General features: G+C 70.1%; 119 protein-coding genes (1 of these 119 only partly in view). 63 read left to right on the forward strand and 56 right to left on the reverse strand.

Annotation, left to right across the window (positions count from 1 at the left end; all coding sequences use genetic code 11):
- Positions 1-14 precede the first annotated feature (14 nt).
- The 5 genes from IFU11_RS13125 to IFU11_RS13145 form a co-directional block, all read right to left on the reverse strand.
- Complete coding sequence (locus tag IFU11_RS13125; RefSeq protein WP_191940312.1) at positions 15-1379, reverse strand: MFS transporter; 1365 nt, start codon at positions 1377-1379, stop codon at positions 15-17.
- 163 nt (positions 1380-1542) lie between these two features.
- Entirely contained in the window at positions 1543-2541 is a 999-nt protein-coding gene (locus IFU11_RS13130) for an ABC transporter substrate-binding protein (protein WP_138946154.1), read from the reverse strand.
- Between the two features lie 60 nt (positions 2542-2601).
- Complete coding sequence (locus IFU11_RS13135; RefSeq protein ID WP_085512078.1) at positions 2602-3453, reverse strand: ABC transporter ATP-binding protein; 852 nt, start codon at positions 3451-3453, stop codon at positions 2602-2604.
- Positions 3450-4505 carry a FecCD family ABC transporter permease gene (locus IFU11_RS13140; RefSeq protein ID WP_371742783.1) on the reverse strand — a complete coding sequence of 352 codons (1056 nt, stop codon included), beginning with the start codon at positions 4503-4505 and terminating at the stop codon, positions 3450-3452. Before IFU11_RS13140 ends, IFU11_RS13135 begins: the two co-directional genes overlap by 4 nt.
- A complete protein-coding gene (locus tag IFU11_RS13145; RefSeq protein WP_191940313.1) occupies positions 4502-5512 on the reverse strand; it encodes a FecCD family ABC transporter permease in 1011 nt (336 codons plus the stop codon). The genes IFU11_RS13140 and IFU11_RS13145 overlap by 4 nt, the downstream gene beginning before the upstream one ends.
- A gap of 169 nt (positions 5513-5681) precedes the next feature.
- On the opposite strand from IFU11_RS13145, the gene IFU11_RS13150 reads away from it, so the two are divergent.
- Both IFU11_RS13150 and IFU11_RS20555 read left to right on the forward strand, forming a co-directional pair.
- On the forward strand, positions 5682-6959 hold the full coding sequence (locus IFU11_RS13150) for a CaiB/BaiF CoA transferase family protein (RefSeq protein ID WP_192019218.1): 1278 nt from the start codon (positions 5682-5684) through the stop codon (positions 6957-6959).
- Between the two features lie 81 nt (positions 6960-7040).
- The gene (locus IFU11_RS20555) at positions 7041-7874 is read left to right on the forward strand and encodes an FAS1-like dehydratase domain-containing protein (RefSeq protein ID WP_198425029.1); all 834 of its coding nucleotides are present in this window, start codon (positions 7041-7043) and stop codon (positions 7872-7874) included.
- 529 nt (positions 7875-8403) lie between these two features.
- Here IFU11_RS20555 and IFU11_RS13160 read toward each other — a convergent pair.
- The 3 genes from IFU11_RS13160 to IFU11_RS13170 all read right to left on the reverse strand — a co-directional run bounded on the left by IFU11_RS13160 (position 8404) and on the right by IFU11_RS13170 (position 10657).
- Positions 8404-9348, reverse strand: a complete 945-nt coding sequence (locus IFU11_RS13160) for a PDR/VanB family oxidoreductase (protein ID WP_199862297.1) — start codon at positions 9346-9348, stop codon at positions 8404-8406.
- The gene (locus tag IFU11_RS13165; protein WP_192019219.1) at positions 9348-9974 is read right to left on the reverse strand and encodes an MSMEG_1061 family FMN-dependent PPOX-type flavoprotein; all 627 of its coding nucleotides are present in this window, start codon (positions 9972-9974) and stop codon (positions 9348-9350) included. The genes IFU11_RS13160 and IFU11_RS13165 overlap by 1 nt, the downstream gene beginning before the upstream one ends.
- A gap of 125 nt (positions 9975-10099) precedes the next feature.
- Positions 10100-10657 (reverse strand): TetR/AcrR family transcriptional regulator, encoded by a 558-nt coding sequence (locus IFU11_RS13170; protein WP_138946160.1) that lies wholly within the window; start codon positions 10655-10657, stop codon positions 10100-10102.
- Between the two features lie 172 nt (positions 10658-10829).
- On the opposite strand from IFU11_RS13170, the gene IFU11_RS13175 reads away from it, so the two are divergent.
- The gene (locus tag IFU11_RS13175; protein WP_192019220.1) at positions 10830-11834 is read left to right on the forward strand and encodes an SDR family NAD(P)-dependent oxidoreductase; all 1005 of its coding nucleotides are present in this window, start codon (positions 10830-10832) and stop codon (positions 11832-11834) included.
- A 261-nt stretch (positions 11835-12095) separates the two neighbouring features.
- Here IFU11_RS13175 and IFU11_RS13180 read toward each other — a convergent pair whose 3' ends face one another.
- On the reverse strand, positions 12096-13292 hold the full coding sequence (locus tag IFU11_RS13180) for an ROK family transcriptional regulator (protein WP_192019221.1): 1197 nt from the start codon (positions 13290-13292) through the stop codon (positions 12096-12098).
- A gap of 117 nt (positions 13293-13409) precedes the next feature.
- Here IFU11_RS13180 and IFU11_RS13185 point away from each other — a divergent pair, with 117 nt between their 5' ends.
- From IFU11_RS13185 to IFU11_RS13195, 3 genes are all read left to right on the forward strand, one after another.
- On the forward strand, positions 13410-14546 hold the full coding sequence (locus IFU11_RS13185) for a Gfo/Idh/MocA family protein (protein WP_192019222.1): 1137 nt from the start codon (positions 13410-13412) through the stop codon (positions 14544-14546).
- Positions 14543-15289 (forward strand): ThuA domain-containing protein, encoded by a 747-nt coding sequence (locus tag IFU11_RS13190; RefSeq protein ID WP_192019223.1) that lies wholly within the window; start codon positions 14543-14545, stop codon positions 15287-15289. The genes IFU11_RS13185 and IFU11_RS13190 overlap by 4 nt, the downstream gene beginning before the upstream one ends.
- Before the next feature lie 102 nt (positions 15290-15391).
- A complete protein-coding gene (locus tag IFU11_RS13195; protein ID WP_192019224.1) occupies positions 15392-15658 on the forward strand; it encodes a DUF7218 family protein in 267 nt (88 codons plus the stop codon).
- 22 nt (positions 15659-15680) lie between these two features.
- Here the strand turns inward: IFU11_RS13195 and IFU11_RS13200 are convergent, their stop codons facing one another.
- Positions 15681-15998, reverse strand: a complete 318-nt coding sequence (locus IFU11_RS13200; RefSeq protein ID WP_124768476.1) for a DUF7882 family protein — start codon at positions 15996-15998, stop codon at positions 15681-15683.
- 251 nt (positions 15999-16249) lie between these two features.
- On the opposite strand from IFU11_RS13200, the gene IFU11_RS13205 reads away from it, so the two are divergent.
- Both IFU11_RS13205 and IFU11_RS13215 read left to right on the forward strand, forming a co-directional pair.
- The gene (locus IFU11_RS13205; protein ID WP_064297054.1) at positions 16250-16531 is read left to right on the forward strand and encodes a DUF7882 family protein; all 282 of its coding nucleotides are present in this window, start codon (positions 16250-16252) and stop codon (positions 16529-16531) included.
- A gap of 509 nt (positions 16532-17040) precedes the next feature.
- Positions 17041-17382 carry a hypothetical protein gene (locus IFU11_RS13215; protein WP_192019226.1) on the forward strand — a complete coding sequence of 114 codons (342 nt, stop codon included), beginning with the start codon at positions 17041-17043 and terminating at the stop codon, positions 17380-17382.
- Positions 17383-17431: 49 nt separating this feature from the next.
- Here IFU11_RS13215 and IFU11_RS13220 read toward each other — a convergent pair whose 3' ends face one another.
- Together IFU11_RS13220 and IFU11_RS13225 are read right to left on the reverse strand one after the other, a co-directional pair.
- On the reverse strand, positions 17432-17737 hold the full coding sequence (locus IFU11_RS13220) for a DUF7882 family protein (protein ID WP_085512066.1): 306 nt from the start codon (positions 17735-17737) through the stop codon (positions 17432-17434).
- Positions 17738-17897: 160 nt separating this feature from the next.
- Positions 17898-18098, reverse strand: coding sequence for a DUF2795 domain-containing protein (locus IFU11_RS13225; RefSeq protein ID WP_161578564.1), 201 nt, complete (start codon positions 18096-18098; stop codon positions 17898-17900).
- A 183-nt stretch (positions 18099-18281) separates the two neighbouring features.
- Between IFU11_RS13225 and IFU11_RS13230 the strand changes: the two genes are divergently transcribed.
- Complete coding sequence (locus IFU11_RS13230; protein WP_124768480.1) at positions 18282-18944, forward strand: dihydrofolate reductase family protein; 663 nt, start codon at positions 18282-18284, stop codon at positions 18942-18944.
- 27 nt (positions 18945-18971) lie between these two features.
- Here IFU11_RS13230 and IFU11_RS13235 read toward each other — a convergent pair whose 3' ends face one another.
- Together IFU11_RS13235 and IFU11_RS13240 are read right to left on the reverse strand one after the other, a co-directional pair.
- Positions 18972-19712 carry a GAF and ANTAR domain-containing protein gene (locus IFU11_RS13235; protein ID WP_192019227.1) on the reverse strand — a complete coding sequence of 247 codons (741 nt, stop codon included), beginning with the start codon at positions 19710-19712 and terminating at the stop codon, positions 18972-18974.
- A complete protein-coding gene (locus tag IFU11_RS13240; RefSeq protein ID WP_124768482.1) occupies positions 19709-20413 on the reverse strand; it encodes a GAF and ANTAR domain-containing protein in 705 nt (234 codons plus the stop codon). The genes IFU11_RS13235 and IFU11_RS13240 overlap by 4 nt, the downstream gene beginning before the upstream one ends.
- Before the next feature lie 208 nt (positions 20414-20621).
- Here IFU11_RS13240 and IFU11_RS13245 point away from each other — a divergent pair, with 208 nt between their 5' ends.
- Genes IFU11_RS13245 through IFU11_RS13270 form a run of 6 tightly spaced genes read left to right on the forward strand, consistent with a single transcriptional unit; the run spans position 20622 to position 25300 of the window.
- The gene (locus tag IFU11_RS13245; RefSeq protein WP_137242492.1) at positions 20622-21620 is read left to right on the forward strand and encodes an SDR family oxidoreductase; all 999 of its coding nucleotides are present in this window, start codon (positions 20622-20624) and stop codon (positions 21618-21620) included.
- Positions 21621-21625: 5 nt separating this feature from the next.
- Positions 21626-23104 (forward strand): phytoene desaturase family protein, encoded by a 1479-nt coding sequence (locus IFU11_RS13250; protein WP_085512061.1) that lies wholly within the window; start codon positions 21626-21628, stop codon positions 23102-23104.
- A 33-nt stretch (positions 23105-23137) separates the two neighbouring features.
- Positions 23138-23719, forward strand: coding sequence for an SRPBCC family protein (locus tag IFU11_RS13255; RefSeq protein ID WP_124768485.1), 582 nt, complete (start codon positions 23138-23140; stop codon positions 23717-23719).
- 12 nt (positions 23720-23731) lie between these two features.
- Complete coding sequence (locus tag IFU11_RS13260) at positions 23732-24238, forward strand: DUF6328 family protein (protein ID WP_086472945.1); 507 nt, start codon at positions 23732-23734, stop codon at positions 24236-24238.
- Between the two features lie 40 nt (positions 24239-24278).
- Positions 24279-24701, forward strand: coding sequence for an HIT family protein (locus tag IFU11_RS13265; RefSeq protein WP_192019228.1), 423 nt, complete (start codon positions 24279-24281; stop codon positions 24699-24701).
- A gap of 59 nt (positions 24702-24760) precedes the next feature.
- On the forward strand, positions 24761-25300 hold the full coding sequence (locus IFU11_RS13270) for a flavin reductase family protein (protein ID WP_137242488.1): 540 nt from the start codon (positions 24761-24763) through the stop codon (positions 25298-25300).
- On the opposite strand, the gene IFU11_RS13275 is transcribed toward IFU11_RS13270, so the two are convergent.
- Positions 25301-26263 carry a proline dehydrogenase family protein gene (locus IFU11_RS13275; RefSeq protein ID WP_199862298.1) on the reverse strand — a complete coding sequence of 321 codons (963 nt, stop codon included), beginning with the start codon at positions 26261-26263 and terminating at the stop codon, positions 25301-25303. It abuts the gene before it with no gap.
- A gap of 102 nt (positions 26264-26365) precedes the next feature.
- Here IFU11_RS13275 and IFU11_RS13280 point away from each other — a divergent pair, with 102 nt between their 5' ends.
- Both IFU11_RS13280 and IFU11_RS13285 read left to right on the forward strand, forming a co-directional pair.
- Positions 26366-26938, forward strand: a complete 573-nt coding sequence (locus IFU11_RS13280) for a YdeI/OmpD-associated family protein (RefSeq protein WP_192019229.1) — start codon at positions 26366-26368, stop codon at positions 26936-26938.
- A 20-nt stretch (positions 26939-26958) separates the two neighbouring features.
- Positions 26959-27564: a maleylpyruvate isomerase family mycothiol-dependent enzyme gene (locus IFU11_RS13285; RefSeq protein WP_192019230.1), complete on the forward strand. Its 606-nt coding sequence runs from the start codon at positions 26959-26961 to the stop codon at positions 27562-27564.
- 440 nt (positions 27565-28004) lie between these two features.
- Here IFU11_RS13285 and IFU11_RS13290 read toward each other — a convergent pair whose 3' ends face one another.
- From IFU11_RS13290 to IFU11_RS13300, 3 genes are all read right to left on the reverse strand, one after another.
- On the reverse strand, positions 28005-29276 hold the full coding sequence (locus IFU11_RS13290; protein ID WP_192019231.1) for an HNH endonuclease signature motif containing protein: 1272 nt from the start codon (positions 29274-29276) through the stop codon (positions 28005-28007).
- 544 nt (positions 29277-29820) lie between these two features.
- On the reverse strand, positions 29821-30252 hold the full coding sequence (locus IFU11_RS13295; RefSeq protein ID WP_191940329.1) for a DUF1801 domain-containing protein: 432 nt from the start codon (positions 30250-30252) through the stop codon (positions 29821-29823).
- A gap of 142 nt (positions 30253-30394) precedes the next feature.
- Complete coding sequence (locus IFU11_RS13300; protein WP_192019232.1) at positions 30395-31042, reverse strand: TetR/AcrR family transcriptional regulator; 648 nt, start codon at positions 31040-31042, stop codon at positions 30395-30397.
- A 132-nt stretch (positions 31043-31174) separates the two neighbouring features.
- Here IFU11_RS13300 and IFU11_RS13305 point away from each other — a divergent pair, with 132 nt between their 5' ends.
- The 6 genes from IFU11_RS13305 (at position 31175) to IFU11_RS13330 (ending at position 38982) form a co-directional block, all read left to right on the forward strand.
- On the forward strand, positions 31175-32833 hold the full coding sequence (locus IFU11_RS13305) for an ABC transporter substrate-binding protein (RefSeq protein WP_192019233.1): 1659 nt from the start codon (positions 31175-31177) through the stop codon (positions 32831-32833).
- Positions 32834-32972: 139 nt separating this feature from the next.
- Positions 32973-33845: an ABC transporter ATP-binding protein gene (locus tag IFU11_RS13310; protein ID WP_371742784.1), complete on the forward strand. Its 873-nt coding sequence runs from the start codon at positions 32973-32975 to the stop codon at positions 33843-33845.
- Positions 33842-34639: an ABC transporter ATP-binding protein gene (locus IFU11_RS13315; protein ID WP_086472952.1), complete on the forward strand. Its 798-nt coding sequence runs from the start codon at positions 33842-33844 to the stop codon at positions 34637-34639. The genes IFU11_RS13310 and IFU11_RS13315 overlap by 4 nt, the downstream gene beginning before the upstream one ends.
- Positions 34636-35619, forward strand: a complete 984-nt coding sequence (locus tag IFU11_RS13320) for an ABC transporter permease (RefSeq protein WP_079704856.1) — start codon at positions 34636-34638, stop codon at positions 35617-35619. The genes IFU11_RS13315 and IFU11_RS13320 overlap by 4 nt, the downstream gene beginning before the upstream one ends.
- Before the next feature lies 1 nt (position 35620).
- Positions 35621-36673 (forward strand): ABC transporter permease, encoded by a 1053-nt coding sequence (locus tag IFU11_RS13325; protein ID WP_079704857.1) that lies wholly within the window; start codon positions 35621-35623, stop codon positions 36671-36673.
- Positions 36670-38982 (forward strand): exo-beta-d-1,3/1,6-glucosidase, encoded by a 2313-nt coding sequence (locus IFU11_RS13330; protein WP_192019235.1) that lies wholly within the window; start codon positions 36670-36672, stop codon positions 38980-38982. The genes IFU11_RS13325 and IFU11_RS13330 overlap by 4 nt, the downstream gene beginning before the upstream one ends.
- Before the next feature lie 79 nt (positions 38983-39061).
- Here IFU11_RS13330 and IFU11_RS13335 read toward each other — a convergent pair whose 3' ends face one another.
- The 3 genes from IFU11_RS13335 to IFU11_RS13345 all read right to left on the reverse strand — a co-directional run bounded on the left by IFU11_RS13335 (position 39062) and on the right by IFU11_RS13345 (position 40129).
- Positions 39062-39364 (reverse strand): DUF7882 family protein, encoded by a 303-nt coding sequence (locus tag IFU11_RS13335; protein WP_085512050.1) that lies wholly within the window; start codon positions 39362-39364, stop codon positions 39062-39064.
- Between the two features lie 181 nt (positions 39365-39545).
- Complete coding sequence (locus IFU11_RS13340) at positions 39546-39812, reverse strand: hypothetical protein (protein ID WP_192019236.1); 267 nt, start codon at positions 39810-39812, stop codon at positions 39546-39548.
- A complete protein-coding gene (locus IFU11_RS13345; protein WP_064297077.1) occupies positions 39809-40129 on the reverse strand; it encodes a DUF7882 family protein in 321 nt (106 codons plus the stop codon). Before IFU11_RS13345 ends, IFU11_RS13340 begins: the two co-directional genes overlap by 4 nt.
- A 188-nt stretch (positions 40130-40317) precedes the next feature.
- On the opposite strand from IFU11_RS13345, the gene IFU11_RS13350 reads away from it, so the two are divergent.
- Positions 40318-40881, forward strand: coding sequence for a Dps family protein (locus tag IFU11_RS13350; protein WP_192019237.1), 564 nt, complete (start codon positions 40318-40320; stop codon positions 40879-40881).
- Positions 40882-41154: 273 nt separating this feature from the next.
- Positions 41155-42333, forward strand: coding sequence for an FUSC family protein (locus IFU11_RS13355; protein ID WP_192019238.1), 1179 nt, complete (start codon positions 41155-41157; stop codon positions 42331-42333).
- 22 nt (positions 42334-42355) lie between these two features.
- Here the strand turns inward: IFU11_RS13355 and IFU11_RS13360 are convergent, their stop codons facing one another.
- A complete protein-coding gene (locus IFU11_RS13360; RefSeq protein ID WP_192019239.1) occupies positions 42356-43195 on the reverse strand; it encodes an SDR family oxidoreductase in 840 nt (279 codons plus the stop codon).
- Positions 43196-43381: 186 nt separating this feature from the next.
- On the opposite strand from IFU11_RS13360, the gene IFU11_RS13365 reads away from it, so the two are divergent.
- The 3 genes from IFU11_RS13365 to IFU11_RS13375 all read left to right on the forward strand — a co-directional run bounded on the left by IFU11_RS13365 (position 43382) and on the right by IFU11_RS13375 (position 47172).
- Entirely contained in the window at positions 43382-45166 is a 1785-nt protein-coding gene (locus IFU11_RS13365) for a glycoside hydrolase family 15 protein (RefSeq protein ID WP_192019240.1), read from the forward strand.
- A 130-nt stretch (positions 45167-45296) separates the two neighbouring features.
- Complete coding sequence (locus IFU11_RS13370) at positions 45297-46217, forward strand: SMP-30/gluconolactonase/LRE family protein (protein ID WP_192019241.1); 921 nt, start codon at positions 45297-45299, stop codon at positions 46215-46217.
- 58 nt (positions 46218-46275) lie between these two features.
- Complete coding sequence (locus IFU11_RS13375; protein ID WP_192019242.1) at positions 46276-47172, forward strand: SDR family oxidoreductase; 897 nt, start codon at positions 46276-46278, stop codon at positions 47170-47172.
- A 96-nt stretch (positions 47173-47268) separates the two neighbouring features.
- Here the strand turns inward: IFU11_RS13375 and IFU11_RS13380 are convergent, their stop codons facing one another.
- The 3 genes from IFU11_RS13380 to IFU11_RS13390 all read right to left on the reverse strand — a co-directional run bounded on the left by IFU11_RS13380 (position 47269) and on the right by IFU11_RS13390 (position 49026).
- Positions 47269-48255: a YihY/virulence factor BrkB family protein gene (locus tag IFU11_RS13380; RefSeq protein WP_192019327.1), complete on the reverse strand. Its 987-nt coding sequence runs from the start codon at positions 48253-48255 to the stop codon at positions 47269-47271.
- A 79-nt stretch (positions 48256-48334) separates the two neighbouring features.
- Positions 48335-48577, reverse strand: a complete 243-nt coding sequence (locus IFU11_RS13385) for a DUF3618 domain-containing protein (RefSeq protein WP_064297084.1) — start codon at positions 48575-48577, stop codon at positions 48335-48337.
- Entirely contained in the window at positions 48574-49026 is a 453-nt protein-coding gene (locus tag IFU11_RS13390; protein WP_192019243.1) for a phage holin family protein, read from the reverse strand. The genes IFU11_RS13385 and IFU11_RS13390 overlap by 4 nt, the downstream gene beginning before the upstream one ends.
- Before the next feature lie 168 nt (positions 49027-49194).
- Between IFU11_RS13390 and IFU11_RS13395 the strand changes: the two genes are divergently transcribed.
- Both IFU11_RS13395 and IFU11_RS13400 read left to right on the forward strand, forming a co-directional pair.
- Positions 49195-50109, forward strand: a complete 915-nt coding sequence (locus IFU11_RS13395; RefSeq protein ID WP_079704870.1) for a VOC family protein — start codon at positions 49195-49197, stop codon at positions 50107-50109.
- Positions 50106-50738 (forward strand): alpha/beta hydrolase, encoded by a 633-nt coding sequence (locus IFU11_RS13400; RefSeq protein WP_192019244.1) that lies wholly within the window; start codon positions 50106-50108, stop codon positions 50736-50738. Before IFU11_RS13395 ends, IFU11_RS13400 begins: the two co-directional genes overlap by 4 nt.
- A gap of 18 nt (positions 50739-50756) precedes the next feature.
- Here the strand turns inward: IFU11_RS13400 and IFU11_RS13405 are convergent, their stop codons facing one another.
- Entirely contained in the window at positions 50757-51221 is a 465-nt protein-coding gene (locus IFU11_RS13405; protein ID WP_192019245.1) for an Lrp/AsnC family transcriptional regulator, read from the reverse strand.
- A 109-nt stretch (positions 51222-51330) separates the two neighbouring features.
- Here IFU11_RS13405 and IFU11_RS13410 point away from each other — a divergent pair, with 109 nt between their 5' ends.
- Entirely contained in the window at positions 51331-51801 is a 471-nt protein-coding gene (locus IFU11_RS13410; RefSeq protein WP_192019246.1) for a DUF2000 domain-containing protein, read from the forward strand.
- Between the two features lie 59 nt (positions 51802-51860).
- The gene (locus tag IFU11_RS13415) at positions 51861-52559 is read left to right on the forward strand and encodes a Pr6Pr family membrane protein (protein WP_191940342.1); all 699 of its coding nucleotides are present in this window, start codon (positions 51861-51863) and stop codon (positions 52557-52559) included.
- A gap of 68 nt (positions 52560-52627) precedes the next feature.
- On the opposite strand, the gene IFU11_RS13420 is transcribed toward IFU11_RS13415, so the two are convergent.
- A complete protein-coding gene (locus IFU11_RS13420; RefSeq protein WP_192019247.1) occupies positions 52628-53668 on the reverse strand; it encodes a medium chain dehydrogenase/reductase family protein in 1041 nt (346 codons plus the stop codon).
- 93 nt (positions 53669-53761) lie between these two features.
- Positions 53762-54307: a TetR/AcrR family transcriptional regulator gene (locus IFU11_RS13425; RefSeq protein ID WP_192019248.1), complete on the reverse strand. Its 546-nt coding sequence runs from the start codon at positions 54305-54307 to the stop codon at positions 53762-53764.
- Positions 54308-54364: 57 nt separating this feature from the next.
- On the opposite strand from IFU11_RS13425, the gene IFU11_RS13430 reads away from it, so the two are divergent.
- On the forward strand, positions 54365-54844 hold the full coding sequence (locus IFU11_RS13430) for an SRPBCC family protein (protein WP_192019249.1): 480 nt from the start codon (positions 54365-54367) through the stop codon (positions 54842-54844).
- A gap of 25 nt (positions 54845-54869) precedes the next feature.
- On the opposite strand, the gene IFU11_RS20085 is transcribed toward IFU11_RS13430, so the two are convergent.
- The 4 genes from IFU11_RS20085 to IFU11_RS13445 all read right to left on the reverse strand — a co-directional run bounded on the left by IFU11_RS20085 (position 54870) and on the right by IFU11_RS13445 (position 57534).
- On the reverse strand, positions 54870-55055 hold the full coding sequence (locus IFU11_RS20085) for a hypothetical protein (protein WP_086472970.1): 186 nt from the start codon (positions 55053-55055) through the stop codon (positions 54870-54872).
- Between the two features lie 30 nt (positions 55056-55085).
- Positions 55086-55466: a hypothetical protein gene (locus tag IFU11_RS13435; RefSeq protein WP_192019250.1), complete on the reverse strand. Its 381-nt coding sequence runs from the start codon at positions 55464-55466 to the stop codon at positions 55086-55088.
- Between the two features lie 107 nt (positions 55467-55573).
- Positions 55574-56329: a YqjF family protein gene (locus tag IFU11_RS13440; RefSeq protein ID WP_192019251.1), complete on the reverse strand. Its 756-nt coding sequence runs from the start codon at positions 56327-56329 to the stop codon at positions 55574-55576.
- A complete protein-coding gene (locus tag IFU11_RS13445) occupies positions 56326-57534 on the reverse strand; it encodes an FAD-dependent monooxygenase (RefSeq protein WP_191940346.1) in 1209 nt (402 codons plus the stop codon). Before IFU11_RS13445 ends, IFU11_RS13440 begins: the two co-directional genes overlap by 4 nt.
- A 129-nt stretch (positions 57535-57663) precedes the next feature.
- On the opposite strand from IFU11_RS13445, the gene IFU11_RS13450 reads away from it, so the two are divergent.
- Complete coding sequence (locus tag IFU11_RS13450) at positions 57664-58647, forward strand: alpha/beta fold hydrolase (RefSeq protein ID WP_192019252.1); 984 nt, start codon at positions 57664-57666, stop codon at positions 58645-58647.
- 637 nt (positions 58648-59284) lie between these two features.
- Here the strand turns inward: IFU11_RS13450 and IFU11_RS13455 are convergent.
- The 5 genes from IFU11_RS13455 to IFU11_RS13475 all read right to left on the reverse strand — a co-directional run bounded on the left by IFU11_RS13455 (position 59285) and on the right by IFU11_RS13475 (position 65077).
- Positions 59285-60082 (reverse strand): hypothetical protein, encoded by a 798-nt coding sequence (locus IFU11_RS13455; RefSeq protein ID WP_192019253.1) that lies wholly within the window; start codon positions 60080-60082, stop codon positions 59285-59287.
- 147 nt (positions 60083-60229) lie between these two features.
- Positions 60230-61681, reverse strand: a complete 1452-nt coding sequence (locus IFU11_RS13460) for an FAD-dependent monooxygenase (RefSeq protein WP_192019254.1) — start codon at positions 61679-61681, stop codon at positions 60230-60232.
- A 159-nt stretch (positions 61682-61840) separates the two neighbouring features.
- Complete coding sequence (locus IFU11_RS13465) at positions 61841-62482, reverse strand: class I SAM-dependent methyltransferase (RefSeq protein WP_371742785.1); 642 nt, start codon at positions 62480-62482, stop codon at positions 61841-61843.
- On the reverse strand, positions 62479-63876 hold the full coding sequence (locus IFU11_RS13470) for an alpha/beta fold hydrolase (protein WP_192019255.1): 1398 nt from the start codon (positions 63874-63876) through the stop codon (positions 62479-62481). Before IFU11_RS13470 ends, IFU11_RS13465 begins: the two co-directional genes overlap by 4 nt.
- Positions 63877-63880: 4 nt before the next feature.
- The gene (locus IFU11_RS13475) at positions 63881-65077 is read right to left on the reverse strand and encodes a DUF418 domain-containing protein (protein ID WP_192019256.1); all 1197 of its coding nucleotides are present in this window, start codon (positions 65075-65077) and stop codon (positions 63881-63883) included.
- Positions 65078-65123: 46 nt separating this feature from the next.
- Here IFU11_RS13475 and IFU11_RS13480 point away from each other — a divergent pair, with 46 nt between their 5' ends.
- Positions 65124-65702, forward strand: coding sequence for a TetR/AcrR family transcriptional regulator (locus IFU11_RS13480; RefSeq protein ID WP_192019257.1), 579 nt, complete (start codon positions 65124-65126; stop codon positions 65700-65702).
- Positions 65703-65718: 16 nt separating this feature from the next.
- Here the strand turns inward: IFU11_RS13480 and IFU11_RS13485 are convergent, their stop codons facing one another.
- From IFU11_RS13485 to IFU11_RS13515, 7 genes are all read right to left on the reverse strand, one after another.
- A complete protein-coding gene (locus IFU11_RS13485) occupies positions 65719-66882 on the reverse strand; it encodes a GNAT family N-acetyltransferase (RefSeq protein WP_192019258.1) in 1164 nt (387 codons plus the stop codon).
- 100 nt (positions 66883-66982) lie between these two features.
- A complete protein-coding gene (gene hpaD / locus IFU11_RS13490; RefSeq protein ID WP_192019259.1) occupies positions 66983-68122 on the reverse strand; it encodes a 3,4-dihydroxyphenylacetate 2,3-dioxygenase in 1140 nt (379 codons plus the stop codon).
- A gap of 52 nt (positions 68123-68174) precedes the next feature.
- Positions 68175-69689, reverse strand: coding sequence for a 5-carboxymethyl-2-hydroxymuconate semialdehyde dehydrogenase (gene hpaE, locus IFU11_RS13495; RefSeq protein ID WP_192019260.1), 1515 nt, complete (start codon positions 69687-69689; stop codon positions 68175-68177).
- Positions 69686-70432 (reverse strand): GntR family transcriptional regulator, encoded by a 747-nt coding sequence (locus IFU11_RS13500; protein ID WP_192019261.1) that lies wholly within the window; start codon positions 70430-70432, stop codon positions 69686-69688. Before IFU11_RS13500 ends, hpaE begins: the two co-directional genes overlap by 4 nt.
- Positions 70429-71925, reverse strand: a complete 1497-nt coding sequence (locus tag IFU11_RS13505; RefSeq protein WP_192019262.1) for a fumarylacetoacetate hydrolase family protein — start codon at positions 71923-71925, stop codon at positions 70429-70431. The genes IFU11_RS13500 and IFU11_RS13505 overlap by 4 nt, the downstream gene beginning before the upstream one ends.
- Positions 71926-71984: 59 nt before the next feature.
- On the reverse strand, positions 71985-72797 hold the full coding sequence (locus IFU11_RS13510; protein WP_137242456.1) for an HpcH/HpaI aldolase family protein: 813 nt from the start codon (positions 72795-72797) through the stop codon (positions 71985-71987).
- The gene (locus IFU11_RS13515; protein WP_064297105.1) at positions 72782-73564 is read right to left on the reverse strand and encodes a 2-keto-4-pentenoate hydratase; all 783 of its coding nucleotides are present in this window, start codon (positions 73562-73564) and stop codon (positions 72782-72784) included. The genes IFU11_RS13510 and IFU11_RS13515 overlap by 16 nt, the downstream gene beginning before the upstream one ends.
- A gap of 157 nt (positions 73565-73721) precedes the next feature.
- Between IFU11_RS13515 and IFU11_RS13520 the strand changes: the two genes are divergently transcribed.
- Positions 73722-75095, forward strand: coding sequence for an MFS transporter (locus tag IFU11_RS13520; protein ID WP_137242454.1), 1374 nt, complete (start codon positions 73722-73724; stop codon positions 75093-75095).
- A 6-nt stretch (positions 75096-75101) separates the two neighbouring features.
- Here IFU11_RS13520 and IFU11_RS13525 read toward each other — a convergent pair whose 3' ends face one another.
- From IFU11_RS13525 to IFU11_RS13535, 3 genes are all read right to left on the reverse strand, one after another.
- A complete protein-coding gene (locus IFU11_RS13525) occupies positions 75102-75800 on the reverse strand; it encodes an IclR family transcriptional regulator (protein ID WP_192019263.1) in 699 nt (232 codons plus the stop codon).
- A 79-nt stretch (positions 75801-75879) separates the two neighbouring features.
- Entirely contained in the window at positions 75880-76764 is an 885-nt protein-coding gene (locus tag IFU11_RS13530) for a TolB family protein (protein ID WP_192019264.1), read from the reverse strand.
- Positions 76765-76830: 66 nt separating this feature from the next.
- Positions 76831-77403, reverse strand: coding sequence for an NADPH-dependent F420 reductase (locus tag IFU11_RS13535; protein WP_192019265.1), 573 nt, complete (start codon positions 77401-77403; stop codon positions 76831-76833).
- A gap of 105 nt (positions 77404-77508) precedes the next feature.
- Between IFU11_RS13535 and IFU11_RS13540 the strand changes: the two genes are divergently transcribed.
- On the forward strand, positions 77509-77991 hold the full coding sequence (locus IFU11_RS13540) for a MarR family winged helix-turn-helix transcriptional regulator (RefSeq protein ID WP_079704896.1): 483 nt from the start codon (positions 77509-77511) through the stop codon (positions 77989-77991).
- Positions 77992-78088: 97 nt separating this feature from the next.
- Positions 78089-78370, forward strand: coding sequence for a hypothetical protein (locus IFU11_RS13545; protein WP_192019266.1), 282 nt, complete (start codon positions 78089-78091; stop codon positions 78368-78370).
- A gap of 64 nt (positions 78371-78434) precedes the next feature.
- Here the strand turns inward: IFU11_RS13545 and IFU11_RS13550 are convergent, their stop codons facing one another.
- On the reverse strand, positions 78435-79643 hold the full coding sequence (locus IFU11_RS13550) for a cysteine desulfurase-like protein (RefSeq protein WP_192019267.1): 1209 nt from the start codon (positions 79641-79643) through the stop codon (positions 78435-78437).
- Between the two features lie 327 nt (positions 79644-79970).
- On the opposite strand from IFU11_RS13550, the gene IFU11_RS13555 reads away from it, so the two are divergent.
- Positions 79971-80465 (forward strand): FBP domain-containing protein, encoded by a 495-nt coding sequence (locus tag IFU11_RS13555; protein ID WP_192019268.1) that lies wholly within the window; start codon positions 79971-79973, stop codon positions 80463-80465.
- A gap of 59 nt (positions 80466-80524) precedes the next feature.
- On the opposite strand, the gene IFU11_RS20805 is transcribed toward IFU11_RS13555, so the two are convergent.
- Positions 80525-81130: a TetR/AcrR family transcriptional regulator gene (locus tag IFU11_RS20805; RefSeq protein ID WP_192019269.1), complete on the reverse strand. Its 606-nt coding sequence runs from the start codon at positions 81128-81130 to the stop codon at positions 80525-80527.
- A gap of 97 nt (positions 81131-81227) precedes the next feature.
- Between IFU11_RS20805 and IFU11_RS13565 the strand changes: the two genes are divergently transcribed.
- Entirely contained in the window at positions 81228-82028 is an 801-nt protein-coding gene (locus IFU11_RS13565) for an SDR family NAD(P)-dependent oxidoreductase (protein WP_192019270.1), read from the forward strand.
- A 51-nt stretch (positions 82029-82079) separates the two neighbouring features.
- Here the strand turns inward: IFU11_RS13565 and IFU11_RS13570 are convergent, their stop codons facing one another.
- The 3 genes from IFU11_RS13570 to IFU11_RS20810 all read right to left on the reverse strand — a co-directional run bounded on the left by IFU11_RS13570 (position 82080) and on the right by IFU11_RS20810 (position 86168).
- Entirely contained in the window at positions 82080-82955 is an 876-nt protein-coding gene (locus IFU11_RS13570; RefSeq protein ID WP_192019271.1) for an endonuclease domain-containing protein, read from the reverse strand.
- 109 nt (positions 82956-83064) lie between these two features.
- Entirely contained in the window at positions 83065-84213 is a 1149-nt protein-coding gene (locus IFU11_RS13575) for a substrate-binding domain-containing protein (RefSeq protein ID WP_192019272.1), read from the reverse strand.
- Entirely contained in the window at positions 84210-86168 is a 1959-nt protein-coding gene (locus IFU11_RS20810; RefSeq protein ID WP_192019273.1) for a heparinase II/III family protein, read from the reverse strand. Before IFU11_RS20810 ends, IFU11_RS13575 begins: the two co-directional genes overlap by 4 nt.
- Positions 86169-86296: 128 nt before the next feature.
- Here IFU11_RS20810 and IFU11_RS13585 point away from each other — a divergent pair, with 128 nt between their 5' ends.
- The 14 genes from IFU11_RS13585 (at position 86297) to IFU11_RS13650 (ending at position 98698) form a co-directional block, all read left to right on the forward strand.
- On the forward strand, positions 86297-87316 hold the full coding sequence (locus tag IFU11_RS13585) for a hydroxyacid dehydrogenase (RefSeq protein ID WP_199862299.1): 1020 nt from the start codon (positions 86297-86299) through the stop codon (positions 87314-87316).
- Positions 87316-89328: a DUF2264 domain-containing protein gene (locus IFU11_RS13590; RefSeq protein ID WP_192019274.1), complete on the forward strand. Its 2013-nt coding sequence runs from the start codon at positions 87316-87318 to the stop codon at positions 89326-89328. The genes IFU11_RS13585 and IFU11_RS13590 overlap by 1 nt, the downstream gene beginning before the upstream one ends.
- 104 nt (positions 89329-89432) lie before the next feature.
- Positions 89433-90701 carry an ABC transporter substrate-binding protein gene (locus IFU11_RS13595; RefSeq protein ID WP_192019275.1) on the forward strand — a complete coding sequence of 423 codons (1269 nt, stop codon included), beginning with the start codon at positions 89433-89435 and terminating at the stop codon, positions 90699-90701.
- Positions 90702-90797: 96 nt separating this feature from the next.
- Complete coding sequence (locus IFU11_RS13600) at positions 90798-91706, forward strand: carbohydrate ABC transporter permease (RefSeq protein WP_124768540.1); 909 nt, start codon at positions 90798-90800, stop codon at positions 91704-91706.
- Positions 91706-92668 carry a carbohydrate ABC transporter permease gene (locus IFU11_RS13605; protein WP_192019276.1) on the forward strand — a complete coding sequence of 321 codons (963 nt, stop codon included), beginning with the start codon at positions 91706-91708 and terminating at the stop codon, positions 92666-92668. Before IFU11_RS13600 ends, IFU11_RS13605 begins: the two co-directional genes overlap by 1 nt.
- Positions 92665-93366 carry a hypothetical protein gene (locus IFU11_RS13610; RefSeq protein ID WP_192019277.1) on the forward strand — a complete coding sequence of 234 codons (702 nt, stop codon included), beginning with the start codon at positions 92665-92667 and terminating at the stop codon, positions 93364-93366. The genes IFU11_RS13605 and IFU11_RS13610 overlap by 4 nt, the downstream gene beginning before the upstream one ends.
- 49 nt (positions 93367-93415) lie before the next feature.
- Positions 93416-94294 carry a CPBP family intramembrane glutamic endopeptidase gene (locus IFU11_RS13615; RefSeq protein ID WP_192019278.1) on the forward strand — a complete coding sequence of 293 codons (879 nt, stop codon included), beginning with the start codon at positions 93416-93418 and terminating at the stop codon, positions 94292-94294.
- 41 nt (positions 94295-94335) lie between these two features.
- Positions 94336-94995 (forward strand): IMPACT family protein, encoded by a 660-nt coding sequence (locus tag IFU11_RS13620; RefSeq protein ID WP_192019279.1) that lies wholly within the window; start codon positions 94336-94338, stop codon positions 94993-94995.
- Positions 94996-95080: 85 nt separating this feature from the next.
- Positions 95081-95692: a DUF1349 domain-containing protein gene (locus IFU11_RS13625; protein ID WP_192019280.1), complete on the forward strand. Its 612-nt coding sequence runs from the start codon at positions 95081-95083 to the stop codon at positions 95690-95692.
- A 69-nt stretch (positions 95693-95761) separates the two neighbouring features.
- Positions 95762-96139 (forward strand): PadR family transcriptional regulator, encoded by a 378-nt coding sequence (locus tag IFU11_RS13630; RefSeq protein ID WP_137242434.1) that lies wholly within the window; start codon positions 95762-95764, stop codon positions 96137-96139.
- The gene (locus tag IFU11_RS13635) at positions 96136-96897 is read left to right on the forward strand and encodes a hypothetical protein (protein WP_192019281.1); all 762 of its coding nucleotides are present in this window, start codon (positions 96136-96138) and stop codon (positions 96895-96897) included. Before IFU11_RS13630 ends, IFU11_RS13635 begins: the two co-directional genes overlap by 4 nt.
- Positions 96894-97547 (forward strand): hypothetical protein, encoded by a 654-nt coding sequence (locus IFU11_RS13640; protein WP_192019282.1) that lies wholly within the window; start codon positions 96894-96896, stop codon positions 97545-97547. Before IFU11_RS13635 ends, IFU11_RS13640 begins: the two co-directional genes overlap by 4 nt.
- A 38-nt stretch (positions 97548-97585) precedes the next feature.
- Positions 97586-98179: a short chain dehydrogenase gene (locus IFU11_RS13645; RefSeq protein WP_192019283.1), complete on the forward strand. Its 594-nt coding sequence runs from the start codon at positions 97586-97588 to the stop codon at positions 98177-98179.
- Between the two features lie 117 nt (positions 98180-98296).
- The gene (locus IFU11_RS13650; RefSeq protein ID WP_192019284.1) at positions 98297-98698 is read left to right on the forward strand and encodes a phage holin family protein; all 402 of its coding nucleotides are present in this window, start codon (positions 98297-98299) and stop codon (positions 98696-98698) included.
- Between the two features lie 23 nt (positions 98699-98721).
- Here IFU11_RS13650 and IFU11_RS13655 read toward each other — a convergent pair whose 3' ends face one another.
- Complete coding sequence (locus IFU11_RS13655) at positions 98722-100011, reverse strand: helix-turn-helix transcriptional regulator (RefSeq protein WP_192019285.1); 1290 nt, start codon at positions 100009-100011, stop codon at positions 98722-98724.
- Between the two features lie 101 nt (positions 100012-100112).
- Between IFU11_RS13655 and hxlB the strand changes: the two genes are divergently transcribed.
- The 5 genes from hxlB (at position 100113) to IFU11_RS13680 (ending at position 104029) form a co-directional block, all read left to right on the forward strand.
- Positions 100113-100730 (forward strand): 6-phospho-3-hexuloisomerase, encoded by a 618-nt coding sequence (hxlB, locus tag IFU11_RS13660; RefSeq protein ID WP_192019286.1) that lies wholly within the window; start codon positions 100113-100115, stop codon positions 100728-100730.
- 69 nt (positions 100731-100799) lie between these two features.
- A complete protein-coding gene (hxlA, locus tag IFU11_RS13665; protein ID WP_085511986.1) occupies positions 100800-101426 on the forward strand; it encodes a 3-hexulose-6-phosphate synthase in 627 nt (208 codons plus the stop codon).
- A 270-nt stretch (positions 101427-101696) separates the two neighbouring features.
- Positions 101697-103232: a carboxylesterase/lipase family protein gene (locus IFU11_RS13670; protein ID WP_192019287.1), complete on the forward strand. Its 1536-nt coding sequence runs from the start codon at positions 101697-101699 to the stop codon at positions 103230-103232.
- A gap of 104 nt (positions 103233-103336) precedes the next feature.
- Positions 103337-103513, forward strand: coding sequence for a hypothetical protein (locus tag IFU11_RS13675; protein WP_159453388.1), 177 nt, complete (start codon positions 103337-103339; stop codon positions 103511-103513).
- A 351-nt stretch (positions 103514-103864) separates the two neighbouring features.
- Entirely contained in the window at positions 103865-104029 is a 165-nt protein-coding gene (locus IFU11_RS13680) for a hypothetical protein (RefSeq protein WP_162852292.1), read from the forward strand.
- A 90-nt stretch (positions 104030-104119) separates the two neighbouring features.
- Here IFU11_RS13680 and IFU11_RS13685 read toward each other — a convergent pair whose 3' ends face one another.
- A complete protein-coding gene (locus IFU11_RS13685; RefSeq protein WP_192019288.1) occupies positions 104120-104869 on the reverse strand; it encodes a type 1 glutamine amidotransferase in 750 nt (249 codons plus the stop codon).
- Positions 104870-105006: 137 nt separating this feature from the next.
- Here IFU11_RS13685 and dcd point away from each other — a divergent pair, with 137 nt between their 5' ends.
- Both dcd and IFU11_RS13695 read left to right on the forward strand, forming a co-directional pair.
- On the forward strand, positions 105007-105597 hold the full coding sequence (gene dcd, locus IFU11_RS13690; RefSeq protein WP_056009122.1) for a dCTP deaminase: 591 nt from the start codon (positions 105007-105009) through the stop codon (positions 105595-105597).
- A gap of 63 nt (positions 105598-105660) precedes the next feature.
- A complete protein-coding gene (locus IFU11_RS13695; protein ID WP_137242427.1) occupies positions 105661-106188 on the forward strand; it encodes a hypothetical protein in 528 nt (175 codons plus the stop codon).
- 31 nt (positions 106189-106219) lie between these two features.
- On the opposite strand, the gene IFU11_RS13700 is transcribed toward IFU11_RS13695, so the two are convergent.
- Positions 106220-106705 carry a MarR family winged helix-turn-helix transcriptional regulator gene (locus IFU11_RS13700; protein WP_137242426.1) on the reverse strand — a complete coding sequence of 162 codons (486 nt, stop codon included), beginning with the start codon at positions 106703-106705 and terminating at the stop codon, positions 106220-106222.
- Between the two features lie 45 nt (positions 106706-106750).
- Here IFU11_RS13700 and IFU11_RS13705 point away from each other — a divergent pair, with 45 nt between their 5' ends.
- The gene (locus IFU11_RS13705) at positions 106751-107701 is read left to right on the forward strand and encodes an EamA family transporter (RefSeq protein ID WP_192019289.1); all 951 of its coding nucleotides are present in this window, start codon (positions 106751-106753) and stop codon (positions 107699-107701) included.
- On the forward strand, positions 107698-108153 hold the full coding sequence (locus IFU11_RS13710; protein ID WP_192019290.1) for a DUF1905 domain-containing protein: 456 nt from the start codon (positions 107698-107700) through the stop codon (positions 108151-108153). Before IFU11_RS13705 ends, IFU11_RS13710 begins: the two co-directional genes overlap by 4 nt.
- A gap of 42 nt (positions 108154-108195) precedes the next feature.
- Here IFU11_RS13710 and idi read toward each other — a convergent pair whose 3' ends face one another.
- Positions 108196-108627 carry the 3' portion of an isopentenyl-diphosphate Delta-isomerase gene (idi, locus tag IFU11_RS13715; RefSeq protein WP_079704925.1) on the reverse strand. The gene runs 114 nt beyond the window's last position, so the window shows 432 of its 546 coding nt (coding positions 115-546); the start codon falls outside the window, past its right edge; the stop codon is at positions 108196-108198.

Here is a 108627-nt window from a genome sequence, read left to right on the forward strand (position 1 = left end):
GGGGGGGGGACAGGTCAGCCGCGCTGCTTGCGCGGCAGGGTCTCCGGGAGGAACGCGATCCCGACGATGCCGATCGCGCTGAGCACCAGCAGGTACGCCGCCACCAACCACGGTGCGCCACCGCTCGCGGCGACGAGCGCGGTCGCGACCAGCGGGACCGTCCCGCCGACGAGGGCGGCCGGGATCTCCCGCGAGAGTGCGATGCCGCTCCAGCGCATCGAGGTCGGGAAGATCTCGGCGAGCAGTGCACCCGAGGTGCCGATGGTGGCCCCCTGGATGACGGCGAGGCCCAGGATGAGGCCCAGTGCGACGAGGGCCGACTGCTCCGTGTCGTAGAGCAGGAACATCGGGAACGCGTAGACCACGCCGAAGATCGCGGCGCCCATGAGGACGGGCTTCCGACCGATGCGGTCGGCGAGGCGACCGAACAGCAGCGCCGTCGGGATGGTCAGGACTTCGGCGACGATGAGGCCGATGAGCGCCTCCGTCGGGTTCACGCTCAGGGTGCCCGTGACGTAGGACAGCGAGAACACCTGCACGACGTAGACCCACGGCAGCGCGAACGCGAAGAGCCCCATGCCGCAGAGGATCACCCGCCAGTGCGAGCGGATGGCGCCGACCAGTGGTGCCGAGGTGACCGCGCCGCGCTCTTCGGCACTCTCGAACGCCTTCGTCTCCTTGACCCGCAGACGGAAGTACAGCGCGAACGCGACGATGACGACGCTCGCGAGGAACGGGATCCGCCAACCCCAGCTCTGGAACTGCTCGATCGGGAGCGTGCTGACCACGGCGAAGACGGTGGTCGCGAGCGCCATGCCCACGTAGACGGAGGCGCCGGGGAACGACGCGGCGAACGCGCGGTGCTTCACATCGGCGGACTCGCTCGCCATCGTGATCGCGCCGGCGAATTCGGCGCCCGAGCCCATGCCCTGGAAGATCCGCAGCACGATGAGCAGGATCGGCGCCCAGATGCCGATGGCGTCGGCGGTGGGGAGGAGGCCGATGAAGGTGGTCGCGACGCCCATGAAGAGGAGCGTGATGAGCAACGTCGGTTTGCGCCCGAGCTTGTCGCCGTAGTGGGCGAAGATCAGGCCGCCGATCGGGCGGGCACCGAAGCCGACCGCGAAGCCGGCGAACGCGCCGAGCAGGCCGGCGAGGTCACCGGCGCCGGGGAAGAACAGGGGCGCGAACACGAGCGCGGAGGCCAGCCCGTAGAGGGTGAAGTCGTACCACTCGATGACGGTGCCGACCGAGCTGGCGAGGATGGCGCGGCGACGCTGCACCCGGGAGTCGAGGCCGTCGCGATCGATGTCGCTCTGGCCGACGGCGGTGGTGTCTGCTCCGCGTGGGTCGCTCTCGCGCGCGCTCTGGATGGCCATGGCACTCCTTCGTGTTGGGCGCACCCGGACGGCCGGGACGCCTGACGAGGCTACCGGCCGTCTGGAGGCTCAGCCCATGTGCGGTCGGCACACTCCGAAGCCGATCCGGTGCGTCGGGAGCACACGGGGTGGGGCGCCCGAGGCTGGCCCCACCCCGTGCTCGCTACAGCGCCTTCGACTCGCGGAGGATCCCGGCGAGCGTCTCCATCTGCTTCGCCTGCGACGTGTAGTCGAGGGCGGCGGTGTTCCAGGAGTGGATCTGACCGGCGACGAGTGCCGGGTGCGAGGCGAAGGTCGCCTGCGCCTCGAGGTCGCTCTGCTGGAAGCCCTCGACGTTGACGAGCAGGACGTCACCGGTCATCGCCTGGCCCGCGTTCTCCCAGCTGTAGATGTCCCAGTAGTAGTAGCCGTCCGGGTTCGCGTTCGTGTACGTCACGCCGAGTTCGCTGTACAGCTCGGTCTCCGGCTCGTCCTGCGGCTTGACGACGTAGATGCCGCTCGCGTCCGCATACATCTGCGTGACCTCGAGGTCGGTCTCCTTCGCCGCGGCCGTCAGGTCTGCTGCAGCGGCGTCGTACTTCTCCTTCGCCGCAGCGATGGTGTCCTCGTCGGCTCCGAGCGCCTCGGACAGCTTGTTGAGCGAGGCGATGACGTCGGCACCCTTGCCGCCGACCTTGATGGCGACGACCGGAGCGATCTTCTCCAGCTGCTCCTGCTGCTCGACGTCGGCGACACCGTAGTACGGACCCTTGAGGTCGAGCGTGCCGTCGCGGTCGGTCGGGTAGATCCCGGTCACGATGAGGTCGGGTGCCGCCTCGGCGAGTGCCTCGAGGTCGATCTCGCCGTAGCTGTTGCCGACGATGGCCGTGTCGCCGAGGTCGTAGTCCGAGAACCGCTTGTCGGTGGCGACGTCGACGCGACCGAAGACCGCGACGGGGTCGATGCCGTTGCCGTGCAGGCCGAGCGCGTAGTCGGCGAAGCTCGCGACACGCTTCGGCTGCTCGTCGAGCTTGACCGTGGTGCCGGTGTCGTCGGTGTAGCTCCAGGCGCCGCTGCTGTCGGCGTCGGATGCGGCGGTGGGGGAGCAGCCGGCGAGGCCGACCAGGGCGAGCGCCGGCACGAGTACGAGTGCGGCGCGGCGGAGGCGTGAAGAGATCGTCATGATACTTAGGGTAGCCGAACCTAAGTCACGAAACGATATCGGAATGCCCGATCGCCCGGATCACTCGGCGTCGAGGGCGATCGCGTCGTCGGGGTCGACGGGCACGATGAGTGGCGAACCGCTGCTCGGGTCGGGGATGACGATCGCGTCGAGGTCGAACGCCTCGCGGAGCACGGCCGGCGTGAGGACCTCCCACGGCGTGCCGTCGGCGATGACCCGGCCGCCGCCCACGACGACGAGCCGGTCGGAGTACCGGCCGGCGAGCGTGAGGTCGTGCAACACCATGACGACCGTCGCACCGCGCTCGCGGTTGATCGACCGCACGAGTCGGAGGACGTCGAGCTGGTGGCTGAGGTCGAGGAAGGTCGTCGGCTCGTCGAGCAGGATCGTGGGGGCCCGCTGCGCGAGGACCAGGGCGATCCAGGCCCGCTGCAGCTGGCCGCCCGACAGGGAGGCCGTGTCGCGGTCGGCGAGGGTCTCGAGGCCGGTGGCGGCGAGGGCCTCGTCGACGGCGATCGTGTCGGCGGGCGTCCACGGCTTGAGGAGGCTCTGGTGCGGGTGCCGACCCCGCGAGACGAGGTCGCGGACGGTCGTCGCCGACGGCGTCAGCGGCTTCTGCGGCAGGATCGCCAGGCGGCGCGCGACCTCGCGGGTCGGGATCGACCGCACGCCGCGACCGTCGAGTTCGACCGTGCCGGCGGTCGGGGTGAGCAGGCGACCGAACGCCTTCAGCAGCGTCGACTTGCCGCAACCGTTGGCGCCGATGAGGGTCGTGACCTCGCCTGTCTCGATGCGGAGGTCGAGCCCCTCGAAGACCACCGTCTGGTCGTAGGCCAGGGAGACGCCCCGAGCCTCGAGGGCGGGCGTCGGGCGCTCCTTCACGAGCGAGGGGGTCGTGGCGGGGTCGGTCATGCGGAGGTCTCCCGTTCCTTGCGGCGCGTCAGCAACCAGATGAGATAGGGCGCGCCGACGATCGCGGTGATGATGCCCACCGGGATCTCGCCCGGCAGGACACCGCGGACGAGTGCGTCGCCGCCCGTCACGATGACGGCGCCGAGCAGCGCGGAGGCGAGCAGGGGCGGGCGACCGGTGCGGGCGAGGCGGCGGGCGATCTGCGGTGCGACGAAGGCGACGAACTCGATCGGCCCCGCGGCGGACACGGCTGCGGCGACGAGCAGGACCGCGCACGCGATGACGACGATCCGATGCCGCTGGACCGCGACGCCGAGGCCGGTCGACAACTCGTCGCCGAGCTGGCTGATGTCGAGGCTGCTCGTCTGCAGGACCGCGATCGGCGTCAGGATCACCAGCGCGACGAGCACCGGCCACACGCTCGACCAGGAGATGCCCGAGAGGCTGCCGACGAGCCACTGCGCTGCCGCTGCCGCCTCGGTGATCTGCGCCCGGGCGATGAGGTAGCTCGTGATGCCGCCGAGCGTCGCGGTGGCACCGATGCCGATGAGGATGAGTCGGAAGCTGTCGACCCCGCCGCGCCAGGACAGCGCGTAGACGGCGGCAGAGGTGACGAGCGCGCCGATCGCGGCCATGGCGGGCAGGCCGAGACTGAGCGCGCCGCCCCCGACGGAGTAGCTGCCGCCGACGAGGACGATCGCGGCCACGGCCCCGAGCGCGGCACCCGAGGTGACACCGAGGATGTCCGGGGTGGCGAGCGGGTTGCGTGCGAACGTCTGGGTGAGCGCCCCGGCGAGTCCGAGGGACGCACCGACGAGGAGACCGCCGACGACGCGGGGGAGGCGGAGCTCGAACACGATGAGTTCCTGACCACCGGTCCCGCCGCCGAGCAGGGTGGTGATCACGTCGGGGATCGTCAGGGACGACGAACCGGCGACGATCCCGAGCAGGGCGAACGCCAGCGCGACGACGAGGCAGGCGATCGTGACGCCGACGACCCGACCTCGCCACAGGCGGCCGAAGAAGCGGCTGCCCTCCTGCACGGCGCTCACAGCTCCGCCATCCGTCCGCGGCGCACGATGGCGATGAAGGCGACCCCACCCGCGACGGTGAGGACGACGCCCACGGGCACCTCGGCGGTGCCACCGATGAGTCGACCGATCACGTCGCACGCGAGCAGCACGCTCCCGCCGACGAGCCCCGAGGCGGGGAGCAGCCAGCCGTGATGCCCGCCCACGAGGGTGCGGGCGATGTGCGGCGCGGTGAGTCCGACGAAGGCGATGGGTCCGGTCAGGGCGACGGCGGCGGCCGTGAGCAGGGTGATCGCGGCGAGCCCCACGAGTCGCGCGCGGATGAGGTTCTCGCCGAGGCCGTTCGCGAGTTCGGTCCCGAGCGCCAGGGCGTTCAACGAGCGGATGTTGGCGACCGCGAACACGAGGCCGAGCCCGGCGAAGACGAGGGCCGCGTCGACGCCCGTGAGCGATCGACCGGACAGCGAACCGACCACCCAGATGCGATAGGCGGCGAGGGTCGTCTCGTCGGAGAGGACGAGGTACGAGGTCAGGGCGACGAGGAGGGCCGAGACGGCGGTGCCGGCGATCGCGAGCGGGACGGGACTCGACAGGCCGCGACCGAGTGCGGCGACGGAGAACACGACGACACTGGCGACGGTGGCGCCGAGCAGGGCGAGCCAGAGGGTCGTGACCACCGAGCTCGTGCCGAGCACGTAGACCCCGACGACGACCGCGAGACTCGCGCCGGCGGAGACACCGAACAGGCCGGGGTCGGCGAGCGGGTTGCGGGTCTGTCCTTGCATGACGGCACCGGCGATCCCGAGGCAGACGCCGACGAGGACGCCGAGCACCGTGCGCGGCACCCGCGACCCCCAGACGACGGCGCCGGTGTCCTGGGCGGGGTCGAACAGGGCGGTGAGGACGGCCACGGGACTGATGAGGTTGCTCCCGAGCATCAGACTCGCGAGGGCGACGACGAGGAGCGCGGCGGCCAGCGTGCCGACGGCGAGCGCACGTCTCGATCGGAGGAGGGTCGCGCTGCGCATGGAGTTAGCCTAGCCTCACCTATCCCCGTCATGATGCACACCCGTCGTCGTCGGTGACGGACGGGCGGTCCATGGATCGGCGCTGGAGGTGTGGGGTTCGCACATGGGTGAGGCCTCCACCGCCCGATACCGTTGACCGGTACGGAGTACGGCGATCAGGAGGACACGCATGACCGAGCACCAGCCGTCGACCGGAGCCGACACCGAAGCGGTCCTCGCGGCCACGGAACGACTCGCCGTCCCGCCCGGCTCGCTCGAGGGCGTGGTGGTCCTCGACCTCTCCCGCGTCCTCGCCGGCCCCTACGCGGCGTCGATGCTCGCCGACCTCGGCGCGACCGTCATCAAGATCGAGAACCCGAACGACCCCGACGTCTCCCGGGGCTTCCCGCCCTACCTGCGTGACGGCGACGAGGAGTTCAGCGGCTACTACGGGCAGTACAACCGCGGCAAGTTCGGCCTCGCGCTCGACCTCGCGAGCGAGGCCGGCAAGGAGGTGCTGCGCGACCTCGTCGCGAGCGCCGACATCCTCGTCGAGAACTTCCGACCAGGGACGATGGCGAAGCTCGGCCTGCCGTATGAGGCGCTCGCCGCCATCAACCCGAAGCTCGTGTACACCGCGATCTCCGGCTACGGACAGACGGGCTCCCGGAGCCGCCGTCCGGCGTTCGACAACACAGCACAGGCCGCCGGCGGGCTCTGGTCCATGAACGGTTACGCGGACCAGCCGCCCGTGCGCGTCGGCGTCACGATCGGCGACCTCTCCGCGACGATGTTCGGCGTCATCGGCACCCTCGCCGCCCTCCGGCACGCCGAGCGCACCGGTGTGGGGCAGCTCGTCGACGTCGCCCAGGTCGACAGCATCATCGCAATGACCGAGACCGCGGTCGTCGACTACACCGTCGACGGCACCGTCGCCTCGCCCTCCGGCAACGAACACGCCTGGGTCCGGCCCTACGAGCTGTTCCCCTGCGCCGACGGTCAGGTGTTCTTCGGCGCGTACACCGACAAGCTCTGGAAGGCGAGCTGCGAGCTGTTCGGCACGCCCGAGGCGATCGCCGACCCCGAGATCGACACCATGCGCAAGCGCTTCGACGAGGAGGTCTACGCCCGACGCGTCAAGCCGCTCGTCGTCTCCTGGTTCGCAGACCGCACCCGCGCCGAGCTCGAGGAACTGGCCGGCGACGTCGTCCCGCTCACCGCCGTGAAGACCATCGGCGAGGTCGTCGACGACCCCGGGACCACCGAACGCGACATGGTCGTCGAGACCGACTACGGTTCCTTCGGCACCCTCCGCTCCTTCGGCCAACCGATCAAACTGAGCGCGACCCCCGCGACCACCGACCGCCCCGCGAACCACATGGGCGAACACGCGGACGACGTGCTCACGGCGCTCGCCGGGTACGACGCCGACCGCATCGCCGCGCTGCGTTCCGACGGGGTGATCTGAGTGGGAGCCGTGGAGCGGACAGAGCAGCCTGCCGACCGCATCGCCGCGTTGCGTTCCGACGGGGTGATCTGAGTGGAAGCCGTGGACCGGACAGAGCAGCTCGATCTCCGTCCCGCCTCCTGGTACCGGAGCACCTTCGCGATCGCGGCACCGGAACCGGTCCTCGGCGAGGAGCTCCCCGCCGGTTGGGAAGGCGTCCACTTCCCGTTCGAGACGCCGTTCGCGCAGCTCCGCGAGGACGGCTCACCCGCGGAGGACGGCGTGCTGCCGGTCATCGACCTCCCGCGCCGCATGTACGCGGGGGAGGACACCGAGTTCCTGTCGCCTCTCCGCTACGGCGACATGGTGACGCAGCGCACGAGCCTCGGTTCGCTCGTCGAGAAGCAGGGGCGGGCCGGCCGCCTGGTCTTCGCCGACCTCGTGCGTGAGTACCTCGTCGACGGCGAGGTCGCCGTCCGTAGCACCTGGCACGACGTGTTCCTCGAGGCGCAGCCCGCGGTGCCCTCGCCGCGGACGGCGGCACCCGAGGTGGCCGCCGAGGATGCGCTCGATCTCGACGCCGGAGCCGACTGGACCGTGACCCGCTCGCTCGACTCCCGCCAGCTGTTCCGCTTCTCGGCCGTGACGGGCAACACGCACCGCATCCACTACGACCGCCAGTGGGCGCGTGAGGTCGAGGGGCTCGATGACCTCCTCGTGCACGGCCCGCTCACCCGCATCCTGGTGCTCGACGCCCTCACGGCGAACGCCGGTGGTCGTCGGCTCGCGTCGGTCCGCTTCCGGGCGAAGGCGCCGGTGCTCGTCGACACGGCGTTCCGCATCGCGGGGACGGACGGCCCGGAGGGCACCTCGGTCGTCGTGCGTGCCGCCGACGGCACGGTCCTGGCCTCGGCAGACGCCACCTGGCGTCCCTGACTACCGGGGTGCCGTCCTCCGGTCACTGAGCCCTATTCCATCGGTCACTGAGCTTGTCGAAGTGCTCACGGATGACGTCGCCCTTCGACAGGCTCAGGGACCGGGGTAGGTGTTCCGGTTTGGGGCTGGGACCTCCTGGTCCGGGGTTCCTTTCTCCGGTCACTGAGCTTGTCGAAGTGCCCACGGGGTACGTCGCCCTTCGACAGGCTCAGGGACCGGCTCCCCTCTTGTGGCCGCTGCGCCTTTACCCGGTCACTGAGCTTGTCGAAGTGCCCACGGGGTGCACTGCCCTTCGACGGGCTCAGGGACCAGGGTGGGGTGCTCAGGGATCGGGGTGGGTTGTCCGGTTTGGGACCGGATCCGCTGTTGGTCGTCGTGTCTTCCTCCGGTCACTGAGCTTGTCGAAGTGCTCACGGGGGTACGTCGCCCTTCGACAGGCTCAGGGACCGGGATGGGGTGCTCAGGGACCGGGATGGGGTGCTCAGGGACCAGGGTGGGGTGCTCGGGGGCCGGGGGCGCGCTGCGCCGCCTACGCGTCGATCACGAGCGTCGGCGTCAGTGACCGCGACACACACGGGTACATGATCATCGACGCGTCGTCGGTCGTCAGGGAGTCGCGATGCTCCGGCGTCCCGTCCACCACCTGCACGGCACAGGAGCCGCAGACGCCGCGCATGCACGACCCGGCGACACCGACCCGCGCGGCCTGCATCGCCTGCAGCATCGTCTGTCCGGCCGGAACCTCGACGGTCCGCTCCGACCTCGCGCACTCTACGGTGAACGCCGTGTTCGGCAGGTAGGAGCGGGGCTTCGGCTCGAACCGCTCGAGGTGCAACCGGCAGTCCTCGGGCAGCGTCTCGGCCAGGTTCGTGAGGGTGTCCGTGAACCCGCGCGGCCCGCAGGCCGACACGTCGGTGCCCGGCTCGAGTCCAGCGAGGAGGCCGGCCAGGTCGAGCCGGCCGCTCTCCGCGCTGACGTGGATCCGCACGTGGTCGCCCAGGGCTTCGAGTTCCGGCGCGAACGCGATGTCCTCCCGCGTGCGCACCGCGTAGACGAGCGTCCAGTCGGCGTCGCCCGCGGCCAACCGCCGAGCCATCGAGAGCAGCGGCGTGATCCCGATGCCGGCAGCGAGCAGCAGGTGCCGCTTCGCGTCCGAGAGCGGGAACAGGTTCCTGGGTGGCCGGACGAACACCTTCCGACCGACCTTGAGGAAGTTGTGGATGTAGTGCGAGGCACCCCGCGAGTGCTCCTCCCGCAGGACGGCGATCCGGTACCGGAACTCGTCCGCCGGATCACCGCAGAGCGAGTACTGCCGTTCGTGGCGGGTGATGAGCTGCAGGTCGATGTGCGCTCCGGGGTCCCACGGCGGGAGCCGGCGACCTTCCGGATCGGCGAGCACGATGCTGACGATCGTCGGTGTCTCGCGCACGATGTCCTGAACGATGAGCGGGGTCATGCCCGCGCGATTGCGCATCAGTACAGGCTCTGGTTCCCGACGGCGACCGCCTCGTCGATGGCGTCGCCGACCTCGGTGCTGAGGCCCGACATGCTCGCCCAGATCCGGCCCGCACTCGGCACCTCGGCCGCGAGCTCCTGCATCTCGGCGTCCCACAGCCCGCCGCGGAGGAGTGCCCGCCCGCAGTGCAGGTAGACCTCCTCGGTGCGCACGACGATCGCGAGCTGCGGCGTCACGTGGTCCTGCTCGAGCATCGCCATGAGCGCCGGGTCGTCGGTGACGGTGGCCCTGCCGTTGATCCGGAGGGTCTCGCTCATGCCGGGGACGAAGCACAGCATGCCGATGTGGCCGTTCTGGACGATGTTCTGCAGGGAGTCGGCCAGCCGGTTGCCGAGGCGCTCCGGGATCACGAGCGTGCGGGTGTCGAGCGCCCGGACGAACCCCGGGTAGTCCCCGCGCGGGGAGTTGTCGCACCGGCCGTCGGCGTCGGACGTCGCGATGGTGCAGAACGGCGAGTGAGCGAGGAAGGCGAGGCAGTTCTCGTCGAGCTCGTCCATGATCTTGGCCGTCGCCGCGGGATCCGGTTCGCCGAGGGACCGACGGATGGTGTCGACGTCGATCGACGCGAACGCGCTGACCTGCATGGCGGACCCCTTCTCTGTCCCTCCGACCCTACGGTCGTCCCACGCACGCCTCAATGGGCTGTCGGCACACGGTTCGCAGGTGTCCTGTGCCACCGACCCAGTCGCGTCGATCGTCCCGCCCCGGTTCATCGGCCGAACGAGCGGCGGAACATCGCCTTCGCGCGCGCCGCGGTGTCGGCTCGATGGGAATCGGGGATGCGGGTGAGGGTAGCCCCCACCATCGAGATCGCCATGAGGATGTCGTCGGGCTCGACGTGGTCGGCGATGCGGTGGGCAGCCAGTTCCTTCGCATGCAGGGCGTGCGCGAGGCGGTCGAGGCGGGTGCCGAGCTCGATGACGCGCGGGTCGTCGCCCTCGCCCAGGATCGCCTCGACGAAGGGCGAGGTGACGAGGGCCTGGTCGATCACGACGTCGAGCAGGGTGTCGAGGGTGGCATCGGGTCGCCCGGTGTGCTCCTCCAGCTCGCCGACGTTCTCGTCGAGCACTGCGAGCGCGAGGGAGAGTCGGTCGGGGAAGTGCCGGTACAGGCTGCCCTGCCCGACGCCCGCCCGCTTCGCGACCGCGCTGAGGGGAGCACTGAAGCCGTCCGCGGCGAACACCTGACGCGCTGCGGCGACGAGCGCTCGGCGGTTCTCGGGTCCCGCGCTCGGGCCTCGGTTCGGCTTCGGGGGCGTGGACGACATCCCGGTAGCGTAACGCCGCGCGACCGGTTCGGTGGACCCGGCTGGGAGCCGACCGTGAGGGCTGGCGGCCGTGCCATGGACGGCGTAACGTGTACCGGACAATGATGTCCGGTATGGATCGAGGCCCATGCGATCCCGCTGCTCATCGCCCTCCCGAGAACAAAGGAACCCTATGAGCGCCCTCACCGCCAACACCCCGATCGCCGCATGGCTCGCCGACCCCACCGGCGGTCCGCTCATCCGCGGCCTCCTCACCCAGCTGGGCACCGAGGAGTCGCAGCTCGCCCCGATCTCGGGCCTCCCACTCCAGCAGCTCGTCGCCCTGAGTCAGGGCAAGCTGCCCCAGTCGCTCATCGACGAGCTCGTGCTCGCCGCGAACGACGGCGTCGCACCCGTCGACGAAGCGCCTCAGGGGTGGCAGGAGCGCATCACCGTCGGTCGGTTCGCCGGCAAGACCGTGATCGTCACCGGGGCCGCTTCCGGCATCGGCCGTGCCACGGCATCCCGCGTCGCGCGCGAGGGCGGCCGGGTCGTGGCCGTGGACCTCTTCGAGGACAAGCTCGCCGACCTCGCCTCGAGCCTGCCGGACGCCGACCTCGTGACGGTCGCCGGCGACATCACGAAGCAGGACGACATCGCCGCGATCGTCGCCGCGGCGGGGGAACGGATCGACGCGCTGGCCAACGTCGCCGGCATCAACGACGACTTCTCCCCGCTCCACGAGACCTCCGACGCGACCTGGGAGCGGGTGATGGGCGTGAACGTCACCGGCGCCTTCAAGCTGACCCGGGCCGTGCTGCCGTCGATGGTCGCGGCCGGATCCGGTTCGGTCGTCAACATCGCGTCCGAGGCCGGGCTTCGTGGCAACGCCTCGGGGAACGCCTACACGACCTCGAAGCACGCGGTCGTCGGCATGACCAAGAGCGCCGCCTTCATGTACGGACCGCACGGCGTCCGGGTCAACGCGGTCGCTCCGGGCGGTGTCGCCACGGGGATCCCCTTCCCGCCGAACGTCTCCGAGGCCGGCTCGGCGCGGCTCGGACCGTTCCAGGCGGCGATCCCGACGATCGCGACCGCGGAGCAGCTCGCGGCGTCCATCACCTTCCTGCTGAGCGACGACGGCGTCAACGTCAACGGCGTCATCCTGCCGTCCGACGGCGGATGGTCGGTGCAGTAGCCGCGCTCGCGCAGAACTTCAGCAATCGATAAGAACAACCATTCTTAACAACTGTTTGGGGCTGGATGAACGCGTTTCTGCTGCGAATCTTGAAGCACACGGGCCCGCTCAGCGTCGCCCGTCCCCTGCGAACGCTCTGAACGAGTACGGCCGGAACGACCGTTCGCACTGCGGTGACACCGCTCACAGGGCCCCACCGATCTTGGCGGAAGGTGGGGCCCTGCGCTGTGCCCGGGCCGCCCTGCACCGTGTGTAGGCCGCTCAGCGCGGGATCGCGGTAGCGAAGCGCCACGGCTGGGAGCGGATCGTCGCGACGGCCCGGGTGATCGCACCGAGGGCGACGACGTCCGCGCCGAGTCGCGAGGCCCGCACGATCGGCGTCGGGGCGTAGGTCCCCTCGTCGAGCCAGGTCTGCGCCGCGGCGATGACGGGGGAGGCGACGCGGGCCACGCCACCGGCGACGACGACCTCGTCCACGTCGAGCAGGCTGCCGAGCAGGACGCACACCCGCCCGAGGCGCTCCCCGAGACGTTCGACGAGCTTGCCGGCATAGGCGTCGCCCGAGGCGGCGGCGTCGATGATGCGGCTGACGTCGAGGGTGCCGATCGGCATCCGGGCGAGCGGGGAGGCCGCCGGCACAGCGCCAGAGCGCTGATCCTCCTCCAGCCATGACCGTGCCGCGCCATCGAGGCCTTCCGGTGAACCGACGCCCTCGACCATGCCGAGCACGCGGAGTTCGCCCGCACCGCCGGCCCCGCCGTGCAGCAGCACGCCGTCCACGATGAGTCCCGCGCCGAAGCTCGCCTCGGCCAGGAGGACGGCGATGGACTCGCGCGCCACTTCTCCGAGGGCGCGCTCGGCCGTGGCTGCGAGGTTGGCGTCGTTCTCGAGCACGACGTCGCCCCAGGGGCCGAGGCGGCTCGCGAAGTCGGGGTTCATCCGGGCCCAGTAGTCGTGATCGCCGCGCGGGGAGCGGCCGTGCGCGTCGACAGGGGCCGGGACGCCGACGGCCGTCACGAGCACCTGCCCCGGGGTCGCGCCGGCCTGCGCGGTCGCCTCCTCGACGACGGTCCGTGCGGTCGCGAGGCGGAGGTCGGGGTCTTCGTCCCCGCCCACGATGGGGCGTTCGGCGCGGCCGACGACCTCGCCGCGGAGGGTCGCGACGAGCGCCGCGACCCGGTGCTGCCCCACGTCGAGTCCGACCACGAACGCGGTGTCCGCGGCGAGTTCGTAGCGCCTGGCGGGTCGTCCCCGCCGGTAGTCGCCGGCGGCCCGGGCGTCGTCGAGCTCCCGGATCCAGCCGCGGTCGGCGAGGGCGTCGCAGGCGTTCAGCACGGTCGCGCGGGTCAGGCCGGTCCCGTCCATGACGTCGCTCGCCGTGAACGCACCGTGGTCGAAGGCGTAGGCGGCGACGAGTTCGACGCTCGCCCTGCCCGTCTCGATCCCCGGTTCCGCCATGGGGTGACTGTAGCAGGGTTGCATTACTAGATATGGCCGCTATATTTAGTGGCGAAGGTCGACCACCGCCGGTCACGACAGTGCTCGGCTCCGCACCCCGAAAGGAACCGTCCGAGCATGAGCACCAGTACCGCCCCGACATCATCAGACGCTCCGGACCTCCGGGTCGGCGTCATCGGCCTCGGCTTCGCCGGGACCACGCACCTGGACGCCTTCACCGCGCTCCCCGGTGCCACCGTCGTCGCCCTGTCCGGCCAGGAACCGGCGCGCCTCGCCGAGCTTGCAGACAGCCGCGGGGTCCCCGAGACCTACGCCGACTGGGAGGACCTCGTCGCCCGCGACGACCTCGACATCGTCTCGATCGGTGTGCCGAACGCCCTGCACCACCCGATCGCCGTGGCCGCGCTCCGCAGCGGCAAGCACGTCTTCTGCGAGAAGCCGCTCGCCACGACCGCCGACCTCGCCGCCGAGATGGTTGAGGCCGCGACGGCCGCCGACCGCGTCCTCGAGGTCGCGTACAACCACCGCCGTCGTGCCGACGTCGCCTACCTCGCGCGCTACCTCGCCGAGGAGCCGATCGGTCGCGTCTACCACTCGCGCGCCTCCTGGCTCCGTCGCCAGGGTGTGCCCGGCATCGACTCCTGGTTCACGAACAAGGCCGCGGCCGGTGGCGGGCCGCTCATCGACCTCGGCTCCCACGTGCTCGACATCGCGCTGTCGCTCCTCGGCGAGCCGCGCGTGACGCACGTCTCGGCCGTCGCGTACAACGAGCTCGGCCGCGCCGGTCGCGGTGGCTCCTCCGGCGGCGGTCCGGTCTCGAGCCGGTCCACGCACGCCTTCGACGTCGAAGACTTCGCGTCCGCCCTCCTGCGGTTCGAGGACGGCGGCAGCCTGCACCTCGAGGCGTCGTGGGCGTCCTACTCGAAGGCCCACGAGGACATCTCGGTCGAGCTCCTCGGTTCGGAGGGCGGCGTCCGCCTCCACGTCGACAACTACAACACCGAGGGAACGGTCACGATCTACCGCGACGTCGCCGGTGCGCCGACGATCGAACGTCCCGCGGTCCAGGTCCCGGCCGGCCACCATCAGTCGGTCATCGCGGAGTTCCTCGACACCATCCGCGCGGGCGAGACCGCCGGCGGTGAACTCCGGTTCGCCGGTCACCACGGCGAGTACGCACTGCACCGCAGCCGCGTCATCGACGCCGCCTACGCCTCGGCCGCCGCCGGGCACGAACTGGAGGTCCCCGCATGAGCACCACGACACCGATCCGCATCCGCGTCTGGAACGAGTTCGTCCACGAGTCCCGCGGTGACGCCGTGGTGCTCGGCCACTACCCCGACGGCATCCACGCCGTGATCGCGGCGGGCCTCGAGGAGTCGCTCGGCGACGCCGTGTCCGTCTCGACCGCGACCCTCCAGGATCCCGAGCACGGTCTCACCGAGGAGGTCCTCGCGAACACCGACGTCCTCTTCTGGTGGGGGCACATCGCCCACGACCAGGTCTCCGACGAGGTCGTCGAGCGGGTCGTGCGCCACGTCCACGCCGGTATGGGCATCGTCGTGCTGCACTCCGGGCACTACTCGCGGGTCTTCCAGCGGCTGATGGGCACGAGCTGCGCCCTCAAGTGGCGGAACGACGGCGAGCGGGAGCTCGTCTGGACAGTGCTCCTGGACCACCCCATCGCGCAGGGTGTCCCGCACCCGATCGTCATCGACCGCCAGGAGATGTATGGCGAGCAGTTCGACATCCCGCGCCCCGACGAGGAGGTGTTCCTCTCCACCTTCGCCGGCGGCGAGGTCTTCCGGTCCGGTGTCGCGTACCACCGCGGTCGCGGGCGCGTGTTCTACTTCTCGCCGGGCGACCAGGAGTACCCGGTCTACCACCACCCCGACATCCGTCGAGTGCTGGCGAACGCGGCCGAGTGGGCGCGCCCGACGATCGAGCGCACGCCGCCGACCGCGGACCAGCACCCACGGGACTGGTTCCTGAACTAGCGCGTCCGTGTCCCTGACACCAGCCCCTCCACCGATCCGTCGGGCAGCGAGAGGCTGGTGGCAGGCCGATCGGCCGACCACCGGACGATGAGGGAGGACGACATGCCCGGGAAGCAGAACCCGTCACTGAAGGATCCCGAGCTCTACGAGAAGCTCCGTGACGACGGCGCGTCGAAGGGCAAGGCTGCTCGGATCTCGAACGCCGCCGCGAAGGAGGGGCGCTCGACGATCGGGGAGAAGGGCGGCGAGGCCGGGTCCTACGAGGACTGGACGGTCGCGCAGCTCCGTGAGCGCGCAAAGGAGATCGGCCTGACCGGCTACTCCGGCAAGCGGAAGAGCGAACTCATCGCGATGCTCCGCGACAGCTGAACAGGCGGCGCGATCGCCCGGGCTACTTCGCCTGGGCGGTCGCGTCGTCGCCGGTCGTCGCGTGCACGACGACCTCGCCAGTGTTCGCCTCGTGCATGAAGCCTTCGAGCAGTGCGCGGTCCATTTCGCCGACCTCGTCGGAGTCGAAGGAGAACTGCAGGGCGATCGCCGGGTGCAGCCAGAGCGTCGTGCGTCCGTCGCTGGTGGAGTCTTGTCGGATCGTGAGCGCGAACGACTCGTTCCGCCTGAGCTTCATGAGCGCGATCGTCTTGACATGGGCGAGCGTTCGATCGTCGAGCCGAACGCGTGCATCGCCGGTGCCGTAGACCAGTTGTCCCATGGGATCCCTCGACTTCCGACCCCTGCGATGGCCGACGACGCGAGCGGCCGACTGCTGTGCGCATCCCGACGGGGTCCGGGCCGGTGAAGCGCTCTCTCAGGATACGAGACATTCTTGGCGCGCGCCCGATTATCCACAAGGCGGTGACTGTTCGCCGACGCGCATTGTCCGCTGCTCGAGCCATCCGCGCAATGGCCCGGGCGCCCCCATCTCTGCGCGCTAGCGTGGCACACCTGAGAAAGGGGCTGACGATGGGATTCCTCCGCCTCGGCGCGCTCCGCTCACAGGTCGACGACCAGACGCTCGCCCAACTGGAACGCGTGATCCTCACCCGCATGCTCGGCGAGCGCTCGTTCCGACTGCAGCTCCACCGTGGGCGCTTCCAATCGTCCGAGCCGGTCACCGTGTCGCCCGAGCAGCCGATCGTCTTCGCGTTCGACGCGGAGTTCGAGCCACCGATCGACGAGCGCATGGCCGCCGAGATGCTCGAGGAGATCGAGATCACGGGCGGATTGCACGTCGTCGTCGCCTGACCAGCAGCAGACCGACACCAGTACCACATCGAAACCACCACCACAGGAAGCAGGAGCGACATGAGCGACTTCACCGGAGTAGACGCATTGGGTACCGACCCGGACATGGTGGTCGGCACGCCGCCCACCGAGATCCCGGACGAGTCGACGGATGAGGACACGGCGGACGAGCCGGACGTGCTCGAGCAGCCGGACACGGACGCTCGCTNGCCCTGCTCGGTCTCCTCGGGGTCCGCGCCCGGCCGCACGGCCGCGTCGTCGCGGATGTCGATCCGGGTCACGCCGTCGCCCTGGTCGGTGACGTCGATGCGGGGAGCCGCGTCGGCTTCGGTCGCGTTCGGGGCGGTCGTCAGCTGGTCGTGGCGGTTCTCGTCGTGCGTGGTGGGAGTCTGGTCGCTGTCGGTCATGCCCAGACGATAGCGCACGGGCGCGTGGTGCCTCCGGTATACCCTCCGGGTTGCGGATGCAAGGTCTGCCGGTCCGGCCGCTTCGGTTCCCAGAATGGTCGTATGAGGAAGTTGCACTACGCCGGCGGGTACCTGCTGATGGCCGACCAGACCTGCAAGGCGCTCCTCCGGTATGCGCGCGCCCTCGCCCAGACCGGCGAGTCCGACATCGCGGTGGTGCCGACCATCTCCGACGGCGGCAGCCTCGGGTACGCCCACCTCCTCGTCGGACCCGCGAGCCAGCTGTTCTCGACCCCCGTGGAGAACGCCTCGAAGGAGCCCTTGGACGACGAGATCATCGCCGAGCTCGAACGGCGGACCGCGGCGCTCCAGCCGGCACGACCGGAGTGGGCGACCGAACTCACCGACGTCGACGATTTGGAGTTCGACGAACGCTCGATGTGAGGGCAGTTCGGGCCGTGGTCACGCCGCGAGGTTCGCGAGACCGCGAGGTTCAGCTGCGCGGACCCGGCTCCGGCACGAGGACGAGGCCCTGGTTCGAATCGGCGCTGATCGCGAGCGCATCGAGCCAGGCGCGATTGAGTTCGACCGGGACGCTGCCCGCGTACTTGAACCGGAGGGACATCGCCGGGTGCAGCCAGATCGTCGTCCGGCCGTCGCCTGACCGAGGGTCGTCCTTCCACCCGAAGTAGAACGCTTCGCCGCGACGCAACTTCGCGCCGATGACCTGTTGCAGGTGGGCGAGGACCCGGTCGTCGAACGTCACCGACACGTCTGCGTCGTAGATCATCTTGCCCATGGGTTCTCCTGCTCCGCTCTCCGGTTTCCACCGTAGGCCCGGTCCTGTGGAAGCACCACGTTCCCCGAGGGGGTTGCGAACCGGCGCGAGTCACCGGACCTGACACGCAGAAGCGGCATCGGCGCGATGCCGGTGCCGCTCAGCGGTGGTGCGCGATCGCTCAGACGCTGATCGGCAGCGCCTCCGCGATCGAGGTGCGGTGCAGGACGTCCCAGCGGCTGGTGTAGCTGCGCTCGGGGAGTGAGCGGAGCGCCTCGACCAGGTGGGGCGGGAGCAGGTCGCGGCGGGCCTCACGCGTCAGGTCGCTGGGGCGGCAGGGGTACTCCATGCCGCGTAGGAATTCGTCGAGCTCGGTGAACACGAGCATCTCCTCTCTGGGCGCGTCGTGGCACCCGATGTCAGGCGGGCCGGCTGCGTCGACCGGTCGTCAGACCGCCGTGCCCTCCTTCGAGTGTCGTTCCCGTTCGGCCGTTCGGCGCGCTCTTGCCTTTCCGTCGTCGAGCTGCTACTCGACGGGCCCGGATGTTCGGACTAGCGTGTGCCCATGACGACGCTCCGGGTCCACAATCTCGCCGTCTCGCTCGACGGGTTCGCCACGGGCGAGGGCCAGTCCTTCGAGACCCCCTTCGGCCACGCCCAGCACCGGCTCATGCAGTGGTTCTTCCCGACCCGCACCTTCGTGTCGATGAGCGGGCACGAGGACGAAGCGGTCGGCGCGGGGACGCGCGGGGTCGACGACGCGTTCGCCGCGGCCACGGGTGATCGCATCGGCGTCGAGATCATGGGCCGGCGCAAGTTCGGTCCGCAGCTCGGACCATGGGAGGACGAGAGTTGGCGGGGATGGTGGGGCGAGGAGCCGCCGTTCCACACGCCGGTCGTCGTGCTGACCCACCATGAACGCCCGGACCTGGTGGTCGGTGAGACGACGTTCCTCTTCCGTGACCTGTCCGCCGTCGACGCGTTGTCGTTCGCGACGTCGCTCGCCGACGGACTCGACGTCCGTCTCGGCGGAGGACCGACGACGGTCCGCCAGTTCCTCGCGGCCGACCTCGTCGACCATCTCCATGTGGTCGTCGTCCCGATCCTGCTCGGTCGTGGGGTGCGGCTCTGGGACGGGCTCGAAGGCCTCGAGGAGCGGTTCACGGTCGAGGTGACCGCATCACCGAGTGGCGTCGTGCATTATGTGTTCGCGCGGAAGCCGCGCTGAAGGTCGACCGGGGCCGGTGACCGGGCCTCAGAGCTCGAGGCGTCGCTCCACGATGTCGCGGGCGACGTCGGCCAGGGCACGACGTCCGCCGCGAGCGTGCTTCCGGATGCGCTCGAAGGCCTCTTCGACCGAGATCGCGGCGGTGTAGGCGACGACGCCCTTCGCCTGCTCGATGACGACCCTGGACTGCAGCGCGGACTCCAGCTGCTCGCGGGTCGCGTCACTCTCGCGGAGGGTCCGCTCGTGCAGGATGCCGATGGTCGCGACGTCCGCCATCGCCTGTGCGGCTCGCGACTCGAACCGGTCGAGGGCTTCCGGTGTCGTGCGGAACAGGTTGAGGGTGCCGATGGTCGTCCGGCGGAGCCGCAGCGGGAAGGCATGAGCGGAACGGAACCCAGCGGTCGCCGCGACCTCGGCGAATCTCGGCCAGTCGGCTGCGACCGCGGCGATCTCGGGGATCGACACCGGCGTCGCATCACGGAAGCTGTCGATGCAGGGGCCTTCGTCCGCGCTCAGCTGGATAAGTTCGACGAGCTTCCCGGACTCGCTCGTCGACGCGATCAGTTCGAGATCACCGTTCGGGTCGGCCAGGAGGATGCCCGAGGCCTGGACGTCGAGGAGGTCCACGGTCGCGTCGACGAGGGTCTGGAGCAGGTCGACGACGTCGTACTCGTCCACCAGGGTGTCGGCGAGCGTCGCGAACACGTCGAGGAGGGCGGTCGAGTGACGGAGCTCGGAGCCGGTCCCGTCGTCGCCGCGCGCGCTCATCGCTCGTCTTCGATCGTGTCGTCGCGCAGCACGTAGCCGGTGCGACGTTCGAGGATGTCCTCGGCGACGTCCGACATCGAGCGGTTCTGGGCGAAGGCCTGAGCTTGGATCAGCAGGTGGGCGTCGTCGGGCGTGAGGCCGAGTTGCGCGATCACGAACCCGGTCGCCTGATGGATCCGTCGTCGGGCGTGGGGCTTCAGCTGCGTCGTGTCGGGAAGGCTCGCGAGTTCGAGGGTGCGTCGGAGCACGTACCGGCTGAGCGGGCGAGTGAGGGACATCATGTCCTCGACCGCCTGCGCGTCCAGCGTGCGCTCCTCGGTGTCGTACAGCTCGACCGCGCCCACCTGGAGCGGCCCGACGCGGAGGGGGAAGGCGAAGATGGAGCCGACCGCGTGGTCGCGGATCGCCTCGGTGAACGACGGCCAGGAGTCGTAGCCGTTCCGCTTGACGGCCTCCTCGAGCACCGGGCGGCCGCTTCCGACGGCGTCCCAGCAGGGGCCCTCGGAGAGGTCGAACTGCAGCTCGTCGATGAGCGCGATCTGCTCGTCGCTCGCGGCGATCGTCTCGGGGCTCAGGGTGTCGCCGAGCGTCGCGATCGAGACGCCGCTGAGGGGCATGAGCCGGAGGATCGGCTCCACCAGCTGGTCGTCCTCGTCGACCCGGTCGAGTGCGCTGTACACGATGGCGAAGGTGTCGCTCATGTCCGCATTCCTTCCGGGCTCAAGGGTGGTCTCCGCTCATCGTACGGCTATCCCGCTGCGATCGCCGGGTGGCGATCCGTCCTGCCTGGGAAAGCAAGGGGCCGCCTTGGCGGGGTGGATTCGCCTAACGTGGCGTCATGCCTCTGACGACGACAACCTCTCCGCGCCCCTCCGCCCACCGGTCCGCAGCAACCGATCGGTCGGCGCGATGAGCCGCGGGGTCGCCGTCGTCACCGGCGGAACCGCAGGGCTCGGTCGTGCGACCGTCCGTGAACTCGCGAAGCGCGGCTGGGACGTCGCGGTGCTGGCGCGTGGCGAGGACGGACTCGATGCGACCATCGCCGAGGTCGAGCAGGCCGGGCGTCGTGCTCTCGCGGTGCCGACGGACGTCGCCGACCGGGAGGCCGTCGAGCAGGCGGCGGACCGGGTCGAGGCGGAACTCGGACCGATCGAGCTGTGGGTGAACTGCGCCATGGTCGGCGTCTTCGGGGACTTCCTCACGACCGAACCGGCGGACTTCGAGCGTGCCGTGGCGGTCAACTTCTTCGGCTTCGTCAACGGCACCAGGGCCGCCCTCTCGCGAATGACGCCGCGCGATCGTGGACACGTGATCCAGGTCGGTTCCGCCCTCGCCCACCGCGGCATCCCGCTGCAGGCCGCGTACTGCGGGTCCAAGTTCGGCGCCCGAGGCTTCACGGAGTCGGTGACCGCCGAACTGCTCCACGACGGCAGCAACGTCAAGCTCTCGACCGTGGACATGCCGGCGCTCAACACCATCCAGTTCAGCTGGGTGAAGTCGCAGCTGCCCGAGCACCCGCAGCCGGTGCCGCCGATCTACCAGCCCGAGGTCGGTGCGACCGCCATCGCCGACGTCGCAGACCGACCGAGGCGACGCACCTGGGTGGGGGAGTCCACCGTCGGCACGATCCTCGGCGACCGCTTCGCCGGCGGATTCCTCGACTGGTTCCTCGCCAGGACCGGATACTCCGGCCAGCTCGCGCCGGACAAGCACGACCCGCGCATGCCCGACAACGTCTACACGCCCGCCCCCGGTGACCACGGCGCTCGTGGCGTGTTCAGCGACAAGGCCCACTCGTGGAGCCCGCAGACCTGGGCGATCCGCCACCGGCGGGCCGTGTACGCGACCGCCGCCGGCACCCTCGCAGCGGGTGTCGCCCTGGTGGCCGGCGCGGCGAAGCGGCGCTGAGCACGATGGCGCGGCGCGAGCAGTTCGACGCTGTGGTCGTCGGCGCGGGCCCCAACGGGCTCGCGGCCGCGGTGACCCTCGCCAGGGCCGGCCTGCACGTGCAGGTGGTCGAGCGGGGCGACACGATCGGTGGTGGTGCCAGGACCGCCGAGCTGACGTTGCCCGGCTTCCACCACGACATCTGCTCCGCGGTCCACCCGATGGCGCTCGCGTCCGGGTTCTTCCGATCCTTCGGCCTCGAGCGCCGCATCGACCTCGTCGTACCGGAGATCTCCTACGCCCACCCGCTCGACGGTGGACGGGCCGGGATCGCCTACCGAGACATCGACCGCACCGCCGACGCCCTCGGACGCGACGGCGACGCCTGGCGCTCGCTCATGGGACCGCTGGCCGCCGACGCCGACCGCGTCTCGCAGTTCACCGGCGGCAAGCTCCTGCAGGTGCCGCGCCACCCGGTCACGGTCGCGCGCTTCGGCCTCCGCGCACTCGAGCAGGGCAGTCCCGCCTGGAACCTCCGGTTCCGCGAGGAGACCGCTCCGGCCATGCTCAGCGGTGTCGCCGCCCACTCCATCCGGCCGATGCCGAGCCTGTCCACCTCGGCCGCCGCCCTGTCGCTCGGCGCGTATGCGCACGCCCGCGGTTGGCCCATCCCCGTCGGTGGCAGCCAGGCGATCGTCGACGCGCTCGCGGCCGACCTGCTGGCCCACGGTGGTGAGATCGTCACCGGAACCGAGGTGCGATCCATCGACGAGCTACCGTCCGCCCGCGCCGTCCTGTTCGACACGACGCCGAAGGCGCTCGCCGAGATCGCGGGCAGCCGACTGCCTGACGCGTACCTTCGTCGTCTCTCCCGGTTCCGGTACGGCGACGGCGTGGCCAAGGTCGACTTCGCGCTCTCGGGTCCCGTCCCGTGGACGAACCCGGAACTAGCCCGGGCCGGCACGCTCCACCTCGGCGGCACCCGCCCGGAGATCGCCGCCGCCGAGCGCGACGTCGCCCGTGGTCGGCACAGCGAGTCGCCCTACGTCCTCGTCTCGCAGCCCGACGTCGGCGATCCTGGTCGCGCTCCTGGTGACGCGCAGGTCCTCTGGGCGTACACGCACGTGCCGAGCGGATCCGGTCTCGACCAGACCGAGGCGATCACCCGGCAGATCGAGCGCTTCGCCCCCGGGTTCCGCGACGTGATCCTGACGTCGGCGTCGATGACCGCCCGTGACATGGCGCGGTACAACCCGAACTACGTGCTCGGCGACATCGCGGCCGGCGCTGCGAGCTTCGCGCAGCTCGTCGCGCGTCCCGTGCTCTCGAACGACCCGTGGCGGACACCGACACCGGGGATCTTCCTCTGCTCCTCGTCGACTCCGCCCGGCCCTGGCGTCCACGGTCTCGCCGGCTGGCACGCCGCCCGCAGCGCCCTCCGCTCGGTCTTCGGCCGCGACCGCATGCCGTCGCTCGCGCCCGACCGACCGCGTCCGACCTCCTGACCTCGTCCCTGCTCCAGCGAAAGGAACACCACCGTGTCCCACACCACTCGGATCCTCGACTGCCCGCCCGACCGTGTCTTCGCCGTCCTCGCCGACGGCTGGCTTTTCCCGGCGTGGGTGGTCGGCGCGTCCCGCATGCGCGACGTCGGTGACCGGTGGCCGCACGTGGGCGGGAAGCTGCACCACTCTTTCGGTGTCTGGCCGGCGGTGCTGAACGACGAGACGACCGTGCTCCAGTGGGATGCTCCGCACCGGTTCGTCATCCAGCCGAAGGGGTGGCCGCTCGGTGAGGCCCGCGTCGCGGTCGAGGTGGAGCCGCACGAGCGCGGGTGCATCGTCCACCTGCATGAGCACGCCGTCACAGGCCCTGGTGCGCTGATCCCGGTCTGGCTCCTCGACATCGGGCTGCACATCCGCAACATCGAGACGCTGCGCCGACTCGCCCACCTCGCCGAGGGCGGCGCCGGCGGCACCCACCTGGTCGAGGCGGCCGAGCCGACGGCCGAAGATCGGAAGCGCGCCGAGTTCCCGAAGCGATCGTTGTTCGCGCGGGCGGCGTCGGTCCTCGTCGTCGCCGTGCCGGTGGTCGCGGTGGCGCGCAAGCTCGCCCGCTGACGGTGTCCGGTCATGCCCGCCGCAAGTGATCCGGCCGACGCCCTGCCCGGGGACGGTCGCGACGAGACGCTGAACGAGCGATCCGACCGCAACTGGTCGGAGCTGCTGCAGGAGTTCCGGGTCCTGCAGACGGGCACGCAGATCCTCGCGGGCTTCCTGCTGACGCTGCCGTTCCAGCCGCGGTTCACCGAGCTCAGTGGATTCGACCATGTGCTGTACCTCGTCCTCGTGGTCCTGGCCGTGACGGTGACGCTCCTCGCGCTCGCACCGGTCATCATGCACCGGCTCGTCTTCGGACGACTGGAGAAACCACAGCTGGTGCGGCTGTCCAGCAGGATCCTCATGGTGTGTCTCGGGGCGGCGTCGCTGCTGTTCGCGGGGATCGTCCTGTTCGTCTTCGACTTCGTCGCATCACCTGCGGTCGGGCTGTGGGCGGGTGGTGCCGTGGTCGTCGTCATCGGGCTGGTGTGGATCGTCGGCCCGCGCCTGATCCGGGGTGCGCGCGACCGCGTGTCCTGAGGTGATCGACGTGCCCGCGGTGAGCCCCGAGAATGGGACGATGCCCGACACCTGCACCTTCTGCCGCATCCTGCGTGACGAGCCCGACGACATCACCTGGGTGGAGCGCGAGGACGAGGCGGTCGCCTTCCGGCCGTTGCCCGAGTCGGAGCTCGCGCCCGGCCACACCCTGGTGGTGCCGCGGGCGCACAGCGTCGGCCTGCTCGACGCCGATCCGCGTGCCCTGCAGGCGACGACCGCACTCGCTCAGCGGGTGGGACGCGCGATGCGGGCGGCGCTCGGTGCGACCGGCGTCGTCGTGCTGAGTGCGTCCGGTGCCGACGCCGGGCAGAGCGTCCCCCACCTCCATCTCCACGTCGTCCCGTGCTGGGATGACGACGGGGTCACGTTCTGGCCCGAGGGCCGCTCGAAGCACCGGGTCGACGGCGACCCGCACGAGCTCCTCGCGGAGATGTTCGAGTAGTCGGAGATCGCCGCGCCTTGAGTTGACCTCAAGACCGATTGAGGTTCTACGGTTGAAGCATGACCATTCCCACCACGCCGTCCGCTGATCCCGATGCCCTCGCCCGCGCAGCGACCGTCGACGGGTTCAAGACGGCGTTCCGTGACCACCCGGCGGGCGTCGCGCTGATCAGTGCCTCGACCGATCGGGGAGACGTCGGGCTGACGGCGTCATCGGTCGCGTCGGTGGCCGTCGACCCGCCGATGCTGTCGTTCTCGGTCACGCGGGCGACGGGGTCCGCGGGCGGACTGTTGAGTGCGGGGACGGTCGTCGTCCACCTCCTGGCCGACCACCACCTGGAGGTCGCGAAGGCGTTCGCCAAGACGGGGGAGCCGCGCTTCACTCCGGAACAGCAGTGGGAGCGACTCGCGACCGGCGAGCCCTACCTGCCGAGTGCCCGTGCGGCACTGCGCTGCCGGATCGTGCAGACGGTCCCGGCCGGCAGCTCGATGCTCGTCATCGCCGAGGTGCTGGAGGTCGTCCCGCCCGGCACGGACGCGCCGGCGCTCGTCTACCAGAACCGCAACTTCCACCGCTTGGAGTCCGACCCGCTCGGCTGATCAGGCGAGGAGCGCGATCGGGCCGATGTCCGCGATCGCCTCGATGACCCGCTCGGGGTGCTCGGCGATCCGGTTGAGGACGTAGAGCCACCACTCGGGTCCGTAGACGAGGTACTCGCGCGTCGCGAACCCGCGGCGGCGGAGGTCGTCGAGCAGTTCGGTGCCGAGTCCCTGGAGCATCTCGAACTCGACGTGCGGCTGCCGGAGGTCGTCGCCGAGAGCGCCCTCGAGTGCAGCGACGAGGTTCGCGTCGTGGGTGGCGACGTTGACCCGGTGACCCGACCCAACGAGTCGCGTGACCATGCTGATGTAGGCCGCGGTCATCGGTGCGGAGTCGCGGGGGTATGCCACCTCGGTCGATTCGAGGAAGGCGCCCTTGACGACGCGGATCGGCCCGGGCCGATCCAGCACGCGGTCGAGGTCCGCGGGGGTGCGGTGCAGTCGCGCCTGCAGGGTGACGCCGGTCTCCGGGAAGGCGTCGGCGATCTGCTCGAAGATCGACAACACGAGGTCCGTGCGGTCGGAACCCTCGGCGGAGATCATGAGCGAGGTCCCGGCGTCCCGGGCCGCCTGTGCGAGCGCCAGGCCGTTGCGCAGGCCGAGCTCGGGCGAGACGACGGAACCGATGTGGGAGAGGTCGAGCGAGATCGTCGCGGTCTGGTCGGATTCGCTGATCCGGCGGGCAAGGTCGATGAACTCCGCGGTCTGTTCGTCGGCGACACGTGCGTCGCGGACGGACTCGCCGACGAGCTCGATGCTCCAGCGATGCCCACGATCGGCGTTCGCTTCGAGGAGCCGCAAGGCGGAGGCCGCGTCCTCGCCGGCGATGTATCGCAGGGCGGCCCGCTTGGCGACGGCGGCGGCCTCCGGTTGGGCGAGGACTCGCGCTTTGAGGTCCTCGTCGAGGGCCCAGGCTCGCAGGGTGTCGGCGGCGCGCGACAGCGTCTCGTCGTTCATCAGCATGCTCCGACCCTATCCAGTCGTGGGTGGCGGTCCGGTCGGCACCGGGGCCCGGACGGCACCAGGGTCTGGGCTGCGTCGCCCGTGCGCGCTACGCTCGCTCACGTGGCGAGCTTCGAGGAGAAACCGATCCTGGACCTCACGCTCGATGAGTGGGAGGCCTACCTCGCTGGCGCGCCGAGCGACGCGGGCGTGCGGTTGAAGCTGCGGAAGAAGACCTCGAAGGCGTCGGGGATCACCTGGTCGGAGGCACTGGACGTCGCCCTCTGCTACGGATGGATCGACGGTCAGAGCAAACGGTTCGACGACGATTACACGCTGCAGGCGTTCACCCCGCGGCGGAAGAGCAGCCCGTGGTCGCAGATCAACCGGGAGCACGTCGCCCGCCTCATCGAGGAGGGGCGGATGCGTCCCGGTGGGCTCGCGGAGATCGAACGCGCCAAGGCCGACGGGCGGTGGGACGTGGCGTACCGGCAGAAGGACGCCGTCGCACCGGACGACCTGCAGGTGGCGCTCGATGCGAACCCCGAGGCGGCGGCGTACTTCGCGACGCTCGGCCGCACCGACCGATTCCGTGTCTTCTTCCGCCTGAGCAACATCAAGACGCCCGCGATCAGGGCCGCGCGCATCGCCGACGTGGTCGAGAAGGCCGCTCGGGGCGAGCAGCACTACCGCTGATGGTGGGTGGATCGGCGCGGATGAGGGTCTCGCCAGGGACCGTCTGGCCGCTCGTCCACGAGGAGCGTCGGCGGCTCGTCGCGGACCTGTCGGTGCTGGGGGACGAGCAGTGGGGGACGCCGTCGCTGTGCACGGGATGGGATGTGCACGACGTCGTGGCCCATCTCGTCGACTCGGCGAAGACGACGCGGCTGGGATTCGCCCGTCGGCTCATCGCGGCGCGGTTCGATTTCGACCTGGACAACGCACGCGGGGTCGAGCGGGAGCGGAGGAACGACCCGCAGGAGACGCTCCGCGCCCTGGCGGACGTCACCGAGCTGACACGCACGCCGCCGGCGAACCTCGCGACCAGGCTCGTCGAGGCCATCGTGCACGGCGAGGACGTCCGTCGACCGCTCGGCATCCGCGCGGACTACCCGACAGCCGCGGTCCTGGTGGCGTTGGAGTACCAGGTCCGGACCGGCGTCTCGATGGGCGGCGGCAAGGAACGCGCTCGGGGCCTCCGGCTCGTCGCCGAGGACGCCGGGACGAGCTGGGGCGCGGGCGATGAGGTCCGCGGATCGGCGCTCGACCTCTTGCTCGCGGTGTCAGGGCGACCGACCGGGCTGGCTCTGCCTGGGCGGTGAGGGAAGTCACCCGCGCGTGCCTCTTCCGTGTGTCGAGGTGTCGCGGCTCGGCTGCCCGTCGACAGGCTCAGGGACCGAAATGGTTCGGGCACACTTCTGCCGGTCACTGAGCTTGTCGAAGTGCCCACGGAGGACCCCTCGACAGGCTCAGGGACCGGGTTCATCCGGGTGAACCTCTTCGGTTGACCGAGGTGGCGCGGCTCGGCCGCCCTTCGACAAGCTCAGGGACCGAAACGGTTCGGGCACACTTCTGCCGGTCACTGAGCCTGTTGAAGTGCCCACGAGGACGCTTCGTCGTTCCGGGCGAACCTCTTCCGGTCACTGAGCTTGTCGAAGTGCCCACGAGGATGCCCCATCGTTCCGGGCACACTTTTCCCGGTCACTGAGCTTGTCGAAGTGCCCACGAGTAACCCTTCGACAGGCTCAGGGACCGGTGGAGGTCAGAACGGCGCGGGATCCGGTTCGGTCCGGTGGTGTTTTCCGTCGGGTGTCGTCCACTCGAGCACCCCGCCGGGCCCGTGGTCGAGGTTCCAGCCGGGGAGATGCTTCATGCGGTGGTGATGCCGGCACAAGCAGGCGAGATTGCCGACATCCGTCGTCCCGCCGTCCTCCCACGCGACCGAGTGATCCAGGTCGCACGCCCGAGCGCGTCTGCCGCAGCCCGGTGCGCGACAGGTGCCGTCTCTGAGGCGGACGGCGCGTTGGAGGTCTGCCGGAACCCGGTACTGGTTCCGTCCGACGGAGAGGATCGCGCCGGTTTCCGGTTGGACCAGGATGCGGGTGAAGCTGGGTGCGTTGACCGCGATACGTGCAGCGGTCTCGGGGTCGATCGGGCCGTAGCCGTCGAGCGTTGCCGGGGCATCGCTGACGCCGGCCATGCTCAGGGCGGGGACGGTGATCTGCACGGTGGGCTTGATGTGGTCCTGAACCTCGATGGGGTGCGGGAGTACCGGGCTGGTCATGATGTCGTCGGGTGTGACGCCGGTGAGGGCGAGGGTTGCGAGGGCGTCCGCCTGGAGCTGGGCGCAGGTGCGGGTGTCACCTGCTGAGCGGGATTCGGCAGCTGCCGCCTCGATCCGCTCGATGATGCCCTGCGCGATCGGCGCCGTGGTGAACAAGTGCACCCACGCCATACCGTCGGCGGCGGGTTCGAACTCGACGCGGCGGTCCGCCTCGGAACGCTTCGCGCGCGTCGTGATGGAGTCCGGGTGGAGGCGTTCGCGGAGGACCCGGGCGCGCCGCCGAAGCTCCGCATCAGTGGTCTGCTCCGCGACCGGGAGCACCTTGGCCAAGAACGCGGCCCGCCCCTCGGTGGGCACATCGCAGAGTTGGTCGGTGATCGTCTTGGCGTGCCGGGCCGAGATGCGCGCCGCCTCGAGAGCGTCGAGGACAGACGGGGCGTCGTTCACGAGCGCCTCGGCATCGTTCGTCGCCCGCTGAACCGTCCGTTCAGAGGTGCGGGTCGCCATCGCCATCGCGGCACACGTCGATCGGCGGGACAGAGCGCGGCGCTCGGCAGGCGGGAACTCGGCAGGGACGACCGTGTCTGCGAAGGCGTCGGCATAGGCGGCGGACCGGGCGAGGAGGCGGGCCTCCTCGCCGTCCAGAGCCGCACGCCGCCGCTGGATGTCGGCGTAGTGATCCGAGAACTCCGCCAGCCGCGCGGCGTACTCGTCGCTCGCGTGGATCGCGGTGGTGGTGGTCTCGGTCATGGAACCAGTCCACCTTGGACCACTGACATTCCAGATGCCGAGTTGTGCTGGTTGTGGATGTTGCTCGTGTGCCCTTCGACAGGCTCAGGGACCGGGAGAGGATCACCGGCGCGGGAGGTTGCTCGTGTGCCCTTCGACAGGCTCAGGGAGCGGGGGAAGGTGCCGGATTCGTGAGGTGCTCCGTGTGCCCTTCGACAGGCTCAGGGACCGGAAGGGGTCCGCCGGATTGGCGAGGTTTCCTCGTGTGCCCTTCGGCAGGCTCAGGGACCGGGGGAAGATCACCGGCGCGGGAGGTCCCTCGTGGGCCCTTCGACAGGCTCAGGGACCGGGACGGGATCACCGGAGCGGGAGGGTCCCTCGTGGGCCATTCGACAGGCTCAGGGACCGGGACGGGATCACCTGAGCAGGAGGTCCCTCGTGGGCCCTTCGACAGGCTCAGGGACCGGGGCAAGGGTGCCCGATTCGCGGGTCCGCGGGGCCTTCTGCAGGGTCAGGGACCGGAGTAGGGCACTCGACGAGCGACCGGCCCAGCGGCCGGACGGCGTCAGACGGCCCGCGCGAGCAGGTCCGCGACGCGCTTCGCGACGGCGTCGTTCCACGCGGTGACCCCGAACGCGGTCGGCCACAGGTCGCCGTCGTCGAGCTTCGCGGAGTCGTTGAACCCGATGGTCGCGTAGCGCGCCTTGAACTTCGCCGCCGCCTGGAAGAACACGACCGCCTTGCCGTCGGCACCGACGTAGGCGGGCATGCCGTACCAGGTCTTGGCCGCGAGGCCGGAGTCGCCACCCATGATCAGCTCGTGCAACGGCTCGGCGATCGCGCGGTCGGCGTCCTCCATGTCGGCGATCGCCTCGACGACGGCCTGCAGAGCCTCCTCGCGACTCGCGGCCGCCTTCAGCTCCTTGGCGCGCTCCTTCATCGCCGCGCGTTCCTCGGCGCTGAATCCGCTCTTCGTGCTCGACTGCTTCTCGGCCATGTCGGTGTCCTTCCGCCCGGGGCTGTGGTCCGCCTCTCACGGTAGCCCTGCGAGCCCCACGGCGCTTCTCGAATCCTGCTCAGCCCACCGAGTCGCCCAGAAGTGCTCGAAATCAGCCGGAAAACCGACCGATCCGGGCGACTCAGTCGTCCAGCGCGCCCGACCCGAGCACCGACTCGACGATGACCCGGATCGCGTACTCGCTGGTCTCGGCGAGGTCGACGTCCGCAGGGTCGATGAGCCACTGCACCTGCAGGCCGTCCATGACCGCCAGGATCGACGCCGCCGCACGGTGGATCGTCTCGGGCGCATCCACGCCCCGCTCGGCGCACACCACTTCGAACGCCTCCGCGATCTCCCGCCGCAGGGTCCGGTAGCGGTCGTCGAAGTAGTGCCTGGCCGGGTGGTCCTCGGTCACCGACTCCGCCGACAGGACGACGAACGCCTGCACGATCCCGGCGCGCTGCGCGTTCGCGGCTGCGGTGCGGATCAGGTGCTTGAACAGGTCGATACCGCCGGGGATGTGCTGGTCGTCGAGGTCCTGCACGTCCGTCGCGTCGCGGTAGCTGAGCACCTCGAGGAGGAGCTGGTCCTTCGACCCGAAGTGGTGCAGGATGCCCGCCGGCGTCATGTCGACGAGCTCGGCGATGTCGATGAGGGTTCCGTTCGCGTACCCCTTGGCGCCGAAGACGTCGAGCGCCGAGCGGACGACCTCGGCTCGCCTCGCCACGGTCGCCGGGCGTGGCTGGGCCGGTCGTTTCACCGTGTTCTGTCGTTTCACCGTGCTCATGGTGTCCGTTCCGCGGGGGCCTCGATGCGCCCGACACTACCGCGCTTGCCAACTTACTGAATGGTCAGTAAGTTATCACCGAATCCCGACTTGCGCCGCACTGCCGCAGCGCACACCCAAGAGGAGAAAGCGATGAAGCTGAGAACCCCACTGCTGGCCGCGTTCGCGGCCACAGCCCTGCTGCTCACCGGATGCACCGGTGGCGGCGGGTCGAGCGACGGACCCGAGAGCGGCGCCGCCCTGACGATCGCGAAGCCGGACGGCTCGATCGCCACCGAATCCAACAACCCCTACGTCGGCGACTCGTCCGCGATGAAGCTCGGCTACATCAACGCGATCCTGGAGCCGCTCGCGATCGTCAACCTCGTCGACCCGAGCGCCGAGGTGAAGCCGTGGCTCGCCTCCGAGATCGCCTGGTCCGACGACTACACCTCCGTCGCGCTGACCGCTCGCGAGGGCGTCACCTGGAACGACGGCGAGGCGTTCAGCGCCGACGACATCGCGTTCACCTTCCAGCAGTTCATCGACCATCCGGAGCTCGACAACTCGGCCCTCGGCCTCACCACGGTCGCGACCGAGGGCGACACCGTCACCCTGTCGTTCACGAACCCCATGTTCGTGAAGCAGGACAAGGTGCTCCTCAAGCAGATCGTCCCGAAGCACGTGTGGGAGTCCGTCGACGACCCCGCCACCTTCGAGAACCCGGAGCCCGTCGGCACCGGTCCGTACACGCTCACGAGCTTCAGCACCGAGAGCGTCGAGCTCTCCGCCCGCGACGACTACTGGGGTGAGCAGCCGGCCGTGCCGACGCTCTACTACGTGTCGTACAACGACAACACGGCCCTCACCACCGCCCTCTCGAACGGCGACGCCGACTGGGCGCAGGCCTTCATCCCGAACGTGCAGTCCGCGTACCTCGACAAGGACAAGGAACACAACGTCTACTGGGCGGCCGCCGGTCTCGCCGTCGACGCGATGTTCGTGAACACGCAGACGAAGCCGTTCAACGACCCCGCGTTCCGCCAGGCGGTGAACCTCGTCATCGACCGCGAGCAGCACCAGCAGATCGCCCGTGAGGGCGGCGTCCCCGAGCTCAGCTCGGTGACCGGTCTCCCGACCCCGGCGGGCGACGCGTTCATCGCCTCCGAGTTCGAGGGCGAGGACTACACCGTCGACGCGAAGGCCGCGAAGCAGGTCCTCACCGACGCCGGCTACACCTGGGAGGACGACGTCCTCACCGACCCGTCCGGCGAGGCCGTCACCTTCACGCTGTCGGTGCCGCAGGGCTGGAACGACTACGTGACCGGCATCAGCCTCATCGCCGACTCGGTCAAGACGCTGGGCGTCACCGCCACGGTCGACACGCCCGACCAGGACACCTGGTGGGCGGCGAAGTCGGACGGCGACTTCCAGGCGATCCTGCACTGGACCGACACCGGCGCGACGCCGTACGACCTGTATTCCGACATCATGGACGGCCGCTGGCTCGTCGCCGAGGGTGAGGCGGCCGACTTCAACTTCGGTCGGTACGACAGCCCGGAGGCCACCGCGGCGCTCGCCGCCTACGCCAACGCGACGGATGACGCGACGCGGGCAGCCGCCCTCGAGACCGTGCAGAAGCTGTTCGTCTCCGACGTCCCGGCGATGCCGATCGGCACGCGCCCGTTCATCGGTTCGTACAATACGCGGAACTACACCGGATGGCCGAGCGAGGACGACCCCTACGCGCCCGCCGACCCGACGCAGCCGACCGCGGTCTACATCCTCACGCAGCTCAAGGCCGCGAAGTAGGCACGGCGTCACCATGCGGGGCGGGCTTCGGCTCGCCCCGCTCCCTGCTCATCAGCACAGAACGGACTCATGCAGTGACCAACGACGACCTGCTGACGGTTCGGCACCGCTCCTCATCAGCACAGAACGGACTCATACAGTGACCAACGACGACCTGCTGACGGTGTCCTCCTTCAGCGTCACCTACGACGTGGAACCTCCCGTCGAAGCCGTGCGCGACGTCTCGCTCACCCTCCGCCGCGGCGAGATCCTCGGCCTCGCCGGCGAGTCCGGCTGCGGCAAGACCACCCTCGCCTACGGCCTGCAACGGCTTCTCAAACCACCGGCGGTCATCACGGGCGGCACCGCCGTCTTCCACGACGAGTCCGGCGAGGACATCGACCTCGGCCGGCTGGGCGAGGAGGAGATGCGCGCGTTCCGCTGGGACAAGGCGTCCATGGTGTTCCAGGGTGCGATGAACGCCCTCAACCCGGTCACCTCGATCGGGCGGCAGCTCGACGACGTCTTCACCACGCACCGCCGGGGCATGTCACGCGCCGAACGCCGCGAGGAGGCGGGCAAGCTGCTCGACATCGTCGGGGTCGGCCGCGACCGCCTGAAGTCCTACCCGCACGAGCTCTCCGGCGGCATGCGCCAGCGGGTCATGATCGCGATGGCGCTCGCCCTGAAACCGCAGCTGATGATCATGGACGAGCCGACCACCGCACTCGACGTGCTCGTGCAGCGCGAGATCCTCCAACAGATCTCCGAGCTCCGCACCGAGTTCGGGTTCTCGGTCATCTTCATCACCCACGACCTCCCGCTGCTCCTCGAGATCTCCGACCGCATCGCCGTCATGCGTGCCGGCCGGCTCGTCGAGATCGACACGGCGGAACGCATCTACCGACAGGCGAAGGACCCGTACACGCGGAAGCTGCTCGCGTCCTTCCCGAGCCTCACCGGCGAGCGCGGCGACTTCGTCCGCGGGACCAGTGCGGCCACGTCGGCCACCCAGGCAGGAGTGACCGCATGACCACCCTCGAGTTCTCGCACGTCTCGAAGCGCTACCGGGTCCGTGGCTCCGGTCACATGCTCGCGCTCGACGACGTCAGTTTCACCCTGCGGTCCGGCCAAACGCTCGCCCTCGTCGGACAGTCCGGCAGTGGCAAGTCGACCATCGCGAAGATCCTCACCCAGTTGGAGCGGGCGACGAGCGGCGACATCCTGCTCGACGGCAAGGCCATCCCGCGTCGTGGTCGTGCACTCCGCCGCTACCGCCAGCAGGTCCGCATGGTCTTCCAGGACCCGTTCGCCTCGCTGAACCCGTCCCACACGATCCGTCACCACCTGGAGCGGCCGCTGCGCCTCGACCACGTCGTCCCCGAGTCCGAGGTCGAGGATGAGGTGCACCGCCTCCTCGAGCGCGTGCAGCTCGATCCGGCCGGCACGATCGACCGTCGGCCCCACGAACTGTCCGGCGGTCAGCGCCAGCGGGTCGCCATCGCCCGTGCGCTCGCGTCGCGTCCGTCCCTCCTCATCGCCGACGAGCCTGTCTCGATGCTCGACGTCTCCATCCGGCTGGGTGTCCTCAACCTCCTGGCCGAGCTGCAGCGCGAGTCGCAACTCGGTGTGCTCTACATCACGCACGACCTCGCGACCGCGCGGCACTTCAGCGACGAGATCATGGTCCTGCACCACGGCGAGGTGGTCGAGCGAGGCCCGGCCGACGACGTGATCCTCCGCCCGCAACACCCGTACACGCTCGCCCTCCGCAACGCGTCGCCCGACCCCGACCGCCACTTCGCGGGAACGGAGACCATCGCATGACCTTCTTCCTCCGTCGCGCCGCCTTCTACGCGTTCACCGCGTGGGCCGCGATCACGATCAACTTCTTCCTGCCACGGATGCTCAAGGGCGACCCCGTCTCGGCGTACATCGCGAAGAACCAGGGCCGCATCAGCCCCGAGGCAGCGGACTCACTGCGCACCCTGTTCGGACTCGACGCCGACAAGTCGATGCTCGAGCAGTACCTCGACTACTGGCGGCTCCTCTTCTCAGGCGACCTCGGACGGTCCTTCTCGAAGGGCCTCGCGCCCGTCACCGACGTGATCGCCGCCGCCCTCCCGTGGACCGTTGGTCTCGTCGGGATCGCGACGATCCTGTCGTTCGTCCTCGGGACGTCCATCGGCGCCCTCATCGGATGGCGACGCGGCAGCAAGGCGGACTTCATCGTCCCGCTGTCCACCTTCTTCTCGACGGTGCCGTACTTCTGGATGGGCCTCATCGCGATCGCGGTGTTCTCCACCCTGCTCGGCTGGTTCCCCGCCTCCCACGCCTACGGCAAGGGATCGAGGCCCGAGTTCTCGCTCGACTTCTTCGGGCAGGTGATCGCGCACGGCTTCCTCCCGGCGGCGACGATCGTGCTCGCCTCGCTGGGCGGCTGGATCCTCGGCATGCGCAACATGATGGTCACCGTCCTCGACGAGGATTACGTGACCGTCGCCCAGGCGAAGGGACTGCCGACCCGGCGGGTGCTCGTGGACTACGCCGCACGCAACGCGATGCTGCCGCAGCTGTCGAGCTTCGCCCTGTCGCTCGGCTTCATCGTCGGCGGCACGATCGTCATGGAGATGGTCTTCTCCTACCCGGGCGTCGGCAAACTCCTGCTCGACGCCACGACGGCGAAGGACTACCCGCTCATGCAGGGGCTCTTCCTCGTCATCACGCTCACCGTCCTCGTCGCGAACATCCTGGCCGACGTCGCCTACGCGGTGCTCGACCCCCGCACCCGCCAGATGGAGTCCTGACATGACCATCCCCACCACCGAGGCCCTCGCCACCGCCGAGGCGCCCAAGCCGACGCCCGCTGGTCGCTCGTTCGCCGCCCGGTTCGCGTCGTCGTTCGCGATGTTCCGGAACGGCAAGTCGATCGCGGGGCTCTGCATCCTCGGGTTCTTCGTCCTCGTCGCGGTCTTCGGTGACCTCATCGCGCCGTACGGTCCGCTCGAGAAGGACTTCACCGCGCTGCGCCAGGCTCCGTCGGCCGCGCACCTGCTCGGCACGACGCACATGGGTGAGGACGTCCTGAGCCAGCTGATCTACGGCACCAGGGGCGTGCTCCTCGTCGGCTTCCTGGCCGGGATCTTCGCGACGATCATCGCCGTCGCCATCGGCGTCACCGCCGGGTACGTCTCGGGGTTCACGAGCGAGTCGCTGTCCGCGCTGACGAACGTCTTCCTCGTCATCCCGGGTCTCCCGCTCATGATCATCGTGGCGTCCCAGTACGACAACCCGAGCCTGTTCCTCATCGCCGGGGTCCTGGCGCTCACCGGGTGGGCATGGGGCGGCCGGGTGCTCCGCGCGCAGACGATGTCACTGCGGAACCGCGACTTCATCCAGGCGGCGAAGGCGAACGGGGAGTCCCTCTTCCGGATCATCACCGTCGAGATGCTGCCGAACCTCACCGCCATCATCGCCTCCAGCTTCGTCGGCACGGTCACCGCTGCAGTACTCGGGCTCACCACGCTCGCGTTCATCGGCGTCATCCCCATCACGAACCTCAACTGGGGCACCATCCTGTTCTGGGCGCAGCAGAACGGTGCGTTCCCCGACTTCTGGTGGTGGTACGTCCCCGCCGGTGTCTGCATCGCCCTGCTCGGCGTCGCGCTGTCGCTCATCAACTTCGGGATCGACGAGTACGTGAACCCGAGGCTCCGCTCGGCGGGTGAACGCGCCAGGGCCCTCCGCAAGCGCGGCATCAAGCCCGGGGCGAGCGTCACCGCCGTCCGCACCGAGACGACCGGCCCGTCCACGATCACCGACACGACCCACACCGAACGCGCTGGAGCCACCGAACGATGAAGACCGACACCGCCCGCCACCTCGAGGACGCCCGCTACCTCGACCCCGCGCTGCCGATCGCGGCCCGCGTCGACGACCTCGTCGAGCGGATGACCGTCCGCGAGAAGGTCGGGCAGATGATGCAGCTCGACGCCCGCGACGACATCGAGGCGCACGTGCTCGAGACCCACGTCGGCTCGATCCTGCACGCGTCACCGGAGCGTCTCGCGGTCGCCCATGAACTCGTCGGGCGGACGCGACTGCGGATCCCGCTGATCGTGGGGGAGGACTGCATCCACGGTCACTCCTTCCACCTCGGCGCGACGATCTTCCCCACGCAACTGGCCATGGCCGCGAGCTGGGACGCCGAGCTGCTCGAACGGGTCGCCAGGGCCACGGCCGTCGAGGTCGCCGCGACAGGTGTCCACTGGACGTTCTCGCCGGTGCTCTGCATCGCCCGTGACCTCCGCTGGGGGCGCGTCGGCGAGACCTTCGGTGAGGACCCGTTCCTCATCGGCGAGCTCGCGTCCGCGATGGTGCGCGGCTACCAGGGCGACGGCCTGTCCGACCCGACCGCCATCCTGGCGACGGCCAAGCACTTCGCCGGCTACTCCGAGACGCAGGGCGGGCGCGACGCGAGCGAAGCCGACATCTCCCCGCGCAAACTGCGGTCATGGTTCCTCCCGCCGTTCGAGCGGGTCGCCCGCGAGGGCTGCGCCAGCTTCATGCTCGGCTACCAGTCGATCGACGGGGTGCCGATCACGGTCAACGAGTGGCTGCTCAACGACGTCCTCCGTGGCGAGTGGGGGTACGAGGGGACGCTCATCACCGACTGGGACAACGTGGGCCGCATGGTCTGGGAGCAGCACGTCAGCCCGGACTACGTGCACGCCTCGGCTGCCGCGATTCGCGCCGGCAACGACATGGTGATGACCACGCCCGGCTTCTTCGAAGGTGCCCTGGAGGCGCTCGAGCGCGGGCTGCTCGAGGAGGCCGACCTCGACCGCGCGGTCCGTCGCATCCTCACCCTGAAGTTCGCGCTCGGCCTGTTCGAGCGTCCGCGGCACCCGGACGCCGCGGAGCAGCTCGCGGTGATCGGTTCGCCAGAGCACACCGAGCTCAACCTCGAGACCGCGCGTCGCTCGCTCGTCCTGCTCCGCAACGAGGGCGTGCTGCCGCTCGCCGGCGGCTACCGGGCGGACGAGGCAGGCAGGGCGATCGCGACGTCCGAGGCCGGGCCGCAGCGCATCGCCGTCGTGGGTCCGCTCGCGGACGACGCACAGATGCAGCTCGGCGACTGGGCGGGCAACTCCGGCCAGGCCGGTTGGTTGCCCGACGGCCAGCCGCGCGAGATGATCACCACCGTGGTCGACGGCCTGCGTGCGGTCGCACCCGCCGGGAGCACGGTCACGACCGCGTTCGGAGCGGACATCCTCACGCTCTCACCCGATCCCGCGGGGGCGACCTTCCCCGACGGTCAGCCGCGTCCGCCGCTCGTCACGCCCGCGCGACCTGACGAGGCGCTCATCGCGGAAGCCGTCGCGCTGGCCGAGGACGCCGACGTGGTCGTCGCCGTCGTGGGCGACCGCATCGAACTCGTGGGGGAGGGTCGCTCCACCGCGACGCTCGAGCTCATCGGCGGACAGGTGGCACTGCTCGACGCCCTGGCCGCCACCGGCAAGCCGCTCGTCGTGGTCCTGCTCGCTTCGAAGCCGCTCGTGCTGCCGCCGTCCGCGCTGCACGCCGACGCGATCGTGTGGGCGGCGAGCCCCGGCATGCAGGGTGGCCGCGCGATCGCCGAACTCCTGCTCGGTCTCATCGATCCGACCGGTCGCCTGCCGATCTCCTTCGCGCGGCACGCCGGCCAGCAGCCGACGTACTACAACCAGATCCGTGGACAGCACGGCGACCGCTACGCCGACCTCACCCAGGAGCCTGCGTTCGCGTTCGGCGACGGGCTGTCCTACTCGAGCGTCGAGTACGGAGAGCCGCGCCTCGACCAGGCCGTTTACGGACGTGACGCCACCGTGCGCGCCGAGGTCGAGGTGCACAACAGCGGTTCGCGCCCCGTCCTCGAGACCGTACAGGTGTACGTCAGCGACCTCGTCACCTCGGTCAGCTGGGCCGACCAGGAGCTGAAGACGTTCCGTCAGGTCGCGATCCAACCGGGCGACACGGCGACGGTCACGATCGAGCTGCCCGTCGCCGACTGCTCCATCGTCGACGCGAGGGGACGACGGGTCGTCGAAGCGGGCGAGTTCGAGCTGCGGGTGGGCGGCTCCTCACGGGCCGATGCGCTGCACGCGGTCCGCTTCGCGATCGCCGCCTGAGCTGTCGGCCGCCGGAACCCTCACGGGGCCGCACGAAGTCCCTCCTGTTTCGTGCGGCACCCGTGAGCGGTCCCGATGACTACGCCAGTTCGTCCGCGTCAGCGCGGACGGTGACCTCGCCGCCGTTGGCGCCGTGCATGAGGTCCTCGAGCAGGGGCCGGTCCATCTCGAACGTCTCGTCCGAGTCGAAGCTGAACTGCAGCGGGATCGACGGGTGCAGCCAGAGCGTGACGCGGCCGCGTTCCGTCGAGGTGTCGCGCAGGGTCACCGAGAACGACTCGTTCCGGCGGAGCTTCATGAGGGTGATGGTCTTGACGTGAGCCAGCATCCGGTCTTCGAGGTGGAACCGGTTCTCGCCCGTGCCGTATACGATCGCGCCCATGTGCTGTGCCCTTTTCCGGGCCTCCGACGATCGACACGGCGAGATGCGCCGGTGTCGAGCGGCCAGCCTGGAGACCCACTTCAATGTCCGCCGAACAAGTGTAGGAAACTTGAAATCGTCGCTCTGAACTGTTGATTTCCAGGTGTCGGCTGCGCTATGCCAGCTTCCGCTGCCGAGGCGGTCAGGACAGCAGGTCGGGGTCCTGTCCCTGGGGGAGTGCCGAGGACGGCGTGTCCTGGGAAGGACCGTCCGGTGTGCCCATCGCGATGCCGATCCCGGGGCCGATCAGGATGGTGATGGGCTCCAGCTGACCCTCACCGCGGTCGACCTGCAGCCACCGGAACTGTCCGGCGGAAATGCTGTCGAGCACCTCGGCGCGGAACTCGTCCGGGTCGGAGACGGCGATCGAGTACGGAAGTCCCTGGTAGACGATCTCCATGCGGCTCATGCGACTTGTCCTGTCCGGCTCGGAGCGGGCTCCGCGATGACCGAGAGGCCGTGGGCGGAGTTCGCCGTGACGTTGAGCGCGTCGATCCACGCGCGGTTGAGGTCGATCGGGACACTGCCCGAGTACTTGAAACGCAACGGCACCGAGGGGTGGATCCAGATGACGCTGCGCCCGTCGCCGGCGCGCGGGTCGTCCTTCCAACCGAAGTAGAAGGCCTCGTTCCGGCGGAGCTTCGCACCGATCACGAACTGCAGGTGCGCAAGCAGCCGGTCCTCGAAGGTGATCGAGACCTCAGAACCGTAGATCAGTTTTCCCATGGCGGGCCGTGCTCTCCTCGTTGTGCGTCACGCGGTGTCTATCGCGGTGTCGCTTCACCTTAAGACTCTCGGCTCCGAAAACCCAGCTGGCGGCCGCGCGGGCACGGATGGGATGCTTCGGCGTCGATGTCAAGGGCCCCGGGATCGACAGGTACGGTGCGTAACCTGCCGTGCAGGAGGTGCCAACCATGGCAACAGCAGACAAGACCAGCAAGACCGAGAGCACGACCCGATCGGCTCCCGGAGGATCCGGGCCGAAGCCCACCCGTCGGCAGAACGCCGAGAAGGGCTTCGTCGCGTCGAAGGAACTCGACGCCAACATGCAGGCCGTCCTCGTCGACCTCATCGAGCTGTCGATCCAGGGCAAGCAGGCGCACTGGAACGTCATCGGACGCAACTTCCGCGACACGCACCTGCAGCTCGACGAGATCATCGACGCCGCTCGCGAGTTCAGCGACACCGTCGCGGAGCGCATGCGTGCCCTGCACGCCGTGCCGGACGGCCGCAGCGACATCGTCGCCGAGACCACGACGCTGCCCGAGTACCCGCAGGGCGAGATCGACACCTCGGAGACCATCGACCTGATCACCGTCCGACTCGAGGCGGTCGTCGGCACGATGCGTCGGGTCCACGACGACGTCGACGACGAGGACCCCACGAGCGCGGACATCCTCCACGCGATCATCCAGCAGCTGGAGCAGTTCGCGTGGATGATCAGCGCGGAGAACCGCACGGCGACCCGCAGTCGTTGACCTGCAGGCGGTGACCCTGGGCGGCGCCCGACGACCACGCGTCGTCGGGCGCNACGCCGTGTCCTCGCCGTCGTTCGGCTCGGAACCGTCGGAGCCCGAACCGTCGGGGATCTCCTCCGCGTCGGGACGTGAGGATGATGCAGATGCGTTCGTCATGTTCGCTTCCTTCCTGGTTGTCGCCATCGGAGATGACCAGACCAACGCTAGGCCGCGGAGCTGATCGGCGCGTGGGGGTTGACGCTTCGACAGGGCCAGACCACCATGGCGGCTGTGATGAGCGGCGATGAGGTGACCGGGCGCGAGACCCCGACGGGGAGCATCCGCACACCGAAGCAACGGGTCGGCGCGTGGATCATGCCCGCGCTGCGTCCGTGGCGCCTCATGCTCGCGCTCAAGGTGGCCATCGCGGCCACCGCCGCCTGGTTCCTCGGCAGCCTGCTGCCGGGCGAGCTCGGCGACTTCTCCTATTACGCGCCGCTCGGCGCCCTCGTGAGCCTCACTCCGACGCTCATGGACTCGGTGCGCTCGAGCCTGCAGACCCTCATTGGCCTGGGCCTCGGCATCGGACTCGCGTGGCTGCTCATCATCTCGCCCGCGCCCGGCTGGGTGTCCGTCTCGCTGTCGGTCGGTGTCGGCACGCTGCTCGCGGGCCTGCCGGGGCTCGGACAGGGCCGTGACTACGTCCCCATCGCGGCACTCTTCGTCATCATCATCGGCGGAGCGAACGCCAACGACTTCTCGGTCGGCTACCTCGTGCAGATGGCCCTCGGCGTGCTCGTCGGGCTCCTCGTGAACCTGCTCATCATGCCGCCGTTGTTCGTCCGCGAGTCGGCAGCGGGGATCTCGGCCGCCAGGTCTCGGATGGTCGGTGCACTCCGGAGCATGTCGGACACCCTCCGATCCGAGTCGGCACCGACCCCGGACGACCCGCCGTCCTGGGACAGCTCGCTGCTCGCCATCCGGCACGACGTCGACGCAGCCCGCGGGCTGATGAAAGACGCCGCGGAGAGTCGCCGGGCCAATCCGCGCACGCGGTGGAACCGGCACGACTTCCGCGGGGATGAGGGGGCGCTCGCCGCCCTCGAGCGGATCGCGCCGGTGGTCGTGGAGATCGGTGACGCCCTGCGTGCGGCGCTCTGGGGGATCCCGGTGCCGGTCGACCTCGACGAGGGCGTCCGGAGTGCGCTCGCCGATGCGATCGACGCCTCGGCCGACCTCGTCGAGGCCGCGATCGACGACGAGCGGCTCTCCGAGGCGCTGCGTGCCTCCGACCGGGCGCTGACGACGCTGCGACGGGCGGTCCGCTCGGCCCACGCTGGTGCGAACGGTGCGGCGGGTCGGGAGCCGGACGACGACGACCCGGCGGAGGATGCGGGCGGCGAGAACCTGCTGTTCGCGCTGCGCCGCATCCACGCCGAGATCGAGCGCTCGGAGCGTTCGCCCGACGCCTGAGCGGCGCCCGGCGCGCCGGTCCTCAGAGGATCGGCTTGCCGCCGGTCACCGCGATGACGGCGCCCGAGATGTAGCTCCCCTCGTCCGAGGCGAGCAGCACGTAGGGCGGAGCGACCTCGGCGGGCTGCCCCGGACGGCCGAGCGGGGTGTCCGTCCCGAACGACTCGACCGTCTCGGGCGGCATCGTCGACGGGATCAGGGGCGTCCAGATCGGACCGGGGGCGACGGCGTTCACGCGGATCCCGTCACCACCGAGCATCTGCGCGAGCGACGCGGTCATGCTCGCGAGACCCGCCTTGGTCATGGCGTAGGGCATGAGCTGCGGCGACGGCGAGTCGGCCTGCACCGAGCTCGTCGCGATGATCGAGGAGCCCGGAGCCATGTGGGGGACGGCCGCCTTGCTCAAGTGGAAGAACGCGCTCAGGTTCGTGGCGAGCGTGTGGTCCCACTCCTCGTCCGGGATCTCGGCGAGCGTCTCCCGCGTCATCTGGTACGCGGCGTTGCTCACCAGGATGTCGACCTTGCCGAAGCGTTCGACCGTCGTGCGGACGATCTCGCGACAGTGCTCGGGGCTCGTGAGGTCGCCACCGATGCTGAGGGCGGTCCGGCCGGCCTCCTCGACCCAGCGGACCGTGTCGGCCGCGTCCTCGTCCTCGTCGAGGTAGCTGACGACGACGTCCGCCCCTTCGCGGGCGTAGGCGATGGCGACGGCCTTGCCGATACCGCTGTCGCCGCCGGTGATGATGGCGACCTTGCCCTCGAGCTTGCCCGAACCCCGGTAGCCGGTCTCGCCGTGGTCGGCCTGCGGCGTGAGCGCTCCCTCGGTCCCGGGCGGCTGCTGCTGCTGAGCGGGCTGGTTCATGGTGTTCCTCCCTGTGCTGCTGTGCGTGCCAGCATGCTGTGGTTGCGGTCCGTTCAGCCAAGCCGATCCGGGCGATCCGCCTCCAGGGGTTGACGCCCGCTCGGCACCAGGCGTCCCGCGCTAGCAGCCGCGTGCCGGGGCCGCCAGCCCCGGCGATTCGGAGGCGCGGCTCGTAGGGTGAAGCGCATGACCGCAGCTGGCGAGGATCTCCGTTCGTACGCACCGATCGGGGACGGCCGCACCGTCGCCCTCATCGGACTCCGTGGCCAGGTCGACTGGCTGCCGATCCCCGACCTCGGCTCCATGCCGGTGTTCGCCCGGCTGCTCGACGACGACTCCGGCGGGTGCATCGAGCTCGAGCCGGTCGGCGAGTACACCGTCACGCGGCGCTACGTGTCCGGCACCAACGTGTTGCGCACGACCTTCACGACCGAGCACGGGCGTGCGACGATCACGGACGCACTCGTCACGGGCATCGCGGGTCGCCTGCCCTGGGCCGAACTCGCGCGCCGGATCGACGGGGTCTCCGGCAGCGTCGAGTTCACCTGGCGCGTCCGGCCCGGGACGGCGCTGGGGACGGCCTCGCCCTGGATCGAGGACAGCACGCGCGGCCCCATCATCCGCTCCGGCGCGACGACGATCGCGGTCGTCGGCGACGAGTACGGGCCGGAGGCGGTCGAGGTCGACGGGGCCATGCCGACGGAGCTCTCCGGTCGCTTCACGACGACCGAGAAATCCCGTCACCTGCTGATCATCGTCGCCACCCACGGTGAGCCGATCCATCTGCCGGTCCCCGCGAACGTCGACGTGGGCATCGATCGGACGATCGACAACTGGCGCGCCTGGTCCCGGGCCTTCTCCTACGAAGGCCCGTGGGCGGATCAGGTGCAGCGCAGTGCGCTCGCGCTCAAACTCCTGATCTTCAGCCCCACCGGCGCCATCGCGGCCGCGGCGACCACCTCGCTCCCGGAGAACCCGCGCGGAGCCAAGAACTGGGACTACCGCTTCGCCTGGGTGCGCGACCTCGCGTACACCGCGCACGCGCTCGTCCGCTTCGGTCTCCGCGAGGAGACGCACGCGGCCGTGTCGTGGCTGCTGCGCACCATCCGCGAGAACGGGCCGGAGCTGCACATCTTCTACGGACTCGAGGGCGGGGTGCCCGACGGGGTCGTCGAGCACGACGTCGCCGGCTGGCGCGGCATCGGTCCGGTGGTCAGCGGGAACCCGGCCCAGGGGCAGCTGCAGCTCGGCGTCTACGGCGACCTCTTCGCGATCTGCCGCACCTACGTCGACGCCGGCAACGTCCTCGACGTGGAGACCGGCCGTCTCCTCGCCGAGGTCGCCGACCGCACCTGCGACCTGTGGCGGAACCGCGACGCCGGCATGTGGGAGCTGCCCCAGGAGGAGCACTACGTGTCGTCGAAGATGGGCTGCTGGCAGGCGCTCGGCGACGCGGTGCACCTGGCGGAGCTCGGGCAGGTCGCCGGCAGTGCCGACCGCTGGCGCACCGAGCAGACCCGCATCCGGGAGTGGATCGATGAGCACGGGTGGAACGAGGAGCGCGGGGCGTACGTCATGTTCCCCGGGAGCGACGATCTCGACGCCTCCGTGCTGCTGCACGCGATGAGCGGGTTCGACCGCGGTGACCGGATGTCCTCGACGATCGACGCGCTGACGGCCGAACTCGGCGAGGGGGCGCTGCTGTACCGGTACTCGGGCGTGCAGCAGGAGGAGTACACCTTCGTCGCCTGTGCGTTCTGGCGGGCCTCCGCGCTCGCCTGCGTCGGTCGTCACGACGAGGCGATCGCGGCCATGGACGAGCTCGTCGGCATGACCAACGACGTCGGGATCCTCGCCGAGATGATCGACCCGGCCGACGGTGCGCACTGGGGCAACCTGCCGCAGGCGCTGAGCCACCTCGCGCTCATCAACGCGGCCCTCACGATCAAGGAGCTCACCGAGGAGGACTGACGTCCCCGGTCCCTGAGCTGCGCCGCACTGAGCCTGTCGAAGTGTCGAAGCGCACGCACGCGGGTACCCGCCCGATGCTGGGAAAGCAAGCCCCGCGGGGACACTCGTCCGGATCCGTACCGTGGAGGCAATGGATGTTCACCCACAGGTCTTCCGAGACACCCCCGCGATCCTCGTCGAGAGCATCTGGTGGGACGCCCGCACCGACGAGGTCGTCTGGGTCGACATCACCGCGGGCACGCTCCACCGCGGACGGATGGATGGCGGCGTGGACGGCAGTGACGACCGCGTCACCGAGCTCCCACCGCCGCTGAGCGCCGTGCAGCCGCGTGCCGCGGGCGGCTACATCGCCGCACTCGGTGACCGCATCGTCACCCTCGACGACGACGGGCTCATCGCCGAGACCCTGGCGAAGCTCGACCACGTCCACGCCGGTCTGCGCAGCAACGAGGCGAAGGTCGACCCGTTCGGCCGGTTCCTCGTCGGCTCCATGAACGTCACCACCGGCGAACCGAATGCCGCCCTGTACCTGCTCGACGACACCGGACTCCGCACGCTGCTCGGCGGCTTCGGCGTCACCAACGGCTTCGAGTGGTCCGACGACGGTCGCACCGTCTACGTGACCGACACCACCGTGAAGACGGTCTACCGGGCGAGCACCGGAGAAGACGGCCGACTCGGGCCGCTGGAGCCCTTCCTCGTCGGCTACGACTCCGACGGCCTCGCGCTCGACACCGACGGTCGATTCTGGAACGGCGTCAACGGCGGTGGTCGCGTGCTCCGGTGGAGCCCGGACGGCACCGTCGAGGACGAGCTGAGCGTGCCGGCCCCGGGCGTCACGTCGGTGGCCTTCGGCGGGCCCGAGCTCACGACGCTCTTCGTCGGGACGGCCCGCGAGAACCTCACCGAGGCGGACCTGGTGGATGCACCGCTCAGCGGCGGCATCTTCCGATTCGACGGACTCGCGACCGGCCGACCCGTCAATTCCTACGGACGCCGATCGACCTCGGTGCCCGACCCGGCGACCGACCCGGCGACCGACCGCATCTGACCTGAACCATTCCGACCTGTCCGACCACGACCGAACACTGAACGAGAGGACCATCACCATGGCCAACGACCAGTACACCTTCACCGACCCGGCGAAGCTCTACGCCCACATCACCGCCGAGAAGCAGCACCAGCCCGAGCCAGGCCTCGACGCGAAGCTCGACCCGAAGGCCGACCTCGGCGAGGAGAGCTACCGCGGCTCGGGTCGTCTCACCGGCCGCAAGGCGCTCATCACCGGCGGCGACTCCGGTATCGGTGCCGCCACCGCGATCGCCTTCGCCCGCGAGGGTGCCTCCGTGGCCCTCTCCTACCTCCCGGAGGAGGAAGAGGACGCGCAGCGCATCGCCGGCATCATCCGCGAGGCCGGCGCCACCGTCCTCACCCTGCCGGGCGACCTGCGCGACCCGTCCTACTGCCGCGACCTCGTCGCGCAGACGGTCGAGGGCCTCGGAGGACTCGACATCCTCGTGAACAACGGCGGCAAGCAGATGTTCAACGAGGACCTCACCACCCTCACGGACGAGCAGTTCGACGACACTTTCAAGACCAACGTCTACGCGATGTTCTGGCTCTCGAAGGCCGCCCTCCCGCACCTTCCGGCAGGCTCGTCCATCATCAACACGACGTCGATCCAGGCGTACTCGCCCTCTGACATCCTCGTTGACTACGCGTCGACCAAGGCGACCATCAACGCCTTCACGAAGGCACTGGCGCAGCAGCTCGCGCCCAAGGGCATCCGCGTCAACGCGGTCGCGCCCGGCCCGATCTGGACGCCGCTCCAGGTGTCGGACGGTCAGCCGCAGGACAAGATCGCCGAGTTCGGCGAGGACACCCCGCTCGGCCGCATGGGCCAGCCGGCCGAGCTCGCGCCCGCCTACGTGTTCCTCGCGTCGGCGGAGTCGAGCTACGTGCTCGGTGAGACCCTGAACGTCAACGGCGGTATGCCCACGCCGTAACCCCGTCCCACCCCACAGCAGCCCGCGAACTGTCAGTTCCGGCTAGTCAGACCACCATCCGACTAGCCGTTTCTGACAGTTCGCGGGCTGTTTGGGTCAGTCCGTGCGGTCCGCTGCACGCCGGACCCGACGGCCCTCGAGGGCATCCTTCGCGTCGCGGTCGGCGAGTGCCTTGATCGCGGCGTCCGATCGCAGGGGCAGCTGCAGCTCCTGCTCGGCGGCGACACCCGAGGCCAGCTGACGCCCACGTTGGATCTCGATGTCGAGCTGGGCACCGAACAGCAGCGCGAGGTTCGCGATCCAGATCCACAGCAGGAAGATGATGATGCCGGCGAGCGAGCCGTAGGTGGCGTCGTAGTTGCTGAAGTTGGCGATGTAGAAGCCGAACCCGAGCGACGCGAGGAGCAGGATCAGGAGTGCGGCGAGCGCACCGATGCTGATCCAACGGAACTTCTCCGGCTTGATGTTCGGCGTCGCGGAGTACAGCACGGCGATGACGAAGACGAGGGCGGCGGCCATGACCGGCCACTTCGCGATCGACCAGACCGTGAGGCCCGTCTCGCCGAGACCGACCGCCTGTCCGATGGCCTGCGCCACGGGGCCGGACACGATGAGTGCGAGGGCGATCACCGAGATGACGAGCAGGACGACGAGGGTCACGCCGAGCTGCGTCGGACGCAGGGACCAGATCTTGCGACCCTCTTCGACCCCGTACATGCGGTTGAGCGCGCGACCGAAGCCGCCGACGTAGCCGGATGCCGACCACACGGCACCGCCGATACCGGCGATGAGCGCAAAGCCGATCGCGGGTGACTCGACGAACTGGTTCACCGCGTCGGTCAGGAAGCCGAGGCTGTCGCCCGGGGCGAGGTTGCCGACGATCTCGAGGAGCGCGTCGGTGCCGTTGCGGCTCTGTCCGAAGAGGCCGAGGATCGAGACGAGCGCCAGGACGGCCGGGAACAGCGACAGGATCGCGAAGTAGGTGAGGCCTGCGGCGAGGTCGGTGCACTGGTTCGAGGTGAAGGAGTGCAGCGTCCGCTTCAGGACGTAGCCCCAGGGGACGGGGACGCGCTGGGGGTTCATCGTCTCTTCCGCGTGGTCCGCATCGCGGTTCCGCGGATCGTCCGGAGTACTGCGCTCGAGGCGGTCCTCTTTGGCGGACTCAGACACGGTGCCCTCGGTTCGCACGCCACAGCAGGACGCCGGCACCGACGACCGCGACCGAGGCGACGACGATGGCGGTGGTGCGCAGGTGGTACGCGACGGCGGTGCGGACGTCGAACTTCTGGAAGAGGAGGTCGAGCGTCTGCGCGAGGTGCTCACGCGTCTGCTCGACGTCGAGCTGCAGGGTGTTCAGACCGGCGCCCTCGGGGGGAGTGGGGCGGGCGAGATCCTGGTCGCTCATGCTGCGGCCTCCTTGGTGTCGTGCTTCGAGTCGTGCTGCTGATCTGCGAGGTGGTCGCCGGTGAGGGCTTCGACACTGCGCTCGGGGACGGGCTTCGCGCCGGCCTTGAGCTTCTTGACGCCGACGAGCGCCAGGATCCCGGCGACGAGGATGAGGACGACGCCGACGATGAGGGCGGCGAGCCAGGCGGGGAGCACGGTGGCGAGTCCGAGGACGGCGGCCGCGATGAGCGTCCCGAAGCCGAAGAGCACGAGCACCAGGGCGACGACGAGCATGCCCGCGCCGATCCCGAGGTCCTTGGCCTTCTTCGTCATCTCCGCCTTGAACAGGGCGATCTCGCCCGTGACGAGGCGGACGACGTCCTCGCGGAGGTCGGTGAGGAGGGTCTTCATGGGAGGAAGTCCGCGGCGACTCCGTCTGCGGTCGGCCGCGCTGCTGGCATCGGTCATGTGAGCACTCTTCTCGTTGTGGTCCTCCAGCCCACACCCCTCGCGCGCGCGAGACAAGGGCTTGACAGGCGTGTCGGCAGATCGCGGAATAGGGCGACCCGGAATTGGTTACATCTACAAGTAAACGGGGTAGCCTGTACCGACCCCCATCACCCGATCGGAGACCGAATGTCCGCTGTGCTCGACGAGCGTCTGCTCGCCCCGGAGACGTCGATGGGCGCGGTCACGCTCCGCGTCGGCGACCTCGACCTCATGTCCGGCTACTACGCCAACGCATTCGCGATGGAGCCGCTCGAGGAGCGCAGCCGCGACCGCGAGGTGCACCGCGTGCTCGGTCGTGGCGACACCCCGCTCGTGCGGCTCGTGCACACGCCCGACCTGCCGGCCGTCGACCGGCGGCAAGCCGGCCTGTTCCACACGGCGTTCCTGTTCGAGGACGAGTCGAGTCTCTCGGCGACGGTCTATCGGGCGGCGCAGGACCCCCGCGGACAGTTTGTCGGGTCGAGCGACCACTTCGTGAGCGAGGCGTTCTACTTCACCGACCCGGAGGGCAACGGCGTCGAGTTGTACACGGACCGCCCGCGCAGCAGCTGGGTGCGCTCGGGCGACCAGATCGCCATGACCACCACGTACCTCGACCCGAACGCCTACCTGCAGCGTCATCTCACGGAGGACGCCCTCGGCGCCGGGCCCTCGTTGGCCGGTGCCGTCGGGCATGTGCACCTGCAGGTGGGCGACCTCCAGACCGCCCGAGCCTTCTACGTCGACGCCCTCGGATTCGAGACGACGCAGACCGAGTACCCCGGCGCGATCTTCGCCTCCGCCGGCGGGTACCACCACCACATCGCGATGAACGTCTGGAACAGCCAGGGTGCCGGTCCCCGCGCGGCCGCCCTCGGCCTCGGCGACGTGTCGATCACCGTCCCCGACCTCGCGAACCTCGATACGCTGGCCGCGAGGCTGCGCGCCCGCACGATCCCCTTCGACGCGGACGGTCGTTCCGTGACCGTCTCCGACCCGTGGGGGACCCGCGTGACGGTGGCCCTGCCCGACCTGTCGACCGAGGAGCTGCTGTCCCGATGACCACCGCACTGCGTGACGTCCGTTCCGCCGACTGGGCCGACGCCGTGTCGTCCGCGCCCGTCGTCGCTGTGCTCCTCCACGGCTACGGCTCCAACGAGCACGACCTCACCGGCCTCGTCGGGCCGCTCGCGCTCGGGATGCCCTGGGTGTCGCTGCGCGCGCCGCTCGAGATGGGTCACGGCGGGGCGGCCTGGTTCGAGATCACGACGCCGGGCAACCCGGACCCGGAGCCGATCGCCCGCGCCACGGACGCCGTCTGGGACTGGATCGACGAGCACGTGCCGGCCGAGGCACGCATCGTGCCCATCGGCTTCTCGCAGGGCGGCTTCATGGCCTCGCAGCTGCTCCGCACGCGTCCCGAGCGGGTCGTGGCGCCGGTCATCCTCGCCGGGTTCGTGCTGAGTGCGCCGCAGCCCGGCGACGAGGTGCTGGCCGCGACGAAGCCTGCGGTGTTCTGGGGGCGCGGGCTCGAGGACCGGGTCATCGCCGCGCCGGCCGTCGCGCGGACCCACGCCTGGTTGCCGCTGCACACGACCCTCACCGAGCGCACCTACCCGGGGCTCGCCCACGGGATCCACCAGGCCGAGATCGACGACGTGCGTACGTTCCTCGGCGAGCACGTCGGCTGATCTGTCACCAACAGCCGCTCAGCTCGTCGCCTCCGCAGGCATCACCACGTGCTGTCGCACGTGCTCGTAGACGACGCTCGTCCGGACGTCCGCGACCTCCTCACGCTCGGTGAGCTTGTCGATGACGAAGGCGTAGAGCGCGTCGTTGTCGGGTACGGCGACCTGGAGCAGGAAGTCCTCGTTCCCGGAGACGACGAACACACCGATGGTCTCGGGGAGGGTGATCGCCCAGCTGCGGAACGCGTCGATGTTGACGCGCGACGGCGGTCGGATTCGGATGGCGATGAGCGCCTGGACCGAGCGACCGAGCGACGGCAGATCGACGTCGAGTCGCGCGCCGCGGATGACGCCCCGGCGGTACAGACCGCGGGTGCGGTCGAGTGCGGTGGTGGGCGAGACGCCGACCGCGGCCGCGATGTCGCGGTTGGTGCGCCGGGCGTCGCGTTGCAGTTCGCGCAGGATCGCCGTATCAAGTTCGTCCATGCGGTCGATTGTGCCAGTTCGGCCGGACGATATTCGGGCTCGGAACGACTACGGGTCTGCTCGACATAGCCTGAGGGTCGATCCGCGTACGACATCAGGGAGAGACATGATGGAAGAACAGCTCGTCGGCTTCGCGCCGGAGGAGATCGACACGGCGGCGCCCACGCGGTCCGCCCGGCTGAAGTGGGTCGTCGTCGTGCAGCAGGACCTCCCGGCCGGTCGAGCCGTGAATGCGGCGGCCTGCGTCGCGGCGGCGATCGGAGCACGGGTGCAGGGACTTCTCGGACCGGACGCCGTCGACGCCGACGGCTCGGCTCATCCCGGACTGCCGTGGGCCGGGTGCAGCGTGTTGACCGCTCCGGCCGAGCAACTGGCGGCGATCCGGACCAAGGCGGCGGGCTCGGACGGTGTGCTCGTCGTCGACATGCCGGAGGCGGCCCAGCTCACCCGGGTCTACGACGAGTACCTCGAGGCGGTGGCGGCGACCGCGTCGGAGGCCCTCGCCCCGCTGGCCGTCGCCCTGGTCGGGCCGCGCAACCGGGTGGACCGGATCGTCGGGCGACTGCCGCTGTTGGCCTGAAAGCGCATGCGTCAGGGCTTGGGGGAGGTGGGGTGCGGCGGGCTGGCTAGGGTTGGCGGGTGAGCACCACCGTCCATCCCACGCAGGTCGCGCCGTCCGCGGTCGTCGTCACCGCCAGCCGTGTGGTCTACCTCCTGATCGCCGTGATCATCGCGATCTCGCTCGTCATCCAGATCGTCCTCGTCATCACCGGCGGCGCCGACGCCCGCTCGGGTGGCGTGGACATGTCCGTCGGCCTCGCGACCCGCTTCGCACGTATCTTCAGTGCGTTCACGATCCTCAGCAACCTCATCGTGCTCGCGGTGTCCGTCCTGCTGGCGATCGACCCCCTGCGTGACGGCCGGCTCTGGCGGGTGGCACGGCTCGACGCCCTGCTCAGCATCGTCATCACCGGCATCGTCTACGCCGTGGTGCTCGCGCCGCAGGTGAACCTCACGGGGTGGGCGCTCGTCATCACGATCGGGTTCCACTACCTCTCGCCGTGGCTCACGCTCGGTGCCTGGCTCGTGTTCGGTCCGCGTCCGCGGTTCACCTGGAGCACCGTCGCCTGGGCGTTCCTCTGGCCGCTCGCCTGGGTGGTCTTCACCTTCATCCGTGGCGGCATCACCGGCTGGTACCCCTACCCCTTCCTCGATGCGACGCAGCTCGGCTTCGACGGCGCCGTCCGGAACGCGCTCATGGTGCTCGTCGTCGCGATCGTGTTCGCCGTGCTGCTCAAGCTCGTCGACCGGGTGCTGCCCGCCGCGCTCCGTCGCTGAGGTGAGGCATCTGGTCGCCTGCCAGCGTTCCGGGCGACCAGTTGCCTCACCTCAGCCTGCGGCCCGGCTCAGGGGTGCAGGACCACCTTCCCGTTGAGGGTCCGCGACTCGGCGAGTTCCATGGCGGCGACGATCTCGGTGAGGGGGAACCGGGCGGCGATGTTGGCGGTGATGTCGCCGTGCTCGAGGAGTCGGAAGACCTCGCCGAGGTCGGCCTCCAGGTGGCGGCGGAAGCGGGCGGGACGGAAGCGGTGGCCTGCCCACAGGTCGTAGAAGGTCGAGCTGCGGCCGTTCGGGAGGGCGGTCCAGAGCAGCGCCTGACCGATCGCCAGCAGGAACGGCGCCATGAGCGGTCCCGTGCCGCCGACCGTTGAGATGATCGAGTAGGTCACGAGCGTGCCGCCGCGGGCGAGGAGCCCGAAGGCCGTGCGGGTCGTCTGGCCGCCGACGTTGTCGAAGACGGCATCGACCCCGTCCGGCGCCAGCTCGCGAACGCGTGTCGCGAGCTCGGGGTCCGCGTAGTCGACGGGGATGACGCCCGTCGCGCGGAGTGCCTCGTGATGCCGGGGTGACGCCGCACCGATGACGCGGACGCCGTGGAGCCGCGCCAGCTGGATGAGGATTCCGCCGACGCCGCCGTTCGCACCGAACAACAGGATGGTCTGGCCCGGCTGGACCCGCGCAGCGCGATGCAGCATCTGCCAGGCGGTGACGCCGTTCACCACGACCGTCTCGGCGTCTTCGGAACTGACCCCGTCCGGCACGAGGATGCTGTCGCGCGCGGCCACGATGGCGTGCGTCGCCCAGGCTCCCGTCTTGGTCAGGGCCGCGACCCGTTCGCCGATGAGGGTCGCGTCGCCACCGGTGCCCACCTCGAGCACCCGTCCGACGAGGTCGTATCCCGGGACGAACGGGAACGCCGGCTGGCCGAAGTATCGGCCCTTGCGCATCGATTGCTCAGCGAAGGAGACCCCGGTCGCCTCCATCTCGACGAGGAGCTGGCCTGGTCCGGGTGTCGGCGTCGGCACGGTAGCCAGTTCGAGGCCGGACGGCTCGACGAGGCCTGGCAGGACGACCTGATTGGTGGTCGCGGATGGTGTCGTGTTCATGGTGTGTTCCGATCTCGTGATGGTTGTGTGTGACTGAACAGTCACAACTGTGGATACGAAAAGCAGCGGGTGTGGTCGGTGGCTCGGAGTCGATCAGTCGTGCCGGATGCCGTGGTCGACGACGCGCGCCCAGTCGGCGTCGACGTCGCCGAGGCCCGCCTGTACGACGAGGTGGCAGAGCTGCCCGTAGGCGAGACTGCGCTGGACTGCGCCGGCGTCCGCCCCGGAGTCACGGGACATGACGCGCACCACGAGTGCGAGCCCGGAACGGACCGCCTCCTGGATCTCGGGGACGTCGCAGGCGCTCTGCGCGTGCACCTGGAGGGCGATGAGACTGCGGTCTCGGATGAGCTCGATGTACGCCTGGGTCATCGCGTCGAGCTTGTCGTCCGGGCCCCACTCCGGGTGGTCCTCGACGGCTGCGGACATCGCGTTCGCGACCTGCTCGTAGCAGTGCTCGACCGCGGCGACGAAGAGGCCGAGTTTGCCGTCGAACAGACGGAAGACGTACGCGGGGGAGATCTTGGCCGCCGCAGCGACGTCCGCGACGGGGGTGGCGCGGTAACCGGCGATCGAAAAGACCTCCACCGCACTCGCGATGGTGCGGACGCGTTGGTCCTCGGCGGTCGATCGGCTCATGTGACTGATTGAACACGAACAAGCGATACTCGTCAAGCACCCGTGTCAGGATGGGGCATGCCCGTCGTCGAATCCCGCTGCACCGTGCCCGTCCCGCCCGACGTTGCGTTCGCGATCTCCCAGACCACCGGCGAGACCCGGATGCGCTGGGATCCGTTCATCCGGCGGCAGTACTTCCTCGACGGCGCGAAGGAGGCCGCCAAGGGCGTCCGCACCTTCACCGTCCAGCGGTTCGGGTTCCGGATGGTCAGCGAGTACGTCTCGTACCACCCGCCGACCAACGTCGGTATGAAGATGACGAAGGGCTCATGGTTCTTCGAGCGGCTCGCCGGCGGCTGGCGCTTCAGCCCGGTGGAGGGCGACGACCAGCGCACCCTCGCCGTCTGGCGCTACAACTTCACGTGCAAGCCGCGGTGGCTGGCGCCCATCGCCGAGCGCATCGGTGCGATCGTCCTGCAGCGCGACATCGACCGCCGCATCCGAGGCTTCGCGCGCGGCTGCGAGGACCCCGCCGTGCTCGCCGCAGTCTCACATTGACTCGGCGCGGCTGAGGTCGAGGCGCTCAGGCGCTCCGCGCCAATCGCTTGATCCACTCCGCGGTCTCGTGTCCCCGCCGTTTGTCGTACGCAACCCGGATTCGCGCGGCTACGGCACGCTGCGAGTCCGTCACCGGGTCTGCCTTGCCGGACTCGATACGCGCCTCGAGACCGTTCAGTTCATGCGTGCGCCGCTCAGCTTGCTCGTCCATTGCATGTCCCTCCGTAATTCATTGTGAGCGTCATCGGTCGTTCCTGTCCACGCGTGGCTCGAACAGGAGTGCCGATGTGACCGCGTTGACGAGTGCGGCTTCGGTCCGCGTCGCGTCCTGGAACAACACTTCGACTGCTGCCAACCCGACGTCGCGCTCGGAGCCGCGGTCGGATGTCGCCAGATTCAGAGCCCACTCGGCGCGTGCCCACCACTCCTGGCGTTGCGCGGCGCGGCGCGAGATTCGAGCTGCGACCGCGGCAGCTGCAAACGCGATGACGGCTCCGGCCAGCGCGAACAGGCCGCCCATTGCGGGCCCGGTCAAGAAGTCCCTCCAGAACGGACGGTCGATCACGAACGGAGGAAGCAGACTCCGACCTGCTACACCGAGCGAGCAGCCGAGAATCAGCACGGCGGCCGTGAAGACCCGTCGTCTCAAGTCCACGCTCCGTCCGTCGATTCCCAGCAGCGTACGTGGCGCGGAAGGTCGAGACCGGGTTATCCACAGGTCAGCATCGACTACGAGCGGGCGAGGAACGAGCCGATGCCGAATCGGGCGGTCACGCCGGGGCTGAAGAGCACCGAGTCGGGCTCGAGCTCGACGACACCCGGGAGGCCCGCCACCGCGCAGAGCTCGTCGCGCAACGAGGTGACGCGCGCCGGGTGCAGGACCCAGGGTTCGTGTTCGTTCGGCAACCACTGCGTCCGACCGAAGCGGCTCTGGAAGAGCCCCCACCGCGCCGTCAGGAACTGTGACAACTCGTCGTCGACGGCCGTCGCCCGGTCGACGTCGACGCCGAGCTGGAAGCCCGGACCTCGTGTCGTCGGCGACGTGGCGATCCGCCGCGACGCGTACTCCCAGCCGTCGTCCGTCGGCCGTTGCGCGGTCCGCGCCCACTGGTAGGGCAGGCCGAACATCGCGCGAGCCGCGAGGACCGCCGGCAGGCTCGACGCCTCCAGCGACCGGAACACGACGCCACGACGCCCCTCGGCATCGACCCCGTACAACCGGACGTTCACCTCGGTGAAGGAACCGCCGATGGGCGACGGCGGCAGTGGGCCGATTCTCGCGTCGCCCAGTTGGAAGGCGATGAGTCCGACCCAGGTGGAGCCGTCGAAGACGTCGGGGACCACCCCGGGCGGGAGCAGCGGCGCGACGGCGCTCGCCGGGACGCGCCAGTGGACGAACGCCAGGTCCCGCCATTCCTGCGCGGCGACGACCGGGCCGGACAGTGCCGGTGCGCTCGAGGCGATCGGCCGGGGCTCGCCGGTCATGCCAGGTGCTCGTACTCGGGCAGGTCGATCTTGTCGGCCGGCGGGGAGAACAACTGCGCACCGACGAGCTTCGCCGGCTTCGACCCGGCCACACGGAGTGCGGTGCGGAAGGCCGCGACGCCGGCCTTCGACGTCGGATTGGCGAGCTGCGGCGTACCCGGCGGCAGCGACTGGGCCTGCTCGACGTAGGGGCGCATGATGCGTTCGTACCCGCGGAAGGCGTCCCGGTGGTGCACGTGCGCGGCCAGCTCACCGGCCAGTACGTAGGCGCCGACGATCGACAGGCTCGTCCCCATGCCGCTGACGGGCGACGCGCACCAGGCCGCGTCGCCGAGCAGTGCGACCCGCCCGGATGCCCAGCGGGGCGTCCTGACCTGGCCGATGGACTCGTAGTAGACGTCATCGCTGTCGTCGAGGTGCTCGAGGATCCGGTTCGCCTGCCAGGGGAGCCCGACGAACCGGTTCCTGAGATGCCGTCGCTGTGCGTCGAGGTCGCGGCGCGCGGGGACGACGCCGTCGCCGCGGTCGGACGTGACCTCCGTGAGGACGGCCCGGGTGGTGCCGTGCCGGTCGGGTCGGAGCGTGACGCTGCGGCCGCCGACGCCCGAGTACCACTGCCACCACGGCACGTCGGCGTCGTCGCGCGGGATGGTGAGGTAGGTCATCTCCAGGCCGAGGGACCGGGTCACCGCCTCGCCGGGGAAGGCCAGCTCACGGGTCGACGATCGGATGCCGTCCGCCGCGATCACGAGGTCGAACGCCTCATCCTCGCCATGTGCGAAGGACACGAGGACCCGTTCGCCGTCGTCGTCGAGTCCGGTGATGTGGTCGCCGTACCGATAGGTGGTGGTGCCGTCCGTCGCGTCGATGAAGATGCGGGCCAGGTCGCCACGGAGGATCTCGACCTCGGCGGTCGCGCCGTCGGTCTCGGAGTCCGACACCGGGAACTCGGCGATCGTCTCACCGGCGTCGCCGACGAACCGGGTACCGCGCTCACCGGTGGTCGCCTCGCGTGCCGCGTCCTCGAGGCCCGCGCGTCGCAGGACCTCGCGAGCAGCGCCTCGCACGTCGATGTTCTGGCCGCCGTCGCGGAACGCCGGCGCGCGCTCGACGACCGTCGTCTCCCAGCCGTAGCGGTTCAGCCAGAACGCCAGGCCGGGGCCGGCGATGCTGGCTCCGGAGATCAGGACGCGGGGAACGGTCATCGTGGTGCCACCTCTCGGGGAGCGTGGGACTGCCGCTCCGGTTGCCTCCATCATCGCGCTCGCCGATCCGAATCCCGCATGGTTGACAGCTCCGGCGGTGCAGGCGTCGCCCGCTTGTACGCTTGGGGCATGTCGAGGATCGAACGCAAGCGTCGCAAGCGGAGTGTGCGGGTCGATCGCGTCTACGACGGCGACGTCTACGTCCGGGTCAACTCCGTGGGGTCCAGCGGCGATCGCTCCTTCATCCTCATCCCCGGCATCGGTGTCTCGTCCACGTACTTCGAGCGCCTCGCGCCGCACCTCAATGAGTTTGGGCCGGTGCACGCGCTCGACCTCCCCGGCTTCGGCGGGGTGCCGCACCCCTCGTCGACGCTCACGATCCGCGAGTACGCGGACCTCGTCGGTCGGGTCATCGACGAACTCGATCTCAAGGACCCGATCATCGTCGGCCACTCGATGGGCAGCCAGGTGGTCAGTGACCTGGTCTCCCGGCGCCCCGAGCTGTCGACCCTCATCCTCATCGGCCCGGTCGTCGTGCCGGGTCAGCGCCGGGTGCTCACCCAGGCGGTCCGCTTCCTGCAGTCGAGCTGGCACGAACCGCTCACGGTGAAGGTGCTCGCCGTCAGCGCGTACGTCTTCTGCGGCTTCAAGTGGTTCTCGCGGGTCCTGCCGGAGATGCTGACCTACCCGATCGAAGAGGCCCTGCCGAAGGTGCAGGCGCACACGCTCGTGATCCGCGGCGAGTACGACGCCGTCGCGCCGCGCGAGTGGGTGGAGCGGGTCGGCGAACTCCTGCCCTCCTCACGCCTCTGGGAGATCCCCGGCGCAGCGCACTCCGTCATGTACGCGCACGCCGAGGAGGTCGCCAAGCTGTGCGTCGACCACGCCAGGCGCACAGTGGCGGACGGCGACGATGACCGACTCCAGGTCTACCCCGAGGACTCGGACGGGAGCGACGACAAGGAGCCGGAGGCACCGCAGCCCGCGGCCATCATCCAGGCCGTCGGGGGTCGGATCGAGGAGACGATCGGCATCGTCACCGACGACGACGACCGCGTCGAGGCCGGCAAGTCCCAGGTCGCCGACGCGGTCGCCTCCATCGACCACGACTGAACATCCGCTGAGATGCGGCGGATCGTCGCCCGCCGCCCGGCCGAGCGACGAATCACCTCACCTCACCGGGCCGGCTCGCCGAACCAGCGGTGGAGCGCCGCAGTGAGGGACTTCTGGTTGACGATGTCAAGGCTGGTTGGCCCCACAGGGACGGTTGATTCCGACCGGCCATGACCGTTGCGCGCGGCTGGCAAGATGCGAGCTAGTCAGTTCTGAGCAGTTCATGCCGATCCTGATGCGAGTCGTCCTCGCTGTTGCGCACAAAGTTCGAACGATCTCTATCGGAGACTGCAAGGTTCCTCGAGGCGGTGGCTGGCGCGCGCAATCGTGGCGTGACGCACCGCCCAGAGCGGTGCCTCACGCCACGATCAGACCTGGTCCTGCGGGGCTACTCTCGTCTGCTCGGACGTCTACTGCGACTCACTGCGATCCCGTAGTGAACTCCAACAAGGAAAATGACGACACCGAAGACGATCGGTCCCGAGACCGACCGGAACTGTTGCGACGCCCAGAAAGATCCCACGACCACGATGACGCCACATGCGACGACGCTCCAGTAGACGTAGGCGAAGGGTCCGCGACGGATCGCGAGCTTGAATTCGGTTTGCCAGGAGGTCACGAGATTCTCCGATCCCGATTACGGGCACGATTCGATGACGGGATGCATGAATGCTCCATTGATTCTCCACCACCGAATACCTGCGCACTTCCCAATGTTGCGGGCCTCGTTGGCCTTCGCCCAGACGAGGCCGATCATCGCTGCGCAGATCGGCACGAAGGCGCCAGTGAAGCTGCACAGGATGCCGGCGTTGAGCGCGTTGTCGGCGACGGACGCGTTCTCGCCTCGGGTCAGAAGAGCCGTGCACCAAATCGCATCGCATCCGAAGGTCGGGTCAGCCACCACTGGGTACGCCGCGCCCGCATGTTCGACGTGCTGAACGAGCACGTTTCCATCGATGCTGTAGCTGGTGGGAACTGCTGCTCCGTTTGCATCGAGGGCCCATGGCGGGAGGACGATGTTTGCCGCCGATCCGTCGGTCGCGAGCACGTTCACCCCGCCGCTGTCATTGAGTTCCAGTGTGACGTCCGAGTCGCCGAGCGTGATGTTGTACCTGAACTCCGTCGGGGCGTTCTCGTCGAACAGAATCGAGTAGCCGGCCGTGGCGCCAAGGCTCGCGTCGCTTAAGGCGTAGGAGAACGAGTCGTCCTGGTCGTAGACCAGCAGGCCGGATGGGTCTTGTGTTGGCGAGTCTGCAGCTTCCGGAGTCACTCGAAGCGGCTGTTCAGCGCCCGACGGAATCAGAAGACCTTGAGCGGCATCCAGGTAGCTACCAGAGGACGCATCCGAAGGCTGACCCCGAAACTCTTGCAGGACGCCCAGTGACTCCAGCGCGGCAGCCTCTGGTGAGGATTCCGAATCTGCCGACTGCGCCACCCAAGGCGACAGCAACTCCGAGTCCAGTTCCTTGCTTCTTCCGGGACATGCATCATTCCCTTCGTGTCGGAGCGCATCATTGCGCCCACGAGTCTCAACATATATGCGTCTACTACACTCGGCATATTAAGTTTCAGTAACGAAACTTCAGTGGGTCGGCTCGCCGAACCAGCGGTGGAGCGCCGGCGTGAGGGACTCCCGGTCGTCGGCCAGCCAGACCACGTGACCGTCGGGCCTGAGCAGCACCGCCGGCACGTCGAGGTCCTCGCTCGTGTCGACGACGTGGTCGATGCGGTCCTCCCACCCCACCATGCTGTGCGTGCCCGTCTGGTCGAGCAAGAGCCCGCGACCGTCGTGGAGGAGCGGGAAGAGCCGCCCCGTGGTCGACAACGAGAGGTCGCGGAGCCGCCGGCCGAGCAGTGACCCGTCGTCCGTCTCGGCACGGGTGTATCCGACGTCGTACCGGATGCCGGTTGACGCGATCCGCTCGCCCAGGAAACGGGCGACGTCGTCGAACCGCATCAGTTCCGAGAACAGCCGACGCACCGCCTGTGGTCCGGGTTCGGGTGAGAGGAGGACGCTCTGCGCGCGACTGAGCGTGAGGACGTCGACGGCGACCGGACGACGCTCCGTCGCGTAGCTGTCGAGGAGGTCGGCCGGTGCCCACCCGGCCACCTCGGCGGCGAGCTTCCAGCCCAGGTTGAAGGCATCCTGGATGCCGAGGTTCAGGCCTTGGCCTCCGAGCGGTGGATGGACGTGGGCGGCGTCACCGGCGATGAGCACGCGGCCGACCCGGTAGCGCTCGGCGAGTCTCGTCGCATCGGTGAAGCGCGACAGCCAGCGCGGGGAGTGTGCGCCGAAGTCGGTCCCGGCGAAGCGCTCGAGCCGGGCCCGGAACTCTTCGATCGTTGGAGTCGCCAGGCGTTCGTCGGCGGGAGCATCGGCGGGCGCCACCGCGCGGAAGAACCCGTCGGACACCGGTCCGATGCCGAAGCCACGGTGCGTCTTCCGGACCTCGTCGGCGATGGCGGCGACCTCGTCGGCCGGGAGGGTGACCTGGATCTCCCCGAGGATCCACTCGGTCTGCGCGGGTTCGCCGGGGAAGCCGATGCCGAGGATCTTCCGGACGGTGCTCCGCCCGCCGTCGCATCCGACGAGCCACCGTGCCCCCAGGCGCTCACCGTCGTCCAGCTCGACGGTGACGCCGTCCTCGTCCTGTTCGAGGCCGACGAGTCCGTTCCCACGACGCAGAGCGGCGCCGAGCTCGAGCGCGCGTTCGGTCGACAGCCGATCGGTGACCGGCTGCGGGAGACCGAGGATGTAGTCGTGCGCGGTGTCGAGCGGTACGGGCTTCGGCGGGATGATCCCGGCGAAGTGCCCGGTGGTGCCCGGGTACCGCGTGCCCTCGGCGAGGAACCGGTCGAGGATGCCGCGCTGGTCGAGGATCTCGATGCTGCGCGGGTGGAGGCCGAGGGACCGGACGGCTCGGCTCGGCTCGGCGTCCCGCTCGAGGACGAGGACGTCGACGCCGTGGAGCCGGAGTTCGGCTGCCAGCATCATGCCGGTCGGGCCGCCACCGCTGATGATGACGTCATGCATGAGGACCCCGTTCTCGCGGTCGGAGGCGACCGCGGCCACCCATTCTGGAGGCCGGAGGGGGTCTTGCGGCAAGCCCCGGTGCCCGGCATACTCTGGAAATGCAGCGGCAGTGAGTTGCGGCGGATCGTCGCTCAGCCTCGGGCCGCGCGACGAACCACCTCACCTCACCGCGTCGGCTCGCCGGGCCAGGATCGCCCCGTGTGGTCGCTGGTCGAGGCTCGTCCTGGTGTGTGTCTCGGCGATGTCGAATCCCGCCCGGCGCACCCGCTCGGCCAGCTCCATGACCGGCCAGCGATAGGCCGTCACCACGGCATGGTCGAACGCTTCGACCGATGCCCCGACGAAGCAGCCGATCAGCAGTTCGCCGCCCGTCCGGAGCACGCGAGCGAATTCCGTGAGCGGGACGCCGATCGTGTCGGGATGGTGGTGGATGAGTGAGTACCAGGCGAGCACGCCACCCACCGATCCGGTCTCGGCGTCGAGGGCGTCGAGGCTCCCGAGGTCGAACCGGGCCCCAGGGTGGTGGATCCGGGCGTGCTCGATGAACTCCGGGACGAGGTCGATGCCGCGCACGTCGAGGCCGCGCGAGGCGAGGTAGGCCGTCCAGTGCCCTGGGCCGCAGCCCGCGTCGAGTGCCCGCCCGTCGATGCGATCGGCCCAGGAGGACACCAGCTGGAGGTCCGAGGGGTGAACCGAGGCCATCGAGCCGAGGAGGTCGGCGTACTCGACGGCTCGGCCCGAGTAGGCCGTGCGGACGACGACGGGCGACTCGGGACGTGCCGTCCGTGGACCGTCGGTCACAGCGTCGTCAGGAACGCGCGGATGTCGTCCGCGAGGAGTTCCGGTTGCTCGTGTGGCGCGAAATGGCCGCCTCGGGGCATGGTCGTGAACCGTCGCACGTCGTAGCTCCGCTCGGCCCAGCTGCGCGGCGGGCTCGCCAGGTCGTGCGGGAAGAGCGCGACCGCGGTCGGCACCTCGACCCGGTCGACACGCGTCGTGATCCCGGTCGCGGACTCGTAGTACGGGCGGAGTGAGGTGCCGATCGCGTTCGTGAACCAGTAGACGGAGGCGAGCGTCGCGAGGTAGTCGTCGCTGAAGCGGGACGAGACGTCGCCGTCGCAGTCGCTCCAGGCCCGATGCTTCTCGAGGATCCACGAGAGCAGGCCGACAGGGGAGTCGGACAGCGCGGGAGCGAGCGTGAGCGGACGCGTGTGGTGCTGATGCTCATACGCACCCTCCTCGGCGTCCCAGGCCTCGACCCGGGCGAGATGCGCGCGCTCCTCCTCGGTGAGCGTCTCGACGTCGACGTCGAGCGGCGCGGCGACCGCGAGGAGGTGGATGCCGGCGACCGCCTGGGGATGCGCCTGCGCGAGCCGAGAGGTGATCCCGGCCCCGAGGTCGCCTCCATGAGCGGCGTACCGGGCGAAGCCGAGGTGATCGTGCATCAGCGTGTGCCACAGTTCGTGCGTCTGGTCGCCGAAGGTCGGCCGTTGCGGCGAGAACGGCAGTCCGGGCAGCGCGGGCACGATGACGGTGACGGCGCTCGCCGGGTCCCCGTCGAAGCGGGACGGTGTCGCGAGGCGCCTGGCGAGTCCGACCAGTTCGAGAGCGGTGCTCGGCCATCCGTTCGTGAGGACGACGGGGAGGCCGCTCGGGGCTTCGGCGTCGAACCGGAGGTAGGTGATGGTGGCCCCATCGATCTCGGCCCGGTGCCACGGCAGGGCGTTGATGTCCCGCTGCTGTGCTGCCCAGTCGAAGTCGTCCGCCCAGTAGGTGACGAGTCGCCGCAGCTCGTCCTGGTCGGTGCCGGCCTCCCAACCGGCGGTCGGCCACCGGTCAGGCCAGCGGGTGTCGTGGAGTCTGCGGCGGAGGTCGGCGAGGTCGTCGTCGCCGACGTCCATGACGGTCCGGCCCGCTGGCGACCGGGTCACCTGGTAGCGGCGCTCGATGCCCGCGGTCGCGCGCCCCCACTCGCTGGACGCGACGCGGGCCTGGTGTGCGGCGAACGACTCGTCGTCCTCGAAGACCTCGGCGACGTCCCAGACGAGCGGGTCGTCCGTCGGCGTCACCTCGAACGACACGCACCCCGGTTCGGCGCGGGTGAGCGCGACATGCTCTGGCAGATGGGTCTCGACGATCGACACGTCGGTCGGTGTCGCGCAGATCAGCTGGCCGGTGAGGTGCACGGTGGTCATGGTCTCACCGTAGCGAGGGTCGGCCCTCCGGCTGCTTCGTCCCGAGCTCCGCGCCGCGTTTCCAGAGCCACTCGACGGGGCCGAGCGCGAACCGCCGGAGCCAGAGGTGGGCGAAGCCGGTCACGAGCGCGGCGATGACGACGAACGCGGCGACGGTGACCGGGACGCGCCACGGGGCGGTGAGTTCGGCGAGGCCGAAGCCCCAGCCGTAGAAGATCGCGCCGCCGAGGAGGTTCTGGAGCAAGTACGCGCTCAAGGCGACTTTGCCGAGCTCGCGCAGGCGTGAGGCGATCCACCCGTCGGTGCCGAAGCGACGACAGAGCTCGACGGTGGCGCCGAGGACGCCGAGCGCCACGAGGGGTGCGGCCAGGTAGCGTTCGGCGAGGAGTCCCGCGGTGCCGCCCCAGATGCCGAGGGCGAGGTCGATCGGGAGCGCGCAGGCCCCGATGATCATCAGGCGGCGTCGGAGTCGACCACCGGTTTCACCGAAGACGCCGGCCTGGAACAGGTGCGCGCCGGCGAGGAACATGGCGAGCGTGAGGAACCCGATCAGGACGGGCTCCGCGCGGAAGACCCCCACGTTGTCGAGCCGGAAGACCGCCAGGCCGAGGAACGATTCAGTGGCGTAGGGGCTCGGTCCGGCGGGGAGCGGGAGGTCGCCCGACACCGCCGGCGTCGTGGCGATGAACGCGACGATTGCGCTGATGAGGAGGACGTGCAGTGCGCCGAAGACGGCGATCATGGCGCGCTGGGCGCGGGGCCTGGTGAGCAGGAGCCAGGCGACGATGGCGCCGGTGACCGCGTAGCCCATGAGGACGTCGAACTCCGCGATGAGGACGTAGTTCACGGCACCGTCGATGAGGAGCAGGGTGGCGCGCCACAGGTAACGACCGGGCCAGCGTTGCTCGCGTCGTCGTGCTGCTCCGTGCTGGATCGCGAGGCCCGCGCCGAACATCAGAGTCAGGAGCGCGAGGAACTTGCCCTGCGTGAGTGCCATGAGGGCGAGCTGGATCGTGCCCGCCGCGGGGCCGGTCTCCGGGGTCACCGGGGCGGAGAGCATCCCGAGCAGACCCCAGGGGTGCGAGAACACCCAGATGTTGGTGCCGAGCGTGCCGAGGATCGCGAGTCCGCGGACCACGTCGAGTGCGGCGATGCGTCGGGAGGTCGGCTGCGACGGCGGCAATACGCTCGTATTGGTCATGTGAAGACCGTACCCTGTCGAGTGGGCGATGGCGAAAGCGGAGGCGATGACCGAGCAGGACACGAACAGGGGTCGGATCCTCGATGCACTGCTGCGGATCACGGCATCGCGCGGTGCCGATGCGCTGACCATCCGCACGGTCGCGAGCGAAGCCGGTGTCTCCGTCGGCGCGGTCCAGCATCACTTCCCGACGAAGGACCGACTGGTCGTCGCGGCGATGACCGAGGTCAACGAGCGGTTCCGTCGACGCGTGGCAGCGCGGCTCGAGGCTGTGAACTCCGAGGAGGAGCGACTTCGGATCTTCTGTCGTGAGATCGCCTGCATCGAGGGTGATGACCTGACCGACGGGATCGTCTGGGTCGCCTTCGCCGCCCGGGCGAGCACGGAGACCGAGGTGCGAGCGATCCACACCGCTGACTGGGCCCGCACCGAGGAGGTCCTCCTGCGGCTGCTCGTCGCCGCGTTCCCTGATGACGGCCTGGCCGCGGACGACGCGGCGCTCCTGCTCGCGGTGCTCGACGGCATCGCGGTCGCGCGAGCAGCGGAGCAGTCGGACCGGATGACGCCGGAGCGCGCCGAACGGCTGATCGACGCGACGCTGCGGAGCCTGCGCCGCGCGTGCTGAACGGCGCGGGTCCGGCTCAGTCGACGTCCAGTTCGAGCTCGACGAGGTAGCCGACGAGTCGGAGTTCGACCTCGCTCGTCGCCGTGTCGAGTTCTCGGGCCTCGACCGCCGCTTGAGCCGCTGCTCGCACGTCGGCGTTCTCGAACTCCGATTCCGGCGGGATCCGTGGCGCGAGGCTCACGACCGGGAGTCCGGGGACCGGTTCGTGATGCGTGACGTACTCGGAAGGGCGCGAGCCAATGAACACGCCGCTCCCCGGCGGGCCGACGGGGCGCAGTGCGGCCCGGGCGGCTCCTTGCGGTAACAGGGGACGTTTCGTGCGCACCAAGCGGGACGGCATCGACACCCTCGACAGCTTCGCCAGCCTGCCCGTCAGTCGCTCCGGTGCGGGGCCCTCCTCGTGGTGCATCTCAACACCATCGATCTGAGCGGTGAGGTCCGCACCGATCGCCTCGGTCAGCCAGGTCCGCTGTCCATCGTCGACGGGCCAGACCGAGAAGGTCACCCGTTGGCCGGTTTCCAACGGCCCGCCACAACAGTCCCACTCCCAGGGGCTGAGCCAGAGCGTCCGCCGGGTCATTTGTGCTGACTCGGGGTTGGCGGATCGCAGGCGCGAGACCAGCTCGATTGTGGAAGCGGTCAGGACGCGGAGGGCGATCGCGTCGCCCGGCATCGGTACGCGACCGAGCTCGCTGAGCCCCCAGCGGTGGTACATCGCTGCCGCCTCGGTCGCGCGCTCGTAGACGCCGATGACCGTCTGCGTCTCGGAGCGGTCCTGCAGGACGGCGGCCAGGCAGCCGCGGGCGATCCCACGTCCGCGCTGATCCTCCGCGACGGCGAGTTCGTGGACCACGACGGCGTCCGCCGGACGCGCGATGGCAGCCGCAGCCGTGCTGCTGGAGTCGGCCAGTTGCGCCAGGATGCCGAGCCAGGCCGGGTCGGCGTCGAGGCCGTGGGCGAGCGCGAAGCCCACGATCCGGCCGTCGACCGTGGCGATGACGAGGCGTCCGCCGCGGTGCCCGAGATGCTCCGGGCCCCACTGCCGGATGGTCGCGAGGTCGATCGCGTCCTCGTTGTACGGCTCGGCGGTGAACGCCGCGACGAACAGCTGCGTGACCTCACCCCACACGCCGTCGGGTGCGGATCCGGTGAACGAGGTGTAGCCGACCGGGCTCATCATCCAGCCAGCATAGGGAAGTGCCGCGACTGGCTCAGTTCATTCGCCCATGTTTGGGCGAGCGGACATTGCGTCGCCCAAAGATGGGCGAATGAACCGAGGCCTAGAGCGTGTTGCCGAGCTTGAAGCCCTGCGCGTCGTCGCCCTTGCGGGTGTAGGAGAAGCCGTCGGCACCGATGGTGACCTCGAGCTCGGAGTCGTCGGTCCGGGAGACGACCGGCTTCGGTTCGCCGTCGAGGTCGAGGACGAGCGACGCGTCCGTGTACCAACTCGGCACGACGGCATTGCCCCACCAGTCGCGACGCTGGTTGTCGTGCACGTCCCACGTGACCACCGGGTTGTCGGGGTCGCCCGTGTAGTAGTCCTGGGTGTAGATCTCGATCCGGTGGCCGTCGGGGTCGCGGATGTACAGGTAGAACGCGTTCGAGACGCCGTGCCTGCCGGGGCCGCGCTCGATGACGTCCGACATGCGCAGCGCGCCGAGCTTGTCGCAGATCGCGATGATGTTGTGCTTCTCGTGCGTCGCGAACGCCACGTGGTGCATGCGCGGTCCGTCACCACCCGTCATCGCCGTGTCGTGCACGGTCGGCTTGCGCCGCATCCAGGCCGCGTACGTCGTCCCGGCCTCGTCCTGGATGTCCTCCGTGACGCGGAACCCGAGGTCCTCCATGTACGCGACCGCGCGCGGCACGTCCGGCGTCACCTGGTTGAAGTGGTCGAGCCGCACGAGCGCGCCCGGCGTGTACAGGTCGTAGCGCCACGCCAACCGCTCGACGTGCTCCACGTCGTAGAAGAACTCATAGGGGAACCCGAGTGGATCCTCCACGCGCACCGAATCGCCGATGCCCTTCACATACCCCTCGGCCCGACGCTCCACCCGGCACCCGAGCTCCGTGTAGAAGGCGACCGCGCGGTCGAGGTCCTCAGGACTCCGCACCCGGTAGCTGAACGCGGCGACCGCCGCCACCGGACCCTGCCGCAGCACGAGGTTGTGGTGGATGAACTCCTCGAAGCTCCGCAGGTAGACGGTCGTCTCGTCCTCCTCCGTGACGACGAGGTCGAGGACGTCGACGTAGAACTTCCGGCTCGCGGCGAGATCCGTGACGACGATCTCCATGTACGCACACCGGACGATGTCCGGCGGGGTGGCGGCGGGCGTCGGGATGCGGTTCACCGGCACGGGGATCGGGTCGGTTGCGGTCACGACGGGCTCGGCCGACGACGGGGTGATGGGGTTCGACATGATCTGCGTCCTTGCTGATCTCGATTGCTGGGTGGAGGTCGACCGGGAGCGGTCAGTGCGCGGCCTGCAGCGGCCCGCCGGTCCCGAAGCGCGGGGAGTGCGCCTGGTTCAGCGTGATGTGCACCGCCTGCTGGTCGGTGTAGAAGTCGATCGAGCGGTAGCCGCCCTCGTGCCCGAGCCCTGAGGCCTTGACGCCGCCGAACGGGGTGCGGAGGTCGCGCACGTTGTTCGAGTTCAGCCACACCATCCCGGCCTGCACGTTCTGGGAGAAGGTGTGGGCGCGCTTGAGGTCGTTCGTCCAGATGTAGGCGGCGAGCCCGTACTTCGTGTCGTTCGCGAGCTCGAGCGCCTCCTCGTCGGAGTCGAACGGGGTGATGGCGACGACCGGCCCGAAGATCTCCTCCTGGAAGATGCGGGCGCTCGGCGGGACGTCGGCGAAGACCGTCGGCGCGACGTAGTTGCCGGTCGGGAACCCCTCGGGGCGACCGCCGCCGGCGACGAGGCGGCCCTCGGTCTTGCCGATCTCGACGTAGCCCATGACCTTCTCGTAGTGCTCCGGGTGCACGAGCGCGCCGACCTCGGTGGCCGGGTCGTTCGGGTGCCCGACGACGATGTTGCGGGCCCGCTCGGCGTAGCGCTCCACGAAGTCGTCGTAGACACTCCGCTCGACGAGGATGCGGCTGCCGGCGGTGCAGCGCTCGCCGTTCAACGAGAACACCCCGAACACCGTCGCGTCGAGGGCGTCGTCGAGGTCGGCGTCGGCGAACACGACGGCCGGTGACTTGCCGCCGAGCTCCATCGAGAGCCCCTTCAGGAACGGCGCGGCGTTCGCGAAGATGAGCTGACCGGTGCTGCTCTCGCCGGTGAACGAGATGAGCGGCACGTCCGGGTGCTTCACGAGGGCGTCGCCGGCGTCCTCACCGAGCCCGTTCACGAGGTTGAACACGCCGTCGGGCACGCCGGCGTCGCGGAAGATGTCCGCCCACAGGCTTGCCGAGAGCGGCGTGAACTCTGCCGGCTTCAGGACGACCGTGTTCCCGGTCGCGAGGGCCGGAGCGAGCTTCCAGCTCTCGAGCATGAACGGCGTGTTCCACGGCGTGATGAGCCCCGCGACGCCGATGGGCTTGCGGTTGACGTAGTTGACCTGCCGCCCGGGCACCTTGTAGGTGTCGTCGTGCTGGGCGACGATCAGGTCGGCGAAGAACCGGAAGTTCTCGGCGGCGCGCTTCGCCTGACCGAGCGCCTGCGTGATCGGCAGCCCAGTGTCGAAGCTCTCCAGCTCCGCGAGGCGGGCGTCCTGCGCCTCGACGGCGTCGGCGACCCGGTGCAGGATCCGGCTGCGTTCGCGGGGGAGGAGCCGCGGCCACGGACCCTCGTCGAAGGCGCGCTTGGCGGCGGCGACGGCGAGGTCGATGTCCGCCTGCTTGCCGGCGGCGGCCTGGACGTAGGTCTCGTTCGACACCGGGTCGAGGACGTCGAAGGTGTCGCCGTCGACCGAGTCGACGAACGCGCCGTCGATGTAATGCCGGATACGGTCGGGCAACGCTGCCGGAACGTGCTGGGTCATGGATGGTTCCTCCGGTCGGTGGTGGACGGCGGTGACGACGGCGGGCGGGCCGTGGTGGGCGGCTGGTGCTCGGCCTGGTAGGCGAGCATGGCGTCGAGGGTCGCGGTGCGGTGGTCGCGGGCGGCGATCTCGATCTCGAGCGGCTGCGCGCCGGCGGCGATGAGTTCGAGGATGCCGTCGTGCTCGGCGACCGACTCCCGCGCGCGGCCGGGCACGAAGCTGAACGTGGAATCGCGGAGCGCGTTCAGCCGCCGCCAGCCGCGGTGGACGAGGTCGAGGACGTGCGGGTTCGGGCACTCCTCGAAGAGGACGGTGTGGAACTCCAGGTTCAGCGCCGTGAACGCGTGCGGGTCGAAGTCGTCGAGCGTGCGGCGCATCCGCTCGTTGATCTCGCGGGCGCGGGCCAGGTGGTCGTCGGTGAGGTAGGCGGCACTCATCGAGGTCGCCGCGCCCTCGACGAGGGCGAGCGTCTGCATCGTGAAGAGGTACTCGGTCTCGTGCAGCATCGCGACCTGCGCGCCGACGTTGCGCTCGAACGTCACGAGCCCCTCGGCCTCCAGCCGACGGATCGCCTCGCGCACCGGAACGACGCTGACGTCGAGCTCTCCGGCGATCTGTCCGAGCACCAGCCGGTACCCGGGGACGAAGCGCCCCTCGTCGATCGCCTCGCGGATGAACCGGTAGGCGCGCTCGGACTTGCTGAGCGACGCCTCCTGCCCGGTCGTCGGGTGTGGTCCGCTCATCGTCCCTGCTCGCTCTCGTATCGCGCCCGCCACTCGGCGTTCAGCGGGAAGAGGCCGTCGACCGCGGCACCGCCACGGACCTGCTCGGCGATCCAGGCGTCCTCCGCTTCCTGCACGACCGCCTCCGCGGCGACCTCTGCGGCGAGCGCCCGGGGGATCGCGATGACGCCGTCACCGTCCCCGACGATCACGTCGCCCGGCAGGACGGTCGCCCCGCCGCAGGTGATCGCGACGTCGGTCTCCCACGGCACATGGCGGCGCCCGAGGACGGACGGGTGCGGACCCTGCGAGAAGGTCGGCAGGTCGAACGCCGCGACCTGCTCGGCATCGCGCATGCCGCCGTCGGTGACGACCCCGGCCGCTCCCCGCTGCTGCGCCCGAAGCGCGAGGACGTCGCCGACGGTGCCCGTACCGCGCTCGCCGCGTGCCTCGATCACGATGACCTCGCCGGCCTCGACGGTGTCGAAGATGCGCTTCTGCGCGTTGAAGCGGTTGCCGCGCTCGGCGAAGAGGTCGGGCCGGTAGGCGACGAAGCGGAGGGTGCGGGCCACGCCGACCATGCGCGTGCCCGGTCGCGAGGCGTGGACGCCCTCGACGAAGACCTCGGTGTACCCGCGGGCTCGGAGCTTGGCGCTGAGTGTCGCCGTCGAGACCGAGGCGAGCTGTACGGTGACCGCGGGGTCGAGCGGTTCGGCGGGCGATGCAGCGGTGAGAGGCTCAGCCGGTGCAGGCAGACCCGCCGCCACAGCGTCCCCCCAGGCCTCGATCCGCTGATGGTCGTCGACGACCGGCTTCGCGCCGAACCCGCCGAAGGGCTCGGTGCCCTCGACGACCGTCGTCACGAGTCGACCGCTCGTCGGGGTGCCGGGTGCGGTCGGTGCGTCGACCTCGACCTCGACGACGTCGCCGGGCACGACGACGGAGGAGCCGGCGGGTGTGCCGGTGAGGATGACATCGCCGGGCTCGAGCGTCGAGAGCTGCGAGAGGTCGGCGATGAGCTGGGCGAAGGGGAAGAGCAGCGTGTCGCTCGTGTCGTCCTGGACCACGACGCCGTTGACCCAGGTGCGCACGCGGAGGGCGGCCGGATCGATCTGCTCGGCGGGGATGACGGACGGGCCGAGGGGCGTGTAGCCGTCGCCGCCCTTCGATCGCAGGTTCGACCCCTTGTCTGCGCTGCGGAGGTCGTAGAGCCCGAAGTCGTTCGCCGCGGTGACGCCCGAGACGTGCTGCCAGGCGTCCTCGACGCGGACGCGGCGGGCCGCGGTCCCGATGATGATCGCGATCTCGCCCTCGAAGGCGAGCAGTTCCGCGCCTGCCGGGCGCTCGATGGTGCCGCCCGTGCTCGAGACGGATGACCACGGCTTGAGGAAGTACGAGGGGTGCTCCGGCGTGCGGCCGCGCTGGGCGGCCCGTGACGGGTAGTTGAGGTGGACGGCGATGATCTTGCCGCCCCCGCTGTTGGGGAGGCCTTCGATGCCCTGGTGGCTGCTCATCACACGTCCTCGTTGTCGGTATCCAGAATCGTATACGATCCGGACGCAGTGGGGAAGGGTCAGTACCCGTCGCTGCGGGTCGCGTCGCTCCGGCCGTCGATGAAGCGCTCGGCCAGCTGCTCGGATGCGCGGGCGAGGAGCGACACGTCCGCACCGACGAGGACGAAGGACGCCCCGCGGTCGAGGTAGTGCTCGGCCATGACGGGGTCGAAGGCGTTCACGCCGGCCGGCTTCCCCGCGGCGGCGGCGGCATCGAGCACCCGCTCGACAGCGCTGACCACGGTGGGGTGCCCCTGCTGGCCGAGCAGGCCGAGCGACGCCGAGAGGTCGGCCGGACCGACGAACACCGCGTCCACGCCGTCGACCGCGAGGATCTCCTCGGCCTGCTCCACGGCCTCCGCCGACTCGATCTGCACCGTGAGCGACACCGAGTCGTCTGCCTGCGCGAGATAGTCGTCGACCCGGTTCCAGCGGGAGGACCTCGCGAGCGCGCTGCCGACCCCGCGGACGCCCTGCGGCGGGTACCGCACGGCCTGCACGAGCGCCGCCGCCTGCTCGGCCGACGACACCATGGGCACGATGAGGTTCTGGGCCCCGAGGTCGAGCACCTGCTTGATGACGACCGCGTCCCCGAACGGCACCCGCACCAGCGGACACACCGGGAAGGCGGCCACCACCTGCAGCTGCAGTTGGATGCTCTCCAGGGTGTTCGCCGAGTGCTCGCCGTCGATGAGGAGCAGGTCGAGCCCGCTGCCCGCCGCGATCTCCGCCGCGATCGGGCTGCCCGACACTACCCACATCCCGACGAGGGGTCGGTTCGCGGTGCGCAGGCGCTCGCCGAAGGTCGGCGGCAGGGTCATTCGAATCGGCATGTCACGGCTCCCAGTCCCTGGTATTCGGCGTGGACGGTGTCGCCCCGCTCGACCCACATCGGTCTCGTGAACGATCCCGACAGGATGATCTCCCCGGCGGCGAGACTCCCACCGTGCTGGGCGAGCTTGCCGGCGAGCCACGCGACGCCGAGTGCCGGGTGCCCGAGGACGGCGCCGGCCACCCCCGACTCCTCGATGGTCTGGTTGCGGTAGAGCAGGGCCGAGACCCAGCGCGGGTCGATCGCGTCGGGGCGGACGGGCGTTCCGCCGAGCACCATGGCACCGAGTGCCGCGTTGTCGGCGATGGTGTCGACGATCGTGCGACCGTCGAGTTCGATGTGGGAGTTGAGGACCTCGAGCGCGGGGACGATGTGATCGGTCGCGTCGAGCACCTCGAAGATCGTGCAGTGCGGGCCCTGCAGTGGGCGGCCGAGGACGAAGGCCAGCTCGACCTCCACGCGGACGTTGGAGTAGGCGTCGAAGTCGAGCGTCGCGCCCGAGTCGAAGACCTGGTCGTCGAGGATGACGCCGTAGTCGGGTTCGGTGATCCCGGTGGCCTGCTGCATCGCCTTCGAGGTGAGGCCGATCTTGTGGCCGACGACGCGCCGACCGGCGGCGATGCGGCGTTCGGCCCACAGCGCCTGCACGGCGTAGGAGTCCTCGATGGTCATGTCCGGGTGCCGGGCGGTGAGGAGGGGGATGACGCTCCGCTCCTCGTGCGCCGCCGCCAGCTCGTCGGCGATCGCCTGTCGTTCGTGATCCTGCATCGCGTCCCGTCCTCATCTGCATCGACTGCGGCTTGCGATCACGATACGGTGCGTCGTCATCGACTGCCTCTTGCGCGGCGACCACGATTGTATACGATGTGGTGTACATTCTGGCGGTCCAATGACGGGCCGCGACGGACAAAGGGGTCTCGAGACAATGACAACCGCATCACTGGCGCGAGCGACGACGCCCGCGGAACTCCGGCGCGTGGCCTTCGCCACCGTCATCGGCACCACGGTCGAGTGGTACGACTTCTTCCTCTACGCGAGCGCCGCAGGACTCGTCTTCTCGCAGCTCTTCTTCCAGCCGGCGGGACCGCAGGCCGCGCTGCTGCTGTCGTTCGCGACCGTCGGCGTCAGCTTCCTGTTCCGGCCGCTCGGCGCGTTCGTCGCCGGGCACTTCGGCGACCGCATCGGCCGGAAGAAGATGCTCGTCATCACGCTCTTCCTCATGGGAGCCGCCACGACGCTCATCGGTCTGCTGCCGACGTACGACCAGATCGGGATCGTCGCCCCCGCCCTGCTCGTGCTCCTGCGTATCCTGCAGGGGCTGTCGACCGGCGGGGAGTGGGGTGGCGCCGTCCTCATGGCAGTCGAGCACGCCCCCACCGGTCGCCGCGGCCGGTTCGGTGCCTTCCCGCAGATCGGCGTCCCGATCGGGCTGCTCCTCGCCTCCGGCATGCTCGCCCTCATGACGGGCGTGATCTCGCCCGGCGCGGCGTTCCTCGAATGGGGCTGGCGGATCCCGTTCCTGCTGAGCTTCGTCCTGATCATCGTCGGCTACGTCGTGCGCCGGAAGGTCGACGAGAGCCCCGTCTTCGTCGCCCTCGCCCGCAACAAGGAGCGTCGCCGCGTCCCGATCGTCGAGCTCTTCCGCCACCACTGGCTGCTCGTACTGCTCGCGGCGCTCACCTTCGCCGGCAACAACGCCGCCGGCTACATGACCACGGGCGGCTACATCCAGAACTACGCGACGACGCCGCTCGCCGACGGTGGCCTGGTGGGCATGGAGCGGACGCCGGTGCTGCTCGCGGTGACCGGGTCGGCCATCGTCTGGCTCATCGTCACGTGGTTCGCGGGTTCGCTCTCCGACCGGATCGGCCGACGCAACACCTACATCATCGGTTGGGTCGCGTTCCTGGCCACCGTCTTCGTGCTCTTCCCGCTCGTGAACACCGGCAACCCGTGGCTGTTGTTCCTCGGGCTCGCGCTGTTCACGATCGGCAACGGTTTCACCTACGGACCCCAGGCGGCGTACTTCGCCGAGCTGTTCCCCGCGTCGATCCGGTACACGGGTGTGTCGGTCACCTACGCGATCGGCGCCATCCTCGGCGGCGCGTTCGCGCCGACGATCGCGACCTGGCTGGTGCAGGTAACGGGGTCGTCGACGAGCGTCGCGTTCTACATCGCCGGCATGATCGTGATCGCCTTCGCGGCGACCCTCCTCCTCCGTGACCGCACGGGTATCCCGCTCGGTGGCGAGGCGGAGGACGAGCAGAGCCGTGGTCAGATCTACGGCGCGCGGAGGTAGCCGCGGTCAGACCGACGACGCGATGGTCGCGGCCCCCTCGATGAGGCGGGCCGCGATCTCGGTTTCGGGGCGACTGCTGGAGACGTAGACGACCGCGAGGGCGGCTGCCGGCGAGCCGTGCGCGGCGAGCGGTACGGCGACGGCGCGGAGGCCGGTGATGACCTCGTCGTGGCTCGACGCCCAGCCCTGTTCACGGACCACCGTCAGCTCGGCGCGGTGGTCGTCGTCGAGGGCGTCCGGCCACTGCGACGCAGGCAGCCGGGACGCGATCGCCTTGCCGGGAGCGCCGACACCGACCGGGTGCCGGGTGCCGGGCCGCTGTGCGATCGACCCCATCGTGTGCCGCGGTTCGACGCTGACGAGGGTGACGATCTCATCGCCGTCCAGCACGGTGAGGAAGCAGGTCATGCCGAGCTCGTTCGCGATGGCCGTCAGCTCGGGCAGGGCGGCGGCCTGAAGATCGTGGGAGACACCGGCGGCGAGGGCTGCCAGGCGCGATCCGAGTGCGATCCGTCCCGCGCCGTCCCGGACGACCAGGCGGTGGTCTTCGAGCGTGCGCAGCAGGCGGTAGGTGACGCTGCGGTGCAGACCGAGCGTCGCGCTCAGGGCGTCGATCGTGAGCGGGGTGCGCGCGTCGGCCAGGACCTCGAGGATCCGGATGCCGCGCGAGAGCGTCTGGGAGTGGGCGCTGCTGGCATCGGTCACGCTCCGACCCTATCGACGAGCCCCCTGACTCGCCCGGATCGGTGCGATTCTTCGCCGAAACCGCGCAGAATCGGGCGGTTCAGCGGGTGATCGGGTAGGCGACGAAGGCGAACCGAGAGCTGTCGGGTGCCCAGCTGTTCACGTTGAGCGTGCCCTGGCCGCCGAAGAGGGGATAGCGGCGGACCGGAGTCGCCCAGTCGTCGGTCGAGACGAGCCGGACCTCGACGTCGAGGTCGGCCGGGTGTCCGATCGTGCCGGCGGGGAAGGTGATGTACGAGGCCAGTCGGGCGTCGGGGGAGAGATGGGGGAACCAGTCGACGGTGTCGCTCTCGACGAGCTGCTCGAGCTCACCGCCGCCGTCGGGGATCCGCGCGAGCTGCGCATGGCCCGGGGCCGTGCCGAAGTGCTCCGTGTTGCAGAGCAGCCACCGGCCGTCGGGCGACCACTCCGGACCGTCGAGGTGGCCGTCGCCCGTGTCGAGGACGGTGACGGGGCCGCCGCCCTCGACCGCCGGACCGATCGCGAGTCGACCGGGGTGCTCGAAGCCCTCGAGCTCGACGTACGCGATGCGCGTGCCGTCCGGGGAGACACCGTGGAGGAAGTGCCACCGGTCGTCGTCGGCGGTGAGCTTCGTGACCGGTCCGCCGGTGAGGGCACCGCGGTAGATGTGACCGTCCATCGCCGAGAGGAGGATGTGTTCGCCGTCGGGGTCGAGGACGTGGTCGTTGTTGAGCTCGGGGAGGCCGTGGAAGTCGATCGGCGTGAGCCCCGCGGTCGGGTCGTCGACCGGGAGCGCCCAGAGTCGCCCGTTGCCGTTGAGGTACAGCGTCCGGCCGTCGAGGGACCAGTTCGGCGCTTCGATGAGGAGTTCGTCGGTCTCGAAGAGGAGGACGGGCGCGTCATCGTGCGGCCCGCCGAGCAGGACGCTGGAACGCTGGCCGGGGACGAGGGCGCGGAAGGTCATGCGCCCATCGTCCTCCAGTCCGTCGTGATCCGGGAGGATCGTTCCTCCCGGATCACGATCCGACGACTACTTGACGAGCGCGAACCCCGCGGTCCAGGAGATCTTCTCCGACGCCGCCAGCGTGAGCTGCAGGAAGCCGATCGCCTCGAGTTCGTGGGCGCGCTTCAGGGACCCGGCGTCGACGGCCTCGAGGCCACCGGCGGTCACGAGCTGCTGGAGTGTGGCCTTGGCGTCGGCGTCGTCCCCGGCGATGAGGACCGTGGTGGCCACGTCGCCGACCTGCTTCGCGGCGAGGGTGGCGGCGAAGTTCGTGTTGAAGGCCTTGAGGACGTGGGAGGTCGGGAGCTTCGCCTGCAGTTCCGCTGCAGCCGAGCTGCCGGCGGGGACGGTGAGGCCGTCGAAGGTCGAGAAGTCGAGGGGGTTGGTGATGTCGACGACGACCTTGCCCGCGAGCTGGTCGGCGTACTGCTCGACGATCGTCGAGAGGGCCGGGTAGGGGACCGCGAGGACGACGACGTCGCCGGTGATCGTGCCGGTCTCGGCCGATCCGAGGTGGTCGACGGAGGCGCCGCCTGCTGCGAGGACACCGGCGATGGCGCTGCCCATGTTGCCGGTTCCGAAGATGGTGACGTTCGTCATGACGATGCTCCTTCTCGTGGCCGCCTGGTCACGGGTCAATTGGTTGTTGATACAAGTAACGTAACACCGGTTAGTTGTAGACGCAACTATTGCTACGCTGGAGTCATGACCGAGACGCGATGGCTGAGCGGCGACGAGCAACGCTCCTGGGTGCGCTTCGCCGCGGTGCTCGAACTCCTGCCGGCCGCGCTCGACCTCCAGCTCACGCGGGACGAGCATCTGACGCACTTCGACTACTTCACACTCGCGATGCTGTCCGAGACCCCGGGCCGCACGCTGCGCACCTCGGCGCTCGCGGCCCGGACGAACGCGACGCTGCCTCGTTTGTCGCGGGTGCTGACGCGCTTGGAGGAGGCGGGCTTCGTGGCACGGACGCCGTGCCCGGAGGATCGACGGGCGACGAACGTGACGCTCACCGATGCGGGCTGGGACAAGGTCGTCCAGGCCGCGCCGGGCCACGTCGAGCACGTGCGGTCCCTGGTCCTCGACGCACTGACGCCGGCGCAGATCGAGCAGCTCGGCGAGATCTCCGCCGCCCTCTTGACGAAGCTCGACCCCGACGGCCGGATGTTCGCCAGCGAGGCCTGATCTCCGTCACCTGGGGGATTCGCGGCGCTCGAGGGCTGCGTAGCGTGGGGCTTGACGTCGTGGACACCACCGAGCGCGACGCGGATCGGAGCGAATGATGACCGGATCGACGCAGCCCGAACCTGCACCACACGGGGACAAGGTGCCCCAGGACGGTCCCGCCGCGGCGGAGCCCGAGTCGACGCCGCCACCCACCTCGCTCGACGGCGGGACGACCTCCGTCTGGTACTTCGTCGGCGCCACGTTCCTCTTCGCCGGGCCCCTGATCTTCGGTGTCTACGACTTCGGATTCTTCCGGATCATCACCCTCGTCCTCGGGGCGGTCGTCATGGTCGCCGGGTTCGTCGTGCTGCGACGCGAGAGCGGCAAGCGGTCCTGAGGGCGCTGTCGCCGGGCCGGCTCGCCAACCGTTCAACCGGCGAGCCGGTCAGCCCGCGAGCCGGTCAGCCCGCGAGGAAGGCCCTGATGCCGTCGAGCAGGCGGTCGACGTCCTCGTCCGAGGTGTACGGGGCGACGCCGACGCGGAGGCCGCCGACGTCGTCGAGGCCCAGCGCCGCGAACGGCTCGACCGCGTAGAACGAGCCCGCCGGTGCGAGGACGTCGCGTGCGGCGAGGAAGGCGGCCGCGTCCGCTGCACGCCTGCCGGGGAACGTCATGAACAGCGTCGCCGTGCGCTCGGCGGCTCGCGAGTGCAGCTCGACGAGCGGGCCGAGGTCGGCGAGCTCGTCCTCGATACGGCTGCGCAGCGCGAGTTCCCGCTGGTGGACGGCAGCGGCGGAGGCCACGAGACGGTCTCGTCTCGTCGTGGCGTCACCGGGGTCGATCGACGCGAGCACGCCGATGGCCGCCGTCACGCCGGCCATGAGCTCGTAGGGCAGCGTGCCGAACTCGAAGCGCTCGGGCACCACGTTCGTCGACGGCAGCAGTTTGTCGGGGTGGATCGACTCGAGCAGCGCCGGCGACGCGGCGAGGACACCGCAGTGCGGCCCGAAGAACTTGTACGGCGAGCAGACGAAGAAGTCGGCACCGAGGGCCTCGACGTCGACGACGTGGTGGGCCGTGTAGTGGACGCCGTCGACCCAGACGAGCGCGCCGACCGCGTGCGCCCGGTCGGCGATCGTCCGCACCGGCGGGATGGTGCCGAGGAGGTTCGACGCTGCGGTTACGGCGACGAGCCGGGTGCGCTCGCCGAGGGTCGCGTCGAGCGACTCGAGGTCGAGCTCGCCGGTCGCGGCATCGAGCTCGATCCAGCGCACCGTCGCGCCGGCGCGTTCCGCGGCCTGGACCCACGGGCGGACGTTCGCGTCGTGGTCCAGCCGGGACACCACCACCTCGTCGCCCGCCGTCCAGCCGCGGGACAGGTGCTTCGCGAAGTCGTAGGCGAGCTGGGTCGCACTGCGACCGTAGACGATGCCGCGCGGGTCGGCGGCGAGGAGGTCCGCCATCGCAGCGCGGAAGGCGACGACCGCGTCGTCAGCCCGTCGTTCGGAGGCGACCGAGGTCCCTCGGTTCGAGAGCGGGCCCGTCAGGGTGTCGAGGATGGCCTGGCCGACGGCGAGCGGCGTCTGGGTGCCGCCGGGGCCGTCGAAGTGGGCGATGCCCGAGGTGAGGGAGGGGAACGCGGTGCGGAGGAGGGCGACGTCGAGGGTCATGCGTCCATCCTGCCGCGCCGGGAGCCTGAACGTGCGGACCAGGGGAGCGAGCGCGCCATCGCTTGATACAGTGCCTGTGTGTCCATGCTCATCGCTCCGCCCCGTGTCGGGCGTCTGGAGGTCGTCGGCGTCCGCAACGCCGGCCCGAGAGAGCAGCGCACCCGGTCGACCACCTCACCCACCCGGTGAGGACGTCGGCCTCGTCCATCGCGCTTGTCCGAGCGACGACGACGAGGCCGCGCACCCTGACGCACCCACCGCAGCGCACCGACGCGCGGAGGGTCTCTCCGCCGTCTCCACGACGGCCCAGCCGAAACCGGTGAACCCATGATCCCCCTGAACGAATCCCAGATCCGAGCCTCCTTCGTCAACGCGTCGCGCAAGGAGGTCAGCGACGTGAGCCTGCCCGTCGACCTCGACACGATCGACTTCGAGGTGCGTGACTTCCTCGGGTGGCGCGACAAGAAGCTGCCGCGACGCGCCTATGTCATCACGATCGTCGACGGCGAACCCGTCGGCATCCTGCTCCGGCAGGCCGACGCGATGCCCCGCACCCGGCCGCAGTGCGCGTGGTGCCAGGACATCACACTCAGCAACGACGTCGTGTTCTACAGCGCGAAGCGGGCCGGACAGGCCGGCAAGAACGGCGACACGGTCGGCACGCTCGTCTGCGCCGATTTCCAGTGCTCGGCCAACGTGCGGAAGCTGCCGCCGCTCGCCTACGTCGGTTTCGATGCGGAGGCGGCCCGCCAGGAGCGCATCGCGACCCTCAGCGTCCGTGCCGCGTCCTTCGCCTCCTCGGTCCTGAACGGCGTCGGCTGACCCGCTGAGTTGCCCGGATCTGCACGAACTCCGCCCGTTTTCGCGCAGATTCGGGCGACTCAAGCCTCGGGAGTGAGGCCCCGCCAGAAGAGGTCGACGGCGCTCGTCACGAGGTCGTCGGCCGGGACGCCGTCGAGCAGGCCGCCAGAGGCGAGTACGGCGATGCCGTGGAAGGTCGCGAAGGCTACGAGCGCGATGTGGTGCGGATCGCCGGCGGTGATCGCGCGGATCTCCTGCCCGGTGGTGACGACCCGGACGACGATCTCCATCGAGGCGTGACCGGCGGCGAGCAGCTCCTCCCGGGCATCGGGCGCGTGCTTGAGGCCGAACATGAGCGAGAGGAGCGTCGGCTGAGCGAGCGCGAAGCCGACATACGCTCGGGCCAGTGCGTCGACCTGTTCGCGGGCCCCTGCCGACGAGGTGACCTCGGCTCCGGTCGCCCGCTCGAGCGCCGCGGAGAGACGACGGAAACCGTCTTCGGCGAGCGCGTCGAGGAGGGCCTGCTTGTCGCGGAAATGTCGGCTCGGCGCCGCGTGGCTGACGCCGGCGCCACGGGCGAGGCGGCGCAGCGACAGCTCGTCGACGCCGTCCGTCTCGAGGCTGGCTGCGGCGGCCTCGAGGAGCGTCCGGCGGAGGTCTCCGTGGTGGTAGGGCTGAGCTGGCACGAGACGAGCCTACCGCCATGTTGACATTGACAACACGAGCGAACACGGCAATGATGTCACTGACAACATTTGTGCACCGCCAGCTGAAGGATTCCCCATGACACTCGATCTCCGCGGTGGCACCGCACTCATCACGGGCGCGAGCTCCGGCCTCGGCGTCGAGTTCGCCAGACGGTTCGCGAACCGCGGGTCGAACCTGGTGCTCGTCGCCAGGCGCGCGGATCGCCTCGAAGCGCTGGCGGCCGAACTCCGGTCGGTCTCGGGTGTCGAGGTCACGGTCGTGCCAGCCGACCTCGGCGTCGCGGGTGCCGCCGAGTCGCTCCACGCCGAGCTGGGTCGCCGCGGCATCCGGATCACCTCGCTCGTCAACAACGCCGGGTTCGGCAGCCACGGTGCCTTCGACCAGGCGGACCCGGAGCGCATGACGGGAGAGATCCAACTCAACGTCGGGACGCTCGTCGAGCTCACGCGTGTATTCATGCCGCAGCTGCTCGAGGGCTCCGGCGCCCTGGTGACGGTCGCGAGCACCGCTGCCTACCAGCCGACGCCGGGCATGGCTGTGTACGGCGCGACGAAGGCGTTCGTGCTGAGCTTCACCGAGGCGCTCTGGGCAGAGGCCCGTGGCACGGGGCTGCGGGTGCTCGCCGTGAGCCCCGGGCCGACCAAGACCGAGTTCTTCGACGTCGTCGGGAGCGACGACGCTGCCGTCGGCCGCAAGCAGACGAGCGCGCAGGTCATCGACACCGCGTTCCGCGCGCTCGACCGGGCTGACGGTGGCCCCAGTGTCGTGTCCGGCCGCAGCAACCACCTCACCGCGCTCGCGACCCGGCTGCTGTCGCGTCGCACGCTCGCGCGCACGAGCGCCCGCGTCCTCGGCGGCGTGCGGATGGCCCGCTGAGTCGCCCGGATCTGCACGAAATTCGCCCGCTTTCGCGCAGATTCGGGCGACTCAGCGGCCGGCGAGGGCGGCGCGCACCGAGGCGACGACGGCGCGGAGGTCACGGAGATCGTCGGCCGTCAGCTCGATGACCGTCCACCCCGCGGCCCGAAGGCGGTTGGAGCGAGCGCGGTCCTTGCGCCACCGGTCGACCTCGACCCGGTGGTCGTCGCCCTGGTACTCGATGACGATCCGCGCTGCACGGTGACAGAGGTCGGCGCGGGCGAGGAACGAGCCGTTCGCCGCCCGGATCTCCTGGTTCGGTTCGAAGCCCGTGACGCCGCCGCGCACCAGCGCGACGCGGACGATGGACTCGGGCGGTGATTCCGCGCGGTGATCGAGCAGCGGGAGTGCGGCGGCGATGGCTCCACGGCCGCGCCGACTCGGATAGCGGGCTGCAGCCTCCTCCAACTCGGCTAAGCCTGCGGTACTCGCCCGAAGCAGATGGTCGCCTGTTGCGACGAGATCGGCGAGCGGGAGCGTCGCGGCAAGGTCCAGCCACGTTCGAACCGGACTCGTCAGCCGGATGCCGCCGTGGACGATCACGTCGTCCTCGTCATCGATCGTGACCGACCGGCCGGCGATCCCGGCGGCGTGTGGAGCGCGGGCCGGGGCGGCCACGGCGAGGTCGACGCGTTCCGGGGTGGAGAGCCGGTACGGGAGCGGCAGGCCGAGGAGGAGCGCAGCGGTCGGACCGCAGACGAAGACCTGGTCGGACAGGCGGTGGAGGAACGCACGACAGCGATCCTCGACCGTCTCCACCGGGCGGGTGGACCGGATGCCGTGACCCGGCTTCTCGAGCCGACGACTGCGGAGTTCGCCGGGTGTCATCCCGCTGCGGAGCGCGTCGCCGACGAGGAACGGTCCGTCCGGAAGCTCAGCTGGCACCCCTTCACTGTGCCTGCGAGGAGCGGTTCCCCGTCCACGTTCTCCACAGGTCCGCTGAGTTGCCCGGATCTGCACGGAATCCGGCCGATTTCGTGCAGATCCGGGCGACTCAGGCGGACGGGGCGGTCAGGGACGAGGCGCGGACCTGCAGCTCGGGGAGGACCTGGGTGCGCTGCGTCGGGCGTCGGCGGCCCTCGGACAGGCGGGCGACCATCGTCTCGACGGCCATCCGACCGATGTGCTGCTTCGGTGGGCGCAGCGCGGTGATGGGCGGCTCGCCGTTCTCCGCGACCTCGTCGTCGTAGGCGACGATCGCGAGATCCTCGGGGATCCGCACGCCGCGGTCGAGGCAGTGGTGCTCGAGCAGGATCGCCTGCGGATCGGCGTGCACGAACAGCGCGGTGGTCCCCGTGGCGAGGCATTCGTCGACGAGCGCACCCAGCCGGGCGTCCCTGGCGCCGTTCTCGACGTCGTCGATCTCGGCGTTCACCGTCAGGCCCGTGTCCAGCCCGAGGTCCGCGGACGCCCTGGCCCACCCGCGCCGCAGGTGGTCGGAGGTGGGGGAGTGCCGCGCCGCGGCGATGCCGATGCGACGGTGCCCCTGCTCGTACAGGTGGCGGACGGCGAGCACCGCGCCGAACTCGTGGTCCGTCGTCACCCACTCCAGTGAGCGCAGCGCGAGCGAAGACGGCGCGCGACGCTCGGCCAGGACGACCGGGATCGGCAGTGCGTCGAGCCAGGCGAGGAGGGCGTACCCGTCCTGGCCCGCGGTGTCGGGCGCGGCGATGAGCCCGTGGATCCCACCCGTCTCGACGAGCGCGGCCATCTGCCGGCGCTGGTCGGCCGGATCGTAGGACGAGCCGCGGAGCACGAGCTGCGAGCGGCTGAGGGCGGCCGTGGCGCGGGCGCCGTTGACGATCTGCGGCCAGTAGTAGCTGAGCGACGGCACGACCATGCCGATGCGGTACCTGGCGGGGCCGGCGGCGTCGGCGGATCGCGCGACCGTCTGATCGAGGGAGCTCCGGGCGGTGGCGCCACCGTGGACCCGCGTGACGAGCCCGAGGTCGGCGAGTGCGGTGATGTCGCGTCGGATCGTCAGCTCCGTGACGCCGAGGATGACGGCGAGTTCGCGGACGACGACGGAACCGTTGCGTCGGACCTCGTCCATGATGCGCTCGCGCCGCTCGATGCCGAAGACCTGTGAGGGTCCCGTGCCGCCCGTCGGTCCCCGGTCGCCGGAGACGTCGTCGTCGCTCATCGTGCGGCCTCCACGGTGACGAGCAGACGATCCGCATCGGGACGTGGCAGCAGCCGCACGCGGATGATCGTCTCGCCCCAGGACGACCGCATCATCGGGTCGTCGAGCCTGGCGACCTCCATCGCGACCTCGGCCGCGTCGTGCTGGAGCATCACGTCCCGGGCGTCGGCGACCGGTCGACGCACGAGCAGGGTCGCCTGATCGACCTCGGTCACGTCGCCCCACAGCATGAGGGTGACGGCCGTGCCCGCCGGGTCGTCGAGCGTCCAGACGTCCTCGATCACGACCCGCGACGACGTGCGGTCGAGCGTCGCGGTCCGGTGCCAGTGTTCGTGCTCCGCCAGCCCGTAGGCCGCGGCGAGGTCCATCGACCAGCTCGCCTGTGCGCCATGGTCTCCGCCCCGGCGATCGCGCGCCGCGAACGCCGGTCCGTGCTGCTGCAGCAGACCGCGCGGTGCCGGGACGCTGTGCCAGTCGCTGCGCATGCACCAGATGACGTAGCGGTCCGGGCCGAAGGTCCGTGCGTCGTAGGTGGGTCGCCCGGGATCCATGACCGCGGGGACGCCGTCGAGCGCGACGATCACGCTCCCGAGGTCGTTGTGGTTGTGGTTCTCGTCGTTGTGGCCGCCCTTGAGGCTGACCGCGAGTCCGTCGGGTCGCCCCTCGTGCTCACGGGCGAGGCTCACGCCGATCGACGACAGGTCGACCGAAGCCGGCAGCGGCAGGGCTGCGCTCCGGGCGTCCGCGACCGCCCACTCACGATCGAGGCAGACGCGGACGAGACGCCCGAGTCCGGCCCGGTCCGTGGCGACGGGGGCGTCGGGATCGCGATGTGCCGTTGCGTACGCGACGACGTCCGGTAGCTCGAGTCGCCGACCCCAGCGATGCAGGAGATCGAACGGGAGCGTGCGATCACCGCGTGCTCGGGCATCCGCGACGTTCACGTACCAGTCGGCGGACAGCTGCATCCGCAGCGGGAAGCGGAGTGACTCGGGCAGCAGGTCGAGGTCGTCGAGCGCGAGGCGACCGCCGGCGAGACGATCGAGGGTCTCGACCGCCTCGAGGGCGCGAGCCGCCCCGTTCCACCAGTACTCCCAGCCCTCGTCGATCGCGCCGTCCCGAGGGAGGCCCGCCAGGTAGCGGTCGATGCCGCCGACCGCTCGGTCGATGACGGGCTCGGCGCGGTCGGGGCTGCAGAGCACCGCCGCCGCCGCGATCGTGTTGCCGAGGATCCAGGGGTTCCAGTTGTGGAGGACGACCGGCTCGCCGTCAGGGTCGACATCGAGGCCGAGCCAGTGCCAGTCGTCGCGGTCGAGGAACGGTCGGAACACCCGCTGCTCGGCCTCGGCTCGCAGCCGGTCGGTGAGGCCCGGGTAGCGCTCGTCGAGCTCGTCGCCGAGGACGGCGATCGCCCAGGCGACGGCCGCGACCGCCTCACCGGCGCCGAGGTCGAGGAACGGTTCGTCGAGCGACGGCGTGACCGTCCCGAAGCGACTGAACGCGTCGTCGTGGGCCGCCCAGCACCAGGTCGTCTGCTCCGCGAGGAGCCACAGGCCGTCGGCGACCTCGGCGAGTGGGTCGTGCGGCGCCGGAACCGCGACACCGGCTGCGGACGCGGCGGCGAGGACCACGGAGCGGGAGAGGCGTGCGAGTCGGTCGCCGACCGCCGTCTCGTAGGAGATGCGCTCCCCGGCGAGCGGGTAGGCGCTGTACTGCGAGAAGAGCGGCTGCGGCCAGGGCGTCGCGGCACGGTCGTCCCGCGCTGCTTCGGTGGCGGCCTGCGCCACGAACGCGTCGAGCAGCCGTCGGTCGATCGAGCTCCAGTCGCCGTCCGGCACGATGGACCGCAGTGCGGTCGCTGGGCGCTGTGACCACGCCGTCACCAATGGGCCGTGCGACCGACGCAGCTCATCGGTGGCCGGTGTTGCGGGTGCGGTCTGCGAGGGTGGATTCACGACGTCTCCATGATCATCTTCGATCGAGCTTGTTCGTTTGTGATCGACTGTTTTGACTCCGATCGGATTGGAGTATTCACTACCTGACAACCGCATGCAACCGCGGCCCACTCGAAGGAGAGCACCAGATGTCGAACGCCGCGCGCCCCGCAGCCCTGGTCGCCATGTGGCCCGACGTGTTCTCGACGCTCTTCGACGACGCCCGCCTGGCCCGGCTCCACGAGCTGTGCGAGGTCCGCGACGACGAGACCACCGGCGACCTCGACGACCCGGCGCTCGCCGCACGGCTCGCGGAGGTCGAGGTGCTCATCACCTCGTGGGGCACCCCGCCGCTCACGGCGGAGCGGCTCGACCGCATGCCCCGGCTGCGCGCGGTCTTCCACTGCGCCGGCACGGTCCGCTCACTCGTGACCGACGCGGTCTGGGAGCGCGGCATCGTCGTCACCACGGCCGCCGAGGCGAACGCCATCCCGGTCGCCGAGTTCACCTTCGCCTCGATCGTGCTCGCCGGCAAGCGGGCACAGGTCTTCGCCCGCGACCCTCGGGCGCACCGTCGCGAGTGGCGCACGCTGCTCGAGACCACGAACCTGTCCAACCTCGGACGCCGCGTGGGCGTCGTCGGCTTCTCGCGCATCGGCCGTCGCGTCGTCGCCCTGCTCCAGCAGCTCGACGCGGTCGAGGTGCTCGTCGCCGACCCCTACGCCGACGCCACGGCCGTCACCGCGGCCGGAGCCCGCATCGTCCCGCTCGACGAGCTCCTGCCGAACGTCGACGTGCTCTCGCTGCACGCCCCGGAGCTCCCGGAGACGAAGCGCATGATCGGGGCTGCTCAGCTCGCAGCGCTCCCGGACGGCGCCACGGTGATCAACACGGCCCGCGGGAGCCTACTCGACACCGACGCCCTCGCAGCGGAGTGCGCGAGTGGACGCCTCGACGCGATCCTCGACGTCACCGACCCGGAACCGCTGCCCGTGCACTCGCCGCTGCTCGACCTCCCGAACGTCTCGATCACCCCGCACATCGCGGGCTCCCTGGGCCGGGAGACGCTGCGCATGACGGACGCGGCGCTCGACGACCTCGAGCGGTTCCTCAACGGCGAGGACCCGCGCGAAGCCGTCCGGGTCGCCGACCTGGGGGTGAGCGCCTGATGGTCGCGCTCCTGACCGCCCCGGTGTCGGAGACACTCGCCCTGGACCGCACCCTGTCACCGTCGACCGGCTGGACGCGCAGGCACTGGGAGGACCTCGCGGACCGGCTGCTCGGCGGTGCCGAACCCTTCACCTCGCCCGGTCGTGCCCGCATCCTGTTCCCGGGTGCGCCAGGCGGCTACGGCTCCGACATCGACGGACTGGAGGGGTTCGCGCGGACGTTCATGCTCGCCGCCTTCCGCATCGCCGGTGATCCTGCACGGACAGGCGACCTCGTCGAGCGCTACGCCGCCGGCCTCGCGGCGGGCACCGACCCGGACTCCCCGGAGCGGTGGCCGCGGCCGGACGAGGTCGACCAGGCCAAGGTCGAGGCCGCAGCCATCGCGATCGGACTCCACCTCACCCGTGCCGAACTGTGGGACCGTCTCGACGACCGGACCAAGCGCACGACGATCGACTGGCTCGCCACCGTCATCGGCCAGCCGTACCCGCCCATCAACTGGGTGTGGTTCCGCATCGTCGTCGAGGAGTTCCTGCGCACGGTCGGTGGCCCGTTCTCGGAGGCGGACCTCGAGGAGGACCTCGCGATCGCGGACGGGTTCTTCCGTGAGGACGGTTGGTTCGCCGACGGCGGCACGCGCGCCTACGACCACTACACCGGGTGGGCGCTCCACCTCTACCCGGTGCTGTGGCGCACGATGCTCGCGCCGGGCCACCCGCATCAGGCTCGACTCGACCGTTACGACGCCCACCTCGACCGCTACCTGGAGGACGCCGTCGCACTCGTCGGCGCGAACGGTTCGCCGCTCGTCCAGGGGCGGAGTCTCATCTACCGCTTCGCCGCCGCGGCGCCGTTCTGGGCCGGTGCGATGGCCGGATCGACCGCGCTCTCGCCGGGACTCGTCCGTCGGGCGGCCAGCGGAGTCGTGTCGCACTTCGACGCCGCCGGCGCCCCCGACGACCGCGGGATCCTGACGCTCGGCTGGCACCAGGAGTGGCGGCAGCTCGCACAGTCCTACTCCGGCCCCGGGTCGCCCTACTGGGCATCGAAGGGCATGCTCGGGCTCGCGCTCCCGGCCGACCATCCGGTGTGGACTGCGATCGAGGAACCACTGCCGATCGAGCGGGGCGACGTCCTCCGCACCATCGTCGCCCCGGGCTGGATCGTCAGCGGGACGACCGCCGACGGCATCGTCCGTGTCGTCAACCACGGGACGGACCATGCGAACGACGGCGTCGCCCAACGCGACGCCCCGCTGTACGCGCGCCTCGGCTATTCGACGGCGAACGCGCCCGTGCTCTCGGCCGATGCCCGCGACCCGTTCGACGGATCGGTCGTGCTCCTGGACACCGAGGGTGTCCCGAGTCACCGTTCCGGGTTCACCAGAGGTGCGCTGACGCCGCTGCCGACCTCCGACGGACCGTCCACCGGTTGGGCGACATCCTCCGGTCTCGCCCGCTGGATCGACGCCGAGGCCGACGGCCCCGACCACGGGCACGGTCACGCGGCGGACCGGACCCGCACCGGCGCGCGGATCGACCTCTGCTCGGCCGTCCGCGGCCCGTGGGAGGTCCGGTTCGTACGCGTGGTGCCGGGCGCCGGCGACGAGGTTCCGCCCGGCGCACTGCGTGTCGGCGGGTGGACCGTCAGCGGTCGTGACCTGGCCGTCGCCACCGACCCGACCTCGGCGGTTGCCGTCGCCGACGGGGTGCGTTCGGCCGTCGTCACGCTCCCGAGCGACCACGACCCGTTCCCGACCGGCGCGCTCCGGTCGGGCGTCCGTGACCTCGACGACGCCACCCCGCTCGGACCCCGTTCGGGCACGCCGTGGTGCGAGACCGACGGTCCCGTCCGCCCGGACCACTGGCACGCGTTCGCCCTCCTCCTGGACGGCGCCACGCAGCCGGGCGTCGTCGCCCCCGCGATCACGGGCGTCGCCGGGTCCACCGCTCGCACCATCACCTGGGCGGATGGGGCGACGACCTCGCTCGACCTGCCCGCGTCGCACTGACGCCCACCGACCGCTCCACCCCGCAGCATCCCCATTTCACCTGCACCGCCACCAGCACCGCCATCACCACCGACAGCACCACTACTCACCGAGGAGCATCCGCAATGAAGCGACCCATCCTGACCATCTCCGCGATCGCCGCAGCAGCCGGCCTCGCCCTCACCGGCTGCTCGGGTGCCGGCTCCGCCCAGCAGGACGAGGACGGCCCCGTCACGCTCAGCGTCTCCGTCTGGAACTACGACCAGACGCCCGAGTTCAAGGCGCTCTTCGACGCCTTCGAGGCCGAGCACCCCGACATCACGATCGAGCCCGTCGACATCCTCGCCGACGACTACTCCGACAAGGTCACGACGATGCTCGCGGGCGGCGACAAGACCGACGTCCTCACCATGAAGAACGTGACCGACTACGCGCGCTACGCGAACCGTGGCCAGCTCGTCGACGTGGGCGACGTCGTCGACGACATCGGCGCGGACAAGCTCGCCGGGATCGAGCCGTTCGCCCTCGACGACACCTACTACGCGGCGCCGTACCGACAGGACTTCTGGCTGCTGTACTACAACAAGGCCATCTTCGACGCGGCCGGCATCGAGCACCCCGACAACCTCACCTGGGACGAGTACGCGGACATCGCGGCGAAGCTCACCTCGGGCGACGGCGATTCCAAGGTCTACGGCACGTACAACCACTACTGGCGCTCAGTCGTCCAGTCGATCGCCGCAGCCCAGACCGGTGGCGACCTGATCAGCGGCGACTACGGCTTCATGCAGGACCAGTACGACCTCACCCTCGACCTGCAGGAGCAGGGCTACGCGCTCGATTACGGCACGGCGAAGACCCAGCAGATCAGCTACCGCACCATGTTCGAGACCGGCAAGGCCGCGATGATGCCGATGGGCACCTGGTACATCGCGGGCATCGCGCAGTCCATCGAGACGGGCGCGACCGACGTCGACTGGGGTGTCGCGCAGATGCCGCAGCTCAAGGCCGGTGAGGAGACGGTGACCTTCGGTTCGCCGACGGCGTTCGCCGTCAACAAGAACTCCACGCACCAGGCCGCCGCGAAGACGTTCCTCGAGTTCGCCGCGAGCGAGGCCGGCGCGAAGGCCATCGCCGCGATCGGTGTCGTCCCCGCGTACCAGTCCGACGACGTCACCGCGGCGTTCACGGCCCTCCCGACCGACGACCTCTCGGTCAAGGCGTTCCAGGAGCCGAAGGACGTCGTCCTCGAGATGCCCGTGAGCGAGTACTCCTCCGACGTCAGCTCGATCCTCGACGAGGAGCACGACCTCATCATGGTCGGCGAGTCGGACGTCGACGACGCCATCACGAAGATGCAGGACCGCGTCAAGAACGACGTCCTCGTCGACTAGCCGCGATCGCGGGGCCGGCACGCTCGGCCCCGCGATCCTCGCGTCCGCCCGGCGCGTCCCCACCGACCCCGCACCACCGTCCTCGAAAGGCTCGTCATGGCGATCGCAGCCCCACCGCAACGCACCCGCTCCAGCAGTCGCGTCCGCAGGAATGCGCTCGTCGGCTGGAGCTTCATCCTGCCGAACTTCATCGGCTTCGCCCTCCTGACCCTCATCCCGATGTGTGCGGCGTTCGTCATCGCGTTCATGAAGTGGGACTCGTACTCGCCGCCCGAGTGGGTCGGGTTCGCGAACTTCGCGCGCATGATGCGTGACGAGTCCTTCTGGATCGCGCTCGGCAACACCGCCTATTACGCGGCCGGCCACATCCCGCTCACGATCCTCGCGTCGCTCGGCCTGGCACTGCTCCTCAACCGCAAGCTCCGCGGCCTCGGCTTCTTCCGCACCGCGATGTTCTTCCCGTACATCACCTCGCTCGTCGCCGTCGCCGTCGTGTGGAACATGCTCTTCAACCCCACCGCCGGCCCGATCAACCAGTTCCTCGAGCTCATCGGTGTCGCCGACCCGCCCGGCTGGACGACGAGTTCCGCGTGGGCGATGCCGGCCGTGATCATCACGAGCGTGTGGCGCGACATGGGCTACTACATGGTGCTCTACCTTGCGGGCCTCCAAGCGATCCCGCAGGAGTACTACGAGGCCGCCGAGGTCGACGGTGCGAACGCCTGGCAGCGGTTCTGGAACATCACGATCCCGTCGCTCCGTCCGACGACGTTCTTCGTCCTCATCATGGTGACGATCGCGAGCTTCAAGGTGTTCGACCTCATCGTCGTCATGACGGGAGGCGGGCCAGGCCGATCCACGCTCGTCCTGTCGCAGCTCATCTACCGCGAGGGCATCACCGAGAACCGCTTCGGCTACTCCTCGGCGATCTCGCTCGTGCTGTTCGTCATCGTGCTCGTCTTCACCGTCGTCCAGTTCAAGCTGCAGCAGAGGAAGGAACGCTGATGTCGACCAGTGCCACCACGCGTGCCTCGTCCACGGTCCCGTCGCAGGCGGAGGTCGCGATCGCCGAGGTCACCGACGCCATCACCCCGCCCGTGCTGCCCGGGGCCGGAGGCAAGCGCACCCGGGTGCGCCGCCACGGTCCGATCTCGCCGCTCCGTCGCGTGCTCATCTACGTGATGCTCACCGTGCTGACCGCGATCATCTTCGTCCCGTTCTTCTGGATGGTCTCCTCGTCCCTCAAACAGAACAACGAGGTGTTCTCGATCCCCGTCCAGTGGATCCCCACCGAGTTCGTCTGGCAGAACTACGTCGACATCTGGACCCGCATCCCGATGCTGACCTACCTCAAGAACTCGCTGTTCCTGTCGGTCACGATCACGATCCTGCAGGTGCTCACCGGGAGCTTCGCCGCCTACGGCTTCTCGAAGATGCACTTCAAGGGACGCGACGTGCTCTTCGTGGCCTACATCGCCACGATCGCCGTGCCGTGGCAGGCCTACATGATCCCGCAGTACATCATGATGCAGAACGCCGGCCTCGTGAACACGCACCTCTCGATCATCCTGCTGCAGGCGTTCGGTGCCTTCGGCGTGTTCCTCATGCGGCAGTACTACCTGACCATCCCCGACGAACTGAGCGAGGCCGCCCGCATCGACGGTCTCAACGAGTACGCGATCTGGTGGCGGATCATCCTGCCGCTCACGAAGCCGGCGCTCGCGAGCCTCGCGCTGCTGACCTTCGTCTCCACCTGGAACGACTACATGGGTCCGTTCATCTACCTGACGAGCAACGACCTCTGGACCGTGCAGCTCGGTCTGCGCTCCTTCGTCGGGCAGTACGACGCCGAGTACGCGCTCATCATGGCCGGGTCCGTCGTCTCCGTCGTCCCGATCGTGCTGATCTTCCTCCTCGGCCAGCGCTACTTCATCCAGGGCATCGCGACGAGCGGGATGAAGGGATGAGCGCGGTGACCGAGCGGCGCACGGACGACCGCGCCGGCGGCGTGCGCGGACTGCTGCAGCCGCGCCGGGAGACCTTCGAGTCGGTGTTCGGCGTCGTGTACCGATCCCTCATGGTCGGCGTCGGCGTCGGGATCGGCGCGCTCCCGCTGGCGGCCGCGATCGTCCTCGTCGCCGAGCCGCTCGCGAGCTGGCCGTTCCTGCTACTGTGCTCGCTCCCGCTCGGCCCCGCCTTCGCCGCCGGCTGCTGGTCGTTCCAGCGGTCGCGCGACGCCGCCGATGCCGGGCCGCTGCGGGAGGTCGGGATCGGCCTCCTGCGGACGTGGCGACCGGCGCTCGCCGTGTGGTCGCTCGTGTGCGCGCTCACCTTCGTCGTCGTGATCGACATCGTCGCCGTGTGGGGGACGCCGTTCGCGATGCTGCTCGGGCCGCTGCTCGTCGTCGTGCTGCTGCTCGCGGTCGTCGCAGCCTTCGGCGTGTTCGCCGGGCTGGCGGCCGCTCCGGGCCTGCGGTTCCGGGCACAGCTGCTCGGCGGGCTCGTCCGGACCGTCCGTCGGCCAGGCACCTCGCTCCTGTCCCTCGTGCTCCTGGCCGCCTGGGCCCTCATCGTCCTCGCGCAACCGGTGCTCGGGCTCCTCGCCCTCGGCGGTTTCGTCCTCTACGCGGTCTGGAGCAACGCCGCGGCGGCGCTCGCCGACTGACCTCCCGGATTGTCCGACGCTCGGGCCGGTTGAGTGGTTGGATCGACGCATGGGCGAGCACAGAGGTCACGGGCACAGCGGTCAGCGGACACTCACCACCAGCGGATGGCACGACTTCTGGGCGAAGGGCGGTATCGGCCGGGCATTCCTGCTGGCCATCGTCTACCTCGCCCTCTACCTCGGGGCCGGCTGGGTCGTCGGTCAGCTCTTCGGCTCGCAGATCGGCGAGGACCTCTTCGCGACCCCGCAGAGCGTGTTCTTCGGGCTCATGCTGCCGCTCATCATCGGCTCCGTCCTTCTGGCCGGCTTCGTGCTCTCGGTCGGCTGGTTCCGGGAGCTCTTCGCGAAGCAGCCGATCCGCGGACGCTGGTGGATGTGGGCTGCTCCGATCGTGATCCTCGCCGCAGTCGTCCTGCGGTTGCTCGGCATCGACTACGGGAGCTACGAGGGTTCCGTGGTCGTGGTCGCGATGCTGTCCGGCGTGTTCATCGGGTTCGCCGAGGAGATCCTGACCCGCGGTCTGGTCGTGAAGATGCTGCGCGACGCCGGAAGTTCGGAGTGGATCGTGATGGTGATTTCCTCGCTGGTCTTCGCGCTGCTGCACGCGTCCAACCTCCTGTCGGGCCAACCGGTCACGACCGTGCTCGTGACCGTCGTCTACACCTTCGGATTCGGCGTGTGCATGTACCTGACGCTCCGGGTGACCGGCAACCTCATCTGGCCGATCCTGATCCACGGACTCTACGACCCGACGCTCTTCCTCTCGACCGGTGGGATCGACCACGCGGGAGCCGCCGCCGGTCAGAGCGTGTTCCTGGCGATCGCCGGTCCGGCCAACCTGCTCATCATGCTCGTGGCCGTGATCGGCCTGATCTTCGTCCGTGGGCACGTGCAGGCCCACCCGGCCGACGACGTGCTGCGGCCGTAGGCCGAACGGGCCTCATCGACCGGCCGAGTACGCTCGGACGGATGACCACCGCGCGGCAGTACCCGGCGACGATCGCCGCGCCGGTCGAGCACGAACTCGTGATCAAGAAGTCGCGGTTCCTCGGCCTCGCGCATCCGGTCGCCTCCCCGGAGGAGGCCGAGGCCGTCATCGGTCGGGTGAAGAAGCAGGCGTGGGATGCGCGACACCACTGCGTCGCCATGGTCACGGGCCTGCTCGGCGACCAGGCCCGCTCGTCCGACGACGGTGAACCCTCCGGCACGGCGGGGATGCCGATCCTCGAGGTCATCCGGCGGCGCGAGCTGACCGACGTGGTCGTCGTCGTCACGCGGTACTTCGGTGGCGTCAAGCTCGGGGCGGGCGGGCTCGTCCGTGCGTACTCCTCGGCGGCCTCGGAGACGCTCGACCTGGCCTCGCTCGTGCGCCGTGAGACGCTGACCCGCGCGACCCTCGTCGTCCCGCACGCCGACGCCGGGCGGTACGACAACCTGCTGCGCGATTGGGCCGGTAGCCACGGCGCGACGCTCGGCGATCAGAACTACGGGGCGCAGGCGGAGCTGGAACTGTGGGTCCCGCCGGCGGAGCTGGAGCGGCTCCAGGCCGACGTGGCGTCGGCCTCCAACGGTTCGCTCGCCGTGGCCGTCGGGGAGGAACGCGTCGTCGACGTCCCGGCGCCTCGCTGAGCTGCCCGGATCTGCGCGGAATCAGCCGGATGCTGAGCAGATCCGGGCGACTCAGGGGAACATGCGATCCCGATAGGGTCGGGTCATGCACACCGACGTGACCCGCATCGACGGGCTTCCCGACCTCGCCTGGACCTCGACCCCCGGAATCGCATCGTTCGACGCCGATGCCGGAGCGCTCACCCTCACCTCCGCCGCCGGCGTCGACTGGAGCAACAGCTCGCTCGGTGGGCCGCGTGAGTTGCGTGCCACGGCGCTCGCCTTCGACGCACCCGACCACTTCACGCTCTCGGCACGGGTCGCGGTCGTGGGCGAGCGCAGCACCTTCGACGCCGGTGCCCTCGCGCTCTGGATCGACGACGAGCACTGGGCCAAGCTCTGCTTCGAGCAGTCGCCGCAGGGGCAGGCGATGGTGGTGAGCGTCGTGACGAACACCTGGTCGGACGACGTGAACTCGACGCACGTCACGGCCGACCACGTGTGGATGCGTGTCAGTCGTCTCGGTGAGGCGTGGGCGTTCCACAGCTCGACCGACGGTGTCACGTGGGACTTCGTGCGGGTCTTCCGTCTGCACAGCGACGCCCCGGTGCGCGTCGGCTTCCTCTCGCAGGCGCCGCTCGGTCCACCCTGTGAGGCGCGGTTCGACGAGATCGCGTTCGGTGCGGAACCTCCGTCGGATCTCCGCGACGGGAGCTAGTCGTCCTCGACCGGTGCGTTCGCGGATTCGGAGTTGACGTATCGGAACCTATCTTCCTAAAGTGTTCTCATGGCACGCAGACGACCCGGCACGCTCTTCCCGCTCGAGCTCGACATCCTCGACGTCGGCACCGTGTTGCAGTCGACCGAGGGGAGCTTCTACGGGTTCGCCCTCGCGAAGCAGCTCGCCGAAGCCGGGGACGCCGCCCTCACCGCCCACGGCACGCTCTACAAGGCCCTGTCGCGGATGGCGGACGCCGGCCTGATCGAGGCGACCTGGGAGGACCCGGAGGTCGCGGAGGCGGAGGGTCGCCCCCGCCGGCGGCTGTACCGGATCACCGGTGAAGGCGCGACGGCCCGGGATCGCGAGCACGCGAGGATCGCCGGTGAGCAGGCCGCCTCGGCGAGGCCGGCGGGTGCGGCATGGACGCAGGGGGTGATCGCGTGACCGCCATCCGGACGCCGGAGTACCGCACGGCCGCCCACCGGGTCCTGAACTGGTGCGGGTGGTACACCCGCGACCTCTCGCCCGACGTCGCCGGGGAGCGCCGCGACGAGATCGCATCCGACCTGCACGAGCACGCCGTCTGGGCCCAGGAGGCGGGCGTCACGCCGCAACGGCTCCGGCGTGACATCATGCTGCGGGCCATCCGTGGGATCCCGCACGACCTCTCGTGGCGCTCCGGGCAGTTGCGCGCGGGCCACGGCGTCGATCCGATGCCGCTCGGCATGCGGCGGGCCGGCGACGTCCTCGCAGCCCTCGTGGTCACGGGCGGCGTCCTGGTCACCGGAGCGGCACTGTTCCTCCTCGTCCGCATCCTCCGTGCGCTCGTCATCGGCGACGTCGTCGAGGTGCCGGCGGGCGCGCTCGGTGTGGCGATCGCCTCGGTCCTGGGCATGGTCGGGCTCGTGCTGTCGCTGCGGCGACGCAGTCGATGGCTCGGCGCGGGGCTCCTGGCGCCCGCAGCGGTCCTCATCGGCGTGCTCGCGGGCGACATCATGTACCGCGTCAGCGCGACCGGCGTGCTCATCGTGTCCCGCCTGAGCTCGCATGGGGCCGGGCTCGAACCGTGGTGGGTGATGAGCGTGGCGATCGGCGTGGGTGCTGCGCTCGGGTTCATCGGAGCCGCGGTGTGGTGGTGGCCGGGGGGTCGCCGAACGACGGAACGGGACGCAACGGCGTCGATGCAGGGGGAGACGGTATGAGCGGGAACGAGATCGACGACGGGACGGACGCGGCGCAGGAGGCGGCACCCGTCCGCCGGAGTCCCGGAATGCTCCGTCGACGGATCGGGCTCGGCATCGCGATGAGCGGGGTGCTCGCGGTGGCAGCGGGCGGCGTGTTCATCGGGGTGTCGAACGCCCAGGCGGCCGCTGACGACGCTCGGTCCCTCGAAGCGGTCACCGAAGCCGCGGCCTCGCTCGACGAACTCCCGCCCGTCGAACCCGTGGTGCCCGCGGATCCCACAGCGACGCCGGACGCTGGCGAACCCGTCTCGCCGGCGGCCGGCGTCGACTACTCGCAGACGCCGGAGGGCTGGTACGACGCGACCACCGACCCGGCGTCCATCGTGATCCCGCCGACCAACGATTGGGGTGAGGCGAACAACGGGATCTGGGAGGCACAGCAGCAGATCATCGCGAAGTGCATGGCTGATCAGGGATTCTGGTACGCGTGGACGAACAATCGTGCGCTGCTCGACCCAGAACGGCCAACGATGGTCCTCTCGGAGGACGGCCCGGCGGCCGAGTTGGCGGAGTACGGCGACACCCCGCTCGGCGACGCCTACGACTGGACTCGTGCAGGGTGCCACGGCTACGCCGTCCACGTCACCGGGATGGACGACGCCAACTGACGGAGCCGGCGTCCGACGCCGGTGCTAGCGTCGCCCGCATGAGAATCCTGTTGATCGGTGCGAGTGGACATGTCGGACGAGCGGCGCAGGACGCCCTCGCGGAACGTCACGAGGTGATCGCGGTGTCGCGCTCGACGGCGCCTGCCGTCGACACCACCGACGAGGCGTCGGTCGAGGCGCTGTTCGCCGAGGTGGGCGAGGTCGACGCGGTGATCGTCGCCGTCGGATCCGTCCCGTTCAAGCCCGTGGAGGAGCTGACCCGCGACGACTATCGCGCGGCCTTCCTCGGCAAGGTGCTCAGCCAGCTCGACGTCGTGCGCATCGGGACCCCGTTCGTCCGCGACGGCGGCTCCTTCACGCTCACGACGGGCATCCTCGCCCGCGAGCCGATCGCGACGGGTGCTGCGGCCTCGATGGCCAACGGGGCGGTCGAGTCCTTCGTGATCGGTGCCGCCCCGGAACTCCCGCGCGGTATCCGCATCAACGCCGTCAGCCCCACGGTGCTCGCCGAGGCAACCGGCTACCACGACGCGTTCCCGGGCTTCCCGCCCGTCCCGTCCGACGTGGTCGGCCTCGCGTTCGTCCGTGCCGTCGAGGGGGTCGGCACCGGGCGCGTGCTCGCTCTCGACTGAGCCGTCCCGGCACTCCTGAGGGGAGGCATGTCGTCGTCCGGCCGTTCGCCAGGTGACGACCCGCCTCCCCTCAGTCGCGCTCTCGACGCGGCCGACACCCAGCGCTAGGGTCGGCACATGACCCGCTTCCTGCTGAGCATCGCCGTCAGTCTGCTGTCCTCGGCGATCGGGCTGCTCGTCGCTGACTGGGTCGTGCCCGGCGTCCGTCTGTCGCTCGGCGGCTTCGTCATCGCCGTCGTCGTCTTCACGATCGCGCAGGGCGTCCTCGGGCCGTTCATCCTCCGCCTCGCGCGGCGCTACGCCTCGGCGATCCTCGGCGGCATCGGACTCGTGACGACGCTCGTGTCGCTCTTCGTCGCGTCGATCCTGCCCGGCGGCCTCCACATCCGCGGCATCCTCGCCTGGGTGCTCGCACCGCTGGCGGTGTGGCTGGTCACGGCGCTCGGGAGCTGGATCCTCGGCTGGGCGCTCATCACGCGACGGTTCGGCGACCGGGGCCGTACGAGCTCGAAGCGGTAAGCGGCGAGGGAGCTTGCACGGGCTCAGCGGCTGGCGGCCAACGCGGCGGCCAGCTCGACGCGGCTCGCGACGCCGAGCTTCCGCAGGACGTTCGCGATGTGGAACTTCACGGTGTTCTCGCTGATGGTGAGGGTCTCGGCGATCGCCCGGTTCCGTGCTCCACCGGCGGCCAGCTCGGCGACGCTCCACTCGCGCTCGGTCAGCGCGGCGGCCGAGTCTGCGCGGGTCTGCGTCGCGGGCGGCGGGTCGAGCGGCAGCGTCACGTGCAGTTCCGAACCCCACCCGGGCGTCGCCTGGACATCGAGACTGCCGCGGAGTGCCGCGACCCGAGCGCCGAGCTGCTGCACGCTCGGGGTGTCGACGGTCAACTCGCCGGGGCCGTCGTCGCGGATGCCGATGAGCAGGTTGCTGCCGTCGCAGTCCCACTGCACCCGGACCCGCCCGACCGAGGACTGCTCGACGAGCGCGAGGACCGTGCCGCGGACGATCGCCCGTCCGGCGTGCGCCACCTCACCGGGGAGGGCCCGACCGTCGACGGGCGGCTCGATGAACTGGACCTCGGGACCGCCGAAGCGGGCCAGCGGGCGGAGGTCCTCGCGGAGTCTGGCGAAGGCGCGCGCGACCGGTTCCTCGGCCAGCTGGCGGTCACGGTCGGACACCGCCCGCAGCTCGACCATCGCGGATGAGGCGATCTCGGTCACCGCCGCTCGGGCGTCCTCGGCCGACGTCTGACGCGACCGGGTGACCGCGAGGATCGACTCCAGCGTCGTCGCATGGGCGTCGGTGAGCTCCGCGATCGCGCCGGCCCGCTCGCTCGACGCCGCCCGCGAGTCACGGAGGTAGTCGGGGGCTGCCGTCGCGACCTGCTGTCGGATACCGGCCGCGACGACCTCCCAGAGGGCGCCGACGAGGCGGTCGTCGATCGGTCCCTGCGGGTCGGTCAGGACGAGGAGGGCGCCGGTGTCGGCCAGCCAGGCCGCGATCGGACGTTCCGCTCCTGCGATCACCGCTGACGTCGGCCGGTCGGCGTGTGGTCCGGCATCAGCGGTCACCGTGGTGACCGGGCCGCGCGGGGTGCGCTGCCGGACGGCGTCGAGCTCGGCGATCGTGACGCCCTCGACGATCGCGGGGTCGCCGGCCTTCTTCCGGGGGCGGCCGGTGCAGTCCTCGGTGAAGATCACGAGAGCGGAATGGGCGACGACGGGCTCGAGGACCTCTCGGAACGCACCGGCGATGCGCAACAGCGAGCTGGATGCGACGGAGGCCAGGCCGTCGAGCAGCTCGACCGGGTAGGTGACAGTGCGTTCGGTCATGTCCGCACCCTATCCCATCGGTCCGCACCCACCCGTTCGGGTAGGTGAAACCGTTCGGGCGAGCAGCGGTGCACCTACCCGATCACGCCCAGGATGGAGGGATGTCGAACCCCACGGCCTCCGTCCCTCCATCCACGTCGACGACGCCTGCGACCTCGACGGTCCAGGGGGCGCTCACCGCGATCGACGCCGAGCTGCATCGCACCGTGTCGAGCCTGCTGGAGGCCGATCCGGCTCCCTTCGCCGGCGCACTCGACCACCTGCGAACGGCGGACCGCGTGTTCGTGTCCGGTGCCGGTCGTTCCGGTCTCGCGCTCCGGATGACCGCGATGCGACTCATGCACCTCGGGCTCACCGTGCACGTCGTCGGCGAGACGACGACGCCCGCCATCACCTCGGGTGACGTCCTGCTCGTCGCCAGCGGCTCCGGTACGACGACGGGTGTGGTGCGTGCCGCGGACACGGCCGTCTCCGTCGGGGCCCAGGTGATCGCCATCACGACCGACCCCGGATCCCCGCTCGCCGAGCTGGCCGCCGAGACGATCGTCGTCCCCGCCGCGCAGAAGACCGACCACGGCGGCACGCGTTCCGTGCAGTACTCGGGGAGTCTCTTCGAGCAGGCGGTCATGCTGCTCGGCGATGCGTTCTTCCACGCGCTCTGGCAGTCCGCCGATGTCAGCGCGGAGGAGCTGTGGCCGCGCCACGCGAACCTCGAGTAGTCGCCCTCTTCCTTCCCACGCGCCCGGCGGACGTCGGACGCATCCCATCACGACAGAAAGCAGCACCACATGAAGCTCCAGGTAGCCATGGACGTCCTCACCACCGAGGCAGCCCTCGAACTCGCCGGGAAGGTCGCGCCCTACGTCGACATCCTCGAGCTCGGCACGCCCCTCATCAAGAGCGAGGGCCTGCGTGCCGTCACCGCGATCAAGGACGCCCACCCCGACAAGATCGTGTTCGCCGACCTCAAGACGATGGACGCCGGCGAGCTCGAAGCCGACATCGCCTTCTCCGCCGGTGCGGACATCGTCACCGTCCTCGGGACCGCCGGTGACAGCACGATCGTCGGCGCCGTGAAGGCCGCGAAGGCGCACGGCAAGTCCGTCGTCGTCGACCTCATCGGGGTCGCCGACAAGGTGCAGCGCGCGAAGGAGGTCACCGCTCTCGGTGCCGCGTTCGTCGAGATGCACGCCGGTCTCGACGAGCAGGCGGAGGAGGGCTTCACCTTCCAGACGCTCCTGTCCGACGGTGAGGCGGCCGCCGTGCCGTTCTCGGTCGCCGGTGGCGTGAACGTGTCGACGATCGCGTCGGTGCAGCAGGCGGGCGCGCAGGTCGCCGTCGCCGGTGGTGCGATCTACTCGGCCGACGACCCGGCGGCCTCCGCGGCAGCCCTCCGCGCGGCAATCGTCGCGTAACCCCGCTCGCCAACCCCGCACCCGTCGGGTTGGCCAGCGCGGTGCGCTGACGTGAGCGCGGTGCATCGGACGTGAGCGCGGGTCTCCAGAGACCCGCGCTCACGTGTCCGGGGCGCGCTCGGGTCAGCGCACCGCGCTGGCGCATCGGGTCGGTCGGCTGGGTGAAGCCCGAACATCGGACGGGATTCGGGCGTGACGCGGCATACTGGGCGGATCACCACGCGACGCTCGTCGGATGAGCGCGCGGCCGAGTACCCGGAGGATCCGCCGATGACGACCGATTCCAGCCCAGAGCAACCCATCGCACAGACGACCTCGGGAGCGGTCCGCGGGACGCGCCGCGCCGATGGATCGGTCGCCTTCCTCGGCATCCCGTTCGCCGAGCCGCCGACCGGAGCGAGACGATTCCAGGCCCCCGAGCCCAAGGCCCCCTGGGACGGCCTCCTCGACGCGACCGCCTACGGCGCGACACCGCAGCGGAAGGCCATGGCCGAGATCACGACGATCCCGGAACCGTCGATCCCCGGCGACTCGACGCTCAACGTCAACGTCTTCACGCCCGACCCGACACCCGCCGCAGACAGTGCCGGTCTACCCGTCCTCGTCTGGATCCACGGCGGCGGCTTCATCGCCGGGTCGCCGGCGAGCCCCTGGTACGACGGTCGGGCCTTCAACCGCGACGGAGTCGTCACGGTCTCGGTGTCCTACCGCCTCGGCTTCGACGGGTTCGGCTGGCTGCCGGACGCCCCCGCCAACCGCGGCGTCCTCGACTGGATCCTCGCGCTCGAGTGGGTGCGCGACAACATCGCGGCGTTCGGCGGCGACCCGCAGCGCGTCACGATCGCCGGCCAGTCCGCGGGCGGCGGGTCCGTCATGACCCTGCTCACAGTCCCGTCGGCGCAACACCTGTTCCAGCGGGCGATCTCGGTGTCCGGAGTCCCCGGTGATGTCCCGCTCGTCGAGGCGCAGGCCCTGACCGCGCGACTCGCCGAGCACCTCGGGGTGCCCGCGACCCTGGCCGGTTTCGCGAGCGTCCCGGAGGCGACGCTGATCGAGGCCCAGGGCTTCGAGGTCGTCCCCGGCGGCGCGACCGACCCGGAGTCCGTGCTCCGCGGGATGACGACGATGAACGGCCGCCTCGGCCTCGGCCCGGTCGTCGACGGCGAGCTGGTCGTCGACACCGTCGAAGCCGGCATGATCGTGGGACGAGGCGCGGACAAGCCCTTGCTCGTCAGCGCGACCCGAGAGGAGTTCGCCGGGTTCTTCGCCGGTCGACTCGACGACTTCGACGCCGTGGCGCCGACGCGAGCCCTGGAACTGATGGGCGTGCCGGAACCGCTCGCCGAGGCATACGTCGCGACCCAGCCCGGCGAACGCACGGGACTCGTCGCGGGGCGCTTCGTGAGCGACGTCATGTTCCGGGAGCGCGTCATCCGCTGGCTGGTGCTGCGGGACGACGCCGAGACGTGGGTCTCCGACTTCGTGTGGCGCTCGGCGGTGAGCGGGATCGCGGAGCACTGCCTCGACGTCCCGTTCATCTTCGATGTGCTCGACGACCCGGACGTCACCCGGGTGGCGGGCCCGCACGCGCCGCAGGAACTCGCGGATCGGATCCATGACGCGGTCGTGGCGTTCGTCCGAGACGGGTCGCCGGGCTGGTCGCGGTCCGACCGCGATGCCTCCGGGATCGAGGTGTTCGACGCGGCCGGAGCGCCGACGGTCGAGCCCTTCGCGAGTGCACGCGTGCTCGCAGCGGCGAAGCGACTCGCGGAAGCGGCGTCGACGACGGCCTCGACGGCGGTCTGACGGGCCTGGGCACACGGCTCGTAGGACGAACCGGGCAGTTCTGCCAGGGGGTGTGGCTGTGAGGCGTCCCGCGTTACCGTCGGGACACGAGGAAAGGAATCAGCATGAGCGACCCACGAGACGAGATGGACGACCCGATCGGCGACGCGCAGGAGGCGATCTCCCGAGCGCTGCCCGACAACGCTCCCGAGAGCGACGATCCGATGGCGGCGCCGACGGTCGACGACCCGGGCTCCGAGCCAGGTGACGGCGACCCCGCCGACCAGCCGGGCCTCCTCTAGTGCAGCTCGCCGGGGCGACCCTCAGCTCGGGAATCCCTGGTCAGCGCGGTGCTGCCGCCCGAGAGGTCACGAACCGGCGCCAGCGCGGTGCGCTGGTCCGAGCCCCTGGGATCAGGCCTGACTGCGGCGCACGCGCGTGAGCGCGACCCTCCGGAGACCCGCGCTCACGCGTGTGGCCCGCGCTCGCGTCAGCGCACCGCGCTGGCGCAAGCCGAAACGCAGGACGGCGGAGGTGTGCAACGCGGGGGCGCTCCGCGCGCGTAGCGGAACGACTTCGAGCGATGTCAACCCCCGCGACGGAATGGTCAGGCCCCCATACGGTGGACGGAGTTCTGCGAAAGGAGCTTCACCATGAACATCCTGCTCATCATCGTCATCGTCGTTGCCATCGTTCTCGCCATCACCGGTGGGTTCGTCCAGTCCCTCAACTTCCTGCTGTGGGTCGGCCTCGTGCTGCTCGCGATCGCGATCATCGCGTTCTTGATCAGGACGATCACGGGTCGCAAGGCCCTCTAACTCGAACTCGAGTTCACGAAGCGGTCGGTCCCTCCGGGGGCCGGCCGCTTCGCTGTGTCCGGGGTGCTGTGTCCGGGCGCGGTCCGAGTCCTACCGCAGGGACGGGTCGACGCTCGTCCGCCGGAGCACCGCGTCGGCGAAGGCCCCGAACAACCGCTCGCCGGCCTCGCGCATCGGCCCCGCCACCGCGGCGACCTCGGACCGCAGCCGGTCGGCCGCCTCCTCCGCGGTCCCGGCGATGAACGGCAGATCGCGGAGCATGAGCGGTTCCGCGAGCCACCGGTCGAGCATCGGCGGGTCGACCTCGAGGTGGAACTGCGTCGCGAAGACCCGGTCCTCGATCCGGAACGCCTGGTTCGGCGTCGACGGCGACGATGCGAGGACCGTCGCTCCATACGGAGCCTCGACGACGTCGCCGTGCCAGTGCAGCACCGGCAGTCGCTCGCCACGCATGCCGAGTTCGCTCTCGGTCAGGAGCTCGACGTCGCCGACACCCACTTCGTGCGCGGCCGCCGAGTGGAGGGTGGCTCCGAGGGCCGTCGCGATGAGCTGATGTCCGAGACAGACTCCGAACACCGGGATGCCGAGCACCGCCGCATCGCGCACGAGCTGCGCTTCGAGCCCGAGACCCGGGTGCTCCTCCACGTCGAGCGCGCCCATCGGGCCGCCGAGGAGGACGAGCCCGTCGAACCCGGTGATCTCGCGCGCCGGCGGCAGCTCACGACGCTCGACGATGGTGTCGAGCGTCCAACCGATCCCCGACGCCGTCAGCACCTCCCCGAGCACCGCCGGTCGCTCCCAGGGGACGTGCTGCAGGATGAGGACGTGCGGTCTGGTCATCGGAGGCCTCCAGGTCGCTGGGGCGGCGCGACCCGTCTCCGCCGGGTCGCGGAGGTCGTCACCGTGCGAGCATCGTAGCGAATCCGGGCGTCGTCACCGGCCCGAGGCTTCGGGCTCCCGGCCGATACACTGTCACCGTGCTGCTCTCGGACCGTGACATCAAAGCCGAACTCGACGCCTCCCGCATCGCGCTCGACCCCTACTCGCCGGAGATGATCCAGCCGTCGTCCATCGACGTCCGCCTCGATCGTTTCTTCCGCCTCTTCGACAACCACAAGTACCCCTTCATCGATCCCGCGGAGGATCAGCCGGAGCTGACGCGCCTCATCGAGACGCTCCCGAACGAGCCGTTCATCCTGCACCCCGGCGAGTTCGTCCTGGGGTCCACGTACGAGCGGGTCTCCCTCCCGGACGACGTCGCCGCGCGCCTCGAGGGCAAGAGCTCGCTCGGTCGTCTCGGGCTGCTCACGCACTCCACCGCCGGTTTCATCGACCCGGGCTTCACGGGCCACGTCACCCTCGAGCTCAGCAACGTCGCGACGCTGCCGATCAAGCTCTGGCCGGGGATGAAGATCGGTCAGATGTGCTTCTTCCGGCTCACGTCACCGGCCGAGCGCCCGTACGGGTCGAGCGAGTACAGTTCCAGGTATCAGGGACAGCGTGGACCCACCGCCTCCCGTTCCTTCCAGAACTTCCACCGGACCGACGTCGGCGAGACGCAGCGCTGACGCAGGACTGAGGCGGGCGTCCCGACGACGGGCGAGCAGGTGGACCAGCAGAAAGGCCCCGCCATGAGCACGTCAGAGCGACCCGACTTCGCCCGCGCGATCACCGCCGACGGGCCGACGCCGCTCTACCCGCGTCGCATGGTCCGGTTCGGGCAGTTCGTCGGATCCTGGGACGTCCACTCGAAGCGCCTCGACGACGAGAGTGGCGAGTGGGTCGAGTCCGACTTCCGCTGGATCGTGTCGTACATCCTCGAGGGGCGCGCCGTGCAGGACGTCCAGCTCGTCGCGAACGACGCGGAGCCGTCGGGCTGGGAGACGGTCAGCACGGCTCTCCGCGTCTACGACCGGTTGATGGGTGCCTGGCGCGTGAACTACGTCGAGCCGCGGCGCGGCGAGTTCTGCCAGCTCGTCGCGACGCCGCACCGCGCCGACGGCATCCGCCAGGACGGCACACGGAACGACGACAAGCTCATCCGGTGGAACTTCAGCGGCATCACCGAGGACTCGTACACCTGGGAGAGCTGGGTGTCCGACGACGAGGGCGCGACCTGGTGGCTGCAGGAGCACAACGAGGGTCGCCGCATCGCCTGAGCGGATCCGTCTCCACCCTCCACCGCGACACTCAGGGGTCGGTGCGCGCCAGGCGCTCCAGGAACGACGCCAGCTGCTCGCGCTCGGCCGTGGAGAAGCCGTCGAGGACACGCTCCTCGGCGGCGAGATGATCGGGCAGGGCCGCTTCGACGAGGCGCTTGCCGGCCGGGGTGAGGGCGACGACCGTCCCGCGACCGTCCTGCTCGCTCGGGCGGCGCGTCACGAGACCGCGCTCGACGAGCTTGTTCACGCGCTGGGCGATCGCACTCGACGTCACCATCGACCAATGGGCGAGGTCCTTCGGCGCGAGCTCGTGCGGTGAGCCGGCGCGGAGCAGGGTGGCGAGCACATCGAACGAGGCGCTGTCGAGACCGTGCTCGGCGAAGGTCGAGGAGAGACGTGCGTCGACCGCCGTCGCTGCTCGCGACAGTCGTCCGATGACGGCCATGGGCGAGACGTCGAGATCGGGTCGCTCGGTCCGCCACTGGCCCAGGATGTCGTCGACGCGCGTGCTCATGCAGCCAGCGTAGCAATTCGCTTAGTGCTGAGCTATTATTGCTCAGTGCTTAGCAATCAACTCCGCATCGCCGCCGTCACCGCCATCGCCCCGATCAGCTGGGGGACGACCTACCTCGTCACGAGCGAACTGCTCCCGCCGGGACGACCGCTGCTGGCAGCTGTGCTCCGGGCGCTGCCTGCGGGCCTCCTGCTCCTCGCGATCACGCGAACCCTGCCGGTCGGTGGCTGGTGGTGGCGGTCGCTCGTGCTCGGCACGCTCAACATCGGTGCCTTCTTCGCGTTCCTCTTCCTCGCCGCCTACCGACTGCCCGGCGGGGTCGCCGCGACCATGGGGGCGATCGGGCCCGTGCTCGTCGCCGTGCTCGCGAGCCTGCTGGTGGGGGAGGCGTTGACCGTACGTCGCGTCGTCGCCGGGTTCGCCGGGGTGCTGGGCGTCGCCCTCATCGTGCTTCAGGCCGACGCGCGTCTCGACGCGGTCGGCGTCGTCGCCGCACTCGCGGGGGCGGTCTCGATGTCGCTCGGATCGGTGCTGAGCAAGCGGTGGGGGAGACCGGAGGTCGGCCGCCGGATCGGCGCGCGCCGGCGCACGAGCCCGGGCCCTGACGAGACCGCGGGCAGCGGCGCACCGGTCTCCGGCCTCGCGCTGACCGCCTGGCAGCTCGTCGCCGGCGGTCTCGTCCTCGTGCCGGTGCTGCTCCTCGTCGAGGGACTTCCGTCGGACGCGCCGGACGCAGCGGCGATCGGCGGGTACGCCTACCTCTCCCTCGTCGGCACTGCCCTCGCGTACGCCCTGTGGTTTCGTGGCATCGCCGCGCTCCCCGTGTCGTCGGTGTCGTTCCTCGGCCTCCTGAGTCCCGTCGTCGCCGTGCTGGCAGGCCTCGTGGTCCTCGGCGAGGCGCTGAGCCTCGGACAGCTCCTCGGGATCGCGGTCGTCGCCGGCTCCCTCATCCTGGTCTTCACCGCGAGGCGGCCCCGGGCCATACTGAGCGCATGAGATTCCGCACCGTCATCGAACTCCAGGGCAACAACACCGGCATCCTCGTCCCCGACGCCGTCGTCGAGGGCCTGGATCGTGGCAAGCGCGTGCCCGTCGTCGTCACCGTCGGTGCGACCACGTACCGCAGCACCATCACGCCGATGGGCGGCCGGTACCTGATCGCGCTGAGCGCCGCCAACCGCGCCGCCGCCGGGGTCGCGGGAGGCGACGAGGTCGACGTGGACCTCGAGGTCGACGACGCACCGCGCGTGTTCCCGCTGCCGCCCGAGCTCGAGACGGCGCTCGCCGGAGACGAGCAGGCGCTCGCCGCCTACGGAGCCTCGTCGTTCAGCCGACAGCGCGCGCTGGCCGAGCCGGTCGCACTGGCGAAGACGGACGCGACGCGCGACAAGCGGATCGCCGCGGCCGTCGAAGCGCTCCGCGGCGCCCGACCTCGCTCAGTCGCCTGAATCTGTTCGGAAACCGGCTCGATCCGTGCAGATCCGGGCGCCTCAGCGGGCCGCGGACTCTGCGAGCAGCGGCACGACGAGCGGCAGCTGGAGCGTCAGCCAGGGGCTGAACGCGAAGGGCGCCTGCTCGACGGACGCCAGGAGCGATTCGGGCTCGGCCCAGGCCCACTCCATGACCTCGTCGGGGTTCGGCTCGGGCGTCGCGTCCGTGTAGGCGACGTAGACCGGGCAGATCTCGTACTCGACCACGCCCGAGGCGTCGACGGCGCGATACCGGAAGTCGGGCAGCACCAGTTCCGGCGCGGAGATCGGCAGGCCCAGCTCGGCGCTCGCCCGACGCAGCACGGCGTCGACGCTGTCCTCGTCCGGGCCGGGGTGTCCGCAGAACGAGTTCGTCCAGACGCCCGGCCATGTGAGCTTCGAGAGCGCGCGCCGGGTCACGAGGATGCGTCCGTCGGGCCCGATGACGTGGCA

The sequence above is a fragment of the Plantibacter sp. CFBP 8804 genome (assembly GCF_014841225.1).
GTDB classification, from domain to species: Bacteria; Actinomycetota; Actinomycetes; order Actinomycetales; family Microbacteriaceae; genus Plantibacter; species Plantibacter auratus.

Bases quoted from the DNA above. Each gene is read 5' to 3' on its own strand.
- IFU11_RS13125 (WP_191940312.1), bottom strand. From the start codon at position 1,379: ATGGCCATCCAGAGCGCGCGCGAGAGCGACCCACGCGGAGCAGACACC.
- IFU11_RS13130 (WP_138946154.1), bottom strand. From the start codon at position 2,541: ATGACGATCTCTTCACGCCTCCGCCGCGCCGCACTCGTACTCGTGCCG.
- IFU11_RS13135 (WP_085512078.1), bottom strand. From the start codon at position 3,453: ATGACCGACCCCGCCACGACCCCCTCGCTCGTGAAGGAGCGCCCGACG.
- IFU11_RS13145 (WP_191940313.1), bottom strand. From the start codon at position 5,512: ATGCGCAGCGCGACCCTCCTCCGATCGAGACGTGCGCTCGCCGTCGGC.
- IFU11_RS13150 (WP_192019218.1), top strand. From the start codon at position 5,682: ATGACCGAGCACCAGCCGTCGACCGGAGCCGACACCGAAGCGGTCCTC.
- IFU11_RS13160 (WP_199862297.1), bottom strand. From the start codon at position 9,348: ATGCGCAATCGCGCGGGCATGACCCCGCTCATCGTTCAGGACATCGTG.
- IFU11_RS13165 (WP_192019219.1), bottom strand. From the start codon at position 9,974: ATGCAGGTCAGCGCGTTCGCGTCGATCGACGTCGACACCATCCGTCGG.
- IFU11_RS13170 (WP_138946160.1), bottom strand. From the start codon at position 10,657: ATGTCGTCCACGCCCCCGAAGCCGAACCGAGGCCCGAGCGCGGGACCC.
- IFU11_RS13175 (WP_192019220.1), top strand. From the start codon at position 10,830: ATGAGCGCCCTCACCGCCAACACCCCGATCGCCGCATGGCTCGCCGAC.
- IFU11_RS13180 (WP_192019221.1), bottom strand. From the start codon at position 13,292: ATGGCGGAACCGGGGATCGAGACGGGCAGGGCGAGCGTCGAACTCGTC.
- IFU11_RS13185 (WP_192019222.1), top strand. From the start codon at position 13,410: ATGAGCACCAGTACCGCCCCGACATCATCAGACGCTCCGGACCTCCGG.
- IFU11_RS13190 (WP_192019223.1), top strand. From the start codon at position 14,543: ATGAGCACCACGACACCGATCCGCATCCGCGTCTGGAACGAGTTCGTC.
- IFU11_RS13195 (WP_192019224.1), top strand. From the start codon at position 15,392: ATGCCCGGGAAGCAGAACCCGTCACTGAAGGATCCCGAGCTCTACGAG.
- IFU11_RS13200 (WP_124768476.1), bottom strand. From the start codon at position 15,998: ATGGGACAACTGGTCTACGGCACCGGCGATGCACGCGTTCGGCTCGAC.
- IFU11_RS13205 (WP_064297054.1), top strand. From the start codon at position 16,250: ATGGGATTCCTCCGCCTCGGCGCGCTCCGCTCACAGGTCGACGACCAG.
- IFU11_RS13215 (WP_192019226.1), top strand. From the start codon at position 17,041: ATGAGGAAGTTGCACTACGCCGGCGGGTACCTGCTGATGGCCGACCAG.
- IFU11_RS13220 (WP_085512066.1), bottom strand. From the start codon at position 17,737: ATGGGCAAGATGATCTACGACGCAGACGTGTCGGTGACGTTCGACGAC.
- IFU11_RS13230 (WP_124768480.1), top strand. From the start codon at position 18,282: ATGACGACGCTCCGGGTCCACAATCTCGCCGTCTCGCTCGACGGGTTC.
- IFU11_RS13235 (WP_192019227.1), bottom strand. From the start codon at position 19,712: ATGAGCGCGCGCGGCGACGACGGGACCGGCTCCGAGCTCCGTCACTCG.
- IFU11_RS13240 (WP_124768482.1), bottom strand. From the start codon at position 20,413: ATGAGCGACACCTTCGCCATCGTGTACAGCGCACTCGACCGGGTCGAC.
- IFU11_RS13245 (WP_137242492.1), top strand. From the start codon at position 20,622: ATGAGCCGCGGGGTCGCCGTCGTCACCGGCGGAACCGCAGGGCTCGGT.
- IFU11_RS13250 (WP_085512061.1), top strand. From the start codon at position 21,626: ATGGCGCGGCGCGAGCAGTTCGACGCTGTGGTCGTCGGCGCGGGCCCC.
- IFU11_RS13260 (WP_086472945.1), top strand. From the start codon at position 23,732: ATGCCCGCCGCAAGTGATCCGGCCGACGCCCTGCCCGGGGACGGTCGC.
- IFU11_RS13265 (WP_192019228.1), top strand. From the start codon at position 24,279: ATGCCCGACACCTGCACCTTCTGCCGCATCCTGCGTGACGAGCCCGAC.
- IFU11_RS13270 (WP_137242488.1), top strand. From the start codon at position 24,761: ATGACCATTCCCACCACGCCGTCCGCTGATCCCGATGCCCTCGCCCGC.
- IFU11_RS13275 (WP_199862298.1), bottom strand. From the start codon at position 26,263: ATGCTGATGAACGACGAGACGCTGTCGCGCGCCGCCGACACCCTGCGA.
- IFU11_RS13285 (WP_192019230.1), top strand. From the start codon at position 26,959: ATGAGGGTCTCGCCAGGGACCGTCTGGCCGCTCGTCCACGAGGAGCGT.
- IFU11_RS13290 (WP_192019231.1), bottom strand. From the start codon at position 29,276: ATGACCGAGACCACCACCACCGCGATCCACGCGAGCGACGAGTACGCC.
- IFU11_RS13295 (WP_191940329.1), bottom strand. From the start codon at position 30,252: ATGGCCGAGAAGCAGTCGAGCACGAAGAGCGGATTCAGCGCCGAGGAA.
- IFU11_RS13300 (WP_192019232.1), bottom strand. From the start codon at position 31,042: ATGAGCACGGTGAAACGACAGAACACGGTGAAACGACCGGCCCAGCCA.
- IFU11_RS13305 (WP_192019233.1), top strand. From the start codon at position 31,175: ATGAAGCTGAGAACCCCACTGCTGGCCGCGTTCGCGGCCACAGCCCTG.
- IFU11_RS13315 (WP_086472952.1), top strand. From the start codon at position 33,842: ATGACCACCCTCGAGTTCTCGCACGTCTCGAAGCGCTACCGGGTCCGT.
- IFU11_RS13320 (WP_079704856.1), top strand. From the start codon at position 34,636: ATGACCTTCTTCCTCCGTCGCGCCGCCTTCTACGCGTTCACCGCGTGG.
- IFU11_RS13325 (WP_079704857.1), top strand. From the start codon at position 35,621: ATGACCATCCCCACCACCGAGGCCCTCGCCACCGCCGAGGCGCCCAAG.
- IFU11_RS13330 (WP_192019235.1), top strand. From the start codon at position 36,670: ATGAAGACCGACACCGCCCGCCACCTCGAGGACGCCCGCTACCTCGAC.
- IFU11_RS13335 (WP_085512050.1), bottom strand. From the start codon at position 39,364: ATGGGCGCGATCGTATACGGCACGGGCGAGAACCGGTTCCACCTCGAA.
- IFU11_RS13340 (WP_192019236.1), bottom strand. From the start codon at position 39,812: ATGAGCCGCATGGAGATCGTCTACCAGGGACTTCCGTACTCGATCGCC.
- IFU11_RS13345 (WP_064297077.1), bottom strand. From the start codon at position 40,129: ATGGGAAAACTGATCTACGGTTCTGAGGTCTCGATCACCTTCGAGGAC.
- IFU11_RS13350 (WP_192019237.1), top strand. From the start codon at position 40,318: ATGGCAACAGCAGACAAGACCAGCAAGACCGAGAGCACGACCCGATCG.
- IFU11_RS13355 (WP_192019238.1), top strand. From the start codon at position 41,155: ATGAGCGGCGATGAGGTGACCGGGCGCGAGACCCCGACGGGGAGCATC.
- IFU11_RS13360 (WP_192019239.1), bottom strand. From the start codon at position 43,195: ATGAACCAGCCCGCTCAGCAGCAGCAGCCGCCCGGGACCGAGGGAGCG.
- IFU11_RS13365 (WP_192019240.1), top strand. From the start codon at position 43,382: ATGACCGCAGCTGGCGAGGATCTCCGTTCGTACGCACCGATCGGGGAC.
- IFU11_RS13370 (WP_192019241.1), top strand. From the start codon at position 45,297: ATGGATGTTCACCCACAGGTCTTCCGAGACACCCCCGCGATCCTCGTC.
- IFU11_RS13375 (WP_192019242.1), top strand. From the start codon at position 46,276: ATGGCCAACGACCAGTACACCTTCACCGACCCGGCGAAGCTCTACGCC.
- IFU11_RS13380 (WP_192019327.1), bottom strand. From the start codon at position 48,255: ATGAACCCCCAGCGCGTCCCCGTCCCCTGGGGCTACGTCCTGAAGCGG.
- IFU11_RS13385 (WP_064297084.1), bottom strand. From the start codon at position 48,577: ATGAGCGACCAGGATCTCGCCCGCCCCACTCCCCCCGAGGGCGCCGGT.
- IFU11_RS13390 (WP_192019243.1), bottom strand. From the start codon at position 49,026: ATGACCGATGCCAGCAGCGCGGCCGACCGCAGACGGAGTCGCCGCGGA.
- IFU11_RS13395 (WP_079704870.1), top strand. From the start codon at position 49,195: ATGTCCGCTGTGCTCGACGAGCGTCTGCTCGCCCCGGAGACGTCGATG.
- IFU11_RS13400 (WP_192019244.1), top strand. From the start codon at position 50,106: ATGACCACCGCACTGCGTGACGTCCGTTCCGCCGACTGGGCCGACGCC.
- IFU11_RS13405 (WP_192019245.1), bottom strand. From the start codon at position 51,221: ATGGACGAACTTGATACGGCGATCCTGCGCGAACTGCAACGCGACGCC.
- IFU11_RS13410 (WP_192019246.1), top strand. From the start codon at position 51,331: ATGGAAGAACAGCTCGTCGGCTTCGCGCCGGAGGAGATCGACACGGCG.
- IFU11_RS13420 (WP_192019247.1), bottom strand. From the start codon at position 53,668: ATGAACACGACACCATCCGCGACCACCAATCAGGTCGTCCTGCCAGGC.
- IFU11_RS13425 (WP_192019248.1), bottom strand. From the start codon at position 54,307: ATGAGCCGATCGACCGCCGAGGACCAACGCGTCCGCACCATCGCGAGT.
- IFU11_RS13430 (WP_192019249.1), top strand. From the start codon at position 54,365: ATGCCCGTCGTCGAATCCCGCTGCACCGTGCCCGTCCCGCCCGACGTT.
- IFU11_RS20085 (WP_086472970.1), bottom strand. From the start codon at position 55,055: ATGGACGAGCAAGCTGAGCGGCGCACGCATGAACTGAACGGTCTCGAG.
- IFU11_RS13440 (WP_192019251.1), bottom strand. From the start codon at position 56,329: ATGACCGGCGAGCCCCGGCCGATCGCCTCGAGCGCACCGGCACTGTCC.
- IFU11_RS13445 (WP_191940346.1), bottom strand. From the start codon at position 57,534: ATGACCGTTCCCCGCGTCCTGATCTCCGGAGCCAGCATCGCCGGCCCC.
- IFU11_RS13450 (WP_192019252.1), top strand. From the start codon at position 57,664: ATGTCGAGGATCGAACGCAAGCGTCGCAAGCGGAGTGTGCGGGTCGAT.
- IFU11_RS13460 (WP_192019254.1), bottom strand. From the start codon at position 61,681: ATGCATGACGTCATCATCAGCGGTGGCGGCCCGACCGGCATGATGCTG.
- IFU11_RS13470 (WP_192019255.1), bottom strand. From the start codon at position 63,876: ATGACCACCGTGCACCTCACCGGCCAGCTGATCTGCGCGACACCGACC.
- IFU11_RS13475 (WP_192019256.1), bottom strand. From the start codon at position 65,077: ATGACCAATACGAGCGTATTGCCGCCGTCGCAGCCGACCTCCCGACGC.
- IFU11_RS13480 (WP_192019257.1), top strand. From the start codon at position 65,124: ATGACCGAGCAGGACACGAACAGGGGTCGGATCCTCGATGCACTGCTG.
- IFU11_RS13485 (WP_192019258.1), bottom strand. From the start codon at position 66,882: ATGATGAGCCCGGTCGGCTACACCTCGTTCACCGGATCCGCACCCGAC.
- hpaD (WP_192019259.1), bottom strand. From the start codon at position 68,122: ATGTCGAACCCCATCACCCCGTCGTCGGCCGAGCCCGTCGTGACCGCA.
- hpaE (WP_192019260.1), bottom strand. From the start codon at position 69,689: ATGACCCAGCACGTTCCGGCAGCGTTGCCCGACCGTATCCGGCATTAC.
- IFU11_RS13500 (WP_192019261.1), bottom strand. From the start codon at position 70,432: ATGAGCGGACCACACCCGACGACCGGGCAGGAGGCGTCGCTCAGCAAG.
- IFU11_RS13505 (WP_192019262.1), bottom strand. From the start codon at position 71,925: ATGAGCAGCCACCAGGGCATCGAAGGCCTCCCCAACAGCGGGGGCGGC.
- IFU11_RS13510 (WP_137242456.1), bottom strand. From the start codon at position 72,797: ATGCCGATTCGAATGACCCTGCCGCCGACCTTCGGCGAGCGCCTGCGC.
- IFU11_RS13515 (WP_064297105.1), bottom strand. From the start codon at position 73,564: ATGCAGGATCACGAACGACAGGCGATCGCCGACGAGCTGGCGGCGGCG.
- IFU11_RS13520 (WP_137242454.1), top strand. From the start codon at position 73,722: ATGACAACCGCATCACTGGCGCGAGCGACGACGCCCGCGGAACTCCGG.
- IFU11_RS13530 (WP_192019264.1), bottom strand. From the start codon at position 76,764: ATGACCTTCCGCGCCCTCGTCCCCGGCCAGCGTTCCAGCGTCCTGCTC.
- IFU11_RS13535 (WP_192019265.1), bottom strand. From the start codon at position 77,403: ATGACGAACGTCACCATCTTCGGAACCGGCAACATGGGCAGCGCCATC.
- IFU11_RS13540 (WP_079704896.1), top strand. From the start codon at position 77,509: ATGACCGAGACGCGATGGCTGAGCGGCGACGAGCAACGCTCCTGGGTG.
- IFU11_RS13545 (WP_192019266.1), top strand. From the start codon at position 78,089: ATGACCGGATCGACGCAGCCCGAACCTGCACCACACGGGGACAAGGTG.
- IFU11_RS13550 (WP_192019267.1), bottom strand. From the start codon at position 79,643: ATGACCCTCGACGTCGCCCTCCTCCGCACCGCGTTCCCCTCCCTCACC.
- IFU11_RS13555 (WP_192019268.1), top strand. From the start codon at position 79,971: ATGATCCCCCTGAACGAATCCCAGATCCGAGCCTCCTTCGTCAACGCG.
- IFU11_RS13565 (WP_192019270.1), top strand. From the start codon at position 81,228: ATGACACTCGATCTCCGCGGTGGCACCGCACTCATCACGGGCGCGAGC.
- IFU11_RS13575 (WP_192019272.1), bottom strand. From the start codon at position 84,213: ATGAGCGACGACGACGTCTCCGGCGACCGGGGACCGACGGGCGGCACG.
- IFU11_RS13585 (WP_199862299.1), top strand. From the start codon at position 86,297: ATGTCGAACGCCGCGCGCCCCGCAGCCCTGGTCGCCATGTGGCCCGAC.
- IFU11_RS13590 (WP_192019274.1), top strand. From the start codon at position 87,316: ATGGTCGCGCTCCTGACCGCCCCGGTGTCGGAGACACTCGCCCTGGAC.
- IFU11_RS13595 (WP_192019275.1), top strand. From the start codon at position 89,433: ATGAAGCGACCCATCCTGACCATCTCCGCGATCGCCGCAGCAGCCGGC.
- IFU11_RS13600 (WP_124768540.1), top strand. From the start codon at position 90,798: ATGGCGATCGCAGCCCCACCGCAACGCACCCGCTCCAGCAGTCGCGTC.
- IFU11_RS13605 (WP_192019276.1), top strand. From the start codon at position 91,706: ATGTCGACCAGTGCCACCACGCGTGCCTCGTCCACGGTCCCGTCGCAG.
- IFU11_RS13610 (WP_192019277.1), top strand. From the start codon at position 92,665: ATGAGCGCGGTGACCGAGCGGCGCACGGACGACCGCGCCGGCGGCGTG.
- IFU11_RS13615 (WP_192019278.1), top strand. From the start codon at position 93,416: ATGGGCGAGCACAGAGGTCACGGGCACAGCGGTCAGCGGACACTCACC.
- IFU11_RS13620 (WP_192019279.1), top strand. From the start codon at position 94,336: ATGACCACCGCGCGGCAGTACCCGGCGACGATCGCCGCGCCGGTCGAG.
- IFU11_RS13625 (WP_192019280.1), top strand. From the start codon at position 95,081: ATGCACACCGACGTGACCCGCATCGACGGGCTTCCCGACCTCGCCTGG.
- IFU11_RS13630 (WP_137242434.1), top strand. From the start codon at position 95,762: ATGGCACGCAGACGACCCGGCACGCTCTTCCCGCTCGAGCTCGACATC.
- IFU11_RS13640 (WP_192019282.1), top strand. From the start codon at position 96,894: ATGAGCGGGAACGAGATCGACGACGGGACGGACGCGGCGCAGGAGGCG.
- IFU11_RS13645 (WP_192019283.1), top strand. From the start codon at position 97,586: ATGAGAATCCTGTTGATCGGTGCGAGTGGACATGTCGGACGAGCGGCG.
- IFU11_RS13650 (WP_192019284.1), top strand. From the start codon at position 98,297: ATGACCCGCTTCCTGCTGAGCATCGCCGTCAGTCTGCTGTCCTCGGCG.
- IFU11_RS13655 (WP_192019285.1), bottom strand. From the start codon at position 100,011: ATGACCGAACGCACTGTCACCTACCCGGTCGAGCTGCTCGACGGCCTG.
- hxlB (WP_192019286.1), top strand. From the start codon at position 100,113: ATGTCGAACCCCACGGCCTCCGTCCCTCCATCCACGTCGACGACGCCT.
- hxlA (WP_085511986.1), top strand. From the start codon at position 100,800: ATGAAGCTCCAGGTAGCCATGGACGTCCTCACCACCGAGGCAGCCCTC.
- IFU11_RS13670 (WP_192019287.1), top strand. From the start codon at position 101,697: ATGACGACCGATTCCAGCCCAGAGCAACCCATCGCACAGACGACCTCG.
- IFU11_RS13675 (WP_159453388.1), top strand. From the start codon at position 103,337: ATGAGCGACCCACGAGACGAGATGGACGACCCGATCGGCGACGCGCAG.
- IFU11_RS13680 (WP_162852292.1), top strand. From the start codon at position 103,865: ATGAACATCCTGCTCATCATCGTCATCGTCGTTGCCATCGTTCTCGCC.
- IFU11_RS13685 (WP_192019288.1), bottom strand. From the start codon at position 104,869: ATGACCAGACCGCACGTCCTCATCCTGCAGCACGTCCCCTGGGAGCGA.
- IFU11_RS13695 (WP_137242427.1), top strand. From the start codon at position 105,661: ATGAGCACGTCAGAGCGACCCGACTTCGCCCGCGCGATCACCGCCGAC.
- IFU11_RS13700 (WP_137242426.1), bottom strand. From the start codon at position 106,705: ATGAGCACGCGCGTCGACGACATCCTGGGCCAGTGGCGGACCGAGCGA.
- IFU11_RS13710 (WP_192019290.1), top strand. From the start codon at position 107,698: ATGAGATTCCGCACCGTCATCGAACTCCAGGGCAACAACACCGGCATC.